At 39.0% G+C, this 83,595-nt stretch carries 77 protein-coding genes, 1 tRNA gene and 3 pseudogenes (1 of these 81 only partly in view); 44 read left to right on the forward strand and 37 right to left on the reverse strand.

The window, feature by feature from the left end; all coding sequences use genetic code 11:
* A protein-coding gene (petA, locus tag A3223_RS06285; RefSeq protein WP_021091707.1) for a ubiquinol-cytochrome c reductase iron-sulfur subunit crosses the window boundary here: on the reverse strand, window positions 1–139 show its start. The gene continues 365 nt to the left of window position 1, outside the view; only the first 139 of its 504 coding nucleotides appear in the window; its start codon is at window positions 137–139; its stop codon lies off the left edge, out of view.
* A 174-nt stretch (window positions 140–313) separates the two neighbouring features.
* A complete protein-coding gene (mnmG, locus tag A3223_RS06290) occupies window positions 314–2,179 on the reverse strand; it encodes a tRNA uridine-5-carboxymethylaminomethyl(34) synthesis enzyme MnmG (RefSeq protein ID WP_084109588.1) in 1,866 nt (621 codons plus the stop codon).
* Between the two features lie 168 nt (window positions 2,180–2,347).
* Between mnmG and A3223_RS06295 the strand changes: the two genes are divergently transcribed.
* From A3223_RS06295 to A3223_RS06325, 7 genes and pseudogenes are all read left to right on the forward strand, one after another.
* Window positions 2,348–5,800, forward strand: a complete 3,453-nt coding sequence (locus A3223_RS06295; RefSeq protein WP_084109589.1) for an acyl-[ACP]--phospholipid O-acyltransferase — start codon at window positions 2,348–2,350, stop codon at window positions 5,798–5,800.
* 144 nt (window positions 5,801–5,944) lie between these two features.
* A pseudogene (locus A3223_RS06300) lies at window positions 5,945–6,725 on the forward strand (amino acid ABC transporter substrate-binding protein).
* A gap of 9 nt (window positions 6,726–6,734) precedes the next feature.
* A pseudogene (locus A3223_RS06305) lies at window positions 6,735–7,034 on the forward strand (transporter substrate-binding domain-containing protein); the annotation flags it as partial.
* 347 nt (window positions 7,035–7,381) lie between these two features.
* Window positions 7,382–8,209: a hypothetical protein gene (locus A3223_RS06310; RefSeq protein WP_084109590.1), complete on the forward strand. Its 828-nt coding sequence runs from the start codon at window positions 7,382–7,384 to the stop codon at window positions 8,207–8,209.
* A gap of 21 nt (window positions 8,210–8,230) precedes the next feature.
* Window positions 8,231–8,578, forward strand: a pseudogene (locus tag A3223_RS06315) (transporter substrate-binding domain-containing protein); the annotation flags it as partial.
* Window positions 8,579–8,601: 23 nt separating this feature from the next.
* The gene (locus A3223_RS06320) at window positions 8,602–9,270 is read left to right on the forward strand and encodes an amino acid ABC transporter permease (RefSeq protein WP_021088124.1); all 669 of its coding nucleotides are present in this window, start codon (window positions 8,602–8,604) and stop codon (window positions 9,268–9,270) included.
* Window positions 9,270–10,007, forward strand: a complete 738-nt coding sequence (locus A3223_RS06325) for an amino acid ABC transporter ATP-binding protein (protein WP_084109591.1) — start codon at window positions 9,270–9,272, stop codon at window positions 10,005–10,007. Before A3223_RS06320 ends, A3223_RS06325 begins: the two co-directional genes overlap by 1 nt.
* A gap of 33 nt (window positions 10,008–10,040) precedes the next feature.
* Here the strand turns inward: A3223_RS06325 and fldA are convergent, their stop codons facing one another.
* The 4 genes from fldA to A3223_RS06345 all read right to left on the reverse strand — a co-directional run bounded on the left by fldA (window position 10,041) and on the right by A3223_RS06345 (window position 12,868).
* Window positions 10,041–10,532, reverse strand: a complete 492-nt coding sequence (gene fldA, locus A3223_RS06330; RefSeq protein ID WP_021091868.1) for a flavodoxin FldA — start codon at window positions 10,530–10,532, stop codon at window positions 10,041–10,043.
* An 11-nt stretch (window positions 10,533–10,543) separates the two neighbouring features.
* The gene (locus A3223_RS06335) at window positions 10,544–11,257 is read right to left on the reverse strand and encodes a UDP-N-acetylmuramate--alanine ligase (RefSeq protein WP_084109592.1); all 714 of its coding nucleotides are present in this window, start codon (window positions 11,255–11,257) and stop codon (window positions 10,544–10,546) included.
* 3 nt (window positions 11,258–11,260) lie between these two features.
* Window positions 11,261–11,572 carry a DUF2325 domain-containing protein gene (locus A3223_RS06340; protein WP_002939277.1) on the reverse strand — a complete coding sequence of 104 codons (312 nt, stop codon included), beginning with the start codon at window positions 11,570–11,572 and terminating at the stop codon, window positions 11,261–11,263.
* Window positions 11,573–11,704: 132 nt separating this feature from the next.
* Window positions 11,705–12,868 (reverse strand): sugar transporter, encoded by a 1,164-nt coding sequence (locus A3223_RS06345; protein ID WP_084109593.1) that lies wholly within the window; start codon window positions 12,866–12,868, stop codon window positions 11,705–11,707.
* Between the two features lie 169 nt (window positions 12,869–13,037).
* Between A3223_RS06345 and nifJ the strand changes: the two genes are divergently transcribed.
* The 5 genes from nifJ (at window position 13,038) to A3223_RS06370 (ending at window position 21,982) form a co-directional block, all read left to right on the forward strand.
* Window positions 13,038–16,640 carry a pyruvate:ferredoxin (flavodoxin) oxidoreductase gene (nifJ, locus tag A3223_RS06350; protein ID WP_084109594.1) on the forward strand — a complete coding sequence of 1,201 codons (3,603 nt, stop codon included), beginning with the start codon at window positions 13,038–13,040 and terminating at the stop codon, window positions 16,638–16,640.
* A gap of 131 nt (window positions 16,641–16,771) precedes the next feature.
* Window positions 16,772–17,278, forward strand: a complete 507-nt coding sequence (locus tag A3223_RS06355) for a DNA-deoxyinosine glycosylase (RefSeq protein ID WP_084109595.1) — start codon at window positions 16,772–16,774, stop codon at window positions 17,276–17,278.
* Window positions 17,279–17,385: 107 nt separating this feature from the next.
* A complete protein-coding gene (locus tag A3223_RS06360; protein WP_084109596.1) occupies window positions 17,386–18,531 on the forward strand; it encodes a toxin-antitoxin system YwqK family antitoxin in 1,146 nt (381 codons plus the stop codon).
* Window positions 18,532–18,850: 319 nt separating this feature from the next.
* Window positions 18,851–20,245 (forward strand): C4-dicarboxylate transporter DcuC, encoded by a 1,395-nt coding sequence (gene dcuC, locus A3223_RS06365; RefSeq protein ID WP_084109597.1) that lies wholly within the window; start codon window positions 18,851–18,853, stop codon window positions 20,243–20,245.
* A gap of 9 nt (window positions 20,246–20,254) precedes the next feature.
* Complete coding sequence (locus tag A3223_RS06370; protein ID WP_084109598.1) at window positions 20,255–21,982, forward strand: peptidase M3; 1,728 nt, start codon at window positions 20,255–20,257, stop codon at window positions 21,980–21,982.
* 9 nt (window positions 21,983–21,991) lie between these two features.
* Here A3223_RS06370 and A3223_RS06375 read toward each other — a convergent pair whose 3' ends face one another.
* The 9 genes from A3223_RS06375 to A3223_RS06415 form a co-directional block, all read right to left on the reverse strand.
* Window positions 21,992–22,414: a Sua5 YciO YrdC YwlC family protein gene (locus tag A3223_RS06375; protein ID WP_084109599.1), complete on the reverse strand. Its 423-nt coding sequence runs from the start codon at window positions 22,412–22,414 to the stop codon at window positions 21,992–21,994.
* Entirely contained in the window at window positions 22,411–23,298 is an 888-nt protein-coding gene (locus A3223_RS06380) for a DMT family transporter (protein WP_084109600.1), read from the reverse strand. Before A3223_RS06380 ends, A3223_RS06375 begins: the two co-directional genes overlap by 4 nt.
* A 3-nt stretch (window positions 23,299–23,301) precedes the next feature.
* A complete protein-coding gene (locus A3223_RS06385) occupies window positions 23,302–23,979 on the reverse strand; it encodes a DUF799 domain-containing protein (protein WP_084109601.1) in 678 nt (225 codons plus the stop codon).
* Window positions 23,969–24,373 (reverse strand): DUF4810 domain-containing protein, encoded by a 405-nt coding sequence (locus tag A3223_RS06390; RefSeq protein WP_084109602.1) that lies wholly within the window; start codon window positions 24,371–24,373, stop codon window positions 23,969–23,971. The genes A3223_RS06385 and A3223_RS06390 overlap by 11 nt, the downstream gene beginning before the upstream one ends.
* Window positions 24,358–25,026 carry a CsgG/HfaB family protein gene (locus A3223_RS06395; protein ID WP_084041904.1) on the reverse strand — a complete coding sequence of 223 codons (669 nt, stop codon included), beginning with the start codon at window positions 25,024–25,026 and terminating at the stop codon, window positions 24,358–24,360. The genes A3223_RS06390 and A3223_RS06395 overlap by 16 nt, the downstream gene beginning before the upstream one ends.
* A 47-nt stretch (window positions 25,027–25,073) precedes the next feature.
* A complete protein-coding gene (locus A3223_RS06400) occupies window positions 25,074–26,432 on the reverse strand; it encodes an MATE family efflux transporter (RefSeq protein WP_084109603.1) in 1,359 nt (452 codons plus the stop codon).
* A gap of 77 nt (window positions 26,433–26,509) precedes the next feature.
* Window positions 26,510–27,841: an acetyl-CoA carboxylase biotin carboxylase subunit gene (locus A3223_RS06405; protein WP_084109604.1), complete on the reverse strand. Its 1,332-nt coding sequence runs from the start codon at window positions 27,839–27,841 to the stop codon at window positions 26,510–26,512.
* On the reverse strand, window positions 27,841–28,293 hold the full coding sequence (accB, locus tag A3223_RS06410; RefSeq protein WP_084109605.1) for an acetyl-CoA carboxylase biotin carboxyl carrier protein: 453 nt from the start codon (window positions 28,291–28,293) through the stop codon (window positions 27,841–27,843). Before accB ends, A3223_RS06405 begins: the two co-directional genes overlap by 1 nt.
* Before the next feature lie 109 nt (window positions 28,294–28,402).
* Window positions 28,403–29,245 (reverse strand): DUF3737 family protein, encoded by an 843-nt coding sequence (locus A3223_RS06415; protein ID WP_084109606.1) that lies wholly within the window; start codon window positions 29,243–29,245, stop codon window positions 28,403–28,405.
* 118 nt (window positions 29,246–29,363) lie between these two features.
* On the opposite strand from A3223_RS06415, the gene dcd reads away from it, so the two are divergent.
* From dcd to A3223_RS06455, 8 genes are all read left to right on the forward strand, one after another.
* Entirely contained in the window at window positions 29,364–29,924 is a 561-nt protein-coding gene (gene dcd, locus A3223_RS06420) for a dCTP deaminase (protein WP_021091674.1), read from the forward strand.
* 218 nt (window positions 29,925–30,142) lie between these two features.
* Window positions 30,143–31,138, forward strand: coding sequence for a UDP-N-acetylglucosamine 4,6-dehydratase (inverting) (gene pseB, locus A3223_RS06425; RefSeq protein ID WP_084109607.1), 996 nt, complete (start codon window positions 30,143–30,145; stop codon window positions 31,136–31,138).
* Window positions 31,135–32,247 (forward strand): UDP-4-amino-4,6-dideoxy-N-acetyl-beta-L-altrosamine transaminase, encoded by a 1,113-nt coding sequence (gene pseC, locus A3223_RS06430; RefSeq protein WP_084109608.1) that lies wholly within the window; start codon window positions 31,135–31,137, stop codon window positions 32,245–32,247. The genes pseB and pseC overlap by 4 nt, the downstream gene beginning before the upstream one ends.
* A 3-nt stretch (window positions 32,248–32,250) precedes the next feature.
* Complete coding sequence (gene pseF, locus A3223_RS06435; RefSeq protein WP_084109609.1) at window positions 32,251–32,931, forward strand: pseudaminic acid cytidylyltransferase; 681 nt, start codon at window positions 32,251–32,253, stop codon at window positions 32,929–32,931.
* Window positions 32,932–33,804: a UDP-2,4-diacetamido-2,4,6-trideoxy-beta-L-altropyranose hydrolase gene (gene pseG, locus A3223_RS06440; protein WP_084109610.1), complete on the forward strand. Its 873-nt coding sequence runs from the start codon at window positions 32,932–32,934 to the stop codon at window positions 33,802–33,804.
* On the forward strand, window positions 33,789–34,247 hold the full coding sequence (gene pseH, locus A3223_RS06445; RefSeq protein WP_084109611.1) for a UDP-4-amino-4,6-dideoxy-N-acetyl-beta-L-altrosamine N-acetyltransferase: 459 nt from the start codon (window positions 33,789–33,791) through the stop codon (window positions 34,245–34,247). Before pseG ends, pseH begins: the two co-directional genes overlap by 16 nt.
* 3 nt (window positions 34,248–34,250) lie before the next feature.
* On the forward strand, window positions 34,251–35,282 hold the full coding sequence (pseI, locus tag A3223_RS06450) for a pseudaminic acid synthase (protein ID WP_084109612.1): 1,032 nt from the start codon (window positions 34,251–34,253) through the stop codon (window positions 35,280–35,282).
* Complete coding sequence (locus A3223_RS06455; RefSeq protein ID WP_084109613.1) at window positions 35,279–37,300, forward strand: motility associated factor glycosyltransferase family protein; 2,022 nt, start codon at window positions 35,279–35,281, stop codon at window positions 37,298–37,300. The genes pseI and A3223_RS06455 overlap by 4 nt, the downstream gene beginning before the upstream one ends.
* Window positions 37,301–37,613: 313 nt before the next feature.
* Here A3223_RS06455 and A3223_RS06460 read toward each other — a convergent pair whose 3' ends face one another.
* Window positions 37,614–39,119, reverse strand: coding sequence for a flagellin B (locus tag A3223_RS06460; protein WP_084109614.1), 1,506 nt, complete (start codon window positions 39,117–39,119; stop codon window positions 37,614–37,616).
* A 189-nt stretch (window positions 39,120–39,308) separates the two neighbouring features.
* On the opposite strand from A3223_RS06460, the gene topA reads away from it, so the two are divergent.
* The 3 genes from topA (at window position 39,309) to crcB (ending at window position 43,289) form a co-directional block, all read left to right on the forward strand.
* On the forward strand, window positions 39,309–41,426 hold the full coding sequence (gene topA / locus A3223_RS06465) for a type I DNA topoisomerase (protein WP_180378709.1): 2,118 nt from the start codon (window positions 39,309–39,311) through the stop codon (window positions 41,424–41,426).
* A gap of 664 nt (window positions 41,427–42,090) precedes the next feature.
* Window positions 42,091–42,936, forward strand: a complete 846-nt coding sequence (locus tag A3223_RS06470) for a biotin synthase (protein ID WP_257639267.1) — start codon at window positions 42,091–42,093, stop codon at window positions 42,934–42,936.
* The gene (gene crcB, locus A3223_RS06475) at window positions 42,936–43,289 is read left to right on the forward strand and encodes a fluoride efflux transporter CrcB (protein WP_084109617.1); all 354 of its coding nucleotides are present in this window, start codon (window positions 42,936–42,938) and stop codon (window positions 43,287–43,289) included. The genes A3223_RS06470 and crcB overlap by 1 nt, the downstream gene beginning before the upstream one ends.
* A gap of 419 nt (window positions 43,290–43,708) precedes the next feature.
* On the opposite strand, the gene A3223_RS06480 is transcribed toward crcB, so the two are convergent.
* The gene (locus A3223_RS06480) at window positions 43,709–44,191 is read right to left on the reverse strand and encodes a hypothetical protein (protein ID WP_084109668.1); all 483 of its coding nucleotides are present in this window, start codon (window positions 44,189–44,191) and stop codon (window positions 43,709–43,711) included.
* Between the two features lie 117 nt (window positions 44,192–44,308).
* Here A3223_RS06480 and A3223_RS06485 point away from each other — a divergent pair, with 117 nt between their 5' ends.
* The 3 genes from A3223_RS06485 to A3223_RS06495 are packed head-to-tail and all read left to right on the forward strand — an operon-like array spanning window position 44,309 to window position 47,555.
* Window positions 44,309–45,472, forward strand: coding sequence for a cation:proton antiporter (locus A3223_RS06485; protein ID WP_084109618.1), 1,164 nt, complete (start codon window positions 44,309–44,311; stop codon window positions 45,470–45,472).
* A gap of 2 nt (window positions 45,473–45,474) precedes the next feature.
* On the forward strand, window positions 45,475–46,752 hold the full coding sequence (locus A3223_RS06490; RefSeq protein ID WP_084109619.1) for a citrate synthase: 1,278 nt from the start codon (window positions 45,475–45,477) through the stop codon (window positions 46,750–46,752).
* Window positions 46,749–47,555 (forward strand): 3'(2'),5'-bisphosphate nucleotidase CysQ family protein, encoded by an 807-nt coding sequence (locus A3223_RS06495; protein ID WP_084109620.1) that lies wholly within the window; start codon window positions 46,749–46,751, stop codon window positions 47,553–47,555. The genes A3223_RS06490 and A3223_RS06495 overlap by 4 nt, the downstream gene beginning before the upstream one ends.
* Before the next feature lie 3 nt (window positions 47,556–47,558).
* Here A3223_RS06495 and A3223_RS06500 read toward each other — a convergent pair whose 3' ends face one another.
* Genes A3223_RS06500 through A3223_RS06530 form a run of 7 tightly spaced genes read right to left on the reverse strand, consistent with a single transcriptional unit; the run spans window position 47,559 to window position 53,127 of the window.
* A complete protein-coding gene (locus A3223_RS06500; RefSeq protein ID WP_084109621.1) occupies window positions 47,559–49,115 on the reverse strand; it encodes a class I SAM-dependent methyltransferase in 1,557 nt (518 codons plus the stop codon).
* Between the two features lie 8 nt (window positions 49,116–49,123).
* Window positions 49,124–49,621, reverse strand: a complete 498-nt coding sequence (locus tag A3223_RS06505) for a redoxin family protein (RefSeq protein WP_084109622.1) — start codon at window positions 49,619–49,621, stop codon at window positions 49,124–49,126.
* 47 nt (window positions 49,622–49,668) lie between these two features.
* On the reverse strand, window positions 49,669–50,346 hold the full coding sequence (gene modB, locus A3223_RS06510) for a molybdate ABC transporter permease subunit (protein WP_084109623.1): 678 nt from the start codon (window positions 50,344–50,346) through the stop codon (window positions 49,669–49,671).
* Window positions 50,343–51,200, reverse strand: a complete 858-nt coding sequence (locus A3223_RS06515) for a sulfate/molybdate ABC transporter ATP-binding protein (RefSeq protein ID WP_084109624.1) — start codon at window positions 51,198–51,200, stop codon at window positions 50,343–50,345. Before A3223_RS06515 ends, modB begins: the two co-directional genes overlap by 4 nt.
* Window positions 51,197–51,592 (reverse strand): TOBE domain-containing protein, encoded by a 396-nt coding sequence (locus A3223_RS06520; RefSeq protein ID WP_084109625.1) that lies wholly within the window; start codon window positions 51,590–51,592, stop codon window positions 51,197–51,199. Before A3223_RS06520 ends, A3223_RS06515 begins: the two co-directional genes overlap by 4 nt.
* Entirely contained in the window at window positions 51,589–52,344 is a 756-nt protein-coding gene (gene modA, locus A3223_RS06525; RefSeq protein ID WP_084109626.1) for a molybdate ABC transporter substrate-binding protein, read from the reverse strand. Before modA (A3223_RS06525) ends, A3223_RS06520 begins: the two co-directional genes overlap by 4 nt.
* Window positions 52,345–53,127 (reverse strand): TOBE domain-containing protein, encoded by a 783-nt coding sequence (locus A3223_RS06530; protein ID WP_084109627.1) that lies wholly within the window; start codon window positions 53,125–53,127, stop codon window positions 52,345–52,347.
* 165 nt (window positions 53,128–53,292) lie between these two features.
* Between A3223_RS06530 and A3223_RS06535 the strand changes: the two genes are divergently transcribed.
* From A3223_RS06535 to A3223_RS06545, 3 genes are read left to right on the forward strand one after another with little or no spacing between them, the layout of a single operon-like run.
* On the forward strand, window positions 53,293–54,003 hold the full coding sequence (locus A3223_RS06535; RefSeq protein WP_084109628.1) for an MlaA family lipoprotein: 711 nt from the start codon (window positions 53,293–53,295) through the stop codon (window positions 54,001–54,003).
* A gap of 2 nt (window positions 54,004–54,005) precedes the next feature.
* The gene (locus tag A3223_RS06540; protein WP_084109629.1) at window positions 54,006–54,608 is read left to right on the forward strand and encodes a Tgt2/MlaC family protein; all 603 of its coding nucleotides are present in this window, start codon (window positions 54,006–54,008) and stop codon (window positions 54,606–54,608) included.
* Window positions 54,608–57,052 (forward strand): efflux RND transporter permease subunit, encoded by a 2,445-nt coding sequence (locus tag A3223_RS06545; protein WP_084109630.1) that lies wholly within the window; start codon window positions 54,608–54,610, stop codon window positions 57,050–57,052. The genes A3223_RS06540 and A3223_RS06545 overlap by 1 nt, the downstream gene beginning before the upstream one ends.
* A gap of 7 nt (window positions 57,053–57,059) precedes the next feature.
* Here the strand turns inward: A3223_RS06545 and A3223_RS06550 are convergent, their stop codons facing one another.
* Window positions 57,060–57,635 carry a BON domain-containing protein gene (locus tag A3223_RS06550; protein WP_084109631.1) on the reverse strand — a complete coding sequence of 192 codons (576 nt, stop codon included), beginning with the start codon at window positions 57,633–57,635 and terminating at the stop codon, window positions 57,060–57,062.
* Between the two features lie 75 nt (window positions 57,636–57,710).
* Between A3223_RS06550 and A3223_RS09615 the strand changes: the two genes are divergently transcribed.
* Window positions 57,711–57,808: transfer RNA gene (locus tag A3223_RS09615), tRNA-Sec, on the forward strand.
* Window positions 57,809–57,816: 8 nt separating this feature from the next.
* Here A3223_RS09615 and A3223_RS06555 read toward each other — a convergent pair.
* The gene (locus A3223_RS06555; RefSeq protein ID WP_084109632.1) at window positions 57,817–58,476 is read right to left on the reverse strand and encodes a molybdate ABC transporter permease subunit; all 660 of its coding nucleotides are present in this window, start codon (window positions 58,474–58,476) and stop codon (window positions 57,817–57,819) included.
* 8 nt (window positions 58,477–58,484) lie between these two features.
* Window positions 58,485–59,183, reverse strand: coding sequence for a molybdate ABC transporter substrate-binding protein (gene modA, locus A3223_RS06560; RefSeq protein WP_084109633.1), 699 nt, complete (start codon window positions 59,181–59,183; stop codon window positions 58,485–58,487).
* A 125-nt stretch (window positions 59,184–59,308) separates the two neighbouring features.
* Here modA (A3223_RS06560) and A3223_RS06565 point away from each other — a divergent pair, with 125 nt between their 5' ends.
* The 11 genes from A3223_RS06565 to A3223_RS06615 all read left to right on the forward strand — a co-directional run bounded on the left by A3223_RS06565 (window position 59,309) and on the right by A3223_RS06615 (window position 68,089).
* A complete protein-coding gene (locus A3223_RS06565) occupies window positions 59,309–60,397 on the forward strand; it encodes a nicotinate phosphoribosyltransferase (RefSeq protein WP_084109634.1) in 1,089 nt (362 codons plus the stop codon).
* Between the two features lie 8 nt (window positions 60,398–60,405).
* Window positions 60,406–60,903, forward strand: coding sequence for a chemotaxis protein (locus A3223_RS06570; RefSeq protein ID WP_084109635.1), 498 nt, complete (start codon window positions 60,406–60,408; stop codon window positions 60,901–60,903).
* A 112-nt stretch (window positions 60,904–61,015) separates the two neighbouring features.
* Complete coding sequence (locus A3223_RS06575; RefSeq protein ID WP_374057436.1) at window positions 61,016–61,831, forward strand: menaquinone biosynthesis family protein; 816 nt, start codon at window positions 61,016–61,018, stop codon at window positions 61,829–61,831.
* Complete coding sequence (gene fliQ / locus A3223_RS06580; protein WP_223154231.1) at window positions 61,828–62,097, forward strand: flagellar biosynthesis protein FliQ; 270 nt, start codon at window positions 61,828–61,830, stop codon at window positions 62,095–62,097. The genes A3223_RS06575 and fliQ overlap by 4 nt, the downstream gene beginning before the upstream one ends.
* On the forward strand, window positions 62,094–62,891 hold the full coding sequence (locus tag A3223_RS06585) for a UDP-N-acetylmuramate dehydrogenase (protein WP_084109637.1): 798 nt from the start codon (window positions 62,094–62,096) through the stop codon (window positions 62,889–62,891). Before fliQ ends, A3223_RS06585 begins: the two co-directional genes overlap by 4 nt.
* Window positions 62,892–62,899: 8 nt before the next feature.
* The gene (locus A3223_RS06590) at window positions 62,900–63,388 is read left to right on the forward strand and encodes an addiction module antitoxin (protein ID WP_084109638.1); all 489 of its coding nucleotides are present in this window, start codon (window positions 62,900–62,902) and stop codon (window positions 63,386–63,388) included.
* A 62-nt stretch (window positions 63,389–63,450) separates the two neighbouring features.
* Window positions 63,451–64,548 (forward strand): recombinase RecA, encoded by a 1,098-nt coding sequence (recA, locus tag A3223_RS06595; RefSeq protein WP_084109639.1) that lies wholly within the window; start codon window positions 63,451–63,453, stop codon window positions 64,546–64,548.
* The gene (gene eno, locus A3223_RS06600; RefSeq protein WP_084109640.1) at window positions 64,548–65,798 is read left to right on the forward strand and encodes a phosphopyruvate hydratase; all 1,251 of its coding nucleotides are present in this window, start codon (window positions 64,548–64,550) and stop codon (window positions 65,796–65,798) included. The genes recA and eno overlap by 1 nt, the downstream gene beginning before the upstream one ends.
* 104 nt (window positions 65,799–65,902) lie before the next feature.
* Entirely contained in the window at window positions 65,903–66,085 is a 183-nt protein-coding gene (locus tag A3223_RS09920) for a hypothetical protein (RefSeq protein WP_180378667.1), read from the forward strand.
* A gap of 5 nt (window positions 66,086–66,090) precedes the next feature.
* Window positions 66,091–66,951: an AMIN domain-containing protein gene (locus A3223_RS06610; RefSeq protein ID WP_084109641.1), complete on the forward strand. Its 861-nt coding sequence runs from the start codon at window positions 66,091–66,093 to the stop codon at window positions 66,949–66,951.
* Window positions 66,952–67,027: 76 nt separating this feature from the next.
* The gene (locus tag A3223_RS06615) at window positions 67,028–68,089 is read left to right on the forward strand and encodes a tyrosine-type recombinase/integrase (RefSeq protein WP_084109642.1); all 1,062 of its coding nucleotides are present in this window, start codon (window positions 67,028–67,030) and stop codon (window positions 68,087–68,089) included.
* A 223-nt stretch (window positions 68,090–68,312) separates the two neighbouring features.
* On the opposite strand, the gene A3223_RS06620 is transcribed toward A3223_RS06615, so the two are convergent.
* The 7 genes from A3223_RS06620 to A3223_RS06650 form a co-directional block, all read right to left on the reverse strand.
* A complete protein-coding gene (locus A3223_RS06620; RefSeq protein ID WP_084109643.1) occupies window positions 68,313–71,303 on the reverse strand; it encodes a molybdopterin dinucleotide binding domain-containing protein in 2,991 nt (996 codons plus the stop codon).
* Between the two features lie 13 nt (window positions 71,304–71,316).
* Complete coding sequence (locus A3223_RS06625) at window positions 71,317–72,054, reverse strand: 4Fe-4S dicluster domain-containing protein (protein WP_084041862.1); 738 nt, start codon at window positions 72,052–72,054, stop codon at window positions 71,317–71,319.
* Between the two features lie 192 nt (window positions 72,055–72,246).
* Complete coding sequence (locus tag A3223_RS06630) at window positions 72,247–73,380, reverse strand: glycerate kinase family protein (RefSeq protein ID WP_084109644.1); 1,134 nt, start codon at window positions 73,378–73,380, stop codon at window positions 72,247–72,249.
* Window positions 73,377–74,771, reverse strand: coding sequence for a GntP family permease (locus A3223_RS06635; protein WP_084109645.1), 1,395 nt, complete (start codon window positions 74,769–74,771; stop codon window positions 73,377–73,379). The genes A3223_RS06630 and A3223_RS06635 overlap by 4 nt, the downstream gene beginning before the upstream one ends.
* 166 nt (window positions 74,772–74,937) lie before the next feature.
* Complete coding sequence (locus A3223_RS06640) at window positions 74,938–75,906, reverse strand: phospholipase A (protein WP_257639264.1); 969 nt, start codon at window positions 75,904–75,906, stop codon at window positions 74,938–74,940.
* Complete coding sequence (locus tag A3223_RS06645; RefSeq protein ID WP_084109646.1) at window positions 75,896–76,471, reverse strand: molybdenum cofactor guanylyltransferase; 576 nt, start codon at window positions 76,469–76,471, stop codon at window positions 75,896–75,898. The genes A3223_RS06640 and A3223_RS06645 overlap by 11 nt, the downstream gene beginning before the upstream one ends.
* Window positions 76,472–76,574: 103 nt before the next feature.
* Window positions 76,575–77,063, reverse strand: coding sequence for a DUF7832 domain-containing protein (locus tag A3223_RS06650; protein WP_084109647.1), 489 nt, complete (start codon window positions 77,061–77,063; stop codon window positions 76,575–76,577).
* A gap of 127 nt (window positions 77,064–77,190) precedes the next feature.
* Here A3223_RS06650 and A3223_RS06655 point away from each other — a divergent pair, with 127 nt between their 5' ends.
* Window positions 77,191–77,448 (forward strand): SemiSWEET family transporter, encoded by a 258-nt coding sequence (locus A3223_RS06655; RefSeq protein ID WP_021091682.1) that lies wholly within the window; start codon window positions 77,191–77,193, stop codon window positions 77,446–77,448.
* A gap of 65 nt (window positions 77,449–77,513) precedes the next feature.
* Here the strand turns inward: A3223_RS06655 and A3223_RS06660 are convergent, their stop codons facing one another.
* The 3 genes from A3223_RS06660 to A3223_RS06670 form a co-directional block, all read right to left on the reverse strand.
* Window positions 77,514–77,981 carry a hypothetical protein gene (locus A3223_RS06660; protein WP_084109648.1) on the reverse strand — a complete coding sequence of 156 codons (468 nt, stop codon included), beginning with the start codon at window positions 77,979–77,981 and terminating at the stop codon, window positions 77,514–77,516.
* An 8-nt stretch (window positions 77,982–77,989) separates the two neighbouring features.
* Complete coding sequence (gene leuC / locus A3223_RS06665; protein ID WP_084109649.1) at window positions 77,990–79,255, reverse strand: 3-isopropylmalate dehydratase large subunit; 1,266 nt, start codon at window positions 79,253–79,255, stop codon at window positions 77,990–77,992.
* Between the two features lie 83 nt (window positions 79,256–79,338).
* Complete coding sequence (locus tag A3223_RS06670; RefSeq protein ID WP_084109650.1) at window positions 79,339–81,483, reverse strand: TonB-dependent siderophore receptor; 2,145 nt, start codon at window positions 81,481–81,483, stop codon at window positions 79,339–79,341.
* Between the two features lie 234 nt (window positions 81,484–81,717).
* Here A3223_RS06670 and A3223_RS06675 point away from each other — a divergent pair, with 234 nt between their 5' ends.
* The gene (locus A3223_RS06675; protein ID WP_084109651.1) at window positions 81,718–83,040 is read left to right on the forward strand and encodes an NFACT RNA binding domain-containing protein; all 1,323 of its coding nucleotides are present in this window, start codon (window positions 81,718–81,720) and stop codon (window positions 83,038–83,040) included.
* A gap of 3 nt (window positions 83,041–83,043) precedes the next feature.
* The gene (locus A3223_RS06680) at window positions 83,044–83,388 is read left to right on the forward strand and encodes a hypothetical protein (RefSeq protein WP_084109652.1); all 345 of its coding nucleotides are present in this window, start codon (window positions 83,044–83,046) and stop codon (window positions 83,386–83,388) included.
* Window positions 83,389–83,595 lie beyond the last annotated feature (207 nt).

The raw sequence follows: 83,595 nt of genomic DNA on the forward strand, positions 1-83,595 counted from the left end.
TTGTAAAACCAGCAGCTTTTACGCTTGGAAGCGGATCCCAAGTCTTTTTAACAGCCACTAGTGACATAGCGCCGCCGACAGCTGCCACAGCACCAAACGCAAGGCCGATAAAGCTACGTCTTTCTTGCTTTACTGACATTAAATTCCTTTCTATAAATAAATTCTTAACGATTATACTCTCAAAAAATTAAAAAAGTATAATTTCTAAATATAATCTGCAAAAATAATGTTGATTTTAACTTACACGTAAATCTTGATTCTAAGATAAAAATTTTAAGCTTTATGGCTTTTTGAACTAAACCAAAAATCAAAATCAGCCAAGCTTTTTCTCATTCATCTTTATATAAATATGTAAGATATCAATCGCAGCTGGCGTGATACCTGAAATTTCACTCGCAGCAAAAAGTGTAGGCGGAGCAAATTTCTCAAGTTTTTCGACTACTTCATTACTAAGACCACTCACACTTCTAAAGTCAAAATTTTCAGGAATTTTCACATCCATCATATCTTTCATTTTTTCTATCTGATTTTTTTGCTCATTTATGTAGTGCTGATACTTGCACTCGGTTAAAATTTGATCCACACTCGAATCATCTAAATTTGCAAATTTCTGATCAAGCTTTCTTAGTTTCTCAGCCGTAAAGCTCTTGCGTGCAACAATCTTTTGAAGGCTCACATTTTGACTGATCGGCTCTTCATCAAGGCTAGCTAAAAGCTCTAAATTTTGCTTGCTCGGCGTAATTTGAGTATTGTTAAGGTAAGCAAGCCCATCTTTTAAATTTTGCCTGATAGCTTCAATTTCATTAAAAGTCTCATCATCAAGAAGCCCAAGCTCATGGCCATATCCGCCAAGCCTTAAAATGGCATTTTCCTCACGCAAAAGCAAGCGGTACTCCGCCCTACTCGTAAACATCCTATATGGCTCTTTTGTCCCTTTTGTGACAAGATCATCGATCAAAACACCGATATACGCCTCATCGCGGCGCAAGACAAGTGGCTCTTTATTATCAAGTGAAAGCGCTGCATTTATGCCAGCCATTAGCCCTTGAGCGCCGGCCTCCTCGTATCCAGTCGTGCCGTTGATCTGCCCTGCCAAGTATAGCCCTTTTACCTTTTTGGTCTCTAAGCTATGTTTTAACTGCGTTGGCTCGATGTAGTCGTACTCGATAGCGTATCCGTGCCTTACTATTTTGGCGTTTTCAAAGCCCTTTACAGAGCGGAGCATCTGCACTTGCACCTCATAAGGCAGGCTCGTTGAAAAGCCGTTTATGTAGTACTCTGTCGCTTCAAGGGTCTGAGGCTCGATGAAAAGGTGGTGTCTGTCGCGGTCGCCAAAGCGGTTTATCTTATCCTCGATACTAGGGCAATATCTTGGTCCGATACCCTCGATCTGACCTGTAAAAAGTGGCGCTTTGTCGAAATTTGAGCGGATTATCTCATGCGTGGTTTCGTTTGTATAGGCGATGTAGCATGGCAGCTGCGTTGGGGAAAAATTTTTAGTTCTAAAGCTAAACGCAACTGGTTTTGCGTCACCATCTTGCTTTTCTAAAATTTCAAAATTTATAGTTTTTGCATCGATCCTTGGGCATGTTCCAGTCTTTAGCCTGCCTAAATTTAGCCCAAGCTCTCTTAGACTGCCACTTAGATCCTTTGCACTTAGCTCGCCCACACGGCCAGCTTCTAGCTTGTTAAATCCAACGTGGATTAGCCCGTTTAAAAATGTACCAGTTGTAATTATCACTTTTTTTGCGTTATAGATGTTATTTAGGTGGGTTTTAACGCCAGTTACTTCGCCATTTTGGCTTAAAATTTCAGTGGCGATCTCTTGAGAAATTTCTAAATTTGGCGTATTTAAAAGCAAATTTCTCATATAAACTCTATATCTATCCATATCGATCTGAGCGCGGCTACCACGTACTGCTGGACCTTTGCTCTCATTTAGTACGCGAAACTGGATACCAACAGCATCAGTCGTAAGCCCCATTTGGCCACCAAGTGCATCGATCTCTTTTACAAGATGTCCCTTCGCAAGGCCTCCGATAGCTGGATTACAGCTTGCAGCGCCTATTTGCTCGGCTAAGATCGTGATAAGTAAAGTTTGTTTGCCCATTCTAGCAGCCGCAAGACTTGCCTCAATGCCTGCATGTCCGCCGCCAATGACGATTATTTCATAGTTCATGATAAATTTTTCCTATTTTTTGATTGCGTGATTTTATCCAAAAGCATATAAAATTTAAATTTTTTAAAAATTTTTATTGCCAAATTTAATGTAGAGTTTTTTATTAATAATATTTTAAATATTTTGCTGTTAGATTTACAAAATTTTTAAAATCACAAAGGTATTTCTATGATGAGTTTATTAAAAGTTGCTGGCTTTTTGCCCTACCTTGCGATCGCATTTTTAAATGCAAGCGTCGATCTAGCACACAAAATCACCATACAAAATGTTCTTTTAAAAACATACGATGGCGACATACTTTTTATCTTAACAGCCGTCATAAACGCAATGATCTTGCTACCATTTATCTTTTTATTTTCGCCCTCAAGTTTTATAAACGATAAATTCGCAAAAATAAAGGTTATAAGAATTTGTGCCATTTTTGGCGTTATTATCAGCGTCGCGGTGCTTTTTAGCTATCTTGCGGGCGCTTTTGGCGTAGCTTTTGCACTCACACTCATACTAGCCGCTCAAAGTGCGATCTACTCACCAGCAAAATACGGCATCATCAAAGCTCTAGTCGGTCCTGAGCGCCTTGGCACAGCAAATGGCATTATTCAAGCGCTCACCATCGTAGCGATACTTGTTAGCTCATTTTTATTTTCATTTATATTTGAAAATTTATACATCCAAGGCGAAAATTCAGAAGAAATTTTAAAAAGCGTCTATCCTATTGGCATCTTTTTAGTCGTATTTAGCGCACTTGAAGCATATTTCGCCTATAAGTTACCTTGCATCGATGAAAAAGACGAAACAAACGAAAATTTTGATATTAAAAAATATATTCGCCTTAGCTATTTAAGAGAAAATTTAAAAGAAGTAAGGTCAGATAAAAATATCTGGCTAAGTATCGCTGGGCTTAGTATATTTTGGGGAATTTCTCAGATCATCATCGCAGCTTTCCCAGCTCATTACAAAGCCGTTTTTAACGACGACAGCTCGCTAGCGGTGCAAGCAATTCTAGCAGCAAGCGCCATAGGCATCGCATTTGGCTCATACGTGGCTGGCTCTATGTCAAAGCTTCACATCGAGCTTGGTATCGTGCCGATGGGTGCTATTGGTATATTTTTCTCGCTATTATTTTTCGCATTTGGCTCAAGCATCGGCGTAGTAAGCCTTAGCTCATTTGCATTTGGCTTTTTTGGTGGAATTTTTATAGTACCGCTAAATGCGATGATCCAGTACTTTGCCCCGCAAAAGACCACCGGCAAGATAATGGCGGCAAACAACTTCTTACAAAACGTCTCAATGCTACTTTTTTTAGCCATTGGCATAGGCTTAGTATATTTTGAAATTTCAACCACTGGGCTCTTTGTCTTTACAGCGCTTGTTTGCTTAATTGGCAGCTTCTACGCCATTTTGCAGCTTCCGCACCTTTTTACAAGGCTACTTTTACTGCCATTTTTAAAGACAAAGTACCGATTTTTTGTTGAAGGACTTCAAAATTTACCACAAAGTGGCGGCGCGCTACTTCTTGGCAATCACATCAGCTGGATCGACTGGCTCGTGCTTCAAGCTGCAAGCCCGAGGGGTATAAGATTTGTAATGTATAGAACGATCTATAACAAATGGTATCTAAAGCAAATTTTTAAATTTTTTAAAGTGATCCCAATAGGCGCAGGGGCAAGCAAAGAGTCGATCGAGCTAGTTAGAGAGTGCCTAAAAAATGGCGAAGTGGTCGCACTTTTCCCAGAGGGTCACATCAGCTACAACGGCCAGATAAATGAATTTCAAAAGGGCTTTGAGCTTATCATAAGAGACCTAGAAGAAATTTGCATCGTGCCATTTTACCTTCGTGGCCTTTGGGGTTCAAGCTTTTCAAGAGCTAGTAAATTTTACAAAGATCTCACTTCTAAAAACGGCAGACGCGACATCATCGTCGCCTTTGGCAAGCCAATAACTACATTTATAAACGCTGCAAAGATGAAGCAAAAGGTGCTTGAGCTTAGCTTTTCATCGTGGGAGAGCTTTATCTCAAGGCAAAAACCACTAACAAGTGAATGGTTAAATAACGCAAAAGAGGATAAATTTAAAGAGTGCATGAGCGACAGCACTGGGTTAAATTTAAGCAACTTGAAATTTATAACAGCCGTTTTAGTCTTTATCAAAATTTTCAAACGAGAGCTAAAAGATGAGAAAAATATAGGCATCTTGCTACCTAGCTCAAGTATCGCAGCAATAGTAAATATGGCGCTTCTTGCCATGGGCAAAGTGAGCGTAAATTTAAACTACACACTAAATGAGACCTCGCTAAATCACGCCCTAAGAAAGGCAGATATAAATACAGTCATCACCTCTAGCAAATTTCTTGAAAAACTAGCACTTAAGGGCTTTGATCTAAAAGATGCGATGAGCGAAAAGGCTAAATTTGCAGAAGATCTCTCAGCTAGCATCTCAAAAAAAGAGAAATTTTTAGCGCTTTTAACTGCGTTTTTTGCTCCAGCTTGGCTTATTAAACTTTGCTATTTTAGGCCAGTGAGCTTAGAGGATACGGCTACTATTTTATTTAGTAGTGGCAGCGAGGGCGAGCCAAAAGGCATCGAGCTAAGCCATAAAAATTTACTTGCAAACATTAAGCAAATAAGCGAACTTTTAAATTTCAAAAAAGATGATGTGATCTTAAACTCACTCCCTATTTTTCACTCATTTGGACTAACGGTCACCACGCTCATGCCACTTTGCGAGGGCATAAAAATGGTAAGCGTGCCTGATCCAACAGATGGAGCGACTATCGGCAAAATGGCGGCAAGACACAGCGCTAGCATCATCTTTGGCACCTCGACCTTCTTTAGGCTCTACACCAGAAACAAAAAGCTTCATCCGCTAATGTTTCAAAGTGCCAGAATGGTCGTAGCTGGGGCTGAAAAGCTAAAACCTGAGATAAAAGACGAGTTTAGGCTCAAATTTGGCATAGAAATTTATGAAGGATACGGCGCAACCGAAACGGCACCAGTAGCTGCTGTAAATATGCCAAATATCCTAGAAAAAGAGAGCCTAAAAGAGCTTACATTTAATAGACCTGGAAGCGTTGGCATGCCTCTGCCTGGCACTATCATAAAAATAATCGACCCTGAGACTCTTGAAGAGCTAGAAACTGGTGAGGACGGACTCATAGTGATCGGCGGATCGCAGGTGATGAAGGGCTATCTAAACGATGAAGCTAAAACAAATGATGTCATCACGTATATAGACAGCGTAAGATACTATAAAACTGGCGATAAAGGCCACATAGATGAAAACGGCTTTGTATTTATCGTCGATAGGTATTCAAGATTTGCCAAGATAGGCGGCGAGATGATAAGCCTTGGAAGCGTCGAAGAAGAGCTTGCAAAGGTGCTTGGAAATGACGTTGTCTTTAGCAGTGCAAACGTACCAGATAGCAAAAAGGGGGAAGCGATCGCGCTTTTGGTAAAAAGCGGCACAGAGCCTGAGAATATCGAGCAAATTTTAAAAGAGAGCAACTTAGCTCCGATAATGATGCCAAGCTATATATTTATCGTTGATGATATCCCAACGCTTGCAAGCGGCAAGGTTGATTTTAAGGGGGTAAAAGCTCTAGCGGTCTCACTTTTAGCGGAGTGAGACGCCGCCCTTTTATTTTTGTGATAAAATAGCGCCAAAATATTACCTAGGTCGCAGTTGTGACTAACATTTGCATAAATCTTAAATTTATCTTTTTTTGCAAATTCCGTTATTGATTTTATTTTTCTTAATAAGGAGTTTTGTATGAAATTTTCTAGTGCTTTTAAATTTGGTGCGCTCTGCGTAGTTGGCTGTTTGCTCTCTTTAAATTCTGCCTTAGCAAATTCTTACGAGCAGATCAAAAAAGATGGCGTCATAAGGATAGCAACAGAAGGCGTTTATTCGCCATTTTCATTTCACAATGAAAAAGATGAGCTAATGGGCTATGACGTGGAGATAGCAAGAGCCGTGGCTAAAAAAACTAGGCGTAAAGCTAAAATTTATCGAAGCTTCATGGGACGCGATGCTTGCTGCATTTGACGCTGGCAAAGCAGACGTTGTTTTTAACCAAGTTAGCATAAACGAAGATAGAAAGAAAAAGTATGATATGAGCGTGCCTTACACCATGCCATATCCTGTAATTGTCGTGCATAAAGATAATAACGATATCAAAAGTTTTGCTGATCTAAAGGGCAAAAAAAGCGTGCACTCTGCAACTAGCAACTGGGCAGCGATAGCTGAGAAAAATGGCGCAACAGTAGTCGTGGCTGATGGCTTTAGCAAAGGCGTGGAGCTTATCATCTCAAAAAGAGCTGACGATACGATAAATGACAATGTCACATTTTTTGACTACATCAAACAACGCCCAAATGCACCGCTAAAGATCGCATATACTAGTAATGAGCCGATGCCAACAGCTGCACTTCTTAAAAAAGGCAACACCGAGCTACTAGAAGCGATAAACAAAGCGCTTGATGAGCTAAAAGCCGAAGGTAAGATAAGCGAAATTTCGATGAAATATTTTGGAAAAGATATTTCAAAATAAATGATCAAAATGAAATTTACAAATTTATTAAAAGTAGTAGCCGTGCTTGCAATGGCTCTAAATTTGCAAGCAAAAACTATAAAAGATGGCGTGCTAACAGTAGCAACTGAAGGCACTTACGCACCTTTTACATTTTATAATGACAAAAATGAGCTAGTAGGATATGACGTAGATATCGCAAGAGCAGTAGCGCAAAAGTTAAATTTAAAAGTTGAGTTTCTAACAGCTCCATGGGACGCGATGCTAGCTGCATTTGACGCTGGCAAAGCAGACGTTGTGTTTAACCAAGTAAGCATAAACGAAGATAGAAATTCTAATGAAATAATCAATCTTATGAGAGTAGGTTATCCAGGACAATATCCAGAAGAGCTATATGGAGTTAATTCTATGTTAGAGTAATTACCTATGCTTGGAGTTGAGGTTATCTATGAAGAGATAACTAAGGATTTAGCAAATAGATTTCTAGATGAAGCAAAAAAACATAAGATTATCTATAATGGCAAGATAGTTACACTACAAAAGTTTTAAACTCAAGAAAAGGTGTAGGCAGAGCTTATGAGATAGAAAATATCTACAATACTCTAATAAAAGTAGCAAAAAGAGACAATGAATCAGAAAGATAAAACTAAAATCACAAGAGAAATAAGGAGAGTAAAGTGAAAAATATTTTAATAGCAGCTTTTTTAACTACAGGTTTAGTTAGTAGCGTTGGTGCAGATAAATTTAAATTTACTTCAAATAAAACTTACGTGTATCAGAATCAATATGGTATTAATGTAAGATTGATTGTAGGTAGTGATGAAGGTTGTCCGGATAAGTTTAGTTATGGTGATGTTGAACCATTTATAACTAAAAATAATTATGGACATAAGACAGTTAAACTTAGTTGTACTGTTCATAAAGTTGGTGAGAGAACTTCTAGGTATTATACTTATGCTCAAACTGGAGGTAGAATGTTAGGTGGACTTATTCCTGATACTAACTTTTATAGATCTAAAGAAGCTACTGAAACTAATAGACCTACTATAAATGAATTAGGTATACCTAGATCAATAATTAAAGTAGGTGATGATAAATTTCTAATGTCTCAGATAGGAGACTTTAAAGAAGGATCTCTTAATTATGATAATGAGTATGAACTTAAAGATGGTAGACCTAATGGTGAAGAATCTGATGGTATCTATCCAATTGTTAATAGTTATCCTATCTTAGGTTTACTTGAATTCTTAGATATGTATGGAATTAGTACTGATAGCTTTAATAAAATTCTACTTTACATTAAACCTACTTATAGTCATGCACAGCAGTTATCTAGAATCAAAGTTAATCTAGATGAACAAGTATTTAATATAAAGTTAGAAGGCACTTATATAGATGAATTTAGACCATATGGAAAAAGAACAAAATACTATGATCCTACTTTTGAAGATCAGTTTCACTTTGAAGATTTCTATCCTTCGCTAGAAGATAGAATGGCTTGGTGAATAGAAAAGCGAGCATATTAAAAAAGCGTGCACTCAGCTACGAGCAACTGGGCAAAAGTCGCCGTAAAATACGGCGCTGAACACGTCGTAACAGATAGTTTTGCTAAAAGTATGGAGCTTCTTATATCAAGACGCGTAGATGCTGTTGTAAGAGATAACATCGTATTTTACGACTTCATAAAAGAGCGCCCAAACGCACCTGTAAAGATAGCTGCCTCACTTGATGAGAAAGACTACACAGCAGCAGCTGTTAAAAAAGACAACGCCGAACTCGCAGAGCAAATTTCAAATGCTCTAAACGAACTTTCAAAAGAAGGCAAACTAGAAGCTATCTCAAAAAGCTACTTTGGCAAAGACGTCTCAAAATAAATTTATAAACCAACAAGGCAAAAATGGAAAATTTAGATAGAGTGATCGAGCTTGTTTCAAGCTCGACGCTACCGATGATTATCGCACTTTTAAAGGTGACGATCCCGCTTACATTGCTCTCGTTTTCGCTAGGGCTTGTCATCGCCATTATCACAGCAGTAGCAAGGCTTTCAAATATAAAAATTTTAAAATTTATATTTGCCACCTACGTTTGGATATTTCGCGGTACGCCGCTTCTTGTGCAGCTTTTTATCGTATTTTACGGACTTCCTAGCATCGGCATCACGCTTGATACTTGGAGCGCGGCGACTATTGCATTTAGTCTAAACGTGGGTGCTTATGCCTCTGAGTCCGTAAGGGCTGCCATTCTTTCTGTGCCAAAAGGTCAGTGGGAGGCTGCCACATCGCTTGGCATGACGCACTATCAAATTTTAAAGCGTATCATCGCACCTCAAGCAGTGAGGATCTCGTTGCCACCGCTTTCAAACACATTTATAGGCCTTGTTAAAGACACTTCACTAGCAGCTTCTATAACGATGGTTGATATGTTTATGGTCGCTCAAAGGATCGCAGCAAGGACCTTTGAGCCACTCATCCTCTACATCCTAGCAGCACTTATCTATCTAGTGGTTTGCACACTCTTAACCTATCTTCAATCAAGGCTTGAAAAAGCTGTCTCAAGGTATGTCTAATGGCTATAAATTTTAAAAATATAAGCAAATCTTATGGCGATCATTTGGTGCTAGATAACATAAACATAAGCTTTAAAGAGGGGCAAACGACCGTGATAGTTGGCTCATCTGGTTGTGGCAAATCAACGCTTCTTAGATGCATAAATTTACTTGAGATCCCACAAAGTGGCATTTTAGAGGTAGATGATAGAGCTATAAATTTTAAAGAGAAGCTTAGCTCAAAAAAGCTTTTAGAAATTCGCAAAAAAACAGGCATGGTTTTTCAAAGTTTTAACCTTTTCCCACACCTAACAGCGCTTCAAAATGTCACCGAAGCTCCGATCTATGTTCAAAAAAAGGATAAAAACGAAGCAATAAAAGAGGCAAAAGAGCTTTTAGCTAAAGTGGGGCTTAGCCACAAAGAAGATACCTATCCAAACAGGCTCTCAGGCGGACAAGCACAGCGCGTGGCCATCGCTAGAGCCCTAGCTGTAAATCCATACTTTTTACTACTTGACGAGCCTACAAGCGCGCTTGATCCAGAGCTTGAGGCTGAAGTTTTAAAGGTTATTTTATCTCTTGCAAAAGAGAAAAAGTCTATGATCATCGTTACTCATAATATGAATTTTGCTAGAAAGATAGCTGATAGAATTTTGTTTTTAGATAAAGGTGTGATCGCATTTGATGGCTTGGTAGATGAGTTTTTTAACAGCCAAAATGAGAGGATAAAAAGCTTCATCTCAGCTATGGATATATGAAAATTTTAGCTAGAAAATCTAGCTAAAATTACATTAAGCAAAGTAAGGTTTTATCTGCTCGATCCAAGCTGAAATTCTACCCTCAGTTTTGTCGCTTTGATTGTCAGCGTCAAGCGCTAAACCTACAAATTTTCCATTTTTTACGGCATCAGAGCCATCAAATGTATATCCGTCAGTGCTAACCTCACCAACTACCTTTGCGCCAGCTTTTACGACCTCATCATAAAGCTTTGCCATGCCATTACAGTACTCATCAGAGTAGCTCTCGCTATCACCCATGCCAAAAACAGCGACTGTTTTTCCGCTTAGATTTAGCGCTTTAAAGTCAAACGCATCCCAGTCATCTTGAAGATCGCCACTACCCCAGGTTGATGTACCAAGGATGAGCTTATCAAAGCTATTTAGTTTTGCTGCGTCTACATCGGCAACGTTTAAAAGCTCATTTTCAAGGCCTAGACCCTCACTTATAAGTTTTGCTGCATCTTCGGTATTTCCCATGCTGCTTCCATAAACTATACCTATCATTTTTATCCTTTTTAAAAAATTTTACTAATAATCGTATAAGGCACAAGCTTGATCAAACCTCTCGCACAACAGTGCCTAACCTCAACGTGTCGCCTAAATTCCTCATTTCTAGGAAAAACGATATAAACCATCTCACACTCGTGACCAAGCACACCGACGGCTCTATCTATATCGTCGTTTAAATTTCTCATATCATCAAAGCTCACTTTTTTAAAGCTTGGCATGACACTGAGCAAATTTTTACCATCTTTTTTGACCGAAATGACACCACCATTTAGCATGACCTCTTTGTCTTGATGGCGGAGGCGTATTTTATCATAAACAAATTGACAAAACATCTGTGCCGCATCGATACAAAACTCAAATTTCCCACTTGCATAAAGCATTTTTATCATCTTTGCAGCCGCCATTTTTGGCTCTTTTGCTATAAATTTTATCTTTGAAAAGTCGCCTTTTAAATAAGCATTTATGATGATATTTGATGAAAAACAAAAGCGATCTGCTGGCTTACAATTTAGACATTTCTCACGAAGCAGGAAATTTATCCTGGCCTCAAAAATTTCTTTGAAATTTAGAAATTTAGCGTAAGAAAGCGGTATTTTTAGCTCACTTTCTACACCAGAATTATAAAGTGCAATAAAAATTTTTGCACGTGAAAGCTTGTCAAGCTTTGCAAAAATATTTGGAGTTATTTCGCCAATATCTGATAAAAGCCCGAATCTCATTGATTATTCTTTGCATCCAAATTCCTTATCTAGTCCAAAGACCTTGCAGTACTCGCAAAATACGCAACTAACGCTTCTTTTTGCACAAACAATTGGAATATTTCTCTTTTTTGCTTGAGTTTTAATAGTCTTCATCGTGTTGTGGTTTAAAAAGCTAGTTAGCATCACCACACACTCGGTATCTTGAGGGATTGGCTTGCGATTTACGCGGTTTTCATTTCTAGCATCCCAGTGTTCTATCTTCTCAGCTCCCAAATCATGTAAAACTGCCTTGATAGGCGTTATCTCATCTGCGCCGATAACTAAAACTGACATAATAAGCTCCTAAAATTTATTCATTTTCTGATAATGATTATAAGGAAGCTTAACTAAAATTTTTCTTAGTTATGATATTTATTATCACTTATATGTAGAAATTTGTAACGTTTTGCTTAGATATTTAAACATCTAAACTCTTTTAATCTTAGATACCGTAAATAAAAATATGATAAGTCCGCTTGCGGCAAAAAAACTACCAACATTACCGATATTTTGCTCGCCTAAATGAACTATCGTCTGATGCCCTATTAGCGCCCCTGCTCCGATGCCTATGTTATAAATAGCCGAAAATATCGCCATTGCAGCATCAGTTGCATTTGAGGCAAGACTTAGCACTTTTATTTGAAAGCTCATATTTACACCAGCTATGCCAAGCCCCCAAACAAAGGCCAAGACTAGCATTAAAACTTCATTTTTAGCAATAAAATTTAACAAAATCAAGCAACATAAAATAAGCATGATAGAAATTGCTGAAAATGTATTTGGAATAAGCTTATAAAATTTAGAGAAAAGCAGGCTTGCAACCACACCAGCAACGCCAAATATAAGCAAGAATATTGTGATAAATTTCCCATCAAAGCCACTGATATCTTTTGCAAATGGCTCAATGTAGCTATAGGTGCTAAAATGCGCACTTATGATAATTGCAGTTAGTAAAAATACGACCATTAAAAGGCCATTTCTTGCAATCTCTGGCAAGCTTTTAAGCGACCCTGAGTTTTTACTTGGCAGAAGTGGCAAAATTTTATATAGCCAAGCTCCAACACCAACAGCAAAAATTCCTATCAATCCAAAGGTCACACGCCAACCAAGTGCATCACCTAAAATTCTTCCAAGTGGCAGACCAAGTATCATCGCTAGCGATGTGCCAAGAGCTAGTAATCCAAGAGCTTGTGAGCTTTTATTTATCGGAGCTAGCCTAACAGCAAGTGAAGCAGTGATAGCCCAAAAAATAGCATGAGCAATAGCTATCATCAACCGAGCAATAATTAAAATTTTAAAATTCCAAGCAAAGGCGCAAAGCGTATGAGCTACAACAAATACGATAAAAACTTTTAAAAGAAGAGATCTTCGTTCTAAATTTGCAGTTAAAAGCATAAGCGGTAAAGAGAGTATCGTGACGCTCCACGCATAAATCGTGATGATAAGGCCGGTATCGGCCGTGCTCATGTCAAAATCTTTCGCAATATCACTTAAAAGTGGCACTGGGACAAACTCAGTAGTGTTAAATATAAAAGCACAAAAAGTAAGAGCTATAACCCTTAAATAGGCTACCCTATGAACACTTATCAAATTTTATCTTTAATTTTTTTCATTACGGTAATGGAATTTTGCTTAAAGTTAGTAATTCAAAAGACAAAATTCTCAGAATTTATTAATGACATAGATTAATAGTAGATTTTGGAAACTATCTCTATAATAAAAGATTTTTAAAAATCGTAAGAAAATTTAAGGCGGAAAAATGGCTAAAATAATGAAAACTATGGACGGAAACGAAGCTGCGGCGCACGCGGCTTACGCATTTACGGAGGTTGCGGGCATCTACCCGATCACTCCTAGCTCGCCGATGGCCGATTACACCGATATGTGGGCGGCTCAGGGTAAGAAAAATCTATTCGGCATGCCGGTTAAAGTAGTCGAAATGCAAAGCGAGGGCGGAGCTGCTGGTACCGTGCACGGCTCGCTGCAAGTAGGCGCGCTGACTACGACGTACACGGCTTCGCAAGGCCTTTTGCTAAAAATCCCCAATATGTACAAAATCGCAGGCCAGCTACTACCCGGCGTCATCCACGTGAGCGCGCGCTCTATCGCGGCCCAGGCGCTTTCTATCTTTGGCGATCATCAGGACATTTATGCCTGTCGCCAGACGGGATTTGCTATGCTGGCAAGTGGTTCCGTGCAAGAGGTCATGGATATCGCGGGCGTCGCGCATCTAGCCGCGATCAAGGGTCGCGTGCCGTTTTTGCACTTTTTCGACGGATTTCGCACGAGCCACGAGATACAAAAGATCGAGGTACTTGACTACGCGCACTTTGATAGGCTTCTTGACCGCGAGGCGCTGCAAAAATTTAGAGACGAGGCGCTAAGCCCAGAAAACCCGAAAACTCGCGGTACGGCACAAAACGACGACATCTACTTCCAGACGCGCGAGCTAGCTAACCGCTACTACGACGCGGTGCCTGATATCGTGGCCGAGTATCTAAAAGAAATTTCAAAAATCACGGGACGCGATTATAAGCCGTTTAATTATTACGGCGATCCGCACGCTACGCGCCTCGTGGTCGCGATGGGCTCTGTCACGCAAACTCTAGAAGAAGTCGTCGATCACCTACGCGCAAAAGGCGAAAAAGTAGGCGTGCTAAAAGTGCATCTATACCGTCCGTTTAGCCTAAAATACCTATTTGACGTGATGCCTGAAACGGTAGAAAAGATCGCCGTGCTAGACCGCACGAAAGAGCCCGGAAGCCTCGGCGAGCCGCTATATCTGGACGTTAAGGCTGCGTTTTACGGACGCAAAAATCAGCCCGTGATCGTAGGCGGCCGCTACGGCCTAAGCTCAAAAGACGTCGATCCGGCTCAGATGCTAGCAGTCTTTGAAAATCTAAATTTAGAGGGGCCTAAAAACGGCTTTACCGTCGGTATCGAGGACGACGTGACATTTACATCGTTAAAAGTCGGCGAGAAAATTTCGCTAAGCGATGCAAGCGTGAAAGAGTGCCTATTTTACGGTCTTGGCGCGGACGGTACCGTAGGAGCCAATAAAAACTCCATCAAAATCATCGGCGATAAAACCGATCTTTACGCGCAGGCCTATTTTGCCTACGATAGCAAAAAATCAGGCGGCTACACACGCTCGCACCTGCGCTTCGGCAAAAACCCGATCCGCTCGACCTACCTCGTCTCAAATCCGCACTTCGTAGCCTGCTCGGTCGCTGCGTATCTTGAAATTTACGACGTCATAGACGGTATCCGCGAGGGCGGGACGTTCCTGCTAAACTCGATCTGGGACGCCGAGCAGACGGTCGCTAAACTGCCGAATAAAGTAAAGAAAATTTTAGCCGCTAAAAGAGTAAATTTCTACATCATCAACGCCACTAAGCTAGCTCGCGAGATCGGGCTAAAAAACCGCACGAACACCATCATGCAGTCGGCGTTTTTTAAGCTTGCAGACATCATCCCGTTTGCCGACGCGCAAAAATACATGAAAGAGTACGCGCACAAAGCCTACGCCAAAAAGGGCGAAGCGATCGTGGAGATGAACTACAAGGCTATCGATATGGGCGCGGACGGGCTGGTTAAGGTCGCAGTCGACCCTAGCTGGGCAAATTTGACGGATGACGCCGCAAATGAGGAAAAATACGTCGGCGACGAATTTATAGAAAAAATCGTTAAACCTATCAATGCCGCTAGGGGTGACAGCCTGCCCGTTTCGGCCTTTGTGGGTTTTGAAGACGGACACTTTAAATCAGGCACTACGGCATACGAAAAACGCGGTATCGGCGTGATGGTGCCAAAATGGATCGAGGAAAATTGCATCCAGTGCAACCAGTGCGCCTTCGTCTGCCCGCACGCGGTGATCCGCCCGTTTCTCATCGACGAAAACGAGCTCGCCGCCGCGCCGCAAACTGTGCAAGATCACGTCCTAGACGCAAAAGGTAAAGAGGTAAAATGGCTAAAATACAAAATCCAAGTGAGTCCTCTAGACTGTACGGGCTGCGAGCTGTGCGCTCAAAACTGCCCGAGCAAGGAAAAATCGCTCGTCATGGTTCCTTTGGCCGAGGAGATGGAGAAAAACGAACAGGAAAACGCCGATTATTTATTTAAAAAGGTAACCTACAAAGACGACCTAATGAGCAAAGATAGCGTCAAGGGCGTTGGCTTTGCACAGCCGCTATTTGAGTTTCACGGCGCGTGCCCCGGATGCGGCGAGACGCCTTATATCGGGCTTGTTACGAGACTGTTCGGCGACCGTATGATCGTGGCAAATGCCACCGGTTGTAGCTCGATCTACGGCGGTAGCGCGCCTTCGACGCCTTATACGACGAACAAAGAGGGCAAGGGCGTAGCGTGGGCAAATTCGCTCTTTGAGGATAACGCGGAGTTTGGTATGGGTATGAACGTCGCGGTAGAGACACTTCGTCACCGTATAGAAGACGTAATGCTACGCACCAAAGATGCCGTGCCAAATGCCCTAGCCGCGCTATACTCCGACTGGATCGCGCACAAAAACGACGGCGAGAAAACGACGCAAATCACTAAAATTTTAACGCCGATTTTGGAGCAAAATTTAGACGTAGAGGGCGTGAAAGAAATTTTAGAGCTAAAAAGATATCTCGTCAAAAAATCCCAGTGGATCATCGGCGGCGACGGCTGGGCCTACGACATCGGCTTTGGCGGGCTTGACCACGTGCTAGCTAGCGGCGAGAACGTAAACGTACTGGTGCTTGACACTGAAGTTTACTCAAACACCGGCGGTCAAAGCTCAAAATCAAGTCGCGCGGGTTCGATAGCGCAATTTACGGCATCTGGCAAGCCGATGCAGAAAAAAGACCTAGGCTACATCGCGATGACCTACGGAAATATCTTCGTAGCTCAAATTAACTCAAACGCGAGCCAGGCAAACACGATAAAAGCCATCGCTGCAGCCGAGGCCTACGACGGACCTAGCCTCGTGATCGCGTATTCGCCGTGTATCGCGCACGGTATAAAAGGCGGCATGGCCTACTCCGGCGGTCAAGGCGAACTAGCGACTAAATGCGGCTACTGGCCGACCTACATCTACGATCCGCGCCTAATCAAAGAGGGCAAAAATCCGCTCAAAATGACCTCAAAAGAGCCGGATTGGTCGCTTTACGAGGAGTTTTTGCTAAACGAGGTTCGCTACAACTCGCTTAGAAAGACAAATCCGCAGCACGCGGACGAGCTGCTAGCTAAAAACAAGGCCGACGCGCAAAGACGCTACCGCCAGCTAAAACGGCTAAGCTTGGCTGACTTTAGCGACGAGGTCGAGTCTAGCGCGCCTGAGAGCGCCGAGGATGCCTCTGCCGATACCGTAGCCGAGTAAGGCGCAAATTTCTCTCGCCTAAATTTGACGGGCGAGGGAAAATATCTGTAAATTTAGCCGCTCGTTCGGGCGGTTAAATTTGCTTTCAAATTTGAAATTTTATTTAACGCGGCAAATTTAAAAGGCGCAAAATGAGCCAAACCCATCCTTTTAAACCGGTTTTTGATAAAAACTCTAAAATTTTAATCCTCGGTTCCTTTCCCTCCGCCCCCTCTCGCAAGCTGGGCTTTTACTACGCAAATCCGCAAAATCGCTTTTGGCTGGTGCTGGCCGGGATTTTAAACGCTCCGACGCCTACTAGTACGGATGAAAAGATAGATTTTCTGCTAGCTCACCGCATCGCTATCTACGACGCTGCGATCTCGTGCGAGATAAAGGGCTCGAGCGATGCTAAAATGACCGCCGTCAAGCCAGCAAATTTAGAGCCGATCTTTAGCGGAGCGCGCATAGCGCAGGTATTCGCAAACGGCGGCAAGGCGCACGAAATCTGCGAAAAGTATCTAAAAACTCGAATTTTAAACGCAACGGGTAAAGAACCCGTCAAGCTACCCTCGACTAGCTCCGCAAACGCAAATTTTAGCTTTGAAAGGCTCGTGCGCGAGTGGACGGTCGTCGTCGAAGCGTTAAAAGACGGTTAAATTTGATGTGAGCCTTCAAATTTAACTCATCCGAAATAACCGCGCCTTCACCTTAAATTTAGTTTCAAATTTTAAAATCACCAAAATCAAACAAAGTAGGAAAAACCATGAAAATACTAAAATTTCTATTTTTACTCCCGCTTCTAGCGATAGGTGCGCAGGCGCTGGAGCCAAAAGTCGTAATGAAGCCCGAAGTGAGCCTCAAAAACGGGCTTTACTGCGTAAAAGGCAAGCCCTACGACGGCACGCTAAAGATGCTTCGATACAGCGTCGAGGACCTATATGACGTAAATGCGATGGGCATGGTCTATCCGAGGTTAAAACCTCTGCCGCCCACGCTCATACGCGAGATAGACGTAGAGGGCGGCACGGCGGTGCGATACAGGGACTATTTTGACGGCAGGGACAAGCCCTCAAACGAATACCCCCTAAAAAACGGCGTCCGCGAGGGCACGGCGAAGCACTACCACGCAGATAGCGGCGCGCTGATGGGCGAGAGCGAATACAAAAATGACGTCCGCGACGGACTCTACCGCCGCTACTACTTCGACGAGGGCGGCGCGTTAAAGCAGGAGGGTACCTACAAAGCGGACAAGCGAGAGGGCGTATTTACCGACTATTACGTTAGCGGCGAAGTTAGCGCACGCAGCCCATACGTTGGCGGACTTCGAAACGGCGAGGACGTCGACTATTATAAAAGCGGCAAAATCCGCGGCAAGCGAACCTACAAAAATGACAAGCGAGAGGGCGCGGAGACGTGGTACTACGAAAGCGGCGTCGTGGAGGAGACGGGCGAATACAAAAACGACCGCAAACAAGGCGTTTGGAAGCGATTTTACGAAAACAGCAAAACGCACGTGGTAGAAAATTACAAAGACGGCGAAAAGGACGGCGTCGTGCGCGAATACTACCCAAGCGGCAAACTTAGAGGCGAATACGAGTACAAAGACGGCCGCCAAACGGGCGCAGGGTTGGACTACTACGAGAGCGGGGCGCTGGCGGCAAAAGTGATGTTTAAAAACGGACGCTATCACGGACTGTACGAGGAGTATCACGAAAACGGCAAGCTAAAAGCTAGAGTGATGTTTGAGGACGGGCTGGAAACCGGCACGGCGAAACACTACTACGCAAACGGCAAACTAGAGGCCCAGGGCGAGTTTGAGCGCGGCAGGCTCATCCGCACCAAAAAATACGACGAAGCGGGTAAGTTAATCAGCAACAAGTTTGATAAAAACGGACTTCCGAGGGAGTAAATACTAAAATAAGTTACTACTGGCATCATTTGAATTTTTACCAAACCAAATATTTGCATCTTTTATATTTTGAATATTTTAATTAGCTTTAAATCACACTACAATAGTCGCACTTAATATTAAAATTTTATATTCATCTTTTACATCTTAGTCATAAAAGTAGCAATCTCATTTATAAAATCGATAATATTTTTATAAATAAAAGCGAAATTTCAATATAACAAGTAGTATAATTGCAAGTATATAAATATTATTTTTATATTTAAGTGTATTTTTGATTTTGTATTCTGGTTTTTAAATATCTTAATAAGGAGCAAAAATGCATACTCTTGGTCTAATCATAGCCTTACTTACGCTTTTTGTTGTAGGCTGGGCGATTTTAAAAGGCAAATACGCCACTTTCGTGCTTTTACTATCTGGCGTTATCATGCTTGTCTCTTCGGTCATTCTTGATACGGGAAAATTTTTACCAGAAAAGGTAAAGAGCACTGGAAATTCCTTACTAGATATAGTTGAGTTTATCCGCTATATGCTCTCAAATAATTTTTCGCAACTTGGACTTTTAATTATGTTAATGGTCGGTTTTGCAAGTTATATGACTCATATCGGAGCAAATCAAGCCTTTGTAGGCATCGCCACAAAAAGGTTTAAAGCCATAAAAAGCCCATATTTTATGATATTCATAGCTTTTTGCGTAGCAAAACTTATAAGCATGGTAATAACTAGTGCAGTTGGACTTGGCGTGCTTTGTCTTGCACTTCTTGGACCAGTTCTTATATCACTAGGACTGAATAAGCTAAGCGTTGGTAGTATTTGTGCGATGAGTGGAGCTAGCTCAATGGTACTTCTTGGCTCATCAACAGCTGCTGCTGCAAAAGCAACTGAACTTGAGGTGCTTGATTATGTTTTTATCTATAAAATTCCAGCAGCTCTTCCAACTGCGCTCGTGATCGGCATTGCATTAGTTCTTTGGAATAGATACTTAGACAAAAAAGAAGGTTGGGTTTGTAGCGAGCATGTAGGAGAGAGCATTAGTTTTGACGATAAGGTGGATGTTCCAAAAGAGCAAGCACCTATGATCTACGCTCTTTTACCATTTTTACCGATGATTTTAGTAGTAGTTTTTTCGCCATATTGTTTAAAAACTATAAAACTAAACATATCAAGTGTCATAATCCTTTCTATGATAATTGCTATGGTTTTTGAAGCATTTAGACATAAATTTAGCTTTGAAAAGCTTGGCGAAGGGCTAAAAGTATTTTTTAATGCCATGGCAAAAAGCTTAAGTGGTGTTGTTATGCTAGTTGTAGCAGCTGGTATATTTGCTGAAGGGTTTAAAGCTCTTGGTATGCTTGATGCTATTGTAAATTTGGCAAAAAGCATAGGCTTTGGGGGACTTGGCATGTCTATACTTTTTGTATTTATAACAACCATCGTTACAATCATAGCTGGCTCAAATGGTGCAAGCTTTTATCCGCTTTTAAACATGGTGCCAAATATAGCTAAGAGCTTAAACATCAACTCTGTTATGCTCGTGCTTCCTATGCATCAAGCCTCCACAATAGCTAGACCACTTTCACCTGTCTCTGGCGTAGTGGTAGCCATTTCAGGTATGCTTCACATTAGCCCGCTTTCGCTCATTAAAAGATGTAGCGTGCCAGCTATTTTAGGTCTTATAAGCCACCATATATTTGTATTTTTACTATCATTTTAAGGAGAAAATATGAGATGGAGCTTTGATGATTCTTATGTAGATTTTAATAGCGAAATTTTTATCTCATCGTTTGAAAATCTAAAAGCACAAAATGAAAATTTGGTTAATTTTTTAAACAATAGTGAGCTTACCAAAGCTATCATCTCATACGAAGAAGCATACAAGGAAGCAGCTAGCCTACTCGCATTTTGTCGTTGCAAAAGTAGTGATAATACAAAAGATGAGCTAGCTAGTAAATTTGAGTTAAAAATAAAAGAGCAAAAAGCTAAACTTGATACGGCAAAGGAGCTACTTTTTGATAAATTTGATAGCCTAAAAAGTGATGATAAAATTTTTCAAAGCACTCAATTTAAACATATAAAATTTCTATATTTAGAGCATAAAAATAGCAAGAGCAAAATACGAAAAAAGAGCGAAAGAGAATTTTTTGCAAATTTAGCGCTCACAAATTTTTTTCCACTTTTTGCAAATTTTAGACATCTAAATAATTTAATAAATATCTCTGCTACCAATAAAAATGCAAATACACAAAGCTATAATCTTGCAAAATGTATGGGTATATTAAAAGGATCAGATGATGAAATTTTACGCAAAAATGTGTTTGATGGCCTGAGTTCTCACTATGATAAATTTGCCGATCTTTATCTTGATATCTTAAATATGCTTCATGGATTTAGACTGGCTAAATTTAAGGCAGCAAAAGTTGATTTTTTAACTCCAAGCCTTGAAGAAAATAAAATGAGCCTTGACACTTTAAACGCCATGCAAGAAGCCATTAGCAAAAGATTGGAAAAAATAAGAGAATGCGTAAGAGTAAGAGCTAGCTTTTTAGGTGACAAAAGCATGAGAAGTTGCGATCTTTTGGCACCTTATCCACTTAGCAAGCACAGTGAAATTTCTCATGACGAGGCTATTAAAATCATCAAAAAAGTATTAAAACCACTGGGTGAAGATAGCTTTATCAAGCTTATGATAGATAAACACTGGATAGAAAGCGAAGTGCGAGAGAATAAAGCTGGTGGAGCATTTTTTGTGAGTTTGCCAAAATTTAAGCAACCAAGAATTTTTACCACCTACATGAATACTCTTTCGCACTTAATCCAGCAAGCTCATGAGCTTGGGCATGCTTGGCACTACTACTTGATGCGTGATCTTCCGGTTTTAAGCGCAAATTTTCCAATGAGCTTAGCCGAGAGCGCGAGTACATTTAATGAGACTCTTTTACGAAATGAGCTAAAAAAAGATAACTCCCTTAGGGTAGAAATTTTATGGCAGGAACTAAAAAGCGCTGCAAATTTTTTACTTCATATAAGCGTTAGATACGAGTTTGAGACTGGTTTTATAAAGCTGCGACAAAAAGGTCAAGTCAGCAAAAAAGATGCAAGCGATCTTTTAAAACAAGCTTGGGATAAATTTTATAAAGACAGCACGAGCGATGTTGAAGAATTTTTGCCATATTTTAAGCCACATTTTTATAAAACAGATAACTACATTTACAACTATCCTTATAGTGTCGGTTATCTACTATCACAATTTTTTCTAAGTGAGTTTAAAAAAGATGAAGCAAAATTTTGCAAAATTTATAAACAATTTTTAATAGAGTGTGGTACAAAAAGTGTGGAAGAGCTAATGAAAAAACACTTTAAAAAAGATACAACAAAGTGCGAATTTTGGCTGATTGGTATAGATGAAGCACTAAAAAATTTAGATGAGTTTAAAAAGGTAGTGGCTGTATAAATTTACTAGTTATCTTAAACGTTTTATTTTTTTTCGAGAAATTTTATAAATTTTTGATGGAGCATCTTCGAAAAAATGATCATCTACTATTTCATCAGCCACGCTCATAGCCCAAGCTTCATTAAAATTTTGCCCATTTTTGTTTGCACTGCTTGAATAAAGCCAGTCAAATTTAGCTAAAAATTTTTCGTGCTCACACTCTTTTACGACTCTAATAGCCTTTAAATTCGGATACAAAAATGTGGCTTTTCTTGAACGGCGTATGAAATTTTTATATTTTTTTGGCACTCTAACAAGCTCATTTAAAACGCTAAATTTTGCCGTCGTGATAAGGCAAGGCTTATTTTCATCACGCATTTTGGCCCTATTTATCTCTTTATAATCTTTACTCAAAAAGCCAGCTGTCGTATCAGTTTGTGCTAGAAATATCATAATTTTTCTCTTTTTGATAGTAAAAATATACAAGAGATTATTAGAGCAAATCCTAAAAAATCCCAAAATACGAATTTTGTTCCAAGCCAAAAATAGCCAAAAAATGCTGCGCTTAGCGGTTCTATGCAGGCTAATAAACTAGCTTTTGCTGCGCCTATTAGCTTAACACCTATCATATAAAAGCTAAATGCAAAAATGGTGCCAAGCGTAATAACAGCAATAAATGCAAGCCATTGATTTATCCCATTAAGCCCAGCAAATTCCCAAAGTCTCATATAGCAAGCAAGCACCACTCCGCCCATAACCATTCCCCAGCCAAGTGTGAGAGTGACTGAATATTTAGTATTTAGCCTTGCTGGAGCAAGATTATAAACACAAACGCAAATAGCGCTAACTAAGCACCAAAATAGTGCTTTTGGCGAAATGACAAGAGATGAAATTTGCGCATGTGTGCTCAGGAAAAATACGCCAAGCATGGCTAAAAATAGAGCCAAAATTTCAAGTTTTCTTGGGACGCGTTTTTCTTTTATACAAATGACCATTAAAATTAAAGCAGGAGCAGTGTATTGAATAACAGTTGCAACTGCGGCATTTGAAAGCTCAATGGAGTAAAAATAAGCATACTGCGTCATCATAAGCCCAAGCAAAGCATAGACTAAAAACTCGCTAAGGAGCTTTATATCTTTAATCGGAGCAAAAACGGTACTTGGTTCTTTAAAAGCATAAAAAATCACAATAACAATGCCAGCTAGCATCAGTCTATATGGCACCAAAAAATCAGAATTTATACCAAGTGAAAATAGATACTGCCCACAAACCCCACTAAATCCCCAAAGGATACCGCCAACTAAAGTAAGGAGTATCCCAAGACGATGAGTGTTCATTAATTATCTATCTTTATGAAGCTGTGCATCTTTGCCATAATGCGGCGAATATGGTCCATAAAGTATGCAGTTATGGCAATCTCTTGAAAACAAATAAGCATCTGCCATCACTGCTAGATCATACGATCTATCTGAGATGGTATTTGCCACTTGTGAGATGACAGCTGAGACTAACATACCAAGTAGGCTACTTTGGCCACTACTGCTATCTTCTGCTGCTATGGCACTACCTTGCCAAAGAGTAGCGCCACTTTTTATATCGATAAGCTTTGCTTCAAGAATGACCTTTGTTGAGCTTGAGATGACTGCATAGCTCGTACCATAATCTTTTATGTTTATATAAAGCACACTATCGGCATGAAAAATTTTATCAAGCTTATTTAGTGGCACGGCTGCGATCTCGCTTGGCTCGGTTATGCCATTTAGCTTAAAGGTATCATTTACAAGAGCCACTGGAAATACATAGTATCCTGCTTCACTTAGTGGTGCGACTGCATTTGCTAAAACAGCTGCTGGGCCTGAAATTTCTGTGCTATCGTTTGTTGGCATAAGCACTAAGATAGAGTGAGGTCTTTTTTGTAAAAATTCTGAGTAGTCGTATGGCTCAGGCTCTTTTATAGAGCAACCCGTAAAAAATACTGCTAAAAATGCAAAGGCTATAAATTTAAGGCTATTTTTCATTATTTGCCCCCTCTTTTTGCTCTACTTTTTTTGGAGTTAAATTTTTAGAGCCTTTGATGAAATTTATATACTCTCTTGACTCTGGGAAATTCTCTACTTCTTTGTCAAAATTTGCATTTGCAGCGCCTAAATTTCCGTTATTTAGATACAAAAGTCCAAGGTGTGCGTATACGCCAGGAGCGATCTTATAGCCCTTTTGTGTTGAGATCTGCACCAAATTTTCTAAGCGTGAAATTTGCTCGTTTGTATCGCCCTCTTCATTTAGATAGCTATATAGCGAGCTACTATATGATCCATCCCAATAATAAAGTGATCTTGGGCCGTTTGAATGACCGCAACCCGCTAAAAATAGCACAAAAAGCGCAAAGCTGGCAAGCTTTATTTTACTTGCCATGCTCCACTTTCTATACCATTTACTAGATTATTTACCGCTTCAATAATAGCTAGGCTTAAAACCTTGCCATTTAGCGTAGAGTCGTATCCTGCTGTGCCGCCAAAGCCGATGATCTCTCTGTTTGAAAGGGTGTATTCGCCAGCGCCACTAACCGAATAGACAACCTCAGCCGTTTTGGTATCAACGATATTTAAATTTACCTTTGAATAGGCAGTTTGTTGCTTGCCTTTGCCAAGTATGCCAAATAGCTGATGATCGCCTGTTGTCTTGCGACCAAACTCGGTTACATCACCGGTTATCACGTATCTTGCACCTTTTAAATTTTGAGCAGTTTTACTTAGCTCGCTCTCTTGTTTGATCACTTTCATATTTGATCTATCAAGCACCAAAAATCTGCCACTTTGCTGTAAATTTGTGATCAAAATGCTTTGAGCTTGGTTGCCAAGCCTATCCTCGCCATCAGCAAATACACCATTTTGGTAAGCTGATTGATTATTAAATCGGCCTATCGAAACCGAAATTTTTTGACCATTGTAAACTGTGCCGTAGCTTGCTACTTTTGGAGTCTCAACAACCCTTGAGCTCTCACTCGCACATCCAGCAAAAAGAGCTGCCGTAAGCAAAACTGCACCAACTTTAAATACATTTTTCATTTTTTATCCTTTGCGACAAAATCGCTTGTATATTACTAAATTTCTTTTTAAATAGCTTTAAATTTCATCCATGTGCCTTTTAGGTATCTAATCGTAAAAAGCACCGCCTTTACAGCCCAGTCAGCAAACATTGCAAACCAAGTACCTATCATGCCAAGATCAAATGTGAGCGCAAAGATATAGGCCAAGATGACTCTACAAGCAAACATACAAATTAAATTTACAATCATCGGATATTTAGCATCCCCAGCAGCACGAAAAACAGTCGGATACGTATAGGCAAGTGGCCAAATAAGGCACATAGCGATACCGTGATACCAGACGATCTGTCTTGTTAAATTTATGGCTTCGCTTGAGAGATTATAAACAAGAAGCAATGGCTCAAGTAAAAGCAAAATTACTGTTGTGCTAAAAAGCTGGACAATATAGATGCTTATCATCGACTTTCTTACGTAAAATTTAGCCTGAGCAAAGTCGTTTGCGCCAACGCACCTTGAGATGACTACACTAAGTCCTGTGCCTATCGCCATGCCAGGGAGCACTTGAAACATCACGATCGTCCCTCCCACGGCATTTGCAGCGATACTTGCCGTACCAAAGAGTGAAACAAGGCTCAAAACGATGATGCGACCCACGTAAAACATCGAATTTTCAAAACCATAAGGCACTCCGATATTTAAAATTTTCTTGATGATCTCGTAGTCAAATTTATAGATAAAGCTCTTTCTTATGTGAAGTTTTAGCCTTATATCAAGAAGCAAATAGACTATGACAAAGCAAGCAAGCATCTTGGCTATAAGCGTACTGATGGCGATACCTAAAACACCAGTATGAAATGTATAAATACTAATGGCAGTTAGAAGTACGTTTAATAAATTTGCAGCCGCCATAATATACATAGGTAGCTTTGCGTTTGACATCGTGCGAAAGATCGCCGCAGCTGCTGCATAGACAGCCAAAAATGGTGCAGAAATGGCCGAGAAAACAAGATAGTGGCTAGCATCATGCCTTACTTGCTCTTTAATATCGCCAAAGACATAATCTAGGATAATATCTTTTAAAACTATGATGACCGCTGCGATAAAAAGGGCAAAGATAAAACTAAACCAGACGAGCTGATTTGCTGTGATTTTGGCATTGCCACTTTGTTTATTGCCTAGATACTGGCTAGCAACCACTGAGCCGCCAGTAGCGATAGCTGTAAAAATGCTAATAAATAGCGCCATGACAAATTCCACAAGACTAATCGCACTTACAGCGCTTTCACTAACACTTGCTGCCATTAGCGAGTTTGCAAGCCCTAAGCTATACTCTAAAAACTGCTCAACCGCAATAGGGAAAAATAGCTTTGCAAGATCGGCATTTGAGAAAAATTTTGTATTTTGATCTTTGGTTTTGTTTACCATGCTTCCCCTAAGATAAACTTAAAAAATTTTAATATTTAAGCCAAGATCTGCTTTTTGCAAATCCTGACTTAAAAATTTTAGTGTCTTGAAAGATAATTTGTATCGTAGTTATTGCTTAAAAAGTCTTTATTTTCCATCATGGCGATGTGAAAATCTTTTGTTGTTTTTATGCCATTTATTATGAGCTGATCAAGAGCTACTTTCATCTTATGGATCGCCCTATTTCTGTCGGTGTCCCAAACTACGAGTTTGCCGATCATGCTATCGTAATACGGCGGTATAGAGTAGTCTTGATAGATATGGCTATCCATTCTTACATTGCGGCCACCTGGGCAGACATATTTTGTGATCTTGCCAGGACACGGAGTAAAGGTATTTGGATCCTCGGCTGTTATTCTACACTCGATCGCATGGCCTTTTAGCTCAATACTCTCTTGCGCTGGTAGTGCCTCGCCCTCAGCTACTTTTATCATAAGCTCGATGATATCAAGACCGCTTACCATCTCACTCACTGTGTGCTCAACTTGAAGCCTAGTGTTCATCTCGATGAAGTAAAAGTCCAAATTTTTATCAACTAAAAACTCAAACGTACCAGCTCCCTCGTAACCGATCGCTTTTGCCGCTTTTATGGCTGTTTCGTGAAGTCTCTCTCTTGTTTTTTCATCAAGTAAAATAGCTGGGCTTTCTTCGATCAGCTTTTGGTGGCGACGCTGCATAGAACAGTCGCGCTCGCCGATGTGAAGCACATTGCCATGGCTATCACCGATGACTTGAACTTCGATGTGGCGTGGGTTTAGGATATATTTTTCCATATACATTGTTCCGTCGCCAAATGCGCTCATAGCTTCACTTTCAGCAGACCAAAATGCTTTTTCTAAATCCTCTTCACGTTCAACTACACGCATACCGCGTCCGCCGCCGCCTGCTGCAGCTTTTAGTATGACTGGATAGCCTATTTTTTTAGCTAGCTCTTTTGCTGCTTTTGTGTCAGCCACAGCGCCGTCTGAGCCAGGTATGACTGGTACACCAGCTCTTTGCATAACCTGCTTTGCCTTGCTCTTATCGCTCATCAAAGCCATCGCAGCAACACTTGGTCCTATAAATTTGATCTTATGATGCGAGCAAATTTCTACGAAATTTTGATTTTCACTTAAAAAGCCATATCCAGGGAAAATAGCGTCTGCTTCGCTAATCTCAGCCGCACTTATAATAGCTGGGATATTTAGATAGCTATCACTTGAGCGCTCTTTACCGATGCAAATAGCCACATCAGCATATTTTACGTAAAGTGCGTCTTTATCAGCGGTTGAATAGACTACAACGGCTTCTTTGCCCATCTCCTTTATCGTTCGCAAAGCACGAAGAGCGATCTCGCCGCGGTTTGCGATTAAAATTCTTTTTAATTCCATTAATTTTTCTCCACGCCAAATAACGGCAATCCAAACTCAACTGGCTGTCCGTCAGAGACTAGCATCTCAGTGATCTGGCAGTCAAACTCAGCCTCGATCTCGTTCATAATCTTCATAGCCTCAATAATACCGACTACATCGCCCTTTCTTACTCTTTGACCTACTTTTACGAATGGGGCCGCACCTGGGCTTGGAGCAGCGTAGAAAGTACCTACCATAGGAGATTTTATGCTATCTTTTGGCGTATTTGATGCTGGTTTTACCTCTGAGCTAACGACTACATTTACGGGTGTTGGTGCTGGAGCTGCTGCTTGTGCTACTGGTTTAGCAGGTGCACAATAATCTGCAAATTTCTCAAGCTCTACTTCAAAATCACCGCTTTTTATCTTGATATGATTCATCTCCATATCATTAAAAAATTCGATAAGCTCTTTTATATCTTCTTTTTTCATAGAAATTTCTCCTAAATTTTTATATAAGCGTCTAATTGTAGCGAAAATTAGATAAAAAATTTTTTTATGAAGCAAAAACGAGAACTCAAAGTTACTCTTTTTTGCTAAGTTATTTTTCAGTAATAATTATCTTAATGCCTTTAGTATCAACTAAATTTTCATCGATGATGATCTCATCTATCTTTGCTGCCATTATTACGCCACTTTTTGGATTTTTTATGCTTTTTATTGCTCCGTTTATGCTCACATCAACATTTGAATACTCAAACGCAAGACTTGTATCCATAAAAATGCAATCTTTTACAATCAAATTTTCCACGTAACAAAGGGCTTGTAAACTCTTTATCGTGCAGTTTATAAGCGTCACATTTTTTGAGTTCCAAGCCAGATATTCGCCTGAGATTAGACAGTTTTGTGCGGTCACGTTTTCGCAGTTCCAAAATGCATCTTTTGAAATGAGCTTTGAGTTTGTGATATGGATATTTTTACAACCATCAAAGCAGTAGTTTCCGTCTAAATTTAGCCCATCGATCTCTAAATTCTCGCTATTTGCCCCGAAGTAATCGCCTTTTGCAAAAACATTTTTTATCTTCACATCCGCGCATCCCCAAAGTGTTTCACTAGCATCTGAAAAATTTATATTTTCTAATGAAATTTGTGAGCTTTTTCTAAAGCTTTTTGGAGCGTTGATGAGCGCGTCTTTGAAACTTAAATTTGTACTGTACCACATGCCAGCCCTTGCTAGAGGCTCCAAGTATCCGCCATTTAGCGTGATATCATTTGCATACCAAAGTGGGTATTTGTAGGCAAAAACGCACTCATTTAGCTTTAAATTTGAGCTGTGCTTTAGCGGCGATTCGCCATCTTCAAAGATACAGTTTGTAAAATTTACACTTTTTGCCCCAAACATCGCACGCTCGCCAGTAAAAATTTCTGAATTTTTCTCTTGCATTTTTGTCCTTTATTAATTTTTGCTGTTAAAATTATACTAATTTTCATCTAATTTAGTCGCTTTATTAAATTTACTTTAAAGACGCAAATCGTTATAATCGCCCAAAAAAGGAGCAAAAATGGGTTTAAAGTCAGACTCTTGGATAAGAAAAATGTCAGTTGAGAAAAATATGATAGTGCCATTTGCCGAGGAGCAAGTGGGTCGTGGCGTCGTTAGTTACGGCGTTTCTAGCTATGGCTACGATATCCGCGTTGGTGATGAGTTTAAAATTTTTACAAACATCGGCGGAACCGTGGTTGATCCCAAAAATTTCGACGAGAAAAACGTAGTAGATTTTAAGGGCGATGTCTGCATCGTGCCGCCAAATTCATTCGCTCTAGCGCGCACGATCGAGTACTTTAACATGCCTGATAACGTGCTAGCGATCTGCCTTGGCAAAAGCACCTACGCAAGGTGCGGTATCATCGTAAACGTCACGCCTTTTGAGCCTGGATTTAAGGGGCACATCACGATAGAGATTTCAAATACTACGCCACTTCCTGCAAAAATTTATGCGAACGAAGGCATCGCACAGGTGCTATTTATCGAGGGTGACGAACCTTGTGAGGTGACTTATGCCGACAAAAATGGTAAATACCAAGCCCAAGAAGGTATCACGCTACCAAGAATTTTGAAGTAATTTTCATGCCTTTGCGACCTTGCAAAGGCTAAATTTAAATACTACTTTTACAATTTCCTCTAAACATTAATTAAAATTTGACGAAATAGAATCTAGAAAGATAAAAAAATTTTTAATAAATTTTAAAATTTTGGCATAGCTTTTGCTTAAATTTTTATAAAATACAATTTAGATTTAGCTATTTATACCCCAAAAAATAGTTAGTAAAGGGCGCAATAATGTTTAATGATAAATCAATACTAATCACCGGCGGAACAGGAAGTTTTGGTAAAAAATACACCGAAATTTTGTTAAAAAAATACAATCCAAGAAGGCTAGTTATCTACTCACGCGACGAGCTAAAGCAATACGAAATGGCTCAAGTCTTTAAAGATAAAGCGATGCGTTTTTTCATCGGCGATGTGAGGGACTATAAGCGCTTAAGAACCGCGATGAGTGGTATAGACTACGTCATTCACGCAGCTGCGATGAAACACGTACCAATCGCAGAATATAACCCAATGGAGTGCATAAAAACAAACATAGATGGCGCTCAAAACGTCATCGACGCCTCTTTGGAGTGTGGCGTTAGCAAAGTGATCGCACTCTCAACTGACAAGGCGTGCAACCCTGTAAATTTATATGGAGCTACAAAGCTAGCAAGTGACAAACTCTTTGTCGCTGCAAATAACATTGTTGGAGACAAAAAAACAAGATTTAGCGTCGTAAGATATGGAAATGTCGTTGGCTCTCGTGGATCAGTCGTGCCGCTCTTTAAAAAACTGATCGCACAAGGTGAAAAAGAACTTCCTATCACGCATGAGAAGATGACCAGGTTTTGGATCACGCTTGAACAAGGTGTAAATTTCGTCCTTAAAAACTTTGAGAGGATGAAAGGCGGCGAAATTTTCATACCAAAGATCCCATCTATGACGATGGTCGATCTTGCAAAAGCCCTTGCACCAGAGCTTGGCGTCAAGATCATAGGCATTCGCCCAGGCGAAAAGATGCATGAGATGATGATCTCAAGAGACGACGCGCATCTTACATACGAATTTGATGATTACTACGTTATTAGTCCGTCTATCCAGTTTTTAACAGCGCAAGACTTCTCAACAAATGCTCTTCATCAAAAGGGCAAACCAGTGAGCGAGGACTTTGAATATAGCTCAAATACAAATAAAATTTGGCTCGATAGAGCAGGCCTTCTTGAGATGATAGGAGATGCTAAATGATCCCTTACAGCCGTCAGCAGATCACAGAAGAAGATATCAAGGTAGTAGCAGATGCACTAAGAGACGACATCTTAACAGGTGGCCAAAAGGTTAGTAAATTTGAAGAGGAGCTGGCAAAGTATGTTGGCGTAAAGCACGTTATCGTCATGAACTCAGCCACTTCTGCCCTTCACGTAGCCTATCTTAGCCTTGGCGTAAAGGCTGGCGATGAAGTGATCACGACGCCTATCACCTTTGCAGCCACTGCAAATGCGGCTTTGATGGCAGGAGCGCAGATTAAATTTTGCGACGTAAAAGCAAATGGCAACATCGATGAAGAGAAAATTCCAGCTCTTATCACACCAAAGACAAAGGTGATAACCGCGGTCGACTACGGCGGTAACCCAGTGGAGCTAGATAAGATCATAAATTTAGCCAAAAAGCACGGTATAAAAGTGATAGACGACGCCTCTCACGCTCTTGGTAGCGTGCAAAACGGCATAAAAGTGGGCGTTAAGGCTGATATTAGCATATTTAGCTTTCATCCAGTAAAGCCTATCACCACACTTGAGGGCGGCGCACTTGCTACAAACGACGATGAGCTAGCAAGACTTGCAAGACTTTATAGAAGCCACGGTATCGCCAAAACAAAGCTTTGGGATAGCGATATGAGCCTGCTTGGGTATAACTATAGGATCACAGACGTAGCCTGCGCTTTGGGACTTAGCCAGCTAAAAAGACTGGACGACTTTATCGCTAAAAGAAATGAGATAGCTAAATTTTATGATGAGAAATTTAGTGAGTGTGAATATTTTAAAACCATAAATATCCCAGCAAATACAACTAGCTCAAGGCACCTATATCCAGTACTTTTGGATGAGAAACTTTGGGATAAAAAAGAGCAAATTTTTGAAGCACTCTTGCAAAAAGGTGTTGGCGTGCAGGTGCACTACAAGCCAACATATAAATTTAGCTTTTATAAAGCACTACTTGGTGAAATTTCACTGCCAAATGCGGAGAAATTTTATAGCGCCGAGCTTAGCATCCCATGCCATCACGGCATGAGCGTGGATGATGCTAAATTTGTAGCTAGCACGCTATTTGATGTGCTAAAAAGCTTTAGCGAGTAAAAAATGATCTGCATCATCCCAGCAAGAGGCGGCAGCAAGAGGATACCTGGCAAAAACATAAAAGACTTTTTAGGCAAGCCCTTAATCGCATATAGCATCGAGGCTGCGTTAAATTCTAAAGTTTTTAGCGAAGTGATCGTAAGCACCGATGATGAAATGATCGCAAATGTGGCTAGAGAATTTGGAGCTAGCGTGCCATTTTTTAGAGATGCGAGCCTAAGCGATGACTACGCGACAAGCACTGACGTGATAAAAGACGCGATAAAGCGCGTAAATTCTAGCTTTAGTGATGTCTGCTGCCTTTATGCCACAGCACCGCTCATAACGGCTGAAATTTTAAAAGAGGCTGCAGGAGAGTTTAAAAAGCAGGAGTGTAAATTTTTATTTTCAGCGACTGCGTTCGATTTTCCTATACAAAGGGCGATAAAACTTGATGAAAACGCTAGCGTTAGCATGTTTTATCCTCAGTTTGAAAAGACACGCTCGCAAGATCTTGAGCCTGCGTTTCATGACGCTGGGGCATTTTATTTTGGCAAAAAAGAGGCTTGGCTGGAGTGCAGTGCTTTGTTTGCGCCACACTCAAAGGCATATTTGCTGCCAAGAAATTTAGTCTGCGATATCGACACGCTAGAGGATTTTGAGTTTGCTAAGAAGCTTTATTTGATAAATAATGGAAAGATCTGATTGAAAGAATTTAAAGGACTCCTCTTGCTAAAAACGCTCGTGCGCACTGATAGTAGCAGCAAGATAGGGCATGGGCACATCAGGCGAGACCTTTTGCTTGCTAAAAAATTTAACGACATCTCATTTGCATCTTTGAGGCTAGATGGTGACATTTTTGATGAGATAAACTACCCTAAATTTAGTTTAAGTAGTGGCGAGATAGATGAACTTTGTGAACTTATAAAAGATGATAAATTTGAGCTTCTCATCATCGACCACTACGGCTTTAGCTTTGAAGACGAAAGAGCTATAAAAGAAAAAACCGGCGTTAAAATTTTATCATTTGATGACACTTACGAAAAACATTTTGCAGACTACATATTAAATGTAAATTTATATGCGCAAAAGGCAAGATATGAGGTACTGGTAGAAAAAGATAGCGAAGTTTTTTGCGGAAGCGAATTTTTACTAGTTAGAGATGAGTTTTATGAAGAAGCGCAGGTAAAAAGGGAGAAAATTTACGACTATGCTATCATTCTTGGAGGCACTGATATCTCAGGGCTAAGTGCTAAAATTTCAGAAAAACTGCTCTTAAAAGGACTAAAAACAGCCGTCATAACAACTAGCGGAAATAAAAACTTAAGCGCTCTAAAAGAGATATCTAGTAAAAACGAAAATTTTAGCCTTTTTGTAGATAGTAAAAAAGTAGCAAGGCTGATGAATGAAGCCAAAATACTCATCATAACAGCAAGCTCGCTTGTAAATGAAGCTTATGTTTTGAGAGCTAAATTTAAAGCCATTTGCGTAGCGGATAATCAAAAAGAGATCTTTGCTTGGCTAAAAGAAAATGGGTATGAAGCTTACTGGGGAGATGAAATTTGCTTGAGCTTATAAATTTTACTTCACTTAGCGATGAGCAAAAGCTGATGGTCTTAAAGTGGCGAAACGACGAGCGTATAGCCAAATTTATGAAAAACAAAAGCGTTGGCAAAGCGGAGCATTTTGCTTTTTTAGAGAGATTAAAGAGCATTCAAGATAAGATTTATTTTTTAGTAAAAGACGAGAGTGAATTTATCGGAGTGATAAGCTTTGTTGATATCACGAAAGAAAGTTGCGAATTTGGCGTTTATAAAAACCCGGAGCTAAAAGGAGTGGGCAAAAAACTGCTTGATCTCATAAAAGAGTATGCATTTTTTACATTAAAGGTTGGCTCGCTAAAGGCAAAAGCTTATAATAACAACGAAAAAGCGCTCGCGCTTTATAAAAATTTTGGCTTTAGTATCTACGCAAAAGATGACGAGTTTAGTTACCTTGAGCTTAAAAATAAAACGGACTAACGGATGAAAATAGGAAATTTTGATACAGACAAAAAGGTCTTTATAATAGCAGAGCTCTCCGCTAATCACAGCGGTAGCCTAAAAACGGCGGTAGATACAATAAAGGCAGCCAAACGTGCTGGAGCTGATGCGATAAAGCTTCAGACATATACACCTGATAGTTTGACTCTAAATTCGTGCCTAGACGACTTCGTCATAAAGGGCGGACTTTGGGATGGGAGAAATTTTTACGAGCTTTACCAAGAGGCATTAACGCCAAGAGAGTGGCATGCTGAGCTTTTTAAAGTGGCAAAAGAGGAAGGGCTTGTCTGCTTTTCAAGTCCATTTTGCAAGGATGACGCCAACTTTTTAGAGCAGTTTAACCCACCAGCTTATAAGATCGCAAGCTTTGAGGTAACGGACTATGATTTTGTAGAGTTTGTAGCGAAAAAAGGCAAGCCCATCATCATCTCAACTGGCATAGCCTATGAAGAAGAGATAAGAGACGTGGTACAAATTTGTAAAAATGCAGGTAATAGTGACATCGCCCTTTTAAAATGCACCTCAAGCTACCCAGCACCGCTAAATGGCATGAATTTACAAACGATAGCTGACATGAGAGAGAAATTTGGCGTTGAGGTCGGCTTTTCAGATCATACCTTAGGCGTGACAGCTCCAGTAGTGGCGGTTAGCCTGGGTGCTAGGATAATTGAAAAGCATTTTATACTTGATAAAAGCGTAAAGAGCGTTGATAGCGCATTTAGTCTTGATGAGAGCGAATTTGCTCTTATGACAAAATGCGTTAGAGAGGCCGAGGAGCTTTTAGGCAAAGTAAACTACGAGCTAGATGAAAAAGCAGTTTTAAACAGGAGATTTTCACGCTCACTTTATGCAAGCGCGGATATAAAAAAAGGTGAAATTTTTAGCGAGCAAAATATAAGGAGCGTGCGCCCAGGATATGGTCTGCATCCTAAATTTTTAAAAGAACTGATCGGAAGGCCAGTAAAAAGAGATATAAAATTTAGCGAAAGAGTAACAAAAGAGGATTTAATATGAATAGTAAAAACAATAAATTACCTGACAAAAAGACTAACCTGCCTAAAGATAACGGAGTGAATACTCAAAATCCTATCTTTCAAAAAAATCTTCAAGCACTATTTCAGCAAGACGAAATTCTGGCGGCTAGGCTTTGGTCTATTGCTGGCAATGAAGACTACGAAATTTTTATAGGGAAAGATCCCATTGATATAAATTTAATAAACAAGCATACTTTTAAATATATCTATGAAAATCCTGAAGCAGACATTTTAAAGCTACTTGAAGATACAGAAAGTGATTATAAACGTTATCCAATACTATTTTTTTATGGACTAGGCAATGGCGTGCTCTATAAAGCATTAGCAAAAAATGAAACGCACCAAAAAATAGTAGTTATAGAGCCAGAGATCGAGATCATATATCTTGTTTTAAATGTCATTGATCTATCAAATGAACTAGAAAGTGGGCAAATAATACTTTTTTATTCAAAATTTGCAACCTATACACATTTTTATTATCTGGTTACAGAAGCAAAACTAAACTCATATGCAAAAACCTATGATAATCTTATGATTCATATGCCTTTTTATGATCAATTTGAAGAAGACTACATAAGAATAAACAAAGAGATTACAAGAGCATTTTCTCAAATAGTAGTTGCTCACGGCAATAGCATAGACGATCTTTTATTAGGCACAAGACAAAATTGCGAAAATTTGGTACCAATGATTAGCAATTACTGCTACACAAGTCTTGTTAAAAAAAGATATGGTCTTATGGATACGGCTATAATTGTATCAACTGGCCCAAGCCTAGATAAACAGCTTAATACACTTAAGAAATTTGCTCCATATGTTAGCATTATAAGCGTTGATGCCTCTTACCCAATCCTTGCAAGGCATGATATCAAGCCTGATTATGTAATGTCGATTGAAAGAATAGAACCAACTTCTAGTTTTTTTGAAAAAAAACATCCAAATATTGATGACAATATACACTTTATCGTTGCCTCAGTTACACACAAGCAAACTATTAAAAATATCTTGCCAAGAAAACTAGTACTAACCATGAGACCTCAACAAGAGGAGTATATGTTTGGTCTAAAAAGATATGGATATTTGGGCGTAGGACATAGTTGTGCAAACATGGCCTATCAACTAGCCTATGTCTTAGGACATAAAAATATCGTTTTCATAGGACAAGATCTAGCATTTGGTAAAGATGGGGCGAGCCATGCAAAAGGTCATGCCTTTGCGCAAGCGGATGAAAATTTATATGTTAAAGCTTATGGCGGAGAGGGAGAGGTTAAAACAACGTATGTTTGGACTCTATTTAAAAACCAGTTTGAAAATGATATCGCCCAATCAAGTCTAGAGAATATAAAATCATATAACTGTACCGAAGGTGGTGCTAGAATAGAAGGCACTATAGAAAAGCCGTTTTTAGAAGTAATGCATGAGCTTTGCAAAGATAAAGAGATTAAAAAACTGCCTAATATAAAAAAAGATAGTGAAACGACGGTAAATAAAAATCTTTTAAAAGCTTATAAAGTCATACTTGCAAAAATAAAAGCTCAAAGTGAAGTCAAACAACAAATAGAAAAAGTCTTTTTAGAAGTAGTGCCTAGTATAGATAAATTGCTTGAGCTCAATAAAGAAAATAAAATAGAAAAAAAGCACTTTGATGAGCTTCTTAAAATAACAAAAAAGATAGATAAACTAAAAGATGTAATCGCAAAACGTAATTATCAAAAATATGTAGATAATATATTGCAAATTTCAGTCTACTATCAAGAACTTGAGCTTGCAAAAATTTCTGTAGCACCAAGTGACACAACAATCCAAAAAACCAACAAGCTTCTTATGTGGGTAAATATGCACAAGTACTGGATGTTCTCCGCAGCTGGCGGACTAAATGCCGACATCGAAGTTACTAAAAAAGCTTCAAAAGCACTTGTTGCTGAGCTAAAAAAGAGAAAACTAATAACTAAAAACGATATAGGAAAAGCAAAAGAAAATTTTATACTGAGTATATAAGCTAATTTGTAAGTAGAATTATTTTACTTACAGTATTTTTATTTGGCTTACTAGTTTTAGTAAGCCTCTATCACAATTATAAATTTATAACACAACCCATTATAAACCACTAGAGCAAAGATAAAATAGATACATTACTATTTATTTTAGTAGATAAAGCCCCAAAGTTAAACTCTGGGGCGTGGGTTTGCGTATTGTAAAAGCATTAACACTCTTAAGGCTTTGTTACTGCGACAAAGCCTCTATCTAAAACCTTAATGAAACTATTGCAGTAGCTTCATTACGTTTTCGAGGAAACTTCACTCAGCTCCTACTATTGTAGTAGCTTCATTACGTTTTGTTGTACGCTGTTTGCTTGACTCATAGCATAAGCACCTGATTGAGCTAGGATGTTATGTTTTGAGAAGTTAGCAGACTCGCTAGCAAAATCAACATCTCTGATTTGAGACTCTGCTGATTTTACGTTAACTTGAGTTACAGTAATGTTATTAACTGTAGCTTGAAGTTGGTTTTGAACTGAACCAAGGTCTGAACGAACTTGATCAAGTGTTTTTTGAGCAGACTCAGCGATACTCATAACAGCCATTGCACCGCGAAGTGTCATAACACCAGCAGATTGAGCTACTGATAAAGCTCCACTCATTCTTTGGAAGCCCATAGCAGTTGCTAGGGTTTTATCTATTTGGCCTCTTATATCTCTTAATGATACTGATTGTTGAGCACCACCATTAGCAGAGAATGCTACTGATAGTTTAGTGCCACCACCACCATTTAGTTTAATATCTCTACCATCAAGACGAACTAGATTTAGTCTACCTACGAATCCAGTTAAAGATGTACCTTTAGCAGCTGCACCTTTACCGCCAAGACCTTTTGAGATATCTTTACCAGTTGCAACTATAGCACGACCATCACGGCTTGTTAATACCATTTTGCCTGTTTCAGCATCAACAGAAGCTTCAACACCAGTTTGATCTTTTACAGAGTTGATAGCATTTACAAGCGCACCGTTTGCATCATTTGCTTTAACTTCTAGGTCACCTATTTTAACGCCGTTGATTGTTAAAGATTTGATTTCGCCACCGGCAATAGCAGCACTTGCTTTCCAAGTAACATCAGCTGTAGCTCTAACACCAGTTTTATCAGCAACTTTGTTGATGTTCTCAGCTAGAGCACCAAGACCTTTACCGATACCTGTTGATATAGTAGCAGATGTAACGCCTACATCGTTTACACCATCAACGTTTAAGAATTTAAGATTTACTACATCCATCTTGGTAAGTAATTTTGAACTCTCGAAACGTGTAAGACCGATCTTATCAGACGTAGTCGCACCAATACTTGCTTTAACAGTTTGGTTTGAGTAAGCACCTATTTGAAATTCTTTATTAGAGAATGTTCCGTTTAGTAGTTGCTGACCGTTAAATGAAGTAGTGTTACCGATATTGTCAAGCTCTTCCATTAGACGAACGATATCAGCTTGCAATGCTTGGCGTGATTGAGTTGTTTGGCCGTCTTGAGCTGATTGAGTAGCTTTTGTCTTGATAGTATCAAGAATTTTTAGCTGCTCGTCCATAGCTTTATCGGCAACTTGAATGATACCAATAGCATCATTACCGTTTGCAATAGCTTGACCTAAAGCTGAAGCTTGACTTCTTAAGCTATCTGCAATAGATAGACCTGAAGCATCGTCTGCAGCTGTTTGAATCCTAAGACCTGAGCTAAGTTTGTTAAGTGACTTAGATAGGTCAGTGTTGTTGCTAACTGCGTTAGCGTGTGTGTTAAGTGCGTTTACGTTTGTGTTAATACGAAAACTCATTGTAAATCCTTTTAATTTTTTAGTTACGACTTCTTGTCGCACAAAAACTATATCGTGAAATTTTCTAAAAACTTTATAGGCATGAATGAAAAAATTTTTAAAATAATGAAGACGGATTTGATTTTTTATGCCTTGATACTTTAAAAATTATTTTTGCTACAATTACGCCAAAAAAATTAAAGGCTATATATAATGAAAAGCTTAATCATCGTGGAATCTCCCGCAAAAGCAAAGACTATCAAAAATTTCCTAGACAAAAGCTACAACGTCATCGCCTCAAAGGGCCACATCAGAGACCTGCCAAAAACGAGCTTTGGTATCAAGATAGAAGATGATAAATTTACCCCAGAATACCGCGTCAGCAGTGATCACTCTGCCATTGTAAAAGAGATAAAAGAGCTCGCCAAGGGTGCTGATGAAATTTATCTCGCGACCGATGAGGATAGAGAGGGTGAGGCGATCGCGTTTCACATCGCAAACGCCATCGGCAAAGAGCCAACCAGCCTGCCTCGCATCGTCTTTCATGAGATCACCAAAAGTGCCATACAAAACGCTCTAAAAAGCCCAAGACACGTCGATATGAATAGCGTCAATGCCCAGCAAACAAGGCGCTTGCTTGACCGCATAGTTGGCTACAAGCTAAGCCCGCTTTTAAATTTAAAGATACAAAAAGGCTTAAGCGCTGGACGTGTGCAAAGTGCGGCCCTAAAGATAATAGTCGATCGTGAGCGTGAGATACAAGCGTTTAAGCCGGTTGAGTACTACACTATCGACACCATTTTTAAAAAAGATCTAGACGCTGAGCTGGTTAAATTTGAAAACCAAAAGATCGAAAAGCTCACTATCCAAAATCCAGACCGCGCAAAATACATCATTGAAAATTTACAAAATGAGAAATTTAGTGTCCGTGAGATCGAGAGCAAGGATAGAAAGATCCAACCAAGTCCGCCATTTATGACTTCAACACTTCAGCAAAGTGCGAGCAACCGCCTTGGCTTTAGCCCCAAAAAAACGATGATGATCGCACAAAGCCTCTATGAGGGCGTGCAAACAAACGAGGGTTTCATGGGTGCGATCACTTACATGAGAACGGACAGCTTAAATTTAGCCAAAGAGGCTGTCGCGGCCGCTAGAGAGCATATATTGCAAAACTACGGCAAAGAGTATCTGCCAGCCAAAGTGATAAGCTACACGACAAGCTCAAAAGGCGCGCAAGAAGCCCACGAAGCGATCCGCCCTACAAATTTAAACTTCACACCGCAAATCGCGGCTAAATTTTTAGAAAAAGATGCACTCAAACTCTACACGCTCATCTACAATAGATTTTTAGCCTGCCAAATGAGCGCATGTGTGAGCCAAACGCAAAATGTCTATGTCGCAAGCGAAAAAGGCGAGTTTAAGATAAGCGGCAGAAAGGTACTATTTGACGGCTTTTACAAAGTTTATGGCGAGCTTGATAAGGATAAAATTTTGCCAAATTTAAAAAAGGGCGACGAGATGAGCTTGCAAAGCATAAAAAGCACGCAAAATTTCACCGAGCCACCAGCTAGGTACTCAGAAGCTGGCCTTGTTAAGAAGTTAGAGAGCCTAGGTATCGGCCGCCCAAGTACCTACGCACCGACTATCACACTACTAACTTCAAGAGACTACGTAAGGGTCGAGAAAAAGCAGCTCATACCAAACGAGATTGCATTTAGCATGATAGGCGTTTTGGAGGAGCACTTTAGCAACATCGTCGATAGCGAATTTACCTCACATCTTGAAGAAAAGCTCGATGAGATCGCACTTGATAAGGCTGACTGGCAAAAGGTGCTAAGCGACTTTTACTATCCATTTATGGAAAAAATAAGCGCTGGCAAAACTGGCATAAAAAGCCTAAAAACAGCTACTCCAATCGGCGAGAAGTGCCCAGAGTGTGGAAGCGAGCTAGTGCTTAGAAAGGGCAGATACGGCGAGTTTATCGCTTGCTCAAATTTCCCAAAATGCAAATACTCAAGAAACATCGCAAAAGATAATGAAAAGAGCACAGAGGCCAGCACTACTGCGGCAGCTAAACCAAAACGTGAGCTTAAAAAGCTTGACGTACCATGTCCAAAATGTGGCGGCGAGATCGTCGAGAGATATAGCAGGCGCGGTAAATTTTATGGATGTGCCAACTATCCAAAATGCGACTTCATCTCAAACTACGAGCCAGTTGAGCAAAAATGCGACGAATGTGGCGGCGATATGATCAAGAAAGAGCTTAAAAAAGGCACATTTATAGAGTGCACAAAATGCAAAAAAAAGACGCTTATCTCTGAAAACTAAAAAATTCTAGCCAAATTTGAGTCCTTGAGCCTAAATTTGGCTTTTATAAATTTGGAATTTAAATGCCTGACACCACCGCTAAGCTTAGCCAGCATAAAGGGCAAAAACCTCGTCACCAACTACACTCAGTTAGAGGGCAGCTTCACATCGTAGCACTCACTTTTTGGGCTTTTTGGCAAGCTCAGACCCTACTAATTTTAAAAACTACCTTTTTATAAGAAAAAGTAATGTCATAAAATTTAAGCTTTTCGCATAGTTTTTAATAAATTTATATCTTAGAGCAAATTTTAAATTCCATTCACTCGCAAGAGTTGACTACTAAATTTTAGTTTCGCTTGCAGCTTAGCTCAAATTTTAGAGCCAAAATTACTTGTTCATAAAATTTTAAAATTTATATGACACTTACCAGATATACGAACTCATGCGGCGCAAAGTGCTATCGCATGCACTTCTAACGTGCGAAGGGCTTAGATGATTTAAAGGGGGATAAGGGGACGGCTTTGCTTCGTTAGCTCACAGCTACAAACAAACCGTAACTCAAGCCCCCTTGCCCCCCCTTGTATAAAAATAAATTTATACATTTCATCAAACTATTTTTGCAAATTCATAAATCACCCTACTTAAATTTTAAACCTATCAAAGCTATAATACGCCCCAAAAAAGGATAAAAATGAAAACAATTATGCTTTGTGCGATATGCTCCGTCACGCAGGGAAACTGCGCTGAGGACTGCGCTTATTGCACGCAAAGTGCCAAAGCTGGCGCTGATATCACGAAATTTAAAGAAAAAAGCGTGCAGCAGGTGGTGGACGAGGCCAAAATGGCTTATAAAAACCACGCTCTTGGCTTTTGCTTAGTCACAAGTGGCGCTAAGCTAAATGACAAAAAGACCGACTATATCGCTTCTTTAGCAAGAGCTGTGAGCAAAGAAGTGCCAAATTTGATGCTCATCGCATGTAACGGTATGGCAACTTACGAGCAGCTTTGTGAGCTTAAAAATGCTGGCGTTTTTAGCTACAACCACAACCTAGAAACTAGCCGCGAATATTTCCCAAAAATCTGCACAACGCACTCTTGGGACGAGCGATATCAGACAAATTTAGACGCAAAAAGGGCTGGGCTCATGCTTTGCACTGGCGGCATTTACGGCGTTGGCGAGAGCGAGGCTGACAGGGTTAGCTTTAGAGCTAGTTTAAAAGAGCTTGAGCCATTTTCGTCTCCTATAAATTTTTTCATAAAAAGTGACGCACTAAGGCTTGATCTGCCACCTCTTAGCGCGGATGAGGCCCTAAAAATCGTGCGTGAGACCAAAAGCGCACTGCCAGAAACTAGGGTCATGATAGCTGGTGGCAGAGAGAAAATTTTAGGCGAGAGACAGTATGAGATCTTCGAAAATGGCGCAGACGCGATCGTGATAGGTGACTACCTCACCGCAAAGGGCGAGAAGGCAAGCAAGGACATCGAGGAGCTTACAAAGCGCGGTTTTAGCTTTGCAAGTATCTGCCACTAATGCTTGTAAATTTACTTTTTGCGGGGCTTGGAGGCTTTATCGGAGCTGGATGTAGGTTTTTAGCTGGGGAGCTGCTAAAATTTAGCCACTTTCCCCTAGCCACGCTTGGCGTAAATGTGCTTGGCAGCTTCATTATCGGCGTTTTATTTTGCCTAAATTTAAGCCAAAGCGCGAGGGTTTTCTTGGTCGTTGGCATACTTGGCGGCTTTACCACATTTTCAAGCTTTAGCCTTGATAGTGTTAAATTTTTACTAGAAGGCGAGCTGGTAAAAGGCTTTTTAAATATCTTTTTAAACCTTGTCCTTTGCCTACTTGCAAGCTATCTTGGTATTTTGCTTGGCAAGAGTTTATGAGAGTTTGCAAATTTAATAGAGTTTAAATTTTGCTAGATTTTCTTAATCGCATGCAGTGCTTTAGCACCATTGCATGCACTTTGAACGTGCGAGGGGATTGGGGGATTTAAAAAGGGGGATAAGGGGACGGCTTCGTAACTCGAGTCCCCTTGTTTCCCTTTTGAATAAAAAAACCTAAAAATAAAAAAGTCTGTATTTTTAAAAATAGAATTTTACTATCGCGAAAATTTTAAAATTCTATTCACTCGCAAGAATTGACTACTGATTTTAGGTCTCGCAAAGCTTGCCACTAAAATCAGAGCCGAAATTACTCGTTCATGAAATTTTAAAATTTACTTGACGCTTATCTGACTTGATAAATAAAAATTTGTCGTAGTTTTTAATCGCATGCAGTGCAAAATACCACCACATCCACCTTTCTACCTAGCTTCTACCTTTGGCATCTGAAGCATAAAATTTCTAGTTTCACTTAAAAGTACAGGCTTAAGCCCATCTACCAGAGTTTTTGGATCATAAATTCTCTCATATGAAAGTATTAAAACTCCATCTTTTCTAAGTAAAAAGTGGATTATTTCTATATTTTTACTGCTTATTTCATCTTTTATGAGAGCTAAAATTTGATCATTTTCTTCGCTATAAAGCACCTCTTTAGCCTCTTTTATCTTTCTTTTTAGCTCAACAAGCATGCTTTCACTTTTTATATTTTTGTCAAATTTCACTCTAAAGCCTACAAAATGTTCATCAAAATTTTCATTTTTTAAAAAGTAAAAGCTCTCATCTTTGGCTGTATTTTTCTTATAAAAAACGCTTCCATCAAATTTAAAACTTTGAACCAAACTTAGCTCATCCCCAAAGCTAAAAATTCCAAAAAATATCAAGACAAAAAATAGAAATTTACGCATAAATTTGCACTCCAAATTTTTAAAAATTTGTCGCCATTTTGCCCAAAAATCGCTTAGCTTAATCAAAAAATAACAAAGCTTTTTATACAATCAAACATTTTTATTTTAAGGATCTTTTTGCAGTTACATCAAGCTAGCGAGCTTAGTATTCTTGTCGTTTTGGCATTTATCGTCTTTGCTTCGCCTTATATTTCTAAAATTTTACGCATTCCTGTCGCTCCTGCTGAGATAATACTTGGAGCACTGGCTAGCTACATCGGACTTGTCGGCGAGAATGAGATGTTTAAGCTAATTAGCGAAGTTGGCTTTTTCTTTTTAATGTTTCTAGCTGGCATGGAGATTGATCTTAGAATGCTTATAAACATTGACCGCAAAATTTTACGTCTGGGGCTTATCTATCTTGCGCTCATTTACTCGCTAGCAACTGCACTTACGTTTAGTCTTGATCTTAGTTTGCTTTATATTATCATTATCCCGATAATGGCCGTTGGCATGATATTTACGCTATTTAAAGAGTATGGCAGAGATGTGAAATGGCTAAATTTAAGCATGCTTATTGCAACTATTGGCGAGCTTATAAGCATTACGCTTTTGACATTTATAGCAGCCTATTTGCAGTTTGGAGCTAGTATAAATTTGTGGCTAACGATTGGCTATTTGATCTTATTTTTAGCTATCAGCGTGCTTAGCTTTAAAATTTTAGATGTGCTTTTTTGGTGGTATCCTGGGCTTAAAGTGATCCTTATGCCACACTACGACAAGGACGAAAAAGATATTAGACTAAGTATTGCGGTGTTTTTTTCGATGATTGCGCTTATGCTTTATTTGAATTTAGAAGTTGCCTTTGGCGCGTTTATCGCGGGTATGTTTATAGCGACATTTTTTGATCACAAAAAAGACTTACCGCACAAGCTTTCAAGCTTTGGATTTGGTTTTTTGGTACCGATATTTTTTATACACATAGGCTCAACCTTTAAGCTCTCAAGCCTAAGCTCAAATGAAGTGATAAAAGATGCTATTTTTATATTTTGTGCGATGCTTGCCACAAGGTTTTTTTCAAGTGTGTTATTTGCAGGAAAATTAGGATTTAAGGGGATATTTTTGTTTTCTCTCTCACAATCCATGCCGCTAACACTTCTAGTAGCAGTTGCTACTATCGCACACAGATCAGGTGAGATAAGTGATTATTCTTACTCATCTTTTATCCTAGCAAGCCTAGCTCAAGCTATAATAGGGACAATAATTATAAAATTTCTAATGCAATCAAGAAGTAAGGAGTAAAAATGTCATCAAATACAGCTACGCTAACTGATAACAGAACTGGCAAGAGTTACGAGTTTCCTATACTAAAAGGCACTATGGGACCTGATGTGATAGACATCTCGACATTTTTTAGTGATACTGGAATGTTTACTTTTGACAGAGGTTATACTTCAACTGCGATGTGTCGCTCAGCGATAACTTATATAGACGGCTTAAAAGGCGAGCTAATGTATAGAGGTTATGATATCGCGTATTTGGCTGAAAATAAGACATTTTTAGACGTGGCATACTTACTCTTAAACAAAGAGCTTCCAACAAATGATCAGTATATAAATTTTAAAACCGAGCTTAAAAAAAGAAGCTTTATACATGAAGGCATGATGAAGCTATTTGACGCATTTCCAGATAAAGCTCACCCTATGGCGATCTTACAAGCAGCAGTATCAGCGCTAAGTGCGTTTTACTCAGACCACCTAAATATGGATAAACCTGAAGAGTATCACGAGATGGCTATGCGTATAATCGCTAAAATTCCAACGATCGCGGCCTTTAGTTACCGCTACTCACGCGGGCTTCCTATCATATATCCAAATTTAGATCGTGGCTTTACTGAAAATTTCCTCTACATGATGAGGGGCTATCCATATGAGCATGTCGATCTTAAACCAATCGAGATAAAAGCGCTTGACACGGTCTTTATGCTGCACGCAGATCACGAGCAAAACGCTTCAACTACGACTGTTAGAACCGTTGGCTCAACGCACGCTCACCCATACGCATGTATAAGTGCGGGCATCGGCGCACTTTGGGGCTGGGCTCATGGCGGCGCAAACGAGGGTGTCATCCGCCAGCTTGAAGAAATAGGCTCGGTAGCAAACGTTGATAGATACATCGCTAGAGCAAAGGATAAAAATGATCCATTTAGGCTAATGGGCTTTGGCCACAGGGTCTATAAAAATTTTGACCCTCGCGCAAAAGTGCTCAAAAAAATGAGAGATCAGCTCATGGACGAGATAGGCATCAACTCAGAGCTTATCAAGATCGCAAACCGTATCGAGGAGATCGCGCTAAATGATGACTACTTTGTAAGCAGAAATTTATATCCAAACGTTGATTTTCACTCAGGGCTCATCCTAAAGGCGCTTGGCATACCAAATAATATGTTTGCCGTAATCTTTGTCATCGGTAGGACGCCAGGCTGGATCAGCCAGTGGATCGAGCTAAAAGAGCAAGATACGATAAAGATCGTCCGCCCAAGACAGCTTTATGTTGGAGAGACAAACAGAACACCAAAATGAGTGAGCTTCTAAATTTAGCTAAAAAAGCAGCCGTTAATGCTGGAGCACAAATAATGAAATTTTACTCTGCAGATAATACGGCTCTTAAAGTCTGCCTAAAAGATGATAGCTCACCGCTAACTAGCGCTGATCTAGCCGCAAATGAAGCGATAATAAAAATTCTAAGCAAAAGCGGGATAAAAATTTGCTCTGAAGAGAGCATCTTGCAAGAGAGTGACAAAGATGAGTTTTGGCTCGTAGATCCTCTTGATGGCACGAAAGAATTTCTAGCTAGAAACGGCGAATTTTGCGTTTGCATAGCGCTTATAAAAAAAGCTAGGCCGGTGCTTGGCGTGATATTTATCCCAGTTAGTAAAGAGCTTTTTTATGCTGATGAAAATGGCGCTTTTAAAGAAATTTTAGATAACAATGATGAAATCATAAGCAGAGTTGATTTAAACAAAAAAGATAAAAATTTAGACAATCTAATCTTTTCAAGCAGAAGAGGCGACGCCAAAGAGATAGAATTCATAGGACAGAGCCTAAATTTTGAGCAAAGGTGCATCGGCTCAGCCATAAAATTTTGCCGTTTGGTTGAATTTGGTGGAGCTTATTTGAGATTTGCCCCAAGCTACCTTTGGGACAATGCTGCAGGAGAAGCGCTCGTAAATTTTTGTGGCGGAAAAGTATTTGACGCTAATAGTAGCAAAGAGATGAGCTATGAGCTCGCTGATTTAAAAAGTCCATTTTTCATAGCTCTCTCAAAAAATACGCTAGATCTAAAAGATAAAATCACACAACTATATAAGCAAAGTAAAATTTAAACCTTAAATTTCTTCTAGTAGATAAAGCATGCTAGCTATTTTTGCTGTGCCTAGCACGTAACTCATTATGTTTGCTGCGACTTTATCTTTTCTAAGCACTTTGCCATTTATATCAAATATATCTTCGTTGTTCTCTTTGATAAATTTCAAAGCTTTTGCTGCGACATCTTCTAAGCTATTTTTACCATCAAGCAATAAAAGTATGTAATAATCGATATTGTTAAGCTTTCTTGAAATGCTAAATTTATTAGCAAAAACAACATCGGCATTATTTTTATGATTTAAAAAATATCTTACATAATTTATTAAATTTTGACTAAGCCTTGAGTGTCCAGGCCTATACTCGATATTTTTTTGCTCATCTTTTAAGATCATTGCATCAGACGAGTTTGTTAAAATCCTTACAAAAGCGCTATAAACCATAAGCTTATCTTCTGGCAAAATTTCTAAAATCTGAGAAAGGTTTATGCTGGCTGGATACATCTTATAAAAGACCTCGCAAAGCCATGATATATCTTGTGGCATAGCACCATAACTATCTTGCCACTGGTTATCTTTCTTTATAAAATCTGCCACAACGTGAATTTTATTAATATCGCTTGGGCCTATTTGTTTATTGGCTATGCTCTCATAAGTTTTGCTATGGACTATTAGGCTTTGTCTAAATACTTTGTTGCTAATCATATCCATGAATTGCTCTAGATCGATTCTGTCCTTAAACTTGTTATTTTTGTATTCATCTACTACGGCTGTGCCAACATCTGGGGTAAAAATATCATCAAGCGTATACTCACAAAGATAAGTAAGCTCATTTTTGGCAAGCATGGCATTAAAATCTTTAAAATAAAATGGATCATTTGTATATTCTAAAAACTCATGAGCTATGTAAAAGTCATCTTTTGAGAGCACATGTTCTGTTACAAAAAGAAGCATCTTAAGGGGTATTTTTCCCTCATAAATTTCTTCATTTCTTGTTAGCAAATATTCTTTATAGACCAAAAGTGCTTCTTTGGCTGCTTTTAACCTCTCTTGCATGCTCTCTTTATCTTTTGCGGCAAGTAGCATTATATCTCTTACGATATCTTTTACTTTCCAGCCAGGATAAACATTATAAGAGATAAACGCCACGCCATTTGCACTTAAATTCTCTCTTACGACTTTTAATATAGCTTCTTTTACAAAGTCAGGCACCCAGCTAAAAACACCATGAGCAATGATATAGTCAAATTTCTCATCGCTTTTAAATTCGCAAATATCGCCGTGTATAAGCTCTAAATTTGTAAGCCCCATCTCTTTAACGATCTCTTGCCCTCGCCTTATCTGCTCGCCGCTAAGATCTATGCCAACTACTTTTGCATTTTTGTTATTTACTGCAAATGGGATCAAATTTCCGCCAAAGCTACATCCTATCTCTAAAACTCTTGCATTTTCACATGGCGGTGGAGTTATGCCAAGAAGTGTCGCACAAGCTTCAAGCCTATATGGCGATGATTGGGCAAAAGCTATTGATTTATAAGTTAGCTCGTCATAAGACTTTTCGATTTTGCTATTTTGGCTCATTTTAGCTCCTAGTAGTCTTTTTCTTTGATTTTTTCTAGCATATTTTTAGCATCATTCTCAGGATCATCCACTATATATGCGTGCCTTACCTTGCCATCTTTTATGATAAGTGTTTGTCTAAAGTAGAATTTATGGCCATTTGATGCAGAAAAAACTGGAAGTTCAAGTGCTTTCTCAAGCATAAACTCACTATCATTTAAAAACATAACTCCAGCTGAAGTTTCTTCTTGAAATTTCTTTTGAGCTGCTATATCTTGGGAGCCAATAGCTATGACCATAAAACCAAGATCGTTAAAATCTTTTAAAAATTTCTTATAGTTTATCGCTTGTTTGGTGCAGCCTTTCATGCCCACAGTATTTTGCAATTGCTCGCTTAAAAGGCTAAAGTCCTCGCCTATCTTTGGGTAGATAAAAATGACGCAGTCATGCGTTCTTACAAAGGCAGAGAAATCAAATTCCTTACCGTCTAAGGCATTTAAATATATACTTGTAGGCACTTTTATCATACTTCATCCTTTAAAATTTTTACTATTATATCTTTATAAGCTTTGTCTTAAGCTTTTTTAGAATTTAAAAGATAAACTACGAAAAGAACAAAAAAGCTAATTATTAACATCAAAAGTGCATAGATATGAGCTTTGGTGTAATCAAGCATCTCAACCGCTTCAAATATCGCAATACTTGCAACCTTGCTCTCTCCAGCTACGCTACCGCCTATCATTAAAACAACACCAAACTCACCCATAGTGTGAGCAAAACTAACGACAGTAGCTGTTAATAAATTTGATCTGATACTTGGCAAAATCACCCTAAAAATAGTCGTGAGCTTATTTTTACCAAGACTATAGCTCGCTTCAAAAAGGCTCTTTTTTAGGCTATTTAGCCCAGCATAAATCGGACCAAACATAAATGGCAATGAATAGATACAACTTGCCACAACAAGACCTGTGAAGTTAAAAACAAGCCTAACTCCAAAAATTTCCTCGATAAATTTACCAAAGGCCGAATAAGGTGAAAGAAAAATGAGCAGATAAAAGCCAAGAACGCTTGGTGGCAAAACTAAAGGCAGTGAGATTACTGACTCTAAAAATGATTTGCCGAAAAATTTTTTCTGAGACATAAAATAAGCAAGTGCAATGCAGACAAAAAATAAAATAAAAGTTGTTATGAAAGATAATTTTAGTGATAACCAAAATGGCTCGTAATCGATACTTTTTAACTCGTCTATCATGCTTTTTCCAAATTTACGCTAAATGCTTTTGTGCTAACTACTACCATATCGCCTGCTTTTAGATTCATTGCTTCGTTGCTACTTAGCACCACTTCACAAATTTGGCGGTTTATTAATACATTTGCCACGTAAATAGCATCACGTTTTTTTATCTCTAAAATTTTAGCGTTAAAGGCAAATTTCTGCGATCCTGCACTCTTTAAAAATATCTCACTTGCGCTACCTGATCTTGAAATTTTTCCATTTTCAAGGACAAAGACTTTATTGCAAAGCTTATAAATTTCAGCGATATCATGACTTACTAAAATAATGCTCATCTTAAACTCATCATGAAGTGCGAGTAAATAGTCTTGAAGTTTCTCACGCATAGCATTATCAAGTGCACTTAACGGCTCATCAAGTAGTAAAATTTTAGGCCTTCGCATGACGGCACGGGCAAGTGCTACGCGTTGTTTTTGGCCGCCAGAAAGAGTGCTGATCTTTGCGTTTTTTAGGCTTGTTAGACCGCAGATATCAAGAAGTTTATTTGCTAGGCTTATGTCATCTTTTGCAAAGAGTAAATTTTTAAAGACATTCATATTTTCAAACAATGCATAATCTTGAAATAAAAAGCCAATATTTCGTTTTTGTGGAGCTAAATTCCTCTTTTCATCAAAGAAAATTTTATCCCCAACCTTTATAAATCCGCTTTGTGGCGTTTCAAAACCAGCAATCAATCTTAAAATAGTAGTCTTCCCGCCGCCGCTTGCTCCATAAAGTGCGACAAAATCACCACTTTCAAAGCTAAAGTCTGCTTCTAGCATAAATTTGCCATCGCCACCATTTAGCTCTTTTTTGCAAGAAATTTCTATCATTTTTGAGTACTTATATGAATACTAGTAGATTTTATATAGGCAAAAACACTATCATTTTTACTCAAATTTAGCGCTTTTAAAGCGTGATTTGAAATGATAGCTTCGAAGTGGATTTGATCGCACTTTAGACCAACAATACTTAAAACTTCACCAAAATTTATGGCTTGTACTACACATTTTAATTCATTCTCAAGCGAGCTGGCGTCAAGTTTGTTTTTTGCCAAGACAACATCTGAGCTTTTAAAACCTAAGCTAATCTCATCATCTAAGGCGAATTTGCTAGCCTCATTCAAGACTAGCATAAATAAATTTGCCTCTAAATTTAGACCCTTTAGCTCAAATAAGTTAACGTCATCTTTAGTTAAAATTCCAACGATCTTTGCTCTTATCATTTAGCTGGAACGTTGTAACCAAATTTATTGAAAATTTCTCTTGATTTATCACCTAAGATAAACTCATAAAATGCTTTTGCATCATCATTTTTTTCAGCATGTTTTAGAAGAACGATACCTTGATCTATCGGAGTGTATAGCTCTTGTGGAACAAGGATGTAATTAACGCCCTCTTTGTATTTTGACATTTTCTCATCAAAAAGTGCGCTAGCAGCGATAAAACCTACATCAGATGCACTTAATGCCTGAGATAGAGTTTCAGAAATTTTTTGAGCATAGACGATATTTTTTTCTACTTCGTCATAAAGTTTTGCGTTTTTAAGAGCCTCTATACTAGCTTTGCCGTATGGTGCAGTTTGTGGATTTGCGATAGAGATCGCTTTTAAGCCACGAACAACTTCAATACCTTTTTTGAAATCAACATTTCTAATAGAAAAAAGAGCAACAGCACCTTGTGCATAAACTTTTGGAGCAGCTACTGCAAATCCTGTGTCATAAGCCTTTTGTGCAAAGCCCATATCAGCAGCCATAAAGATATCAGCTGGAGCTGAGTTTTGGATCTGAGTAACAAGACCACCGCTTGCGCCAAGAGTTAGGTTGATCTTAGCGTCTGGATGAAGCTTATTAAACTCTTTTATAAGCTCTGGAAATGCGTATGTTGTGTTTGCTGCTGCATATACATTTACTTCAGCGCCAAATGCGTTTATGGCAAGCAAAGCTGTCACACATAAAAATTTAAAAGCTTTTCTCATTTAAACTCCTATAATGATTTGAGATGATTTTACTATTGCTAAAAGTGTATCGCCAACACCTATTTTCATCTGGATAGCACTATCTTTTGTGATGATGGCAGTTAAAGTCTGCTCATCGCTTAGTTTTAGTGTGATTTCAGCATTTACAGCACCTATCTTTGCTTCGATCACCTCGCCTTTTAATTGATTTTTTGTGCTTATTTTTATATCTAGATCCCTAGCCAAAATAACAGCTGGAGCTTTAAAAATATAAATAACTTTTTGTCCAACTTTTAGGCCTAAATTTTTCTCACTTTCAACCGTGATGTTTGACTCAAGCGTGCAGCCATTACTTAGTTTTGCAATTATTTGAGAATTTACCGCACCGCGGTTTATGCCAATAATCTCGCATGAGAGCTGATTTCTAGCACTTAAGTTCATATTCATTCTTTGAAGATTTACAATATCTACATCCTCAAAATCTACTTTTTGACAAATTTTTTGTAAAAAATCCTTTTGAGTCTCAAGAATGGCATCATAAATTTTTATCAGTTTATTGGCATACTCGCTTAGCTCAGAGCCACTATTTTTTTTATTTCCATCAGCTCTAATAATAAGCGGCTTACTACTTTTGTTATTTATCGTATCAAGGCAGTCCCAAGCATTTTTGTATGATATGCCAACCAATTCTGCCGCTTTTGTGATACTCTTTGTCTCTTTTATAGCCTTTAATAATGTAATATGTTTAGCTAAAACCTGTGTATCTTCGCCTAAAAATAGTTCTAAATTTATATCTGCTTTCAAAATTTTTACCTTTACTATATTAGAGAATAATTTGTGAAGTATATCTAATTATATTAATCCTTAAGCTTAAAGATTTAAGCCAATTTATAAATTTCTCTTAATTTCTTGTAAAGTTTTTAAAAGATAAAATCAAGCTACATTTTATAAATAAAAATAAGGCTTAGTATGAAATTTTTGCTTTCTATCTTTTTTAGTTTGCTTTTAGCCTGTGCTAATACTGACATAAATACGAATAGCGAAAACGACGAATTTGATGTTGAATTTGAAGCAAGAAAAGATGTTTTTGACCCGCTTAGTGGTTACAATAGAATGATGACACACGCAAATGACTTTATCTATGTAAATATGCTAACTCCGGTGGCAAAAGGCTATGCCTACGTTGTGCCAAAAACAGCTAGAACAATGGTTTCAAATTTCTTTGACAACCTGCTTTTCCCAGTTCGCTTTGTAAATAACTTACTTCAGTTTAAATTTCAAAATGCTGGTGAAGAGACATTGAGATTTTTAGCAAATACGATAATAGGCTTTGGCGGACTAACAGACGGAGCAAAATACTACAACCTCAAAGCTCACGATGAGGATTTTGGACAAACGCTTGGATATTGGGGGCTTGGCAGCGGTTTTCATATCGTTTGGCCACTTATTGGACCATCAAATTTAAGAGATACTGGTGGCATGGTCGGAGATTATTTTACTGATCCTATTAGCTACGTTGATCCCATACTTTTATCAACTGGCATCAAGTCATATAGAGCGTTTAATAGCTTTTCACAAGATCCAACTGCTTATGAAAAACTAAGAAAAGATGCTATTGATCTTTATCCATTTTTACGCGATGCTTACGAGCAAAGACGTGACAAGCTTATCAAGGAGTAAATATGAAAATTTTAAAAATTCTAACTATGATTTTACTTTTTACAACTAGCCTTTTTGCTATTTCAAAAGAGCAGATCAAGCCTGAAGTAGAGATGAAAACAACAAAGGTTATTGAAATTTTAAAAGATACAAATTTAGACAATAACGCAAAGACAAAAGAAATTTTTGCTCTTCTTGATCCATTTTTTGACTATAAACAAATGGCAAAGATAAGCCTTGGCAAACGTTACAACAGTCTAAGTAGCGATGAACAGGCTAAATTTGACGCAGCATTTGAGCAAAAACTAAAAGGCTCATACATAGATAAACTTTTAGGATACAAAGACCAAGAGATACATATAACTGGTGAGAGCGAACCTCAAAAAAATAGATACTGGCTAACATCTGAGCTTGTAAATGATGGCAAGAGCTACGAATTTGTCTATAAATTTTATGACGCTAAAGAGCGTGGTTGGCTCATTTACGATCTTGATATCGTTGGCGTAAGCATCATTCAAACATACAGAAGCCAGTTTGGCGATGTGCTAAATAACGCTGATTTCAATACTCTTTTACAAAAGCTAAACGAAGCTGTTTTGCCTGATCAAAATAAAACCAACCCTTAATGCGACAAATTTTTAAATTTATCATTGCTAGAAACAAGCTTATTATTGCTCTGATTTTAGCTTTAAGCGTAGTTTTTGGCTATCTTAGTACCAAGCTTAGCGTCGATGCTTCAGCTGAAACGCTACTACTTGAGCATGATCCTGACTTAAAAGCTTATAGAGAGATAGCTAAACGCTACGACTCACCTGGATTTTTAGTGGTTGCTTTTACTCCAAAAGATGATCTTTTTTCACCTAAAAATTTAGAACTTATCAAAAATTTAGGCGATGAACTAGCTAAAAACGATATGGTAAATAGCGTCATCTCTATAATAAATATTCCGCTTTTAAATAGTGTAAAAGGCGGGATTACTGGTATCTTAGATCATACTCCAACGCTGCAAGATAAAGATATAAATATTTCAAAAGCAAAGCTTGAGTTTGCCAAAAGTCCGATTTACAGCGGAAATTTGATAAGCAATGATCTAAAAACCACAGCAATTGCTCTAAATTTAAAACAAGATGAAAAATTTAATGAGCTTGTAAATGAGAGAAATTTACTTAGCCAAAAAGAGTTAAACGGCACTATCACACAAGCTGAGCGACTTAAGCTAGAGGCTCTTGCCTATGAGTTTAAAGCCTACCGAGATGAGCTTAGAAAAAGCGATCACGAAAACCTTGAGGCCATAAAAGCAACCATAGCTAAATTTAACGCAAATGACGAGCTATTTTTAGGCGGTGCAAATATGATCGCCGATGATATGATAGGCTTTATAAAGAGCGATCTTTTAGTCTATGGCTTAAGCGTACTTGCTCTTCTTAACTTTAGTTTGTGGCTATTTTTCAGACAGATTAGATGGATAGTTTTGCCGATGTTTATATGTGCCGTAAGTGTCATTTTTACGACCGGAATTTTTGGCATATTTGACTGGGAAGTGACGGTCATTAGCTCAAACTACATCGCGCTTCAGCTCATCATTACTATTTCAACAGTCATCCATCTAGTCGTTAGCTATAGAGAATTTTACGCAAAGCATCCAAAATATAGCCAAAATCAGCTAATTTATCTAACGCTTCGTGATAAATTCTCTCCATCTTTTTGGGCGATATTTACCACGGTTATTGGCTTTAGCTCGCTTATGAGTGCTGACATAAAGCCAGTTATCATGCTTGGCATTATGATGAGCACTGGCATTAGTGTTTCGCTTGTGCTTGCGTTTTTGCTATTTGGTGCGATAAATGTAAATTTAGAAAAATTAGCTCCTATTAGAACCTTTGAAAATAGCTTTAAATTTACAAAATACTGCGCGAATTTAGCTCTAAACTCAAGAAAGATTATCTACGTAGTTTGCGCTCTAGTTGTCTGTTTTGGTGTTTATGGTATCAGCAAGATAAAGGTTGAAAATAGCTTCATTGGCTACTTTAAAGAAAGCACAGAAATTCGCCAAGGAATGCAAGTTATTGATACCAAACTTGGCGGCACGATACCAGTTGATGTGATAGTGAAATTTAAAGAGCAAAAACAAGATAAAAATACCGAGCAAGATGAGTTTGAAAATGAGTTTGAAAGTAATGCCAAGGATGCGAAATACTGGTTTAATAGCTATCACACAAGGGTTGCTGAGAAGATTCACGACTATATAAAAGAGCAAAAATTTGTCGGACACGTAAGCTCGCTAGCAACCCTTATAAAAGCCATAAAAGAGCTAAATAACGGTGCGAGTGATGATTTTTTATTAGCTGCAATGTATGAGAAATTACCACAAAATTATAAAAATATCTTATTAAGCCCCTATGTAAGCGTTGAAGATGATGAACTTAGATTTAGTATAAGGATCGTCGATAGCGACTCTGAACTTAGACGAAATTTATTTCTAAAGGAGCTTAGAGAAGGGCTAGCACAGCTTACTAAAAATGACAATGTAAGTATAGAAGTTGCCGGCATGATGGTGCTTTATAACAATATGCTTCAAAATTTACTTAGCTCACAAGTTGATACTTTTGGACTAACTGTCGCTATACTTTTTATCATATTTTGCTTTATTTTTAGAAGCATAAAGCTAGCAACCATTGCGATAATTTCAAATTTAATCCCGCTTTGCACACTCTTTGGTGTGATGGGATTTTTTGGCATTCCGCTTGATGTGATGAGTATAACGATCGCAGCCATTAGTATAGGTATCGGCGTTGATGATATCATTCACTACATACACCGATTTAAAGAAGAAATGCTTACAAAAAGCGTTTTTGAGAGTATTAAAGCTGCTCATGCAAGCATCGGATATGCGATGTATTACACATCGTTCACTATTTTTCTTGGCTTTAGTGTGATGATAACTAGTAACTTTATCCCAACTATATATTTTGGCTTACTAACTGATCTTGTTATGGTATTTATGCTTCTTGGTGCGCTAATCATCTTGCCAAGCCTTATTGCAAGCTTTGTAAAAAAGCGCGATATTTAAGCTAAATTTATTTGATAACTTTAATAAATGAGTAGACATCGGCCACGCCGTCAATGTGCTTAGCGTACCAAATAGCATGTTTTTCTTGTTCAATGCTATCAACTACGCCGCTAAATACAACATCACAGCCAACTATGCTAACACGCACATTTGTGCCCTCAACTATACTATCTTTAAAAAGATTTTGCTTTAAGTTTGCAAGAATTTTTAGACTATCGCATGGATATTCTGGCTTTTTGATACGAAGATAGGTATAAATTTTTCGCACACCATCTGTACTTTTGGCTAGTTCTACTAGCTTATCTTCAAGCTCTTTACTATCAACAAGTCCGATCAGATAAGCATCTCCGTAAAAAACCTCTATCTCGATATCGATATTGCTAAGTCCTTTTGAAAACAAAATTTTGCTTTGCAATTTGCTTTGTATAAATTTATCTCTTGTGATCGAGTAAATACCACGTTTATCACGTGAAATAGAGTATGCATCATATACATTTAGCGGTGCAGTTGCTGGAGAAAGAACCGAAGAGCAAGAGCAAAAAAATAGAGCTAAAAATGTAAAAACGCTAAATTTTAAAATCAGAAATCCTTTTGTAATTTCAAAAAGTTTATAGAAAATGGGCTAAAATTTATCTAAATCTGCTAGAATAACGCACACGGAGGATAAAGTAATCTGGTGATGCTCACGGGCTTCAAACCCGATGACTGGGCGGTTGACCGTCTGGTGGGGAGTTCGATTCTCTCATCCTCTCGCCACTCTCATTTTAAATTTTACTTTTATCAAGCAAATTTATAATCCCAAACAAAATAAAGCTTAATACAACCAAAACAAGGCTTAAAATCAGCGCTTCATCACTTTTGCCATCGTATACGGCATTATAAATGGCAAGCGAAATAGTGTCTGTTTTGCCTATGATATTGCCACCCAAAATTAGTGTTATGCCAACCTCGCCAAGCCCACGCGAGATCGCTAGAACAAAAGCCGATGCTACGCTTTTCGCAACGCATGGAAAGAGCACGAAAATAGCTGTTTGAAATTTATCTTTCCCAAGGCTGTATGCTGCTTCACTTAGGCTTTTTGAAAGTGAGCCAAGAGCAGAAGCGACAGGCTTTACAAATAGTGGTAAAGAGGCTATAAAAGCAGCTAGCACAAGAGCCTTAAAACTAAAAATAATTTCTAAATTTAAAGCCTTGCCGACGATACCATTTTTGCCAAGCAGATAAAGCAGTAAAAATCCAGTCGCAATGGGCGGAAAGATGAGTGGAAAAGTTACGATCATCTCTAAAATAGCTCTAAGCTCTGTCTTACTAAAAGCTAAATAATAAGCTAAGGCCAGCCCAAAAATGATAAGTAAAGCCCCTTGGCACAAAACGACCTTTATGCTTAAAAATAGCGGGTCAAACAGCCAAGAGAGCTCTTGCAAATTTCGCCTTATCTTATGCCAAATTTAGTGTAAATTTCTTTTGATCTCTCGCTTTTTAGCTCATTTATAAATTTCTCACAATCAGCCTTTTTATCGCATCCTTCAAGCTTCGCAGCTACAATGTTTGCTGGAGCGTAAAGCGATTTGTCTATCAAAATAAAACTGCCAAATTCGTCTTTATGTACATTTAGTTCGGTCTGATTAATAAATCCAGCATCAACTTCGCCGTTTAATACATAAGTAACGACTTGTGGCACGCCGGCAACCGCTAAAATTTTATCCTTTAGCTCGCCACTTAAATTTGCTTTTTGCATAAATTCATTCGCTCTTTTACCATAAACTGTCTTTACAGCATCTGGCATAGCGATCTTAGAAAGAGTTTTTAGCTCATCAACTTTTTCTATTTTCACACCTTTTTTAGTAGCTAGCACCAAAGCGCCTGAGCCTAAATTTACGTATTCAGCAATCTTTAGATCAGACTTTTTCAAAAAGTCTTCATCGCCCACGATCACGTCAGTTTTGCCCTCTTTTGCCTGCGCCATGATCGCTGTGATATTTGCAAAAGAAGTGTCGATATTTACGCCATCTTTTTTGAGATTTTGTGCGACTGCCTCAACTATCTTTTTATATCCGCCACCAGCACTTACTAGCAAATTTTCATTGCCAAATGCAAAAATTGCAACCATTAAAAGTAAGAACTTTTTCATATTTTTCCTTTAAAAGTAAAATTTCAAGATTTTATAAAATATACTCTTATACATTCTTAAAATATATTTTTATAATTTTTACTTTTCTACCAAAATGCTATAATCACGATAAAAAAAGGACAGACATGAACGAACTTGAGCTAAAGATGCAAGGCAAGATAGATAGGCTAACAGACAAGACCTTTATGCTAGATCCAAGGATCGGTGAGGGCTACTTTACGGCGAAATATTTTCTAAAAGTAAATGAGATAATTAAGCAAAATTTACCTGATCAGCATGTGACGATGCAGTTTTTCCAAAGGCGCGATGATATCGTGCTTTGCGGCATTGACGAGGTTTTAGCCATCATCAATAAATTTGCCAAAGACCCAAGCGAGCTTGAAATTTATGCGCTTAATGATGGCGATATCATAAACGTAAACGAGCCAGTTTTAAAGATAAGCGGCAAGTATGAGAATTTCGGCTTTTTAGAAAACGTGATCGACGCGACCCTTACTAGAAGAAGCTGCGTGGCGACAAATTCAAGAGACGTGATAAGAGCGGCAAATGGCAAGGATGTTTTTAGCATGGCAGACAGGCAAGATGACATCTGCACGCAACCAGGCGACGGCTATGCATCATTTGTAGGCGGCATCAAAAAGGTCGCTACAGATGCTCAGGGTGAGCTTACGGGGCTAAAAGGTGGTGGTACCATGCCTCATGCACTCATTCAAATGTGCGGCGGGGATATAGTAAAAGCCTCAGAAATTTATGCTAAAACCTTTGAAAATGAGAAGATCACGGCCTTAGTGGACTATAATAACGACGTGATCACAGATGCATTAAAGGCTGCAAATGCCCTAAAAGAGAGGCTTGGCGCGGTTAGGGTTGATACTAGTAAAAATTTGATAGATAAATATTTTGAGGACAAAGATACGAGCAAATTTGACCCACATGGCGTTTGCAAGGAGCTTATATTTGCTCTAAGAGAGGCGCTTGATAAAGCTGGCTTTAAATACGTTAAAATCGTTGTTAGCTCAGGTTTTAGTCCTAAGATTATAGAAGATTTTGAAGCTTATAACACGCCGGTTGATACTTATGGCGTGGGAAGTTATCTTGTTAAAAATGACATTTGTGGCTTTACAGGCGATTTAGTCGAGCTAAACGGCAAAGATGAGGCTAAATTTGGTAGAAAGAATTTCGCTTCAGATAGGCTAAAGAGAGTGGAATTTTAAGAGAAAAGATGAAATTTATAAAAATTTTAATATTTCTAGCGCTTTTACTAACCGCTTGCACCGCCGCAAACTACGCTAATGCCTTTGAAAAGGTTGGCATCCTTGAAGACGGAGTTTATCGCTTTAGCCAAAATGGCATCGGGCTCAAAAAAGACCTGCTTGTAAAGGTGATCTCGGTGCAAAACGCAGAAATTCCTCACAAAAGGATCATCTCCATGCTAAATATCCCTAAAAAATCTAAAATTATAGACTTTAAAACAAGCGATGCTGGCGTAATAGTGTGGCCATTTTACGAGTTTGAGGGCAAATTTATAACGACAATAATCGTTGAAAATATAAAAAAAGAAGATAGCGATCAAAAACTGCTTAAGATGCTTGAACTTAAGCATCCGTTTTACTCAACGCTCCAAGCGCGAAGGAAAGGTGCTAAAGACGCCATAGACGTGAAATACGTGCTAAATTTCAAAGAGGCAAAGCTGGTAAAATCGTTTCAAAACCACCCTTAAAACTTTATTTTAAATAAATTTCATTAAAATGGCGTAATCAAAAAAAGGATCATCTTTGCACAATCTAAAAACCATAAACGTCGCTCACTCGCCGGACGCTGACGATATTTTCATGTATGCCGCAGTCAAATTTGGCTGGGTTAGCAGTAAAAATTTAGCCTTCACATCAAAGGCGCTTGATATAGAAACGCTAAACGAAGAGGCGCTAAAAGGCACTTACGAGGCAACAGCGATCAGCTTTGCGCTCTATCCTAAAATTTGCGATGAATTTGCACTTTTGCGCTGTGCGGTGAGCTTTGGCAATGGATATGGCCCAAAACTTATCAAGCTAAAAGATAAGCAGCTAAAGCGAAATTTCAAGGTCGCGCTATCTGGCAAAAACACGACAAATGCCCTGCTCTTTCGTATAGCCTACCCAGAGGCAAGGATCGTTTATAAAAATTTCTTAGAGATCGAAAATGCCGTACTTAGCGGCGAAGTCGATGCTGGCGTGCTTATACATGAAAGTATCTTAAATTTCTCAGACCAGCTCTGCGTGGAGCGCGAAATTTGGGACATCTGGAGCGAGCTAAACGGCGAAAATTTACCGCTTCCACTTGGTGGCATGGCGCTTAGACGAAGTCTGCCGATAACCGACGCGATCGAATGCGAGAGAGTGCTTAGTGAGGCCGTTAGGATCGCCACTTCACACAAGCTATTTTTATCTCACATGCTAATGGAGCGAAACCTCATCAGAGTTGGCAAAGAAGAGCTTAAAACGTATCTAAATTTATATGCAAATGACGAGTCTATAAGCATGAACGAAACGCAGCTAAAAGCGCTAAATAAGCTATATCAAATAGGCTATGACAAAGGCTTTTTTGAAAAGCCGATCGACGTAAATGACTACCTAATCCCAACTGAATACAACGAAGTAAGGTTTAGCTGATGCAAAGTACGCTTGTCTCACTTGGAGTTGAAACCTTTAAGATCGCCCTTTATATCAGCCTTCCGATGCTGCTAAGCGGACTAATCGCAGGTCTTATCATCTCCATTTTTCAAGCGACCACGCAGATAAACGAAACTACGCTAAGCTTCGTGCCAAAAATTTTGCTAGTTGTCGTTGTTATCATATTTTTGATGCCTTGGATGATCTCGATGATGGTTGAATTTACCACTCGCATGCTTGATTTTATACCGGAATTTATCCAGTGACGAGGCTTGTTGATTTTTCTAAATTTACCTCAGTTAGAATAGGCGGCGTGCATGAAATTTTCGAGGTAAATAGCCTTGAAGATCTAAGCTCGCCTCACTTTTTAGGCGCTGTGGTGATAGGCGGTGGCAACAACCTTCTTATCTCGCCAAATCCTCCAAAAATGGCGATGCTTGGCAAGAGCTTTGACTATATAAATTTAGAATGCTTCGGCGATAAAATTTGCCTTGAGATAGGAGCTGCGACAAAATCTGCCAAAATTTATAACTTCTGCAAGCAAAATAACATCGCGAACCTTGAGTTTTTAAAAAATATCCCAGGCACGCTTGGCGGACTTATAAAAATGAACGCTGGGTTGCTTAAATTTAGCATAAGCGACGACCTCACGCATGTGCGTCTAGCTCGTGGCTGGGTGGGTAAAGATGAGATAAGCTTTAGCTACCGTCACAGCGGCATAGACGAGGCTATTTTGGGGGCTAAATTTAAGCTTCAAAGCGGCTTTGACGCAAGCATCTCTGAAGCCATAAGCGCAAAAAGAGCAAATCAGCCAAAAGGGGCTAGCTTTGGCAGCTGCTTTGTTAATCCCCAGGGCCATTTTGCAGGGGCAATGCTAGAGGCAGTTGGACTAAAGGGATACGCAGTTGGCGGAGCGAAATTTAGCGAAGAGCACGCGAATTTTTTGATAAATTTTAACCACGCAAGCTTTGAAGACGCCATTAGCCTTATAAATTTGGCAAAAGCTAGAGTTTTAGAGAAATTTGGCGTAGAGCTTAAGACTGAAGTTTGCATTTTATAAGGACGATGATGAGTGAGTTTTTGAGCGAAGTTTTTACCATTTCACTTTTGTTTATAGCAATCGGGTTTTACGCCATTTATAGGGCTAAAAAGGCGCAAAGCGAGCATGAGAAAAATGTGGCTGATTATGATAAAAATTTACTAAATTTTGCCAAAATTTTAGGCGTAAAAGATCACATAGACCTAGTTAAATTTGATGAAATTTTAGTTCAGGCCTTAGAAGAAAAACTAATTTTTAAATTTAATAAATTAACCTCGCAAGAGGAATTTCTCTCTTTTATAAAAGATGAAAATTTTAAAAATAAGCCCCAAATTTCACAAAATAATATCGATAAAGTCTTTCTCACACTTTGCGCAAGCTCGCTTGTAGAGCCACTTAAGCTTGGGATACTAAAAAACGAAGATCAAATTTATGGATTTTTGTTTGAAAAAGAGCACCTTTTTGCTCTTATTGATAGCGCTGCACTGCTTGGCGAAAATATTATAATTTGCGAGTAAATCAAGTAAAATTCATCTCTTTTTAGATAAAATCAAGCCAAATTTCAACTATAAGGTAAAAAATGGCAAAAGAAAAAGATAGTGACAAAAAGATAGCTATCCCAGAGAGCGAAGCGGACAAGAAAAAGGCGCTTGAGCTTGCACTAAAGCAGATCGATAAAGCTTTTGGTAAAGGCACGCTTTTAAGGCTTGGCGACAAAGAGGTTGAGGCCATCGAGTCGATACCTACTGGCTCGCTAGGACTTGACCTAGCTCTTGGCATAGGCGGCGTCCCAAAAGGCAGGATCATCGAGATCTACGGACCAGAGAGCTCTGGTAAGACCACGCTCACGCTTCACATCATCGCTGAAGCGCAAAAAGCTGGCGGAATTTGTGCATTTGTCGATGCAGAGCACGCACTAGACGTAAAATACGCTTCAAATTTAGGCGTAAATACCGATAATCTTTACGTCTCTCAGCCTGACTTTGGCGAGCAGGCACTTGAGATCGTTGAGACACTTGCAAGAAGCGGTGCGATCGATCTTATAGTAGTTGATAGCGTCGCTGCTCTTACTCCAAAGAGCGAGATAGACGGCGATATGGGCGATCAGCACGTTGGTCTGCAAGCAAGGCTTATGAGCCAGGCGCTTAGAAAGCTAACTGGAATTTTAAGCAAGATGAAGACAACTGTTATCTTCATCAACCAAATTCGTATGAAGATCGGTATGATGGGATATGGCACGCCAGAGACCACAACTGGCGGTAATGCGCTTAAATTTTACTCATCTGTAAGAATCGATGTTAGAAAAATAGCCACACTTAAACAAAATGACGAGCCTATCGGCAACCGCACAAAAGCAAAAGTGGTTAAAAACAAGGTCGCGCCTCCATTTAAAGTGGCTGAATTTGACATCATGTTTGGCGAGGGTGTGAGCAAAGAGGGCGAGATCATCGACTATGGCGTAAAGCTCGACATCATCGACAAATCAGGCGCGTGGTTTAGCTACAAGGCCGAAAAACTAGGTCAAGGTAGAGAAAACGCCAAAGCCTACCTAAAAGAGCACCCAGAAATTTCTGATGAGATAGTAGCGGCGATAAAAGGCTCAATGGGGATCGACCACCTAATAAGTAGCGGCGCAAAAGACGAAGACGACGACACAAACGAAGTAGGAGATGAATAATGGTATTTATTGAAGATGTAGAAGCTCACGAGGTTTTAGACAGCAGAGGCAACCCAACAGTTCGTGCGACAGTTAGACTAAGCGACGGAACTGAGGCAAGCGCGATCGTGCCAAGTGGCGCAAGCACTGGTAAGCGTGAGGCGCTAGAGCTTCGCGACAAAGACGAGAGATACGCTGGCAAGGGCGTTTTAAAAGCTGTTTCAAACGTAAATGAAAAGATCGCTGAGGCGATAATCGGCCTTGATGCCTACAACCAAAAAGCAGTTGATGCGGAGATGCTTGAGCTTGATGGTACACATAACTACTCAAATTTAGGCGCAAACGCAGTCCTTGGCGTATCTATGGCGGTAGCTCGCGCAGCCGCAAAGAGCCTAAATATCCCGCTTTATCGCTACCTTGGCGGTGCAAACGCTAGCATCTTGCCAGTACCGATGTTTAACATCATAAATGGCGGCGCGCACGCAAATAACAGCGTTGATTTTCAAGAATTTATGATCATGCCATTTGGTTTTAGCACATTTAGCGAAGCACTTAGAGCTGCAACTGAAATTTATCACAAGCTAAAATCTATCCTAAACGCAGCTGGCCATAGCACTGCTGTCGGCGACGAGGGTGGTTTTGCTCCAAATTTAAAAGACAACGAAGAGCCACTAAAGCTTATCTCGCAAGCTGTAAAAGAGGCTGGATATGAGCTAGGCAGCCAAATCAAACTTGCCCTTGACGTCGCTTCAAGTGAGCTTTATAAAGACGGCAAATACGAGCTTGAAGGCAAGAAATTTAGTAGCGACGAGCTTATTAGCTACTATGAAAAACTTTGTGAAAAATATCCGATATTTTCTATCGAAGATGGCCTTAGCGAGGATGACTGGAGCGGCTGGGCTGAGCTTACAAAAAGACTCGGCGACAAAGTACAGCTAGTTGGCGACGACCTTTTTGTCACAAATGAGAAAATTTTACACGAAGGTATCGAGAAAAAGATCGCAAATGCAATCTTAATCAAGCCAAATCAAATAGGCTCAGTCACACAAACCATGCAAACTGTCCGCCTTGCTCAAAGAAACGGATATCGCTGCATAATGAGCCACAGAAGCGGTGAGAGCGAAGATGCATTCATCGCTGACTTTGCAGTCGCACTAAACACTGGCGAGATAAAGACAGGTGCTACTTCAAGAAGCGAGCGTAACGCAAAATACAACCGCTTGCTTGAGATCGAACTTGAGGCTGGAGAGTTTTTGGGGGATAATATTTGAGCGAAATTTTAGACGAATATGGCAACGCTGATGGCATATTTCATAAAATTTTAAAATACATTAGACCGACATTACGCTACGTCATAGCCACCATTTGTGTGGCTATGTTTGCTTTTTATGTAGGCAATATGATGTTTGGCAAACGCTCACTTGATGTTATGTTAAGCCTTCAGAGCAAAAAAGAGAGGCTTAGCGAAGACGTGGAAATTTTAAAAAAAATGAACGCGCGTCTGCAAAAAGATTATTTTGAATTACAAGGCCTTGAGCCAGACTTTAATAAAAAGTAGGAATGATGAAAAAATTTTGGTTAGTTTTATCTATATTTGCAGCAAGCGTCTTTGCTAGAGAGAACCCATTTATGCCTATTAGCGAGCTAAATACAAGCGTTATGACAACAAATATCATAGAAAAATTTGATAGCTTTGATTCTCTTTCGTTTAAATTTCCAAGCGATGCGGCACTTTTACTAGATGTCACTATAAGATATAGGGCGAATGACGGTACTATAAAGGAAAAAAGGCTAGCCGATATAAATAAAACTATCGATTACAGCGATGAATTTGCTTTAAATAAGGTAAAAAATCCAGAACCAGTTGTGGCAAAAAAGCTAGATGTTTCGGTCACAATGGCAAATATGCCTAGCCAAAAAGTAAGCACTCCTGTGATAATAGAAAAAAATGAAACTAAAATTTCAAATAAAGATAGAAATAAAACTTCAGATATGCCAACTCCAAATGTTGTAGTGATCGATCTTAGCACAGATAAAGCAAAAGAAGCTACCATAAAACCTGAACAAAAGGTGGTCGAGATAAAGATTGAGCCTAGCACAAAGCCAGTTGATAGTATAAAAAATGGAAAAGATGTTAAATTTCTAGGTTTTATAAGCTTTCTAGCCAACGACAAAGAGCTAAAAATCGCTACAAAAGCTAAAAATTTAAAGCATTTTGCTTATGAGAAAAATAAGATCGTTCTTGACTTTGCAAAGCCGCCAAGAAGCTTTAAAACTAAGAGCTTAAAACTTGAAAATGAATATTTTAAAAATGTGATCATAGGCTGGCATGATAGATATTTCAGAGTGGTTTTAGAACTTGATAAGATGCATAAATATAAGCTTGAAGCCTCTGAAAATGGATATGTGCTTAAGCTTTTATAGTTGAATTTTAAAAAGAGTAGATTTTATAAAATTTCAAATATAATACTTTTCAAAATAAAAATTTAAGGTTATTGGTTTGAAATACCCGCTTGATTGTAAAGATAATTTTGAAAACTCATTTATATTTTGGCTCACTCGCTACGTCAAATTTAAACTTAGCTCACTTTCGAATAAAGAGCTTAGGGATCCAAAGGCGCTTGCAAGTGTGAATTACGCTCTAAGCCGCGAGATAAAAAATATAGACCAGCTTGATGGCTTGGTAAAAGGCGCGAGAAATGCAGGACTTACTGGCATAAATACCTACTTTAATCCACTTAAAAAAATATATGAAACAATGAAATTTTACGAGCTTAGCAGCCTAAAACAGATCGACGAAGAGCTGCTAAGCGAAATATTAGCTAGTACGACTGGTGGGCTAAGTGATGCTAGCAAGAAAAATTACCGCATCTCAGTGATAAATTTCTTTGCGTTTTTAGACAAACAAAACGAAGAGGATGGCAAGGCCCATGTTTTTGATATAAATTTAAAAAACTGGGGTGGAGTGAGTGGCAATAAAGGGCAAAAGTTACCTGAGTTTATGGGCGAAGATGAGGTCAAGAAATTTCTTGATGCGATCGAGGAGAGTGATTTTAAGCAAAACTCAAATCGAAATAAGCTCATCATCAAAACTATCATTTTTACTGGCATTCGTGTGAGCGAGGCTCTAAATTTAAAGCGAAAGGACATCACTGAAGATGGCGATCTTTTTATCATTAGGATCCGAGGCAAAGGCAACAAATACCGCATCGTTATGATAAAACGACACTTAATAGAAGCTCATCTAAACGCGATCGCAATAAACTACATCAACAAAGAGGGCTATCTTTTTATCAATAAAAAAGGCACCAGGCTTACGCAGGCTTATGTTAGCCGCATAGTTGAGCAAATTTTATTTAAAGCTGGTATCAGAAAAGAGAAAAATGGTGCTCACATGCTGCGCCACACCTTTGCAACGATGCTTTACAAAAAGCAAAAAGACCTTGTTTTGGTGCAAGAAGCTCTAGGGCATGCAAGCTTAAATACCTCAAGAATTTATACTCACTTTGATAGCGACAAGCTAAAACTTGCTGCAAAAGTGGCTGAGGATCTAGCAAACTAGAGCGCTTAAAGCCAAAGCAAACTAGCAATACTAAATTTAACTCTGCAAAATTTAAAACATTAAATTTAACTATGAAACCCTATAAATATGTGAGGAAATTTTAGCTTGCAAGCAACCTAAAAGCTTGCTCTGTATCTAAATTTACAATCCGCAAGACAAAAACTCTTACAAAAAGTGAAATTTGGCAAGCAAATTTTACTCTACTCGCCAAATTTATATCAAACTAGCCGATCTTTCTTATATTTGCAGGAAGTGCTTGTCTAGCGCAAGTACCAACCAACCAGTCATTTAAACTAAATTCGCCATTTCTTTTTGGATCAAGAAGTCCAAGCTTATTATGATTGACCCCTTTTTCTAAATTTGCGATCCCAAAAGCTGGCTTTCCATCGACGATGTGCGTTCTTATACCAAACTCATCATGACCAAATCCATGCTCGATACTAATAACTCCGCTAGCAACGCCATCCGTCACAAACGCCTCGCCAACTTGTGCTCCATAAGGAGTAGTCACTTTGACCTTATCGCCTGAGCGAATGCCCTGCTCACTTGCGATATCTGGTGCTATCCTTATGAAGTTGCTAGGATGAACAGCTCTTAGCCTTGGGCTAACAAAGGTGTAGAAGTGTTGGATATTTGACTTTCTTGAGCTTACTGTGTATTTCCACTCAGAGCGTGGGAAAAATTTCTCAAGCGGCGTGCCGTCACTTGCTACTGGTAGCATCAGACTTGGCACTCCTGGCATAAATTCGCCTGTTATTGAGTGTCTATGCCCACCAAGTGGCTCATAGTAGATAGAAGCTGGCGTAGGCGCTGGCACTTTTACGGTTGCTTTATCACCCTTATATGCGCTCTCGTAGCTACCATATCTGCCACCTTTTGCTAGTATGTGCGCCACTTTTGGCTTCTCTTCATCTTTTAGATAAGGATCGAGTTTTGTCATCACTCTTGATATCTTACTAAGCTTTTTGTCCTCGTCGCTTATATCTTTCACACCCTCGCCGTCAAAAGCCAAATTTGCTAGTGCAGCCGCATAATACTGCTCTTTTACGTCAAGGTCCATGAAATTTCCATCTTTGTCTTTGAAGGCATTTTTGCCAAAGCCTTTTAGTCCAAGCCTCTTTGCCACGGCTATATAAAATGCCTCAACGTCGATCGTGCCACCGTTTTTATCCTTTGCCTGCTTTGAGCTAACAGCCGGATAGCGCACGACTGAAGTTTTAGCGATCGTTCCCCAAAGAGAGTTTGGAAGTGCCCAGTTTTCTAAATTTACTCCGTCTGGTACGATGTAGTCAGCATAGGCGTTTGTCTCGTTCATAAAGGCGTCGATGCCAACAAAAAGTGGTAAATTTTTACTATCTTTTAGTACGTCTAAAACCGCTTTTTCAAGTCCTGCTTGGCCGTAAAGTACGTTTGTCATGTAGTTTATGAAAACTTTTACTTTGTATGGATAGCCAGCCTTGTGGCTTGTAAGCGTTTCGTTTACAAGTGGCATTGAGATAGGATACCATGGCTGAGTTGATGGATAGCCGCTGCCGCCAGCTGCCACTTTGCGTTTATACTCAGAGCTTGTTTCGTAGTATTTGCCTGATCTTGATAAATTTAGACCATTTGGTTTATAAGCGCCCTCAAAGCTCTCAAGGTCATATCTGCCTTTTAAAAACTCGTGAGTACCAGCACTTGCATTGACGTTGCCACCTTTGTAGCCGTAAGTGCCCATTAGCGTGTTTAGACAAAGGATCGCAAAAGTAGTCATACCAGCTTGCGTATGCATCATACCGCCATGCACGTTTGTGCTCACCTGTCTGCCGTTTTTAGTGAAATTTTCACAAAGCCAGATGATATCTTCAACGCTTACACCGCAAATTTTTGAGTACTCCTCTAAGCTATGCTTATAAGCTGACTCTTTTAAAAGCTGCATTGAGCTTTTTACCTCGACCTTTTTGCCGTCTATTAAAATTTTACCTTTGTAGTAGAGCTTGGCTGGTTCATTTACCTTGTAGCTTTGTATCTTGCCATCTTGCGAGCAAACCTGCCATTCATTGTTGATAAGTGCAAATTTACCATAGTCTTTGTGGTCTTTTTCGGTGATGACTAGATGCGTGGCATTACACCAGTGTATCTCGCCTGCTAGCTTTGCCTGGTCTAAATTTGGCTGGATAAGGTAGTTTGTAGCGTATTTTTCATTTTCTATGATCCAGCGTATCATAGCCATAGCTAGAGCCGAGTCGGTGCCTGGCTTTATCGCTATCCAGCGGCCTTTGTCTGAAGAGGCGTATTTTACAGCATTTGTAACGCTTGGGTCGACCACTGCGTAGCTAAAATCATCTCTAGTGCCTCTTGCATAAGAGAGCATTTTTGCCTGTTTTTGGAAAGGGTTGCCACCATTTGACGGCGAAGTGCCCCAGTAGATAACAAATTTAGAGTTTTCATAGTCTGGTTTTGTATGTGCAAAGCCCTTTGCGTTATGTGCGATCTTACCACCGACCCTAAAGCCACCACCACAAATTCCGCCGTGCGAGTAGTGATTTATAGTGCCAAATGACTTTTTGACAAAGCGATCAACGATGTCAGAGCGTCCGTCATATAGATAAAAACTTAAAAATTGATTGCGCTTAGTGCCATATTCTGGGTTTTCGCTGTCGATTAGCTCGTCGCTATATATTGCTCTTAGCCCGTCCACATGCCCCTCACCAAAGAGATCTCCGCCCTCTACGACCTCTTCTACTAGCTGCTCAAAGCTTATGCTCTTCCATTTTCCCTCACCCCTTTTACCAACTCTCTTTAGTGGCGTTAGTATCCTTGCAGGCGAGTCTATCATCTCAGGCAATATCGCTCCTCTAGCGCAAACTGTAGCTCGCTTTTCGTCTTCGCCACTTAGTGTTGTGACAAGAAGTGCGTCATTTATCGATGTGTCAAAATTTGCCCAGTGTACGTTTGAAAGTGGGTGGTATGGGTTGCCACTACATCTTAAAACTCGGTCGTTTTTGTCATCCACATGAAGCCTTATGCCACACTTCGTCGTACAGCCATGACACATCGAAAAGATAACACTATGTCCATCACTAAGTGAAATTTTGCCGTCCTTTACTCGAAATTCAGGCTCTAGCGAGTTTGACTGCGGTTTATAGTCGTCTTTTCCCCCATCTGCTAGCACAGCGCTCGTAGCTACCGTTGAGAGTACAGCTGATCTTTTTAAAAATTCTCTTCTTTGCATTACTTATTTCCTTTTACTGTGCTATCTCTTCGCTCCAGCTGATAACCTTTTTATATCCATTATCAAGCTCGAGTTTCTTATCGTTTTTAGCCAAAATTTCGCTAACGCCGTGGTAGAACACCTGCGGATTTGTATTTTTAGGGCTATCTATAACCATAGTCTCATGTGTGGCTAGAAATTTTCTAATATTTGAGTTAGGATCATTAAGATCGCCTATTATACGGCTACCACCCACACAGCTCTCTACACATGCTGGCTGAAGCCCTGCTCTTAGTCTGTGATCACAAAAGGTACATTTATCGGCCTTATAGGTATGCAGGCTAAGATATCTTGCGTGATATGGACAGGCCTCTACGCAAAGCGCACAGCCTATGCACTCTTTTGTATCAATCTTTACTATACCATTACTTCTTTGATGGCTAGCACCAGTTGGACAAACACTAATACAGGCTGGATTGTTGCAATGGTTGCAAAGTCTTGGAAGTGACGCAATGACTGCCATTTTGCCGCTTTTATCTCTTGCCTCGTACTCGGAAACAATGGTTCTAAAAGCGCCTGGCTGAACGTCGTTTTCTAACATACAGCTCATAGTACATGACTGACATCCAACACATCTTGTTAGATCTATCGCCATGCCGTAGCGAACACTACTACCGCTAAAGTCCTTTGGTGCAGCCTTTAGTGCGGTCGTAGCAAAAAATAATCCTGCAGCTGCAATGAAGCTGCGACGAGAATTTAAGGTCTGTTGCATAAAATTCTCCTTTCTTTTTAGAATTTTTTCTTATTTTAGCATAGTAAATATTTTTTCTAAAGTTTATTTTATATTTTTGCAAAATGTATTAAATTTTGAGAATTTTTGTAGCACTTAAAAGATAGAATTTGGATAGTAAAATTTAGAAAGAAGTGGAAAAAAGATAGAAAATAAACTTCTATCTTCTTAAATTTATGCTTTGTAGTTTAGCATATAAAGGCGAATGACTTGCTCCGCTGTCATCTTTAAATTTCTAATCGCGACATCTTTTCTCATCGCTTCTTCAAGACTCACTGGCTCATTTAATATACAAAAATAGGCATCAATCCCATTTTTGTGGCAATCTTTGGCACATTTTTGCACGCTTCCAGCAAATGCGATCACTGGCTTATGATACTTTTTTGCTAGTTTTGCAACCCCAGTTGGTGTCTTGCCCATTGAGCTTTGAAAGTCCATACGGCCTTCGCCAGTGATGACTAGATCAGCCTTTTTGATCTCATCTTCAAGTGCGATGGTCTGCGTGATGATCTCGATACCTGGTCGAAGTTTCGCTCCTAAAAATGCCACGAAAGCAAAGCCAAGTCCGCCAGCTGCGCCAGCACCTTTTTGTGTGTGAAATTTACTATTAGTCTTTTCCTTTACAAGAGTTGCAAAGTGTTTTAGTCCATCATCAAGCTCTTTTACCATACGGCCATTTGCACCCTTTTGAGGGGCATAAACATGGGCTGCTCCATTCATGCCATAGAGAGGATTGTCTACATCGCAGGCGATTAAAAACTCGCACTCCTTTAGCTCTTTTAAAGCATCTTCATCTGTAAACTCATAAATTTTGGCTAAATTCTCGCCTTTTCCTTCAAGTAAAGCACCATCTTTATCATAAAATTTAAAGCCAAGTGCGCTAAGCATGCCTGTACCAGCGTCATTTGTCGCACTTCCGCCGATGCCAATGATAAATTTTCTAGCGCCTTTAGCAATGGCATCTTTTATCATCTGACCAAAGCCAAATGTGCTAGTTTTTAGTGGATTTCTCTCGTCTGGGTTTATGAGTGTAAGGCCAGAAGCACTTGACATTTCAAGTATTGCAAGGTCATCTTTTAGTGCATATCTAGCTAAAATTTCAATTCCAAGTGGATTTTTAACTATCGTATCTATAAATTTTGCACCAAGTGCATCAGCCATCGCCTCTACACTACCCTCGCCACCATCTGCGATAGGCTTGACAACGACCTCGCAGCCAATCTCTTCTAGTCCTTCTTTTACAGCAAGGCCCGCTTCAAGAGAGCTAAGCGAGCCTTTTAATGAATCAATCGCAACTAAAATTCTCATAAAAGCACCAAAGATAAGATATAAACGCTAATTATACCAACGATGCCCATTATAAACGTCATAGCTGTTTGTGTGCGATATCCTTGTTCTGCGCTCATCTTGCTAAAATTTGTCACAACCCAGAAGTAGCTGTCATTTGCGTGAGATACGCACATCGCACCAGATGCTATCGCCATGACACAAAGTGCAGCTGAAATTTCACTCGTAAAGCCAAGTGTTTGCATGAGTGAGTTGTCGGCACTAAACGCACCCATGATAGACGCTGTCGTGATGATAGCCACGGTCGAGCTTCCTTGAGCGGTTTTTAGTACGGCCGAGATGATGAATGGGAAGAAAATTCCTATCGCTTTTATGGCGGTTGCGTTTTCTTTTATGAAATTTACAAAGCCAGCCTCAGTGATGACATTACCCAAAACACCGCCAGCTGCAGTGATAAAGAGTATCGGTCCAGCGATCTTTAAAGATTCGTTCGTGATGTGGTCAAATTCTCTTATCTTTCTGGCTTCTACTAATAAAAACACGCAAAAGATCACGCCGATTGCAAGAGCAATGATAGGGTTTCCTAAAAATAAAAGTATCTTTGGTAAGAGAGCCGTTTTATCAAACATGCCTTGTTTTGCTAAAACATCGACAATAGAGCCAATCGCCATAAAAATGATAGGCATGATGATAGGAGCAAGGCTCAAAAATCCGCTAGGTAGCGTGCCAAATTTCTTTAAAAGATCTTCGTAACTAGCTGTGATAGTAGCGTCAGCATCTTTGTCGCTGATAGTCACGCTTTTGCCAACACTCTTTGAAAAGAAATAAACAGCTATCAACACAGGCACTGAAACGACTGTTCCCATGATGATGACAAGGAGCAGATTTCCGCCAAGACCAAGTGTTCCTGCAGCTGCTATTGGGCCAGGAGTTGGCGGGATGAAGACGTGAGATGCGTATAGACCGCCACTAAGTGCGACTGACATCGCGACTGGACTTGCTGAAATTTTCTTATAAAGCGCTTCGCGAATAGAGTTTAAAACGACAAATCCGCTATCGCAAAATACCGGAATGCCAACAACCCAGCCCATGATGAGCATAGCAAGCTCTGGACGCTTTTGTCCAACTAGCTTAACAACCATATCAGCTAGCTTTAAAGCAGCTCCCGTTTTTTCAAGCACGGTACCGATGATCGTTCCAAAGATAATAACGATACCGATACTCTTAAATGTGCCACTAAAGCCGACACCTATCATCGCTGGGATCTTGGACAGATCGATGCCTGCGACGATCGCAAGAACCAAAGAAATACTCATAAGTGCCAAGAATGGATGCACTTTTAACTTAGAGATCATAACGATCATAAGTATGATGGCTACAACAAAACAGACAATTAGTGAGATTCCGCTCATAAAAACTCCTTTGCTCTGAGATTTTGCTTAAGATTTTAGCAAAATTTGCTTGTATTTTTTCTAATATTTTTAAGTTTTTTGATTAATTAAATTTTTTTGACATATTTGAGTAAATTTATGACTATTTGCCTAAATTTAGCCATTTTATAAGTTTAAAATTTTTAGCTTATTTTAAAATAACAAAACCAAGACCAAATTTATCAGTATGCCTATTATAATCAATCAAACTCTCGCCATATCCCGTAAAATACTGCAAATAGCCATAAACTCCGGTTGAGAAGATAGGAAACATATATGAAATTTCAGCAGCACCTTTATTTGTTTTATCAAAATGTAAGTTATTTCTTAGCATTAGGCTAAAAATGTGTTCATTAAGGTTGTAACTAAGCCTTACATCGCCGTGTCCTATGTATTTTAATATATCTTTATTATCGCCCTTATTGCCCACTACCATCCAAGCTCTTGGCGAAATGCTAAGCTTGTCAAAAACAAAATCACTTTGCACATAAGCTCTATTCCAGCTTCTTGAATTGCTACCATCTCGTCCATTTGACTCATGCAAAAGTCCAAATTTTAGATTTTTAACACCTATTTGATCCAAATATTTTGGCGAAGCAAAATTTAGAAAAATTTCTGGCTGATAGTTTGTCTCACGAAATGGCGCTGAAGTTCTTGTTATCTGCCACCAAGATGTCTGCGTGTAGGCTACCACAAGGCTCTCTCTAAATCCAAACAGGTCATAAAATAACGGCTTTGCAAGGCTTATTTGAAACTTAGTTTCAATGCTCTTTCGCTCATCGTTTGGCACATTTTTGGTATAAGTTACTGGCAAAAGGTAGTTAAATTTATAAAGCTCGATACCAAGTGCATTTTGTAAATTTTTACTACTTTTATCTTCTCTTAAAAGATCAGCTTGCTTTAGCTTTGCATCATTTGGCGCTGGCTCGCTTGCTTGCAAGTTTTGCACCGCTTCTTGCTCGTTTAAAGAGCTTTTGGCTAGCTCTTTATAAATTTGCATCGCAGCCTTTATGTCGCCACTTTGCTCCAGCTCTTGTGCTCTTTTAAAATCATCTAGCCCACTTGCCATCAAAAAACTAAGACTAAGGCTTAAAAATAATAAAATTTTACTCATCATCTATCTTCTTTTCTTGGATTTTCTTTGCCATTTCGTATTCGTCAGGGAAATTTACGTTAAAAAACTGCTCACTATCTTTAAAATTTACGACTTTGCATTTACAGCTTTTTCTCAAAAGTCCAATTTTATGCTCATTTTTTAAATAAAACTCATGAGCCAAAGTGACAAGCCTTGGGCTAAAAAAACCACAAAGCGAGTGAATGTGCTCATTATCACTGGCCACAACCATGTCAAATTCATCTTTAAATGTAGCAAGCTCCTCTAAGCTTTTAAGATCAAAAAATGGCATATCAGCTGGTATCACAAAAATACTATGATCAAAATTTTTAAGAATGGAGTAAAGTGCGAGCATTGGCGAATAGTTATTACTATTTTCATCTTTTATAAGCTTTAGTGGCGGGCTAAATTTCTCAAATTTTGAGCTCACATAAACTTCGCCAAAAACTTTGCTAAATTTCGCAACCTCATAATGAGTAAGCGTCTTAAAACCACCAAATGGCAAAAGTGTCTTATCTTGTCCCATACGCGAGCTTTTGCCACCTGCTAAAATCACGCAAGTTTGCATCTTTTCCCTTAAGAAAGTTATGAGCTAAATTTAGCTAAAAGCGGCTTTGATCTACCAAAAATATGTTATAAAAACTTATTTTTGTTTATCATACTTGTAAAATTTAAGCCTGCCTTGCCCTTTTCATTGTTAAAAATTCCTCATAGCGACGATCAATGATAGCTTTGATCAAGGCATAGTTTTCTTGTGAATTTTCTATATAAAAATAGGCGTTATCAAAGTATTTTTCACCAAATTTTTTCGAAACAAAATCCGTATAATCCTGCAAATACCAACCATACATTTTGGCAAATTTTGTCCGATCAGTCGTATAGTAAGCTTTTGCAAAGACTTTACCAGCAGTATTTAGCTCCGCACTTCCAAGTACGCCGTCCATAGCGTCAAAAAGATACTGACGATAGTTAAAATTTTCGTCCATCTGTGCTATATCGTCCGCAAAATCTGCCGCAAATTCCTTTGAGTAAAATTTGTGTTCCATGCACCAGCGAAAGAAAAATGCAATGTGTGTCGCACCGTTTTCATGCGGTATATCAGTCGGCGCATCTTTCGCACCCCAATGCCATTTTGCTTTGTCATATATTATATCTGGCATTTTTATCCTTTTAAAATGCTCAATTTTACTAAAACCATCTTAATCGCAGTAAAAATCATAGCTATTTTATCCATTTGCTTGCTACGATTAGAAAAGATATAATGGCGCTTTTATTTAAGGAGAAGCAATGAGCGAAAAAAATCTACAAATTTTAGGCTGGATCGGCACATGCCTATCAGTTGTTATGTACTTTTCATACATCCCACAAATAATGGGCAACCTTGACGGCAACAAGACGCCTTTTATACAGCCACTGGCAGCCGCACTAAACTGCACAATCTGGACAAGTTACGGTCTATTAAAAGCTAAAAAAGACTATCCACTTTCTGCTGCAAACTTCCCAGGCATAATCTTTGGTCTTTTGGCTACGATAACAGCGTTTTAATGCGCTGATTTAGTTGTTGTGGGGATTTTATATAAAACATTATTTGCTTCGTCGCAACAACTAATTTATAATGTTTGCGCTATTTTGGCTAACTTTTCTTTAATTATATTGCCTTTTGAGCTTAGCGAAAAGATCATTTGCACTAGCTCCTCAGTTGTTGCCTCTATTCTTTTGTCATCACTATCTAAAGTTCTGAATTTGTTTAGGATAAGCGGACCGAATTCTTGATATGTGGACATAAAATCCTTATAGTCCTCTTGCAGTTCTGGTGCGTAAAAACTGATAAGCGAGTGTAATTTACCAATTTCAAATTTTGGATTTTCTATATTTAAATTTGGATTTATTAATAAAGCTACTTTGTAATGTATTCCCCCTAAAATATCCCCTACTATAATAAACGCTTCCTCTAGCTTTTGTCGCCTGAGTTTATTTTTCTCTTTTTTCGTGTTTAGATTAGCGTACACCCATTGCGCACACATTGTTAGGACTGCACCAAGTACAATTTTCAATAAGTCAGATATCAAACTATCCATATTATTTTTTATAAGTCCCTTGGATCGGCGATTTTACCTGCTATGGCTGAAGCCGCTACAACTGCTGAGTTAGCCAGATAAATTTCACTCGTTCTATCACCCATACGTCCTACGAAATTTCTATTTGTCGTCGATATGCAGCGCTCATTTGCGCCCAAAATGCCCATATATCCGCCAAGACAAGCTCCACATGTTGGGTTACTCACAACTGCTCCTGCTTCGATGAAAATGTCAATTAAGCCCTCTTTCTCAGCAGCCCTTGCGATCTTTTGTGTCGCTGGAGTGATGATGAGCCTTGTCTTGCGAGCTACTTTTTTGCCTTTTAAAATTTGTGCTGCAATGCGAAGGTCGCTTAGGCGGCCATTTGTGCATGAACCGATAAATGCTTGATCAATGGCTAAATCGTCACGAACCGCTTGTCTTACGCTCTTGCCGTTACTTGGCAAAAATGGATATGCGATGACTGGATCAAGATTGGTCACATCGATCTCTAAAATTTTGTCGTATTTTGCACCCTCGTCTGAGTAGAAAAATTTTGGTTTATCGCGTAAATTTTTATCTTTTAAAAACTCTTTTGTGATCTCATCAACCGCGATGATACCGCTCTTTGCACCAGCTTCAATCGCCATGTTGCACATTGAAAATCTATCATCCATACTAAGGCCCTCTATCACCTCACCGCTAAACTCAAGCGCCTTGTAAAGTGCGCCATCAACGCCTATTTGGCGTATGATCTCAAGGATGAGGTCTTTGCCGTAGACGTGTTTATCAAGCTTGCCTTTAAACACAACCTTGATGCTCTCAGGCACTTTAAACCAGTTTTTGCCAGTGATCATCGCATAGGCTAGGTCGGTGCTTCCCATGCCAGTGCTAAATGCCCCAAGAGCGCCGTGCGTACAGGTGTGGCTGTCTGCGCCGATGATGACGTCGCCTGGGATGACTAGCCCTTTTTCAGGCAAAAGTGCGTGCTCGATGCCCATATCCTTTTCGTCAAAATAGTTTTTAAGGTCGTGTTTATAGGCAAATTCGCGTGAAATTTTAGCTTGATTTGCGCTTAGGATGTCCTTTGTCGGGATGTAGTGGTCCATCACGATAGCAAAGCCGTCTGGGTTAGCTAGCTTTTTAGCGCCACTTCGCTCAAACTGCTTGATCGAGATAGGCGTCGTGATGTCGTTGCCTATGATCATATCGATTTTGCTTTCGATGATCTCTCCTGCACCTACCTCTTTGCCAACGTGATCTGAAAATATTTTCTCGGTGATAGTTTGTTTCATAAATTTCCTTTAAATTTTGAGGCGATTTTAACGAAAATTGCTAAATTTAAAGAAAATTTACTAAGCCAAAAGGCCTAGTAAATTTAGAATTTAACGCTAGCTGTTAGCATAAACTGACGAGCATAGCCTGGGGTAATAGGAAGCACTGAAGAGTCAGTTCCAGATGATGCTGTTACGTAGTAAAGTTTATCGGTTAGGTTTTTCACATTAAATGCAAAATTTGTCTCATAGCCTGAAATTTTAGTCGTATAGCTAACAAAAGCATCGTAAGTAATAGCATGTGGTAATTTATAAAAGTTTCCATAAGCTGCTGAGTTTTTTTGTTGATTGTAAGTATACCAAGAGCCAAAATACCTGGCGCCACCACCTATTCTTAGACCTTTTACGCCAAGATGAGTAAAATCATAATTAGCAAATAAACTCGCTTGATGCTTTGGAGTAGCCTCAAGCGGCTTACCCACCTTCCAAGCCATATTTCTATCTTCTTTTAGTTTAGTTTTGGTGTAGGTATAGCTTGAACTTACACTAAGCCCATCTGTAATACGTCCATTAAAATCAAACTCTACTCCTCTAGAATTTGCTTTACCACTCGTATATGATATATTGTTTACATTGTTTATAATATTTTTCTTATCGATATTAAATAAAGCTGCCATTGCGGTTATGCTATTGTTTTGAAATTTTGTTCCAAACTCGATAGATTTTCCCTCTTCTGGCTCTAATGAGACAGCACCTTTGCTGCCGATAGAAGTTTGTGGCTTAAAGCTTTGAGAATGGCTAGTATAAACTGACCACTCAGGAGTTAGTAGATATAAAAGTCCGACATTATAAAGCAGCTTGCCACCACTTTTATCTATACTTTTAGTAAAAGGCAAAGGTCTGGCAATATATCTGTTTTGATCGCCTACTATTTGGTTATAGTATTCATACCTTAGTCCCGCTACAAATATTAAGCTATCAGTTAAATTTATACTATCTTGTGCGTAAGTACCGATCGTTTTTAGTTTGTGGTATTGCGTCTTTTTGCTAGCACCTCTACTTTTGATGTCATCTGCAGTAACTCTACCATAAATAGGCGAGTAGATATTTATATTATTTCTAGCATCATTTGCTTCGATCTGACGAGCTTCTGGACGTTGTCTTAGATACTCTTTAGCATCTACTCCAAATAAAAGATTATGAGTTATGCTTCCAGTTTCTACTATACCGTTTAATGTAAGTGATCCAGCATGGGTCTTATGCTCAAAATCTTCATACCACTCCATACGTCTTTTTGCGATTCCACTAGCCAAATTTATATTCATAATGCGAGCTTGTCCGTATTCATGTAGTGAGCGTGAAAATGCATAAGCTCCCTTTAATAGCCAATTCTCGCCAAAATTTTTCTCAAAACTTAGATCAAAAGTATCTACTTTGCCGTCTATCTCGTTAAATGGCTCATCTAATCTGACTTTTTTATCTATGTCTAAAATTTGTCCTGATTCTAGCATATACATGCCACGATCTGCGGGGTCGGTGTATTTTGTATGGGAGTAGGCAGCATCAATACGATAGTCGTCACCTTTATAACTTATACTTGGAGCGATGAGTAAATTTTTATATTCGCCATACTCTCTCCAATAATCCTTACCCGACCAATCAAATATAAATCTATATGCAAAACCGCTCTCACCCAAAGCTCCAGTTGAATCAAAGCCAAAATCTCTATACTTTTTGTTACCGGTGCCAAGCCAAATTTCATTGCTATTTTCATAAAGCGGTTTTTTAGTTACTAGATTTATGATACCGCCGGCATCTTGAACGCCGTAAAGCAAGCTTGCTGGGCCCTTTAACACCTCGACGCTTTGTACAGTTGCATTAAAGTTGTGCGTCACACCAGCTGATACACCATTACGCATTATAGAGCCGTCACGTCCGCCACCAAAGCCACGCTTTAAAGCCGCATCAAAATTTCCTGAAGTTGTATTCGCATAGCTAACACCACTTACGTTTTGAAGCGATTCCATTAAATTTTCTGGCTTTTTATCCTTTAGCTGCTGCTGGGTTACGACGTTTACTGTCTGTGGTATCTCAAGAATTGGCGTATTTGTCTTGCCCACCTCACTCGTTGTGGCTCTGTAACCATCGTCTGCGCTATCTTCAATGCTGATCCCATCTAAACTTACATCAGTAGCATTTAAAGCAGAAATAGCAAAACAAAGCACCGCACTAATGCGAAATTTATTCATTTATCATCCCTTAAAAAATTTTTAATATTATAAAAATAGTTATCATTATATAAAAATATATTTTAAATTTTTATGAAAAAAATTTACGAAAAATTTATATTTTAATAACATTACAAATAAAATATTTGTAAAAATTAAACATGGATCAAAAAACAGATTTTTACTATTCTTGTCATAGCTAGCGATAAAGCTTTTATTAAAACATTTTTGCAACATTTCTGATATAATCCCCACATGAAGTACGCACATTTAGTTCAAATAGCAAGTTATTTATCAAATTTTACAAAGATAAACCAAGCAAAACGCATTAATGATATGGCTATTTTGATCGAATTTAATGGCGAGAAGATTATCTTTGATCTAAACAAATCAAACTCCTCTATCTACAAAGATGACGAGCTAAAAGAAGCAAAAATTTATCAAGCACCTTTTGATAATGTGCTAAAAAAGCGCTTTAACGCCTCGCATATAAAAAACGTTGAGTACTTAAAAGATAATAGAATTTTAAAATTTATCTGCACGCAAAGTGGCTCATATAAAAGTGAAAATTTTATTCTCTATCTTGAATTTACAGGTCGCTTTACAAATGCTGTGATAACTGATGAAAACAACGTAATAATCGAAGCGTTAAGACATATTGATAATAGCTACCGAAAGATAGAAACTGGCGAAGTTTTAAGAGAGCTTCCAGCTATCACTATCAAGGAAAAACCGTGCGAGCCCATAACTGACTTTGAGGTGTTTTTTAAGAGCGAAGCGACTAGAGTAAATGAATCAAGGATAGCTAGTTTAAAAGAGGCGAAGCTTGCAAGCGTACAAAAAAAGATAGATAATATGAGCGAAATTTTAAACTCACTTGAAGACAAAGATGAGCTAATGAGAAAGAGTGAGGAATCTGCGAATTTAGGATCGCTTTTGCTTGCAAATTTGGGAAATTTTAAGGGCTATGAGAGAGAAATTTGCCTGAAAGATTTTGATGGCAACGAGATAAAATTAACCCTTAGCGATACACCAAAAAATAGTGCAAATGAATTTTACACAAGATCAAAAAAGTTTCGAGCAAAGGCCCTTGGCGTGGAGATAGAAAAGAGAAATTTAAGCGAAAAGATTGAGTTTTTTGAAGGATTAAAATCCCTCTTAAAAGAAGCGAATAGTCTTTATGAGCTTGAAATTTTAAGCCCAAAAAACAAGGCAAAACAAAAAGAACGTCATGTAAAAGATGTGAGTGAAAATGCTGAAATTTTTTACGTTAGAGAGTTTAAGATTTTAGTTGGTAGAAACGAAAAAGGCAATATAAATTTGCTTGACCTTGCCAAAAAAGACGATATATGGTTACATCTAAAGGATACCCCAAGCGCTCATGTCATTATTAAAACAAACAAGAGCAAGGTACCCGAAGATGTGCTAAAAATGGCAGCTAAATTCTGCGTAGAATTTAGCGTAAAAGGAGCTGGCAGATACGAGGTGGACTACACCAAACGCGAAAATTTAAAACGTGAAAACGGTGCAAATGTCACTTATACGAACTATAAAACTATCATCATAAATAAAGGCTAAAAAATGGCTGTAACACCTTTAGGAAATAGTAACTTTATAAATCAAAACGCACCAGTAGTGTCGCAAGTGCATGCAAATCAACAAGCTAGATTTGATATGCAGTCTTTGATGACAGCTGAGCTTGCCTCGCAACAAAGTGAAGAGATCAAAGAGGTGCGTCCGATGGAAGAGTCTTATAAAATAGACCCTGAAAAGGAACATGAACGCCAAAAAAATGAAGAAGAGGCAAGTGAGTTTGAGAGTGAAAAACAAAATTCAAGAGATAGTGACGAAGAAAATTTGGACGATATAGCAGATAATGAGGAAATAGTACCTAGCGAACATCACATGCTTGACATAACTATTTGATGCCTAAACACCCCAGCCCCACAAACACCACGTCTCAAGTCAGTGATACTCCCCAACACCTAACCCTCCTTCAAATTTTTAACGCAGTAAATGATAAAGAAAAACTTTTCAAGATCCACTCTGACTCACCTAAAGCCTGCCCGCTTGGCGGCAAGATCGAAGGCCTCTTAACCAACCACTTCCTAAAAGCACAAGAAGCTTTAGAGG

The sequence above is a fragment of the Campylobacter concisus genome (genome assembly GCF_002092855.1).
Classification (GTDB): Bacteria; Campylobacterota; Campylobacteria; order Campylobacterales; family Campylobacteraceae; genus Campylobacter_A; species Campylobacter_A concisus_AI.

What these genes read in the sequence shown, in the direction of transcription:
- A3223_RS06535 (WP_084109628.1), top strand. Translation starts at nt 53,293, where the DNA reads ATGAAATTTTTGCTTTCTATCTTTTTTAGTTTGCTTTTAGCCTGTGCT.
- A3223_RS06375 (WP_084109599.1), bottom strand. Translation starts at nt 22,414, where the DNA reads ATGATATTTCTAGCACAAACTGATACGACAGCTGGCTTTTTGAGTAAA.
- A3223_RS06545 (WP_084109630.1), top strand. Translation starts at nt 54,608, where the DNA reads ATGCGACAAATTTTTAAATTTATCATTGCTAGAAACAAGCTTATTATT.
- A3223_RS06320 (WP_021088124.1), top strand. Translation starts at nt 8,602, where the DNA reads ATGGAAAATTTAGATAGAGTGATCGAGCTTGTTTCAAGCTCGACGCTA.
- A3223_RS06370 (WP_084109598.1), top strand. Translation starts at nt 20,255, where the DNA reads ATGAGATGGAGCTTTGATGATTCTTATGTAGATTTTAATAGCGAAATT.
- A3223_RS06630 (WP_084109644.1), bottom strand. Translation starts at nt 73,380, where the DNA reads ATGAGAATTTTAGTTGCGATTGATTCATTAAAAGGCTCGCTTAGCTCT.
- mnmG (WP_084109588.1), bottom strand. Translation starts at nt 2,179, where the DNA reads ATGAACTATGAAATAATCGTCATTGGCGGCGGACATGCAGGCATTGAG.
- A3223_RS06635 (WP_084109645.1), bottom strand. Translation starts at nt 74,771, where the DNA reads ATGAGCGGAATCTCACTAATTGTCTGTTTTGTTGTAGCCATCATACTT.
- pseF (WP_084109609.1), top strand. Translation starts at nt 32,251, where the DNA reads ATGATCTGCATCATCCCAGCAAGAGGCGGCAGCAAGAGGATACCTGGC.
- A3223_RS06650 (WP_084109647.1), bottom strand. Translation starts at nt 77,063, where the DNA reads ATGCCAGATATAATATATGACAAAGCAAAATGGCATTGGGGTGCGAAA.
- A3223_RS06480 (WP_084109668.1), bottom strand. Translation starts at nt 44,191, where the DNA reads ATGCGTAAATTTCTATTTTTTGTCTTGATATTTTTTGGAATTTTTAGC.
- A3223_RS06360 (WP_084109596.1), top strand. Translation starts at nt 17,386, where the DNA reads ATGAAAATACTAAAATTTCTATTTTTACTCCCGCTTCTAGCGATAGGT.
- eno (WP_084109640.1), top strand. Translation starts at nt 64,548, where the DNA reads ATGGTATTTATTGAAGATGTAGAAGCTCACGAGGTTTTAGACAGCAGA.
- leuC (WP_084109649.1), bottom strand. Translation starts at nt 79,255, where the DNA reads ATGAAACAAACTATCACCGAGAAAATATTTTCAGATCACGTTGGCAAA.
- A3223_RS06565 (WP_084109634.1), top strand. Translation starts at nt 59,309, where the DNA reads ATGAACGAACTTGAGCTAAAGATGCAAGGCAAGATAGATAGGCTAACA.
- A3223_RS06415 (WP_084109606.1), bottom strand. Translation starts at nt 29,245, where the DNA reads ATGCAAGAGAAAAATTCAGAAATTTTTACTGGCGAGCGTGCGATGTTT.
- A3223_RS06610 (WP_084109641.1), top strand. Translation starts at nt 66,091, where the DNA reads ATGAAAAAATTTTGGTTAGTTTTATCTATATTTGCAGCAAGCGTCTTT.
- A3223_RS06620 (WP_084109643.1), bottom strand. Translation starts at nt 71,303, where the DNA reads ATGCAAAGAAGAGAATTTTTAAAAAGATCAGCTGTACTCTCAACGGTA.
- modA (WP_084109626.1), bottom strand. Translation starts at nt 52,344, where the DNA reads ATGAGAAAAGCTTTTAAATTTTTATGTGTGACAGCTTTGCTTGCCATA.
- crcB (WP_084109617.1), top strand. Translation starts at nt 42,936, where the DNA reads ATGCTTGTAAATTTACTTTTTGCGGGGCTTGGAGGCTTTATCGGAGCT.
- pseC (WP_084109608.1), top strand. Translation starts at nt 31,135, where the DNA reads ATGATCCCTTACAGCCGTCAGCAGATCACAGAAGAAGATATCAAGGTA.
- recA (WP_084109639.1), top strand. Translation starts at nt 63,451, where the DNA reads ATGGCAAAAGAAAAAGATAGTGACAAAAAGATAGCTATCCCAGAGAGC.
- A3223_RS06335 (WP_084109592.1), bottom strand. Translation starts at nt 11,257, where the DNA reads ATGAGATTCGGGCTTTTATCAGATATTGGCGAAATAACTCCAAATATT.
- A3223_RS06505 (WP_084109622.1), bottom strand. Translation starts at nt 49,621, where the DNA reads ATGATAAAAGTGCCTACAAGTATATATTTAAATGCCTTAGACGGTAAG.
- A3223_RS06340 (WP_002939277.1), bottom strand. Translation starts at nt 11,572, where the DNA reads ATGTCAGTTTTAGTTATCGGCGCAGATGAGATAACGCCTATCAAGGCA.
- pseI (WP_084109612.1), top strand. Translation starts at nt 34,251, where the DNA reads ATGAAAATAGGAAATTTTGATACAGACAAAAAGGTCTTTATAATAGCA.
- A3223_RS06455 (WP_084109613.1), top strand. Translation starts at nt 35,279, where the DNA reads ATGAATAGTAAAAACAATAAATTACCTGACAAAAAGACTAACCTGCCT.
- dcuC (WP_084109597.1), top strand. Translation starts at nt 18,851, where the DNA reads ATGCATACTCTTGGTCTAATCATAGCCTTACTTACGCTTTTTGTTGTA.
- A3223_RS06490 (WP_084109619.1), top strand. Translation starts at nt 45,475, where the DNA reads ATGTCATCAAATACAGCTACGCTAACTGATAACAGAACTGGCAAGAGT.
- A3223_RS06670 (WP_084109650.1), bottom strand. Translation starts at nt 81,483, where the DNA reads ATGAATAAATTTCGCATTAGTGCGGTGCTTTGTTTTGCTATTTCTGCT.
- A3223_RS06295 (WP_084109589.1), top strand. Translation starts at nt 2,348, where the DNA reads ATGATGAGTTTATTAAAAGTTGCTGGCTTTTTGCCCTACCTTGCGATC.
- A3223_RS06325 (WP_084109591.1), top strand. Translation starts at nt 9,270, where the DNA reads ATGGCTATAAATTTTAAAAATATAAGCAAATCTTATGGCGATCATTTG.
- A3223_RS06460 (WP_084109614.1), bottom strand. Translation starts at nt 39,119, where the DNA reads ATGAGTTTTCGTATTAACACAAACGTAAACGCACTTAACACACACGCT.
- A3223_RS06390 (WP_084109602.1), bottom strand. Translation starts at nt 24,373, where the DNA reads ATGGCAAGTAAAATAAAGCTTGCCAGCTTTGCGCTTTTTGTGCTATTT.
- A3223_RS06540 (WP_084109629.1), top strand. Translation starts at nt 54,006, where the DNA reads ATGAAAATTTTAAAAATTCTAACTATGATTTTACTTTTTACAACTAGC.
- A3223_RS06660 (WP_084109648.1), bottom strand. Translation starts at nt 77,981, where the DNA reads ATGGATAGTTTGATATCTGACTTATTGAAAATTGTACTTGGTGCAGTC.
- A3223_RS06645 (WP_084109646.1), bottom strand. Translation starts at nt 76,471, where the DNA reads ATGCAAACTTGCGTGATTTTAGCAGGTGGCAAAAGCTCGCGTATGGGA.
- A3223_RS06380 (WP_084109600.1), bottom strand. Translation starts at nt 23,298, where the DNA reads ATGAACACTCATCGTCTTGGGATACTCCTTACTTTAGTTGGCGGTATC.
- A3223_RS06625 (WP_084041862.1), bottom strand. Translation starts at nt 72,054, where the DNA reads ATGCAACAGACCTTAAATTCTCGTCGCAGCTTCATTGCAGCTGCAGGA.
- A3223_RS06655 (WP_021091682.1), top strand. Translation starts at nt 77,191, where the DNA reads ATGAGCGAAAAAAATCTACAAATTTTAGGCTGGATCGGCACATGCCTA.
- modA (WP_084109633.1), bottom strand. Translation starts at nt 59,183, where the DNA reads ATGAAAAAGTTCTTACTTTTAATGGTTGCAATTTTTGCATTTGGCAAT.
- dcd (WP_021091674.1), top strand. Translation starts at nt 29,364, where the DNA reads ATGGGTTTAAAGTCAGACTCTTGGATAAGAAAAATGTCAGTTGAGAAA.
- pseB (WP_084109607.1), top strand. Translation starts at nt 30,143, where the DNA reads ATGTTTAATGATAAATCAATACTAATCACCGGCGGAACAGGAAGTTTT.
- A3223_RS06515 (WP_084109624.1), bottom strand. Translation starts at nt 51,200, where the DNA reads ATGATAGAAATTTCTTGCAAAAAAGAGCTAAATGGTGGCGATGGCAAA.
- modB (WP_084109623.1), bottom strand. Translation starts at nt 50,346, where the DNA reads ATGATAGACGAGTTAAAAAGTATCGATTACGAGCCATTTTGGTTATCA.
- A3223_RS06675 (WP_084109651.1), top strand. Translation starts at nt 81,718, where the DNA reads ATGAAGTACGCACATTTAGTTCAAATAGCAAGTTATTTATCAAATTTT.
- A3223_RS06385 (WP_084109601.1), bottom strand. Translation starts at nt 23,979, where the DNA reads ATGAAAAATAGCCTTAAATTTATAGCCTTTGCATTTTTAGCAGTATTT.
- A3223_RS06575 (WP_374057436.1), top strand. Translation starts at nt 61,016, where the DNA reads ATGTATGCCGCAGTCAAATTTGGCTGGGTTAGCAGTAAAAATTTAGCC.
- A3223_RS09920 (WP_180378667.1), top strand. Translation starts at nt 65,903, where the DNA reads ATGTTTGCTTTTTATGTAGGCAATATGATGTTTGGCAAACGCTCACTT.
- nifJ (WP_084109594.1), top strand. Translation starts at nt 13,038, where the DNA reads ATGGCTAAAATAATGAAAACTATGGACGGAAACGAAGCTGCGGCGCAC.
- A3223_RS06520 (WP_084109625.1), bottom strand. Translation starts at nt 51,592, where the DNA reads ATGATAAGAGCAAAGATCGTTGGAATTTTAACTAAAGATGACGTTAAC.
- fldA (WP_021091868.1), bottom strand. Translation starts at nt 10,532, where the DNA reads ATGATAGGTATAGTTTATGGAAGCAGCATGGGAAATACCGAAGATGCA.
- A3223_RS06355 (WP_084109595.1), top strand. Translation starts at nt 16,772, where the DNA reads ATGAGCCAAACCCATCCTTTTAAACCGGTTTTTGATAAAAACTCTAAA.
- A3223_RS06405 (WP_084109604.1), bottom strand. Translation starts at nt 27,841, where the DNA reads ATGGAATTAAAAAGAATTTTAATCGCAAACCGCGGCGAGATCGCTCTT.
- A3223_RS06395 (WP_084041904.1), bottom strand. Translation starts at nt 25,026, where the DNA reads ATGAAAAATGTATTTAAAGTTGGTGCAGTTTTGCTTACGGCAGCTCTT.
- A3223_RS06500 (WP_084109621.1), bottom strand. Translation starts at nt 49,115, where the DNA reads ATGAGCCAAAATAGCAAAATCGAAAAGTCTTATGACGAGCTAACTTAT.
- accB (WP_084109605.1), bottom strand. Translation starts at nt 28,293, where the DNA reads ATGAAAAAAGAAGATATAAAAGAGCTTATCGAATTTTTTAATGATATG.
- A3223_RS06400 (WP_084109603.1), bottom strand. Translation starts at nt 26,432, where the DNA reads ATGGTAAACAAAACCAAAGATCAAAATACAAAATTTTTCTCAAATGCC.
- A3223_RS06495 (WP_084109620.1), top strand. Translation starts at nt 46,749, where the DNA reads ATGAGTGAGCTTCTAAATTTAGCTAAAAAAGCAGCCGTTAATGCTGGA.
- A3223_RS06570 (WP_084109635.1), top strand. Translation starts at nt 60,406, where the DNA reads ATGAAATTTATAAAAATTTTAATATTTCTAGCGCTTTTACTAACCGCT.
- A3223_RS06590 (WP_084109638.1), top strand. Translation starts at nt 62,900, where the DNA reads ATGAGTGAGTTTTTGAGCGAAGTTTTTACCATTTCACTTTTGTTTATA.
- A3223_RS06640 (WP_257639264.1), bottom strand. Translation starts at nt 75,906, where the DNA reads ATGATGAGTAAAATTTTATTATTTTTAAGCCTTAGTCTTAGTTTTTTG.
- A3223_RS06680 (WP_084109652.1), top strand. Translation starts at nt 83,044, where the DNA reads ATGGCTGTAACACCTTTAGGAAATAGTAACTTTATAAATCAAAACGCA.